Source organism: Stenotrophomonas sp. LST15-1-1.1 (genome assembly GCF_040815575.1).
Lineage (GTDB): Bacteria > Pseudomonadota > Gammaproteobacteria > Xanthomonadales > Xanthomonadaceae > Stenotrophomonas > Stenotrophomonas lactitubi_B.
This window is the reverse complement of sequence record NZ_JBFPNJ010000034.1, coordinates 1-113,423: the sequence shown is the minus strand read 5'-3', so window position 1 is coordinate 113,423 and position 113,423 is coordinate 1. Positions and strand designations below refer to the sequence as shown.

Here is a 113,423-nt window from a genome sequence, read left to right as displayed (position 1 = left end):
GGGCTTCATCAAGGACATCCGCTTCCTGCTGCGCCGCATGCCGGAGCGCTCCACCCGGCAGACCCTGCTGTTCAGCGCCACCTTGAGCCACCGCGTGCTCGAGCTGGCCTACGAGCACATGAACGAGCCGCAGAAGCTGGTGGTCGAAGCCGAGACCATCACCGCCGCGCGCGTGCGCCAGCGCATCTACTTCCCGGCCGACGAAGAGAAGATCCCGCTGCTGCTGGGCCTGCTGTCGCGCAGCGAAGGCGCGCGCACCATGGTCTTCGTCAACACCAAGGTGTTCGTCGAGCGCGTGGCCCGTTCGCTGGAGCGTGCTGGCTACCGCGTCGGCGTGCTGTCCGGCGACGTGCCGCAGAAGAAGCGTGAGAGCCTGCTCAACCGCTTCCAGAAGGGTCAGCTGGAAATCCTGGTGGCCACCGATGTGGCCGCCCGCGGCCTGCACATCGACGGCATCAAGTATGTCTACAACTACGACCTGCCGTTCGACGCCGAAGACTACGTGCACCGCATCGGCCGTACCGCCCGCCTGGGCGAGGAAGGCGATGCCATCAGCTTCGCCTGCGAGCGCTACGCGATGGGCCTGCCGGACATCGAGGCCTACATCGAACAGAAGATCCCGGTTGAAGCGGTCACCAGCGAGATCCTGACCTCGCTGCCGCGCCCGGAGCGTGCCGCCCCGGCACCGGGTGAGGAAGGCGACGAGAACGAAAGCGTTGGCCAGATCTTCCGCGAAGCACGCGAAGCGCGTGCCGCCGAGGAAGAGCGTCGTGGCGGCGGCCGCAGTGGCGGTCGTTCCGGCAGCGGTGCCGGCGCTGGACGTGGTGGCCGTGATGGCGAGCGCAGCGGCGAACGCCGTCCGCGTGGCCCGCGCAAGCCGCGTGTGGAAGGCGAGCAGGTTGCTGCTGCAGCCGTCGAGGGTGCGGTGACGGCTGAAGCCGCTGCCGTGCAGGCCCCGCGTCCGCCGCGCGCTGACGCGGCGCCGGAAAGCGCAGTGGACGGCGAGCGCAAGCCGCGCAAGCGTCGTCGTCGTCGCCACGGCCGTCCGGTCGAGGGTGCCGAGGGCGTGGCAAGCAACGCCGGCAACGGCGCCAGCCCGGTCACCCCGGTGCAGGTGGTGGCCAAGCCGGTGCGTACCAGCGCCGATGCCGGTGACTCGTTCCTGACCCGTATCGGCCGCAAGATCCGCCGGATGCTGTCGGGCAACTGATCCGGTAGCACCCGACCGTTGGTCGGGTGGCCTTGAAAGGTGTGCCGACCAACGGTCGGCACCCACCATGCGGCCCGGCGCTACCGATCTGTCGCGCCGGTCCTGCATAATCGGGGCATGAGTGTCCTGCGCTTCGACAATGTCAGCAAACAGTACGCCGGTGGCCACGAAGCCCTGACCGATGTCAGCTTCGAGGTCGCGCCGGGCGAAATGCTGTTCGTCACCGGTCACTCCGGGGCGGGCAAGAGCACCCTGCTCAAGTTGATCCACCTCGACGAGCGGCCCAGCCGCGGCGCGGTGATGTTCGACGAGCGCAATCTGCTGAAGGTGCGCGGCGGCGATGTGCCGCGGCATCGGCGCGCGGTCGGTGCGGTCTACCAGGACCACCGCCTGCTGATGGACCGCTCCATCGCCGAGAACGTAGCGCTGCCGCTGATCCTGCGCGGCACCCGCCGTGGCGACATCAACAAGCGCGTGCGGTCGGTGCTCGAGCGCATGGGCCTGGGCCACCGCGAGAAGGCGCTGCCCTCGCAGCTGTCGGCCGGTGAGCAGCAGCGCGTCGGCATCGCCCGCGCGATCGTCGGCGAGCCCAAGCTGCTGGTGGCCGACGAACCGACCGGCAACCTCGATCCGACCCTGGCGGCGGAAATCATGTCCCTGTTCGCCGAACTGCCCGCGCGCGGCACCAGCGTGCTGGTGGTCAGCCATGACCTGCCGCTGCTGCGCCACATGCGCAAGCGCGTGCTGATCCTCGACCACGGCCGGCTGGTGGACGACATCTCGCCGCAGGATCTGGCGGAGTAACCATGGCCAAGAACGAAAACACCGAAGCCGCTGCGCCGTCGCGCTTGGGCGTGTGGTTCCAGCATCACGTGCACAGCGTGGTGTTCAGTCTCGGCCGTGCCTGCCGCAAACCATGGGCGACGCTGTTGACCGTGATGGTCATGGCGCTGGCCCTGGCGCTGCCGCTGGGCCTGTCGATCGCGCTGGACAACCTCAAGCAGTTCGCCGGCAGCGTGCAGCAGTCGCGCGACATCAACGTCTTCCTGAAGGCCGACGTCGACGGCCCCGGTGCGCTGCGCCTGGCCGGAGAACTGCGCGATCGCCCGGACGTGGCCAGCGTCACCGTGCGCACGCCGGAGCAGGGCCTTGAGGAACTGCGCCAGGCCGGCCTCGGCGAAGCCATCGACGCACTCAACGACAACCCGCTGCCCTCGCTGCTGGTGATCACCCCCGGACAGGGCCAGGACGATGCGCGGCTGGCGCGCGCGCTGGAAAGCCTGCCCGGGGCGGACCTGGTCCAGCATGATGCGCTGTGGCGCCAGCGCCTGGATGCATGGCTCGCGTTCGGCGCGCGGCTGGTGCAGGTGCTGTCGGTGCTGCTCGGCGCCGGCGCGGCGCTGGTGGTCGGCAACACCGTGCGCCTGGACATCCAGGCCCGCCGCGAGGAAATCGGCGTGCTGCAGCTGCTCGGCGCCAGCGATGGCTTCATCCGCCGCCCGTTCCTGTACCTGGGCGCCTGGTATGGCCTGGGCGCCGGCGCGGTCGCGCTGGGCCTGATCGGCATTGCCGGTGCCGCCCTGCGCGCGCCGCTGGCCGAGCTGTCGCGCAGCTATGGCAGCCCGTTCGTGCTGCATGGCCTGGACCTGCTGCATGGCAGCCTGGTACTGCTCGGCACCTTGCTGCTGGGCTGGCTGGGTGCATGGCTGGTGACCGGTCACTTCCTCCGCCAGACCCGACCGACCGACACCTGAGACCGGCATGCAACCGCAAGCGCTGAAGCACCTTGAAGGGCCCGCGACGCGGGTGATGGTGGTTGACGGTTCCAAGCTGGTGCGCAAGCTGATCGCCGACGTCCTGCAGCGTGATCTGCCGGGCGTGGAGGTGATCGGCTGCGACAGCATCGAAGACGCCCAGCATGCGCTGGCGCAGGGCCCGGTCGATCTGGTCACCACTTCGTTGACCCTGCGCGATGGCGACGGGCTGGCGCTGGCACGGATGGTGCGCGAAGCCGCCGGGCAGGCCTATGTGCCGGTGATCGTGGTCTCCGGCGACGCCCAGCAGCACCTGGAACAGCGCCGCTTCACCGAGTACGTCACCGACTACTTCGACAAATCACTGGGCCACGAGGCCCTGGCGACGTTCGTGCGCGGCTACGTGCAGCCGCAGACCATTCCCGGCGCGACCATCCTCTACATCGAGGACAGCCGGGTGGTGGCCGAGGCGACCAAGCGCATGCTCGAACGCCAGCAGTTGAACGTGATGCATGTGGTCAGCGCTGAAGAAGCGTTTACCCTGCTGACCGCCGAATCGCTGGGGCGCAGCCGCCATCGCATCGACCTGGTGTTGACCGATGTGACCCTGAAGGGAGAGCTGAGCGGCCGCGACGTGGTGCAGCGCGTGCGCGTGGACTTCGGCTACGGCAAGCGCCGCCTGCCGGTGCTGGTGATGACCGGCGACGGCAATCCGCACAACCAGACCGGCCTGCTGCAGGCTGGCGCCAACGACCTGGTGCTGAAGCCGATCGAAGAGCGCCTGCTGATCACCAAGGTGCTGTTCCAGCTGCGGCTGGCACGGTTGAATGATGGACCCCTGTTGCGATGACGTGTTGCGATGATCGATGAAGTAGTGGACACCCCGGCGATCCAGCTGGAGCCGAGCTGGAAACAGCGTGTGGGCGATTACCTGCTGCAGCCGCAGATGCGCGAGCTGTCCAGCTTCCTGCGGCAGCGCAAGGCCAGCGGTGCGGCGGTGTTCCCGCCCGGCCCGCAGATCTTCGCCGCGTTCGATGCCACCCCGTTCGACCAGGTGAAAGTGGTCATCCTCGGCCAGGACCCGTACCACGGCCGTGGACAGGCCCATGGCCTGAGTTTCTCGGTGCAGCCGGGCGTGCCGGTACCGCCGTCGCTGTTGAACATCTACAAGGAGATCGAGGGCGACCTCGCCATCCCGCGCCCCGACCACGGCTGCCTGATTCCCTGGGCACAGCGCGGCGTGCTGCTGCTCAACGCCGTGCTTACGGTGGAAGAGGGCAAGGCCGGTGCCCACCAGGGGCGCGGCTGGGAAGGCTTCACCGACCATGTGGTGGACGTGCTCAACCGCGAGCGCGAGGGCCTGGTGTTCATGCTCTGGGGGGCCTACGCGCAGCAGAAGGGCAAGGTCATCGATACGGGTCGCCATCGCGTGCTGAAATCGCCGCATCCCTCGCCGTTGTCGGCCCACCGTGGCTTCCTCGGCTGCCGTCATTTCTCGATGGCCAACGAGTACCTGCAGCGCCGCGGGCAGGCCCCGATCGACTGGTCGCTGCCGCCGCGGGCGTCGCTGACGCCATCGGGCTGAACGGCGGGCAACGCTACCCGGCGATCGAGGGGCGAAACCGCTGCCTGTTCAGCTCCCTTTGACCCGGAATGGCCGTGTTTTCCGGCCCAGGCGATTGAATTGCAAGGGATTGTGTATCCCGAAAAGCGCGCTCGCCACTGTCATCAAATCGCGTTACGGTAGGGCTCTGTTTGGGACCAGTGTTTCATCAGTGGAATGCTGGAACTTTTTCCTCCTTTAGCAGTCCAAATCCCGGACTGCTAAGATGGGTGCCTATGAGCCAGAACACCTCTACTGCCCTTGTGGCAAACAATCTGCCGATTCCCAGTGCGCTCGGTTCGCTGGACGCCTATATCGGTGCCGTGCACCAGATCCCGGTGCTGTCGGTCGATAACGAACAGGACCTGGCCCGTCGCTTCCGCGACGGCAACGATCTGGACGCTGCCCGCGAGCTGGTGCATTCGCACCTGCGCTTCGTGGTGCACGTGGCCCGCGGTTACAACGGCTACGGCCTTGCGCTGGGCGACCTGATCCAGGAAGGCAACATCGGCCTGATGAAGGCGGTCAAGCGCTTCGACCCCGACATGGGCGTGCGCCTGGTGTCCTTCGCCGTGCATTGGATCCGTGCTGAGATGCACGAGTTCATCCTGAAGAACTGGCGCATCGTGAAGGTCGCTACGACCAAGGCGCAGCGCAAGCTGTTCTTCAACCTGCGCAAGTCGAAGAAGCGCCTGGGCTGGATGAACGCTGCCGAAGTCAGCGCCGTGGCCAAGGACCTGAACGTGTCCGAGCGCGAGGTGCTGGAAATGGAATCGCGCCTGTCCGGCCGCGATATCGGTTTCGATGCGCCGACCGACGAAGACAACGACCATGCACCGCCTTCGCCGGCTGCGTACCTGGTGGCCAATGACGAAGATCCGTCGATGGCCTACGAGCGCGAAGACAGCGAAGACAACCAGATGCAGCTGCTGCGCGAAGGCCTGGCGGAACTGGATGCGCGTTCGCGCGACATCATCCGCCGCCGCTGGCTGGATGCGGACAGCAAGGTGACGCTGCAGGAACTGGCGGACGAGTACGGCGTGTCGGCCGAACGTATCCGCCAGGTCGAAGCTAACGCGCTGAAGAAGATGAAGGCGCTGTTCACCGCGTAAGGCGCGGGTGGCGTTGAAGAAAAGAGAAGGCCCGGCATTGCCGGGCCTTTTCTTTTCCCGCCCGTGGCGATTCATGCACGGCGCGCACTGTGGCTACATTTCGACACTGACCATTCCTACGTCGGCACACACCAAGTCCCGATTTTCACGCCGTACCACTAAGTGGCACGGTATGATCATGCCACGTGTATTCCGCACCCGTAGTTTCGAACGCAGCATGCGCCGCTCTACGCTGACTGATGAGGCGTTGTGTCGGGCAGTGGATGAAATGCGCCGGGGACTGATCGACGCGAGCCTCGGCGGCGGTGTCTTCAAGAAGCGGGTCGCCTTGCCGGGTCGTGGCAAGCGCGGCAGTGTTCGAACCCTGATTGCAACGCAGCGAGGGAGTCACTGGTTCTTTCTCTTTGGCTATGAGAAGAACCAGCGTGCGACGATCAGCAGTACCGAACGTGACCTGCTCCTAGGACTTGCAACTGACCTGTTCGGTATGAGTGGTGCACAGATTGCGTCTGCCCTGATGTCCGGAGAACTGTATGAAATCTGTCGTGACCAAGACCCCTGAACGCACGCGCGCCAAGAGCGCCCTTCTGGAGGCGATCTACGACACGGCGACCGGACTCCATGCGCATGGCGTCATCGACAAACGTCGGATGAATACCTACGCGGCGCTCTGCCTTGAAACGGTGCCCGAGTACAGCAGTGCCCAGATTCGGGCGCTCCGCACCTCGCTTCACCTCAGTCAGCCGGTTTTCGCGGGGGTGCTCAATACCAGTGTGTCCACGGTCCGTAGCTGGGAGCAGGGTGACAAGAAGCCGAGTGGACCATCGCTGAAGCTGCTCAATCTTATTGACCGCAAAGGCTTGGAAGCGGTTCTGTGAGTGAATGTGAAAGGCCCGGCAATGCCGGGCCTTTTCTGTTTCGGAAGGCGAAAGGCGGCATCACAGCATACGGAGTTGGACCGCCTCGATCATCGGGTTGATCGACAGGGACGTGCGTTTCGGGAAGTCTACGGACGTAAATACCGCAAGGTCCGCCGCTACCTGTAGCGTTTCAGTGAGTACGGAGTGCTGGATGGCTACTGTAGGTGTGGTAAAGCGTGTGTACTGGTTACGGCTCCAGTCGTAGACGTACAGACCGCGCGAGGCCATGGCCAGATAGTCATCCGCTCGGGGGAGATCCATGTGCATCACGGCTTCCCCCACGACAGGGAGGTCCAGCAGCATCGCTTCAATCTGGAGGATGTCCACGACGGCGCCTGTCAGAAGCGCCGTCGGAATTTCGCCCTCACCTGCGGTGACGAAGGCCGCAACCGCGCCAGCCTGGTCCACGCCCAGCCAGACGCAATCAGTGCCTTCGGGATAGTTCTGCTGATTGGGCATTCCGTGCTCCTGATACTGGGAACTGGGCAAGGCCGGGCCTTCATCCAAGCACGGCGTGGATCTACCCGGCCGGTGCAGCACCAGTAGATCCACGCCATGCGTGGATGCCCTGATGCCGCGCCTGCCTCAACCCTCCCGCGCGATCGCCCGCCAGCCGATATCGGTGCGGTGGAACTCATTGGCCCAGCTCACCTTCGCCACACCCGCATAGGCGTTCGCCTGAGCGTCGCGCACGCTGCCACCCAGTGCAGCCACGCACAGCACGCGGCCGCCGGCGCTGAGCACCTGGCCCTGCGCGTCCAGCGTCGTGCCTGCATGGAACACCTTGGCCGTTGCCGGCACCTCATCCAGGCCGGAGATCACGTCACCGGTGATGGGCGCTTCCGGGTATGGCTTCGCGGCCAGTACCACACCCAGAGACGGGCGCGGATCCCACTGCGCGTCCACCTGGTCCAGGCGGCCATCGATCGCCGCTTCCACCAGCTCCACCAGGTCCGACTGCAGGCGCAGCATCACCGGCTGGGTTTCCGGGTCGCCGAAACGTACGTTGAACTCGATCACCTTCGGCGCGCCGCTGGCATCGATCATCAGGCCTGCGTAGAGGAAGCCGGTGAACGGAATGCCATCGGCAATCATGCCCTGCACGGTCGGATTGACTACCTCGCGCATCACCCGGGCATGCACCTCGGGCGTCACCACCGGGGCCGGCGAGTACGCACCCATGCCGCCGGTGTTGGGGCCGGTGTCGCCGTCGCCGACGCGCTTGTGATCCTGCGAGGTGGCCATCGGCAGGGCATGCACGCCGTCCACCATCGAAATGAAGCTGGCTTCCTCGCCGTCGAGGAATTCCTCGATCACCACGCGCGCGCCGGCATCGCCGAAGGCGTTGCCCGAGAGCATGTCGCGCACCGCGTCTTCGGCTTCAGCCAGGGTCATCGCCACGATCACGCCCTTGCCGGCAGCCAGGCCGTCGGCCTTGACCACGATCGGCGCGCCCTTTTCGCGCAGGTAGGCCAGTGCCGCGTCCACCTCGGTGTGCACCGAATAGAACGCGGTGGGGATGTTGTGGCGTGCAAGGAAATCCTTGGCGTAGGCCTTGCTGCCCTCCAGCTGGGCGGCGGCAGCCGTCGGCCCGAAGATGCGCAGGCCGGCAGCGCGGAAGCGGTCGACCACGCCGGCCACCAGCGGCACTTCCGGGCCGACCACGGTCAGCGCCACGCCTTCGGCCTGGGCCAGGGCGAGCAGGCCATCGATGTCGGTGACCTTCACCGCGACGTTGCGGCACTTGTCTTCGTTGGCGGTGCCGGCATTGCCGGGCGCCACGAGCACTTCAGTGACACGGGAGGACTGGGCCAGCTTCCATGCCAGGGCGTGTTCGCGGCCGCCAGAGCCGATGACAAGTACGTTCATCACGAGATTCCAGATTGCGTGGGAAGGGAGGTTCCAGATCCCCGGCGGCGCGTGTGCGTCATTCGCAGCCTTCGCGTCGCAGTGATTCGGGGAAGGAGTAGGTCCAGGACTTCGGGTCAAGGGTGAAGCGGTGTTCCTGCCGTACCCGCTTGCCGCCGCAGGTGCTGCCGGTTTCCTCGATCAGCAGCGGCCAGACGCGCGCGCTGCGGTCGCTGTCGTCGAAACGCAGTGCGAAGTCGATGCTGAAGCGACGGGTGCGGCAGTCCTCGGCAGTGTCGGGGTCGGCGGTCGCGTCGACGTTCTCGCATTCGTACTGGGCGTCGTTGTCGATGTGGCTGCGCACGTTGCCGGTGGCGACCAGCCCGTTCGGGCCCGGAAGGACCAGGGTCTGCGAAAGCAGCGAGAAGCCCTGGCCGAACCAGCCATCTTCGACGCGGAAGCCGTAGAAGTCGCTGCCAGCGCGGATGATGCTGGCGCTGCCGGGCTGACCGCCACTGCCGAAGCGCTCGCCGGTCAGTTCGCTCGCCACGTCGAAGCCTTCGCCCTTGGGATGCAGCACGAAGAAGTCGATCGTGCCCGGGTCGATGTGCGCGCCATCGGCCAACGCACCGCACACTGCCAGCAGCTGCTGCCAGCTGTCGCCCGTCACTACCGGCTGCTCGGCGCAGACCTGCCAGTCCACGGGACGGGTTTCGCCTTCCTGGGTCCAGGTGCCGCGCCACTCACCCGACAGCTTGGCGTCCTTGCCGTAGCGCGCGGTGAGAAACGCCTGCAGCCGCGCGGTGCGGCTGACATGGGCGGTCGGCTCGGCGGTGGCCGCCTTTGCAGGTTCTGCCTGCGGGGCAGCTGCCGGCTTGCAGCCGGCCAGCAGGGCCGTGCCCGCGAAGGCGAGCACGGCGAGCGGTTTCAAAGAGACTGCAGACATCCGTGTCGCTCCATCAATCAGTGGCGGAAGTGGCGAACGCCGGTGAACACCATCGCCAGGCCGTGCTCGTCGGCGGCGGCGATGACTTCGGCATCGCGCATCGAGCCGCCCGGCTGGATCACCGCCTTGATGCCGGCCGCCGCAGCAGCGTCGATGCCGTCGCGGAACGGGAAGAACGCATCGGAGGCCATCACCGAACCCTCGACCACCAGGTTCGCATCGGCCGCCTTGATGCCGGCGATGCGCGCGGAGTACACGCGGCTCATCTGGCCGGCACCCACGCCGATGGTGCGGTTGTCCTTGGCATAGACGATCGCGTTGGATTTCACGAACTTGGCGACCTTCCAGGCGAACAGCAGGTCGGTGAACTGCTTGTCGGTCGGTGCCAGCTTGCTGACCACCTTCAGTTCGTCGCGGGTCATGCCGCGGTTGTCCGACGACTGCAGCAGCAGGCCGGAGCCCACGCGCTTGTTGTCGAAGTTGTTCAGGCCATCACCATGCGGGATGCGCAGCACGCGCACGTTGGCCTTCTTCTGCGCGTATTCCAGCGCGGCCGGTTCGTAATCCGGGGCGATCAGCACTTCAACGAACTGGCGGTCCAGGATCACCTGCGCGGTCGCAGCGTCCAGCGGCTTGTTGAAGGCGATGATGCCGCCGAAGGCGCTGGTCGGGTCGGTGGCGTAGGCCAGCTCGTAGGCATCGCCATTACCGGCGCCGACGGCCACGCCGCACGGGTTGGCGTGCTTGACGATGACGCAGGCCGGCGCATCGAACTGGCGCACGCATTCCCACGCCGCATCGGCATCGGCCAGGTTGTTGTAGCTCAGCTCCTTGCCCTGCAGCTGCTGGAAGGTGGCCAGCGTGCCCGGCACCGGATGCAGGTCGCGGTAGAACGCGCCGCTCTGGTGCGGGTTCTCGCCGTAGCGCAGGTCCATCACCTTCACGAAAGTGGAATTCATCTGCGCCGGGTACTCGGCACGCGCCGGCACGGCAGCGTCGGTGGCGGTGACGGCAGACAGGTAGTTGCTGATCGCCGCGTCGTACTGGGCGACGCGGTTGAACGCCGCTACCGAGAACGCGAAACGGGTGCCGGCCGACAGTTGGCCGTCGTTGGCGTCCAGCGATGCCAGCAGTTCGGCGTACTGCGACGGATCGGTGGCCACGGCCACGCGGGCGAAGTTCTTGGCCGCCGAGCGCAGCATTGCCGGGCCGCCGATGTCGATGTTCTCCACCGCATCAGCCAGGGTGCAGTCGGCCTTGGCGGTGACCGCTTCGAACGGATACAGGTTCAGCACCAGCAGGTCGATGGCGCCGATGCCGTGCTCGGCCATCACGGCATCGTCCAGCCCGGAGCGGCCCAGCAGGCCGCCATGCACCATCGGATGCAGGGTCTTGACCCGGCCATCCATCATTTCCGGGAAGCCGGTGACCTCGGCCACGTCCTTCACGGCCAGGCCCGCATCGCGGATCGCCTTGGCGGTGCCGCCGGTGGACAGCAGCTCCACGCCGCGTGCAGCCAGCGCGGTGGCCAGCTCGACCAGGCCGGTCTTGTCGGAAACGGAGAGGAGGGCCCGGCGGACGGGCAACAGATCAGCAGTCATGGGGACAGGGCAATCGGCAGCGGAGCGGGGCCGATATTGTAGGCGGTGGGGGCCGGTGGCGGGCGCTGGTGGGGGAAATTGGCCGCTGCAGCCCCCGTCGCGGTCCGCTCGGCAGCGCCCGCATGGACCGGCATTGGCAGCAATTCGATACGTGGCGCTGTCGCAATCAGGTAGGCTGTGCCCGCACTGCCAAGGATTAGCGGGTTCAGATCGTGTCGATCTATGCATTGAAAGGACGTTTCCAGGACCTGCTGCGTCCGGCCGTACGCGGCCTGTACCGCATGGGCGTCACCGCCAACGCGGTGACCGTGGCTGCGGCCGTGGTCTCGCTGCTGGTGGCCGCTGCGGTGTGGTGCTGCGCTCCCACGCAGCCGCTGCTGTACCTGGCCCTGCCGCTGTGGATGCTGCTGCGCATGGCCCTCAACGCGGTCGACGGCATGCTGGCCCGCGAGTTCGGCCAGCAATCGCGGCTGGGCGCCTATCTGAACGAGTTGTGCGACGTGATCGCCGACGCGGCGCTGTACCTGAGCCTGCTCAGCGTACCGGGCGTGCGTGCGGAAGCACTGTGGCTGCTGGCCTGGGCTGCCGCGCTGAGCGAGTACGCCGGCGTACTGGGCCTGATGGTCGGCGCCAGCCGCCGCTATGACGGCCCGATGGGCAAGAGCGACCGCGCGTTCGTGATCGGCGTGCTGGGCCTGCTGCTGGCGTTTGGCTGGGGCGGTGCGATGACGGTCAGCGGCGTGGCCGCTGCGATGGCGGTGCTGTGCGGGGTGACGATGGTCAACCGCGTACGCCGGGGATTGAAGGAATCGGCGGTTTCGCCGCAGTAAACACAACACGACCACACGCCATTCCAATACGGAGATTGCATGCGTCAGGCGCAGGAACGGGAATTCCACAGCTTCGACCAGGTACCGCTGTTTTACCGGTACTGGCCGAGCACCACGGCAACCACGCCGGCCAAGGCCATCGTGCTGCTGCATCGCGGCCATGAACACTCCGGCCGGGTCACCCATCTGGTCGACGAACTGGACCTGCCCGACACGGCGTTCTTTGCATGGGATGCACGCGGCAACGGCCGCTCACCCGGAACGCGTGGCGACGCACCGGGGTTCCCGGCGCTGGTACGCGACCTGGACAGTTTCATCGCGCACATTGGTGCCGAGCACGGCATCGCGATCGAGGACATCGTGGTGATCGCGCAGAGCGTGGGCGCAGTGGTTGCCGCCACGTGGGTGCATGACTATGCGCCGCGCCTGCGCGCGCTGGTGATGGCCTCGCCTGCCTTCAAGGTGAAGCTGTACGTGCCGTTTGCACGCGCTGGACTGGCGCTGATGCAGAAGCTGCGCGGCAACTTCTTCGTCAACAGCTACGTCAAGCCGCAGTGGCTGACCCACGACCCGGCGCGGGTGGAAAGCTACCGCACTGATCCGCTGATCACCCGGCCGATCTCGGTGCGCGTACTGCTGGGCCTGTATGAAGCGGCCGACCGCATTGTGGCCGACGCGCAGGCGATCAGCGTGCCGGTGCAGCTGCTGGTATCGGGCTCGGACTTCGTGGTGCATCGCGGCCCGCAGGACCGCTTCTACGAACGCCTGTCCAGCCCGATCAAGGAGCGCGTGCACCTGCCGGGCTTCTTCCACGACACCCTGGGCGAGCGCGACCGTGCACCGGCGCTGGCTCGCGTCCGCAGCTTCATCCAGGCACGCTTTGCCGAGCCGCTGCAGGAACTGTCGCGGCGCGATGCGCATCGGCATGGCCCGACCTTCGAAGAGTCGGAGATCCTGTCGTGGCCGCCGGAGCGCAACAGCCTGGCCGACCTGCGCTGGCGCGTGGTGCGCGGTGGCCTGCGCTTCGGTGGCACGCTGTCCGAAGGCATCGCGCTGGGCCTGCAGACCGGTTTCGACTCGGGCAGCACGCTGGACTACATCTACCGTGATGAAGCGCGGGGCAAGGGCCCGCTGGGCCGGATGGTCGACCGCAACTATCTGGATGCGATCGGTTGGCGCGGCATCCGCGTGCGCGGCAAGCACCTGCAGGAACTGCTGCGCGATGCTGCGCAGCGACTGCGCGGGCAGGGGGCGCCGGTGCGCGTGCTGGATGTGGCTGCCGGCCATGGTCGTTACGTGCTGGAGGCACTCGGCCAAGGCGAACAGCGTGCCGACCGCATCGTGCTGCGCGATTTCAGCGATCTGAACGTGACCCAGGGCAAGGCGTTGATCGAGCGCCTCGGCGCGGCTGACATCGCACGCTTCGAACAGGGCGATGCGTTCGATCCGGTGCAGCTGGCGGCAGTGGAGCCGGCACCGACCCTGGCGGTGGTGTCCGGTCTGTACGAACTGTTCCCGGACAACGATGCCGTACTGCGTTCGCTGCAGGGCATCGCCGCGACGGTGCCGGTGGGCGGTTACCTGGCCTATACCGGACAGCCGTGGCACCCGCAGCTGGAGTTCATCGCGCGTGCGTTGACCAGTCATCGTGGTGGCGCGGCATGGGTGATGCGCCGCCGTACCCAGCACGAGATGGACGAACTGGTGCGCCTGGCCGGCTTCCAGAAGGTGGCCCAGCGCATCGATGACTTCGGTATCTTCACCGTATCGCTGGCACGCCGGATCGCGTGATGGCGACGCTGGTGGCAACCGCAGCACCCAGCGAGGCGCGCCCGTGGCGGCGCGCCCTGCTGTGGCTGGCCCTGCTGGGGCCGTTCTTCTTCGCCAGCTATGGCTTCGCCAACTGGATGGCCGGCCGCCACGCCGAGCTGCCGGTGATGGCGTTCGCCTGGGAAACGCAGATTCCGTTCGTGCCGTGGACGATCGTGCCGTACTGGTCGATCGACCTGTTCTATGCGATCTCGTTCTTCCTGTGCCGGCGCCGATTGGAGTTGGACCGGCATGCGCTGCGCCTGCTCAGCGCGCAGGTGATCGCGGTCGCGTGCTTCCTGTTGTGGCCATTGCGCTTCAGCTTCGAGCGGCCGGACATCGGCGGGGTGTTCGGCTGGTTGTTCGATGTACTGTTGGGCTTCGACAAGCCATTCAACCAGGCGCCGTCGCTGCACATCGTGCTGCTGATCGTGCTGTGGGTGAAGTTCGCGCAGTACCTGCACGGTGCCTGGCGGCTGCTGCTGCATGTATGGGCGCTGCTGATCGGCATTTCGGTGCTGACCACCTTCCAGCATCACTTCATCGACATTCCCACCGGACTGCTGGCCGGCTGGCTGTGCGTGTGGCTGTGGCCGGAGCAGGGCACGCCGCCGTTGCGCGCGTGGCAGGCCACGGGTGAGCCGAAACGTTGGCGGCTGGCGGCGTTGTATGCGCTGGGTGCCGGGCTGCTGCTGGTGCCGGTGGTGATGCTGCGCGGCGCTGCATTGTGGCTGCTGTGGCCGATGGTGTCGTTGCTGCTGGTGTCGCTGGCCTATGCGGGGCTGGGCACGGCGGTGTTCCAGAAGCGCGCCGATGGCCGGTTGACGATGGCCGCGCGCTGGCTGCTGGCACCGTACCTGGCTGCGGCATGGATCAACTCGCGGCTGTGGACGCGGAGGGCGCCGCAGCCGGTGCCGGTCATCGACGCCGTCTGGTTGGGGCGCCTGCCGGCTACCGCACTGCCGGTGCCACTGGTGGGCGTGGTCGACACCTGTGCCGAGCTTTCCTGTCGTGCGCCGGGGGCAGCGTATGCCAGCGTGCCGATGCTGGACCTGGTGGTGCCATCGGCCGCGCAGTTGCGTGCCGCGGCGGACGCCATCGAGCGCCTGCAAAACCTCGGTCCCGTGCTGGTGTGTTGTGCGCTGGGTTATTCGCGTAGTGCGGCCAGCGTGGCGACCTGGTTGCTGCGCACCGGCCGTGCGCGTGATGTGGCCGACGCGGTGTCGATCGTGCGTGGCGCGCGGCCGTCGATCGTGCTGCATGACGTCCATCTACAGGCGATCGCGGCCGCTGCCGCGCAGGAGACCGTTGCATGAGCGCTGTGCCCGATCTGCCGATGATGCATCTGCTGCTGCGGCAGGGACGTCTGCCCGCCGCGTTGTCACTGGGCTTGCTGCTGCTGGACCTGTTGCTGCTGGGCATCGAGCCGGGGCTGGCGATGTTCGCCGCGGGCCTGCTGCTGTTGAGCCTGGTTGCAGGCGTTGTGCAGGCGTACTACGCGGTGCGGGTGCAGTTGGATGCCAGCCTGCTGCGCCTGCTGCAGCAGGAAGGCCTGCAGGGTGAAGGCGCGGCACAACGGGTGGACCAGGCACTGCACACGGCCGGCCTGCGCAGGCGGGACGCAGAGGCGCCGACGCGTGGCTGGGATGCGCGCTGGATCGGCATGCGTCGCCTGCTGATGCGCCAGTATGTGGCCACGCTGCTGCAGTTCGCTGCCCTGCTGCTGGCCGTGCTGTGGCCGCAGACCTGATGGGAGGTGCCGATGTTTGCTGAACTGATCGCCCGCGCCTGCAGTGCGGCCATCCATGTGGTGACCGGCGCACGCGCGCTGTGGGTCGGCTGCGCGCCGTCCAGCGAGCACCGCGTCTACTACGGCAACCACGCCAGTCATGGTGATTTCGTGCTGATCTGGTCGTCGATGCCGCCGGCACTGCGGCGCCAGGTGCGGCCGGTCGCCGCCGCCGAGTACTGGCAGCGCGATGGCCTGCGGCGCTATCTGATCGACGCGGTGTTCAATGGCGTGCTGGTGGAACGCGAGGCGGGCAACCGCCATCAGGATCCGCTGCAGGTGCTGCGTGACGCGGTGGATGAGGGCTGTTCGTTGATCCTGTTTCCGGAAGGCACGCGCAACATCGGTGACGAGCCGCTGCTGCCGTTCAAGAGCGGCATCTACCATCTGGCCCGGCAACGCCCGGAGCTGGAGTTCGTGCCGGTGTGGATCGACAACCTCAAGCGGGTGATGCCGAAGGGGCGTTTCCTGCCGCTGCCGCTGCTGTGCACGGCGACGTTCGGCACGCCGCTGCGCCTGCAGGCCGACGAGGACAAGGCCGCGTTCCTGGCGCGCAGCCGCCAGGCGCTGCTGGCCCTGGCCCCCAACGGAGGCCGTGCATGAGCTTCATGATCGATATGTCCGGTGATCTGGCCGCGCGCAGCGTAGGCCAGCAGACCGGCCTGCTGTTCGCCGGCGTGGGTGCGGTGCTGGTGCTGGCCACGCTGGTGTCCGAAACCCTGCGCTGGCGCCAGCGCGGCAAGCCCAGCGCGGTGATCGCCAACCTGGTCTCGCGCATCCGCGCGTGGTGGGTGATGGCCATCGTGGTGGGGCTGGCGTTGTTCTTCGGTCGCGCCGGCGTGATCGTGCTGTTCGCGATCATCTCGCTGTTCGCACTGCGCGAATTCATCACCCTTGCGCCGACACGATCGGGCGATTACTACGCGTTGCTGGCCGCGTTCTACATCGTGCTGCCATGGCAGTACTACCTGGTGTGGATCGACTGGTACGGCATGTATACGCTGTTGATCCCGGTGTACGCGTTCCTGTTCCTGCCGATCCTGGCCACCATCGGCGGTGATACCACCCACTACCTGGAGCGCACGTCGAAGGTGCAGTGGGGCCTGATGATCTGCGTGTTCTGCATCTCGCATGTGCCGCTGCTGCTGAACCTGCGCGTGCCGGGCTACGATCCGGCGCGCAACGTGCTGCTGTTCGCCTTCCTGGTGATCGTGGTGCAGTCGTCGGACGTGCTGCAGTACATCTGGGGCAAGCTGCTGGGCAAGCACCTGATCGCGCCGAAGCTGTCGCCGTCGAAGACGGTGGAAGGTTTTGTCGGCGGCGTGCTCTGTGCCAGCGCGCTGGGTGCCGCACTCTGGTGGATCACCCCGTTCACGCCGCTGCAGGCGTTCGGCCTGTCGTTGCTGATCAACCTGATGGGGTTCTGGGGCGGCCTGGTGATGTCGGCGATCAAGCGCGACCGCGGCATCAAGGACTGGGGCAACATGATCGAGGGCCATGGCGGCATGCTCGATCGGCTGGATTCAGTGTGCTTCGCCGCGCCGGTGTTCTTTCACGTGGTGCGGTATTACTGGAAGGCGGGCGGCGGCGGGTGATTCCGCCGGAGGGCCATCCACGCATGGCGTGGATCTACGGGAACCGGGTGGACCCGGAATCGGTAGCGCCGGGCCATGCCCGGCGTGCTGCGCTTACGCGCTGATGCCGTATTCCTTCAGCTTCTTGCGCAGGGTGGCGCGGTGGATGCCCAGCATCGCAGCTGCGCGGCTCTGGTTGCCTTCGCAGTGGTTGAGCACTTCCACGAAAAGTGGAATCTCCATCTCGCGCAGCACGATCTCGTAGACATCGTCCGCATCACAGCCATCGAGGTCGCGCAGGTAACGGCGTACGGACTGGGCCACATGTTCGCGCAGCGGTGGCCGGGCAGCGCCACGACTGTTGTCAGGACGAGAAAGGACAGCGTTCAAAGGGGTTCCCGATCTGGTTGGTCCATGCACGCGGGGCGCCGGACCGGATGAGGTGATGGCGGCCAGTCTAGCGCGAGCGTGCCCGGCCTGCCACGGCCGGACGGTCCAACCCAGGTCAAAGGAACTCGAAGGTGAATGCGACCGTGGATGCGGCAGGCTCCTGCACGCGGAAGGCGATGCGCGCGCTTTGCCCCGGCTCCAGCGGGACCGCACCCGGGTTTTCACCGAGGTACTGCGCCGGTGCGAACACACCGGTGCCGATCACGCGACCATCGGCATCGGACAGCGACAGGCGCAGATCCGGCCATGCCTGCGGCCAGCGCGCGTCGTTGCGGATGCTGGCCTGGATCTGCAGTACGCCGGCCTGGGCCGGCAACGGACGTATTTCACGGCTGGTCATGGTCAAGGCAGTGGGCTCGCGCCAGGCGGGCAGCTCGCAGCGCAGCACGTTGCACAGCGCGGCGATCCACGGCCGGGTGCCGGCATCGGCTGCCAGCCGTGCACGATCGGCCAGCACGCTCTGCAGCAACAGCAGCAGCGCCAGCGCGGCCACCAGCAGCCAATGCCAGCGAGGGGTTGGCAGTGCGCGCGGGCGCACGCCGAGGAAGCTGGGCGCATCGGTGGCGGTGACAGCGATGCCGGGCGTGGCAGTGGGCGCCGGCTCGATGATTGGATCATCGGCGGGCGGCGGTTCTGTTGCTGTTGCCGCCGCGATGTCCGTTGCCGGGTCGAGGTCGTCGATCACCGGCGCTGCATCGGTCGGCCCCGGCTCGCGCGGTGCCGTGGTCTCAGGCGCGACATCGCGCCCCGGCGCGGTGCGCAGGAACGTGGCGAGGGGACGGCGCGGTGGGTTCGGCTCGGACATGCTCAGGGCGCGGGCTCGGATCCAGCGGTCATTCAACCACGATCAGGCGCGGCGTACGCCGGTGATGCGCATCCAGTCGCCATCCTGGGTGGCCTGCAGGTCGTCGAACCACGCCGCATAGCGCTGCAGCAGTTCGTCTTCCTGGCCATGCAGGATGCCCGACAGGGCAATGCGACCACCGGTCGCGACACGGTCGGCCAGCAGTTCGGCCAGTGCATCCAGCGCAGAGGCCAGGATGTTGGCGACCACGATCGGGTAGGTGGCGACCGGTTCGTCCTGCGGCAGGTACACCTGCATGCGTGCCTGTTCGCCATTGCGTTCGGCATTGTCGGCGGTGGCGATCAGTGCCTGCGGGTCGTTGTCCACGCCGATGGCCTGGGCGGCACCGAGCTTCAGCGCGGCCAGGGCGAGAATGCCCGAGCCACAGCCGAAGTCGAGCACGCGCTCGCCCTGCAGCTGGCCATCGACGGCCAGCTGGTCCAGCCAGCGCAAGCACAGCGCGGTGGTCGGGTGCGTGCCCGAGCCGAAGGCCAGGCCCGGGTCCAGGCGAACGATGGCGGCGTCGGCAGCCTGCGCGGCCTCCGGCAGCTCATGGTTCCACGGCACGATCCAGGTACGGCTGCCGAAGTCCATCGGCTGGAACTGGTCCAGCCACGCGCGCTCCCAGTCTTCGTCTTCCACGGCGCGGAAACTGCCGTTGCTCCAGTCCAGTTCCGGGTCGAAAGCTTCCAGCGCCGCCAGCAGCAGCAGGGCGTTGCTGTCGGCCGGGAACAGCGCGCTGAGCACCAGGGTGTCCCACAGCGGGGTCTCGCCCACGCCGGGTTCCAGGATGGCCTGCTCGTTGCTGGTGTCGGCTTCGGCATCAAGCAGGGTCACTGCCAGCGCGCCGACGTCCTCCAGCGCGTTCTCATAGCGGGGCTGGGTGGCTTCGGTGCAACGCAGGGTCAGTTCCAGGAACGGCATGGCGGTGAGGGCAATGGCGGGAAAGGGGGCCATGCTAGACCATCGGGGCGTCTCCGTATTGCCTGAGATGCCACCCTCGGATGAACGAGGCCGATTCAGACAGGCCTCACGGGCCTTGCTAAACTCGGCGCTTTCCTGTGCGCCGTACCACCGACCGTTGCCGATGGCTTTCGCCCCGACCCTGAAAACCTGGTTGCTCGTCCTGCCGGCCGTGGCCGTGCTGGGCGTGGCCGGTTATCGGGCCAATGGCCACGGTCGGGACATGGACGCGCGCGCCGACGTGCCACTGGCTCCCCAGTCCAGCGATGCGCAGGGGGTGTTGGCACCGGTGATGCCGGAAGCGCTGGCACGCCGCCTGGCTGCTTTCGAACGTGGCACCGCGCTGCCTTCGGGCCTGCCGCTGGATATCCGAGCCGACATCGAAGATGCCACCGATCTGTACGCCTACGCTCAGCGCCTGCGCGTGCAGGCCGACCAGGGCAACCATGAGGCGCGCTGGATGCTCAGCCGGGTCTACGACTACTGCGCGCAGTACGCCGTTGATCCGGGCGGCTATCGCCTGGACAACAACGTACTGGCCGGCCTCGGCCTGAGTGCCGCACCGGTGATGGTGGAGGCGCGCGAACGAGTGGCGCAGCGCTGCGGTGGCTTCGTGCCCGGCGACAAGCTGGGGCCGGCGCTGGTGCTCGGTGAGCGTCGTCGCGCGGCCCAGCAGGGCAACCTCGCTGCCGAAGCGGCGCTGTTTGCCGAAGGTGAACCGCTGCACGACAACGAGCAGTACCGCCGTGATCTGGTCGAGCGCGTGCGTACCTCGCGCGATCCGGAAGCCTATATGGCGATCGCGCCGGGCATGGGGTTGCGCGCGGCCGGCGACAAGGCGCTCAGCGGCATGGTTGCCGGTGAACAGCTCAGTGAACTGGCATGGCGGGTTGCGGCCTGCGAACTCGGTCTTCCCTGTGGAGCCGACAGCGTGCTGGTCAACAGTTTTTGTGCGAATGGAGGGATCTGTTCGCCGGATGGAACGCAGGACTTCCGTGAATTTGTGTATGACGCCGCGGTTTCGCGGCAAGGTGCGGGGAAAATGAAGGAATGGATCAAGCGATTGATTGGAACGAGGGACGGGCGATGAACTACCGTCGATTCCTGCATGGGGCCAAGTTCTGGTTCTGGGTGGTGTTGTTCGTGGCGTACTCGGCCGGTGCCGTAGGCCTGCTGATGATCGACACCTACGAAGACCGTTACCGGCATCTGTCGAAGGTGGAACTGACCTCGGTGAAGACACAGGAAGACGTGCGCCGCGCCGGTGCCAGCCAGGTGGCCGCCGTTTACCGCGCGCAGAGCGGCGTGCCGTTCTCGTCGTTGCCCGCCGGCAGCACCTTCCAGGTGGTGTGGCCCGATGGCTCCAGCGAGACCATGGTGATCGTCGATCCGACCTCGCCGAACGGTGTGCGTCCCTTGGCGAACTCGCAGATTCCCGCGGAAGTCGCCGACAAGCGTTGAAGGTGGCGCCGGCGATGCCGGCGGCATTGCGCTCGGTTGTCTTTTCGCCGGGCCTGGCCCGGCGTTACCGGACGGAAAACAGAAAAGGGCGGGGAAATCCCCGCCCTTTTCATGTCCAGCGACAGCAGCAGCCGATCAGGTCAACGCGATCGGCTTGCTCTTGCGCTCGGCAAGGCGCTTTTCCAGATAGTGGATGTTCTGGCCACCGGCCTGGAAGCCCTTGTCACGCATGATCCGCTGCTGCAGGGCGATGTTGGTCTTGATGCCATCGACCACCATCTCGCTCAGCGCCACCCGCATGCGGGCGATGGCGGTCTCGCGGTCCGGACCGTGCACGATCAGCTTGCCGATCATCGAGTCGTAGTTCGACGGCACGCGGTAGCCACTGTAGATGTGGGTATCGACGCGCACGCCGGGGCCACCCGGTGCGTGGAAGCCGGTGATGGTGCCCGGGCTCGGCACGAAGGTCTCGGCGTCTTCGGCGTTGATGCGGCACTCGATCGCATGGCCGCTCAGCACCACGTCGCTCTGCTTGATCGACAGCTTCTGGCCGGCAGCGATCTTCAGCTGTTCGGCGACCAGGTCGATGCCGGTGACCATTTCGGTGACCGGATGCTCCACCTGGATGCGGGTGTTCATTTCGATGAAGTAGAAACGGCCGTCTTCGTACAGGAACTCGAAGGTGCCGGCGCCACGGTAGCCGATGCGGATGCAGGCTTCCACGCACACCTTGCCGATCTGCTCGCGCTGCTCGGTGGTGATGCCCGGTGCCGGTGCTTCCTCGACCACCTTCTGGTGACGACGCTGCATCGAGCAGTCACGCTCGCCGAGATGGATGGCATTGCCCTGGCCGTCGGCCAGTACCTGGATCTCCACGTGGCGCGGATTCTCCAGGAACTTCTCCATGTAGACCTCGCCATTGCCGAACGCGGCCTTGGCCTCGCTCTTGGTGGTCTCGATGGAGGTCTTCAGCGAGGCTTCGGCGTGCACCACGCGCATGCCGCGGCCACCGCCGCCACCGGCGGCCTTGATGATGACCGGGTAGCCGATCTCACGGGCGATCTTGGTGTTGGCGACGATGTCATCGCCGAGCGGGCCGCCCGAGCCGGGCACGCACGGCACGCCGGCCGACTTCATGGCGCGGATCGCTTCGACCTTGTCGCCCATCAGGCGGATGGTGTCTGCCTTCGGGCCGATGAAGATGAAGCCGGACTCTTCCACGCGCTCGGCGAAGTTGGCGTTCTCGGACAGGAAGCCATAACCCGGGTGGATGGCCTGGGCGTCGGTGACCTCGGCCGCGGCGATCAACGCCGGGATGTTGAGGTAGCTTTCCGCCGACGGCGCCGGACCGATGCAGACCGATTCATCGGCCATGGCCACGTGCTTGAGGTTGCGGTCGACCGTGGAGTGCACGGCCACCGTGCGGATGCCCAGGGTGTTGCACGCGCGCAGGATGCGCAGCGCGATCTCCCCTCGGTTGGCGATGACGACTTTGTCGAGCATGGCAGCCGCCCCTTAGCCGATCACGAACAGCGGCTGGTCGAATTCCACCGGCTGGCCGTTCTCGCCGAGGATGGCGACGATGGTGCCCGACGCATCGGCTTCGATCGGGTTGAACATCTTCATCGCTTCGATGATGGCCAGGGTCTCGCCGGCCTTGACCTGCTGGCCGATGCTGACGAACGCCGGCTTGTCCGGAGCGGACGAGGCGTAGAAGGTGCCGACCATCGGCGAGCGCAGCACGTGGCCTTCCGGCAGGGCGTTGCCCGGCTTGGCGGTGCCGCCGGTGGAGGCCTCGGTCGGCGACTGCATCGGCATTGCCGGGGTGGCCGGCTGAGCGACGGCCGGGGCGGCCATCATCATCTGCGGCTGGGCCTGCATCATGCCGTAGCCGGACACCGGAGCGCGCGACAGGCGCACCGACTCTTCGCCTTCCTTGATTTCGATTTCAGCCAGGTTCGACTCTTCCAGCAGGTCGATCAGCTTCTTGATTTTGCGGAGATCCATGGTGGCCTCTTTGCTCTTTGATGTCAGTGTGGTGGGAAGCGCGTTGCGCTCGGGTCAAAGCAGTTCGTAGAAGTCGCGCAGCTGCCGGGTGCGGTCGCGCGCGAGGGTGATCAGGCAGCGCATCTGTGCGCCGTTGCGCGCGGTGCCGTCGGAATTGAGGGCGTACACCGCCTGGCAGTCGTGGTCGCGCAGCTGCATCCATGCGCGCTGGGCCAGCACCAGTTCCTGTTCGGCGTTGCCGCAGTAGCTGCAGCTGCCACCGTTGGCCGGCGTGCGCAGCTGCCTGCGGGCCTGGGCGTAGACGGTGTTGAGTTCGACGTCGGCGGCCGCTGCCACGTCCGAGGCGCACAGGTCGCTCTCCATCGTGGTGGTCGGGTGCGCGCAGTCGATGCCTTCGGCCTCACGGTCGGACGCGGCGGCGATGCCGCACAGGCCGGCCCACAGCACAACGCTGGCGAGGACGCGCGACAGGCTCATGACGCGGCGGCAGCCTGCACCCGTGCCAACGCCGCGTCCATCGCATAGCGGTAGCTGTCGGCGCCGAAGCCACACACCACGCCAACGGCTTTGTCGCTGAAATAGCTGTGCTGGCGGAAGGGCTCGCGGGTATGCGGGTTGGACAGGTGGATCTCGATGAACGGCACGGCCACTGCCGCCAGCGCATCGCGCAGGGCAACCGAGGTATGGGTGAAGGCGGCCGGGTTGATCAGGATGAAGGCGGTTCCGTCGTTGCGTGCGGCCTGCACGCGATCCACCAGCACGTGCTCGGCGTTGGACTGCAGGCTCTCCAGCGCGTGGCCTGCGGCAGCGGCCTGGGCGACCAGCGCCTGGTCGATGTCCGCCAGCGTGGTGTGGCCGTAGACCTCCGGCTCGCGGGTGCCGAGCAGGTTGAGGTTGGGGCCATGCAGGACCAGCAGCTTCGCCATGGGATCCGATTGACGGGAAAGGGCGGCAGTCTGGCGGAAGCTGAGGATGCTGTCCAGTTCGGCGAAATTAGTGGTGTTTAAAACAATTGTTTGAAAAATGCCTTCGTCCGCGTGGTTGCGTGGTGGACGGGCGTGGGAAGGCTTCCTATAGATAGTGGAAATTGCGCGTGCCGACCATCCCCCATGCCGGGCCGCCACCGCCGGGCCGCGTTACGTTCGACACTGCGAAGGTTGCCATGGCATTCCTACACTGCGCCTACCCGCCACGTCGGCGTTCATGGATGCCCGCCTTGCCTATCTCCTTGCGATTGCCCGCACTCTTGCTGGCAATGCTGCCCTTGAATGCGCTGGCTGCCGAACAATGGATCGTTGCCACCGACCTGTGGGGCAACAGGAACTACCAGACCCTGCATCTGGACGTGCAGGGCGGGCGTATCGCCGGCCGGCTGGACGCCGACCCGGTCATCGGCACCCTCAGCGCCGGGCAGATGGTGTTCACCGCCACCGACAGCCAGGGCCAGCGCTATCAGTTCGATGGGCGCATTGACGGTACACGGATGCAGGGACAGAGCGATCAGCCGGACACCAACAACCGCGATGCGCGTGCCGTCCACGCCTTCAGCGCCTGGAAGGTACCGGCGCGGGGCTCGACAGCACCGCAGCGCCATGTGTTCACGCCGACCGACTATTCCAATACGTTCAGCGCCGACCGCGCGCCGGTGCTGGTGATCTGGCCGGGGGATTCGGTAAAGACGCGCACGCTGGACTCTGGCGGGGTGGACGAGAACGGCGTCACCCGTGCGCTGTTCGGCAATCCGCAGGTCGGGCCGTTCTTCGTGGTCGGTGCCGAACCGGGCGATACGCTGGCGATCACGCTCACGTCGCTGAAGCTCAACCGCGACCATGCCGACAGCCTGGATGGCCTGGTGGGGCGCTTGAAGACGCCGCGCGTGGCCGCTGAATCCAGCGAGCTGGGCAAGACCGTGCGCTGGCAGCTGGACCGCAGCAGGGGCGTCGCCCGTCCGCAGGGAGCCAGTGGTGGCCTGCGGCATTTCGAAGTGCCGGTGAAGCCGATGCTCGGCGGCCTGGCGCTGGCGCCCGGCTTCGGCTATCCACCCTTCTCCACCGGCGATACCGCCGATTTCGGCGGCAACATGGATTTCAACGCCGTGGTTGAAGGCAATACGGTCTACCTGCCCGTGCAGCAGCCTGGCGCCCTGATGTATTTGGGCGATGGCCACGCGCTGCAGGGCGATGGCGAAACCACGCAGTGGGCGCTGGAGACGTCGCTGGATGTGGAGGTGAAGGTCGAGCTGCTGAAGCAGCATGCGATCGCGACGCCACGTGTGGAATCGGCAACGCAGATCATGACCCTGGGCCAGGGCGGCTCCAGCGATGATGCGCTGCGCATCGCCACCTCGGGCATGCTGCAGTGGCTGCGCCAGGCCTATGGATTGACGTTGTCCGAGGCGACCCAGGTGCTGGGCGTGGCGGTGCAGTACCAGGTGGCCAACCTGGCCGGGCGCAGTGTTGGCGTGGCGGCGAAGGTGGACAAGGCGGTGTTGCAGGGGCTGCCGTTGCAGACGACGGCAGAACCGGGTGGCAGCGCCGTGAAGCACGCTGCCAAGTGACCAGCTGCGCTGGCGGCGGCGCGGGAAGGCGTACCAACCAGGAGTCCGTGATGAGTGCCGACGCAATCCAGAACCGCCGCGCTGCCTTCAGGGCGCTGCATGCATCCGGGTGCTTCCTGCTGCCCAATCCCTGGGACGTCGGCAGCGCCGTGGCGCTGGCGCGGCTGGGCGCGCAGGCACTGGCCACCACCAGCTCCGGCCATGCCTGGGCCCACGGGCAGCCTGACGGGGCGATGGGTCGCGATGAGATCCTCGCCCATCTGCGGACGATGGTGGCGGCAACCGATCTGCCGGTGAACGCCGACTTCGAAGATGGGTTCGGCAGCGGCCCGGAAGCGGTGCACGAGAGTGTGGCGATGGCGATCGACGCCGGTATAGCCGGCCTGTCGATCGAGGATTCCACCGGCGATGCGGAACATCCGCTGCGCAGCATCGAAGACAGCGTGGCCCGGCTCCAGGCCGCGCGCCGTGCCATCGACGAAAGCGGGCACGACGTGATGCTGGTGGGACGCGCGGAGAACTTCTTCGTCGGGCGCCCCGATCTGGACGACACGTTGGCCCGCATCCGCGCCTATGCGCAGGCGGGTGCCGATTGCCTGTACGCGCCTGGCATCCGCAGCGCAGCGCAGATCCGCGCCGTGGTGGATGCCGCCGGTGGCAAGCCGGTCAACCTGCTGATCGGCTCGCCCGGCCAGATGACGCTGCAGCAGGCGGCCAGCCTGGGCGTGCGCCGGGTCAGCGTCGGCGGAGCGCTGGCCCGCAGTGCGTGGGCGGGCTTTCTCAAGGCATCCGAGCAGATGCTCGGCAGCGGATCATTCGACGGGCTGCCGGGCACGCCGTCAGGTGCCGAGCTCAACGGGTTGTTCAAGCCGTAGGCACGGGCCGGTCAGTGCGACGGTGCAGGTGAGGGAGGCGTCCTGCCGAGCGCTTCACGCACCGCGCGCTGCAGGCCCTGCACATGGAACGGCTTGGCCAGGAAGGGCGCACGCCGATGCCTGACCGGCACCAGCTGGTCGTATACCGCCGAAGCGAAAAGATAGGGGATGCCGAGCTCGAGCAGCCGATCGGCAACGGGAAACACCACGCCGTCACGAAGTTCCACGTCCAGCACAGCGCCGTCGAAGTGGCCACTGTCGAGCATGCCCAATGCCTCGAAGACACTGTTGGCGTGGGCGATCTCATTGCCTTCGTCGGTCAGGGCCTGTTCCATCAGATCAGCCAGATCGAGCTGGTCTTCCACAAGGAGCAGGCGCGGAAGTGTCGCGGGTCGTTCATTGCTGCTTTGCATGGTGTGTTGTCGTGCGAATGCTGCGGTGGTCCGGCAAGCATCCACTGACAGGCATCAAGACGATGGCAGCCCGGCGTGGCTGTGATGTGCACAAGCGTGCCCGCGATGCGCGACAGCATTCCACCGATGGTGCTGGTGCTGGCGGCAATCATAGTTACCATTGGTAGCTAATGAACTGCCAGAGCCCACCATGCATACCCATATCGTCGTAGCCCACCCTGAACCCACCTCCCTCACCCATGCCGTGGCCGCGCGGATCGGCGAGGCGATCGTCAACGCCGATGCGGGCAACACGGTCACCACCGAGGATCTGACGGCGGAAGGCTTCGATCCACGCTTCAACGCGCAGGACCACGCGTTCTTCCGCAGGACCACGACACTGCCGGCCGATGTGGCCGCCGAGCACGTGCGGCTGGATGCGGCCGACACGCTCGTGCTGGTCTATCCGCTCTACTGGTGGTCGTTCCCGGCGCTGCTGAAGGGCTGGATCGATCGCGTCTTCACCCAGGGCTGGGCTTATGACGAAGGCGCCGATGGCAAGGTGGAAAAGAAGCTGCAGCGGCTGCAGGTGCATCTGGTGGGGCTGGGCGGCGCCGGCCAGCAGATGATCGACCGGCGTGGCTATGGCGAGGCGATGAAGACCCAGATCGACCAGGGCATCTTCGATTACTGCGGAGCGCCGGTGCTGTCATCCACGCTGCTGCTGGATGCCGACAGCGGCATGGCCGAAACGCATCTGCAGACGGCGGTGGACATCGGACGTAAGATCGGAACCCCCGCGCCCTGACGATCTCCCTTGCCTTCCAGACCTGCCACGCCCGAGCCCCGTCGCCGCCTGACCCGAGAACAACGTGCGCGCCAGCTGCTGGACGTGGCGTGGGCGCTGGTCGGCGAAGAGGGCACCGATGCGCTGACGCTGGGGCGCCTGGCCGAGGCGGCGGGCGTCGCCAAGCCGCTGGCCTACGACCACTTCGAAACCCGCAACGGCCTGCTGGCTGCGCTGTATGCCGACTATGACCAGAGGCAGACCGTGGTCTTCGAAGAGCGCATCGGCAGTGCGAAGGCGCGGCTGAAGGATCGCGCGCATGCCATCGCCTCGGGCTACATCGATTGCGTGCTCTCGCAGGGCAGCGAGATCCAGGACATTCTCGCCGCGCTGGCGGGATCGCCGGAACTGCGTGCGGTGCGCCGCTGCTATCAGCAGGATTTCATCGACAAGTGTGCACAGTGGCTGGGTCCGTTCGCAGCGGGGGAGGTCGTGCCAGCCGCCAGCCTCTGGGCCATCCTCGGTGCCGCCGAAACCCTGTCTGAAGCGGTTGCGGCTGGTGCGGTGGAACATGCGGCCGCCGAGGCCGAGCTGGAGCGCGTGATCATCGCCATCGTCAAGCGCAGCACCTGAATCATGTGCGCGGAGCGACCTGGAGTCGCTCGACGCTGACCGGTGGCAGGGGCACGTCGGTTTGCAGATCCGGCAACAGCTGTCGCAGCAGCTCGGGCATCGCCTGCATCGCGGCACCATCGATGTAGCGCCATTGCGTACCGCCCACCTGCCGGATGGCGATCATGAAGGTGAGGCTTCTCACGGTCTGCGCGTCGACGGAGAGCACCGTGGTCCGTGGCACGAAGCAGACTTCTTCGTCGCCGGCAGCATAGGTGCGGGTCGGTTCACCGACATCATCGCTGATGACCTTCAGACCCATGTCGTCGAGCGCCTTCATCGTTTCGCGCGTGGCCTTCACATACGCCGCATCGCCGCCGGCAAACCGCTTCACGCTGGGATGCGTGCGCTCGATCATGGCATCGGTATCGCTGCGGGCGAACGTGGACAGCAGCGATCGCACATCCTGCTGCAGCGCGTCGGTCTCGGCAGGGCTGAGTTCGCCGGCATGGGTGAGTGCGGCGGCGAACGTGCAGAACAGCGCAAGCATGCAGCACAAGAGACGTCGATCCATCGATGGGGTACTCCTTCGGGCGCTGGACTATAGAGCGCATTGCATCTGGTGTCTGCCCGGTCTGCCCGGTCTGCCCGTCACAAGGGATGGGCCTCGGCCCTCTCGGCGATGGCAAAGCCCGCATCAAGCTGCGCACGTACCTGCTCATCGCGCGACGCACGGGAATCAGCGCCCAGCACTACGTTGATCAGGCGCAGTGGCAAGGCGTGCCCAGCGCACCTGCGACGGGCGGTGGCCGCCAGGCAGAATCCCGCAGCCTGGGTGTAACCGGTCTTCAAGCCATCCACACCGTTTTCGCCGAGCAGGGCGTTCTGGTTCGCCTTGTGCAGCGTGCGGTGCGCGAAGCTGCGCTGTGCGGTGATCGCCAGCAGACCCGGGTAGCGCGCCAGCAGGTGGGCGGCCAGCATCGCCATGTCGCGTGCGGTCGACAGATGGCCCGGGGTGGTGATGCCGGACGCGGAGATGAAGTGTGTATCGTGCAGGCCCAGCGCCCGCGCGTGGTTGTTCATGTGCTGCGCGAACGCCGCCTGCGATCCGGCCAAGTGACGGGCCAGGGCGAGCGCGGCATCGTTGCCGGAAACCACCATCAGGCCCTCCAGCAGTCTGCCGAGGGCGATGCGTTCGCCGGGCACCAGGCCCATCCGCGTTTCATCGTCGGCCACCTCGTGTACGTCGCGCGGATCGATGGCGATCGTGTTCGACCACGAACCGCCCGACTGCGCGAGCAGGTCGTACGCGGTGTAGGCCGTCATCAGCTTGGTCAGCGAGGCCGGCGGTCGTCGCAGCTCCGCGTGCTGCTGCTGGAGGATCTCGAGGGAGAGGGCATCGATCGTGATCGATGACGCGGGCGGGCGAGGGGCGTGCGATGAAGACATGGTCGCGCAAGCGTAGCCGGAAGTGCGCATGCCGTGGGCATTGCCTGCACATCCTGCGAATACGCGCCACGCGATCCTGTGGTCATGGAGCCAGACATCCGCATCGACGGCCGCGTCTTCGCCTACGTCTTTCCCTGTGCTTGGGAGGACTACGCGAAGATTGGTTTCTCGCGCGATCCGCTGGGCCGGATCAGTGCGCTGCATCGGCGCTGGTTCGAGTTCTTCGATCTGGAAGCGGGTGCGCTGGTCGAGGCGGAATCAGAGCGGGATGCGCGTGACCTGGAACTGCAGCTGCGCCGGCCCTTCAAGCTGCATCGCGCGCCGGCGCCGATGACGGTGCAGGACAAGGCTGGTGGGCGCACCGAATGGGTGCGCGGGGCCAATGCCGCATTGGCCGAGGCGGTACGTGCGCTGGCACAACAGGGCTATCACACCTATCCGCTGCGGCTGTGGCTGCGGGCGGCGATGGTCCAGCGTCTGGACCGGCTGCATGACTGGGCCGCAGCGCAGGCGCCGGAAGAGGAAAGCCTGCGCACGCCGGTCGGTGTGGTCGCACTGCGCGAAGCCCTCGATGCGTATCGTGCGCTCGCTATCGATCCCGAGCCGTGGTTGCCGGAGCACCTGCAGCGCGGGTGGTGACACTTCCCGAGGTGGCCGGGACGTTGGCCGGCCGCAATGCCCGGCGCGCATCGTGCGCTGCGGGAACCGGTTCGGCCAGGCGCTGGGCCAAGGCAACGTTGGTCACGTGACCCTGCAGGAACAACAGACCGCTGAAGATGTTCATGATCGTGCCTCCACTTGAGTGGAATGCACGATACGGGCAGCATGGGGGCGCAAAAAGCGACATTTCCGCAAGGTCGACTTGAGAGGAATTCAAGGCTTATGTCCCGCCCACCGCTACATGCCCTGCAGGGCTTTGTCGCCGCCGCACGCCTGGGCAAACTGTCCCGCGCCGCCGCATCGATGAACCTGACGGTCAGTGCGCTCAGCCATCAGATGCGACAGCTCGAGGAACGCCTGGGCCAGCCGCTGCTGATCCGGCAGGCACGCGGTGTGGCCTTGACCTTGGAAGGACAGCGCCTGCTGGATCAGGTCGGGCCCCATCTGGATGCGATCAACGAAGCCTTCCAGCCCTACGCTGCACGACCCGAGCATGTGCTCACCATCAGTGCCGTGCCGTCGATGGCCAGCGCATGGCTGGTGCCACGGCTGGGCAATTTCGTGGCGGCGCATCCACAGATCGAAATCAATCTGCAATCGAGCGAACGACTGATCGACTTCGACCGGCAACTGCAGTTCGATGCGGCGCTGCGGCTGGGCAGCGGACAATGGCCGGGACTGGTGGTGGAACCGTTGTTCGACGAATGGCTGCTGCCGATGGCCAGCCCGGCACTGATCGAGCGCATGGGCGGCATCGGCCACCTACCGTTGGCGCAGTGGCCGCTATTGGGAGACCCAGACGGTGCGTGGGGCGCATGGTTCGCGCTGATCGGGCAGCGCCCGCCCGCGCGGTTCGTGGCGGTGCTGGATGATTCCGAGGCCCACCATCGCGCTGCACTGGACGGCGTTGGTGTTGCGTTGGGAAGGGTTACCCGGGCGCGGCTGCTGCTGGATTCCGGCCAGTTGGTTGCGTTGTCGGACCTGCGCCTGAAAACCGCATGGCCGCATTGGCTGGTGTACCCGCAGCGCTCGGTGCGGCACCGTGGTTTCCTGGCCTTCCGCGAGTGGCTGCACGCGCAGGCCGCCGAGCACGTGCGGCACATGCAGGCCGCAGACGCGGGGTAGCGCCCGTCGCGCAGGCGCGATGCTGTGGCGTGCGCGTCAGCGCAGCAGCGTGACCGCCTGCCCGGCGCGTGCGAAGGCCTCGCCCAGCAGCGGCCCGGCCTTGATCGCCTGCACTTCCGTGAACAGTGCCTGCAACGCTGCCGTGGGCCGTGCAACGGGCGCTGCGACTGCCTGCTGGATGACGGTGAAACGATCTGCCAGCACGCGATGGCCGGGGTGTGCCTGTGCCCAGGCCTGCAGGGGTTGGCGTACGCCGGCCGCTGCATCCAGCCGCTGCTGGTCGAACAGGGTGATGGCGGCGGCCGAGGTGTCGGCACGTTCAATCGTTGCCTGACGCAGCTCGCGGCTGAGGAACAGATCGTAGGCGGCGCCGCGCCCCACCGCGACGCGCAGCCCGCTGCGATCAAGGTCTGCCACCCGTCGTGCCGAACTGTCATCGCGCACCAGATAGGTGCCTTCGATCTCCACATAGGGCGTGCTGAAGGCAATGCGGTCGGCGCGCGCCGGGTCCACTGCCAGGAAGGCCAGGTCCCACGCATCGTCGCTCGCCGCTGCCACCACCGATGCGGCCGAGTCGTGGCAACTGAAGCGGGGCTGCACACCCAGCCGCTGTGCCAGCGCGGTGGCCAGTTCCACCGATGGCCCGCGTGGTGCATCGGCGTCGCCCTGGGCCAGCACCGGGTTGCCGAGGTTGATGGCAACACGCAGGTAGCCGAGCGGGGCCAACGCATGACGGTGATCGGCCAGGGACATGGTGGACTCCGGTACGGCGGGGCGTTCCAGCATGCCAGCTGTGGCCGTATCGTGTGGTGTGCAGAGCTGCGATCCTGTGTTTCATCCGCCTGCACGCCCAGCCTGATCACCATGAATCCCATCCTGCACGTTGAAGTTCCCGTTGCCGACCTGGACCGTGCCATGGCGTTCTACCGGCAATGGCTGCAGGTGGACATCGCTACGCCGATCAACGTGCATGACTGCCGGATGGCGTACCTGCCGTTCAACGATAGGGGCGCGGGCGCGAGCATGGCGCTGGTGCACGGTGCTGACTACCGGCCGTCGGAGCAGGGCCCGCGCATCTATCTGGGCGTGGACGATCTGGATGACAGCCTGCAGCGTGCCCTGCAGGCCGGCGCTGTGCTGTGCTTTGGCCCGGACGTGGCAGGTGACTGGCGGGTGGCCGAGATCCGCGACAGCGAGGGCAACCGGATCGCCTTGCAGGCGCTCGTCACACCATAGCCCTGAGGTCAGCGGTCTTACATCGCCTGGCTCTACACGGACGTGGCCCGTGACCGCTGCAGCCAGTCGGCGATGGCCGGATCCAATCGCTGATCGTCTGGAAGGCGCATGCCGAAGCCGTGCTGCAGCACCTCGCGCACGTCCTGCACATCGCGCAGCGGGCGCTTGACCGGTGCCTGCCCCGGGCGATATTCGGTGTAGTTGCCGCTGCCGATGGTGCGCCGCCAATCCGGCCCGGTCAGTGATGCACGCAGTTGGCCGGGGAAGCTCGACTGCGGATGCGTACACACGTACCAGTTGCCCACCTCGTTATCGATCGGCGCCGGTGGCTGCAGGTCGAAGCGGTACAGCGGCCGCCAGTCATCCGCCGCTTCGGCGGCGAGCATGAAGTCACCGTCGTCCAGCTGCTGCACGCGATAACGCTCATGCGGCGTGTCCTGTGCTGCGGTCTCATGCAGGCGCAGTGGCACGGTCGGGGTCAGGCTGCCGAAGCCGGTGTCGACCAGCCAGTCCTCTTCCTGCAGATGCACGCGCAGCAGCAGGTGCGTGCGCGCGGTCAGCTCGCCATCGGCAGCCGACAGCAGCACCCGCGCGCTCAGCGGCTGCGCATCGAAGCCCAGGGCCTGCAGCAGGGCCAGGAATGCACCATTGAGCTCGAAGCAGTACCCACCGCGCTGCGCGTACAGCAGCTTGTGCTGGACGCTGTCCAGGTCAATGGCGACCGCGTCGCGCAGCAGGCTGGTCAGGGTCTCGAACGGCAGCAGGGCGTTGTGGCGCTGCTGCAGCAGGGTCAGCCCGGCCAGGGTGAGCGGTGGCGGGGCATCCAGCTGCAGGCGCTGCAGATAGCGGGGGACGTCAACGGACATGGCAGGCACCACGGGCGGGGGGCTCCACTGTGCTACCGCAACCGGGGTTGAGGTCAAGCGTGCCGCGCCAGTGTCATCCCCCGGTCGCCTGCGGCCGGTACAACAGCGACGACTGGCCACTGCGCGCGGCAGGAATCGGCCCGGCGCTAAAGTTCCGCCAGAACCGGTCGATACAGGTGCGTCCTTCCGCCTGGAGTCTGTCATGTCGGCCGTCGTTCCCCACCTTCGGTCCCTGCGTAGCCGCGTTGTCGGGTTGCGCTCCCGTTTCCCTGGCCTGCTGCGCTGGTTGCAGCCCCATCGGCTCAGCGTCGCCGACAAGCTCAAGGCGACCCTGCTGGTCTGCAGCCTGGGGCTGGTGGCCATCGCCGCTGTCCACGCCTGGACCAGCCACGCAAGTACGCAGGCGGCGCGTGACCAGGCCAGCTACCAGCACGGCAGTGACCGCGTTGCTTCGCTGGCAGCACGGGTGGCCGAGGCCCGACGCCTGCAGACCCAGTATGCGCGCAGTTTCGATGATGCGGACCGCAGCCAGTTGCTGGCCACGCAGCAGATGTTGAAGCAGGACCTGCAGGCCTTGCGTGGCATGCCGATGGATGCAGGCCGGCGCAAGGTGCTGCAGGCGATGGCCGAGGCGGTCGATGCCTTCTCACAGGGCATCGCCGCATTGTTCGAGCGGGTGGATGAGATGGGCCGCGGCGACGCCGGCCTGGCCGCGCAGCTGCAGCAGGCGGCCGACGCACTGCAGGCGCAGGTGGATGCGCTGGAGCGCCCAGCGCTGTCCCTGCATGTGCAGCGGATGCGACGCCAGGAAGCGTTGCTGCTGCTCGACGGCGATTCCACCCACGCCGATCGTGCCAGCGAAGAGAAGCTGCCCTTCGATCTGGCATTGGCCGGCTTGCCAGCCGAGGTGCAGGAGCACGTGCGCAACGGCATGGAGGCCTACCAGGCCGCGTTGCTGGGCTATACCGCCGCCCGCGTCGGCCTGGACGTGGAGGCGCAGTCGCTGCTCGAGACCGCGGCAGCCGTGGGCCCGGCATTGGCCGCGTTCCAGAAGGCCCAGGTTGCGGCACTGGAACAGGCGCAACTGCGCCAGCGATCGGGCGCAAGGATGGCCAGCGTGCTGTTCGTGGCTACCCTGCTGCTGGTGGCCGGTGTGCTGATCACCAGCCTGGTGCTGGTGGTGCGCGCGGTGCGTCGGCCGATCCAGGACACCCTGCGCTTTGCAGGCGATATCGCGGATGATCGGCTCGACACCACGCTGCGCGTGCACAACGCCAATGATGAGATCGGCCAGCTCGCGCAGCGTCTGATCGACATGCAGCAACGCCTGCGTGCGCGGACCGAGACCGAACGCGCGGTGGCGCGCGGCAACACGCGCGTGCGGCAGGCGCTGGACAGCGCCCAGACCGGCCTGATGGTGGTTGATGCGGAAGGGCAGGTGGCCTATGCCAACCCCGCGCTGTTGCAGCTGCTGGATCTTTCCGCAGAGACGTTGCTTGGCAGCGACGCGGTCCGCCTGCATCCGGCGCTGGCGGGACTGATCGGTGTCCGTCGGCGCGAAGAGCGTGAGCTCGGCCACGCCGGTACCCGCTACCAGTTGATCGCCAACGCCATCGTCGAGGACGACCACTTCCTTGGTGTCGCGGTGGAATGGCGCAGCCGCGCGCTGGAAACGCTGCTGGAAACCGAAGTGGCGGCACTGGTCGATGCGGCGGCGCATGGCGAGCTGCAGGGGCGCATCGCGCTGGACGGCAAACAGGGGTTCGTGCGCACGCTGTCGACCAGCATCAATCGCCTGCTGTCCACTTTCGAGACCAATCTGGGCGACCTGCAGGCGCTGCTGGCCGCGCTGGCACGCGGCGACCTGAGCGTGCGCATGGAAGGCGATCTGCAGGGCGTGTTCGCGCGCATGCGGGATGATGCCAACGCCACCGTCGCGCAGCTGGGCCACATCGTCACCCGTATCCAGCAGGCCACGGTACGCCTGGATGCAGGTGTCGGCGAGATCGTTGCCGGCCATCACGATCTTTCCCAGCGCACCGAGCAGCAGGCGGCCAATCTGGAGGAAACTGCGGCATCCATGCATGAACTGACCGGCACCGTCGGCCACAATGCCGACGCGACGGAGCGAGCCGATGGACTGGTGCGTGATGCGGCCAAGGTTGCCGAGCGCGGCGGCACTGCGGTCGGCCAGGTGGTGGCGACCATGCAGGGCATCAGTGCGGCGTCGCGGCGCATCGGCGACATCATCCAGCTGATCGATGGCATCGCGTTCCAGACCAATATCCTGGCCCTCAACGCGGCCGTGGAGGCCGCGCGTGCAGGCGAGCAGGGCCGCAGCTTCGCGGTGGTGGCGGCCGAAGTGCGCCTGCTGGCCCAGCGCAGTGCGGATGCGGCCAAGCAGATCAAGGGGCTGATCGAGGATTCGATGACGCGGGTTGGCCAGGGCAGTACCCAGGCCGAGCAGGCGGGTACCACGATGGACGAGATCGTCAGCAGTGTGCAGCTGTTGGCCGGGCTGCTGGCGGGCATCCGCAGTGCATCGCACGAACAGCATGCGGGCATCGCCCAGGTGAATCAGACCATCGTGCAGATGGAAGCCAGCACGCAGCGCAATGCGAGCCTGGTGGAAGAGGCCAGCGCATCCACCGCGCAGATGCAGGCCCAGGTGCAGGCCCTGGCCGAAGCGGTGGGCGCGTTCCGCCTGCAGCCCGAGCGGCGCGCGCGTGCGGCGGCGTGATGGCCTGATCGCCTTCGCCGGGCATGGCCCGGTGCTAGCGTAGAAACCCATGACGGGTAGCGCCGGGCCATGCCCGGCGAACGGACTCAATACACGTCGCGCCGATAACGACCGTTCTCAAGCAGGGTTTCCACCGCGTCATCGCCCAGTGCCTCGCGCAGCACCTGGTCCACGCCTTCGGCCATGCCGTGCAGCGATCCACACACATGGATCACTGCACCGCGTGCCAGCCACGCGTGCAGTTCATCCACCGCAGCACGCAGGCGGTGCTGCACGTAGCTGCCATCGTCGACATCACGCGAGTACGCCTGATCCAACCGCAGCAGGTGCGCGTCAGCCTGCCATCGGATGATTTCCTCGGCAAACAGGAAGTCGTGCGCGCGCTGACGCTCGCCAAACAGCAGCCAATGACCATGCTCACCGTGATGCGCCGCTTCGCGCAGCAGGCTACGCAGGCCGGCGATGCCCGTGCCGTTGCCGATCAGCACCATTGGTGCACCTGGTTGCCGATGGAAGCCAGGGTTGTGATGCACGCGGGCCGCAACCGCACCTTCCAATGGCGCATGCAGCGCCAACCAGCCCGAGCCCAGGCCGGCGCGGCCGGCTGCGTCGTGAACCAGCCGCACCACCAGTTCCACCTCGCCATCGGTGGCGCATGAGGCGATGGAGTATTCACGCCCGGGCAGTGTTGGCAGGCCTGACAACCACAGGCCTGCATCCTGTACTCGCACTGCACTGCCGGCATGGGGCAGCACGCGTTCGCTGGCCAGTTCCAACATCGTTTTCGCAGCACCGTCGATCAGTACCGTCTGCAGGGGATCCAGGCCATGCGCCTGCAGCACCGCGCGCACATGCAGCGCGTCGTGGCGTGGCGCGATATGCAGGATGTCGCCAGCCCGCCAATCGACATCGGCCGGCGGTGCCAGGCGGATCTTCCAGATCTGGCCACCGACGCTGCCGGGGTTGAGCAGGGTGCGGCCGAGCAGGCGCCAGTCGTGCATCACCGTGGCCGCTGGCAGCACGCTGTCATCGGTGTCGATGCCGGTCAGCCCGGTCAGCTGCAGCTGCCACTGGCGCAGCGCCGTCACCGAAGCTGCATCGACATCGATTCGCGCGAACAACGGCTGTGCACCCGCGCGGGTCAGCCAGTCGTCCATCTGCATGCCGAATCCGCAGAACCGTTCGTACTGGTGGTCACCCAGCGCGAGCATGCCGTAGCGGAGGCGGGAAAGGTCCGGCACCTGTGCCAGCAGTTGGCGCGCGCTGCGCCGTGCGTTGTCCGGTGGCTCGCCATCACCGAAGGTGCTGAGCACGAACAGCGCCTGTGTGGTGGCCTGCAGCCGCGTGGCAGTCACGCGCGCAAGCGGCAGTACCTGTACCCCGTGGCCGGCCGCCTGCAGCTGTGCCGCCGCTCGCCAGGCCAACTGTTCGGCCAGGCCGCTCTGGCTGGCATGCACCACCAGCCACGGTGAGCCCCCGGCGTGGAGTACCGCTGCCGGAACGGTCTGCCGCAGCGCGCGCGCTGCGCGCTGGCCGCGGCGGCGGTCCAGGTACAACAGCCAGCCGGTAATGAAGAACAGGCACATGCCCAGGCTGCTGAGCATCACCACGATGCGTCCTGGCATGCCGAAGAAGCTGCCCGAGTGCAGGGCGAACATGCTGGTGGTGAGCTGGCCGCCGGCACCCTGGCGTGCGTACGGGCGCGCGTCGAGAACCGCGCCGGTGGCCGGGTCGAGCTGCAGCAGGTCGTGCGCGCGATCGTGGTGGCCACCGCGTTGAGCGGGGTCAGCCGACATCACCCTCACGTTGAGCGCTTGACCGGGCTTCTCCGGCAGGCGCAGGTCGATGTAGCCCTGGCGCACACCGGGCAGCGCATACAGCGTGGCCTCGACATTGTGCAGATCCAGGGGAAGATCCGTGGCGGGTTTGTGCTTGGCGGGGGGCGCGACACCCAGCAGCTGGGTCAGCCCGTTGCGGTACCAGTCGAACGACCACCACAAACCGGTGAGCGCGCTCATCAGGTAGATCAGAAGTACCCAGGTGCCGATCACCGAATGCAGGCTCCACAGGAAGCCGCGGCCCGTGCGCGCCCACTCCACCGCCAACCAGCTGCGCAAGTGCCACCAGCGACGCGGCCAGCGCAGGTACAACCCGGACAGGGTGAAGAACAGCAGCGCGATCGCACAGCTGCCGGTGATCCACGAGCCGCGCTCGCCGGCAACCATATGGCGGTGCAGGTCCTCGACGAAATCGAAGAAAGCCTGCCCGCGCAGCGCACTGAAGCGCTCGCCGCTGTAGGGGTCGAAATACACCCAGTGGTCCTTGCCACCGGCAAAGCGCGCGACAGACGGTCGCTGGCCGCTGGCATCCACCCGCAGCCGCTGCAGCGGCCGCTCGCTGCCCGCCTGCAGCAACGGCACCAGTTCACTCAAGGCGAGCGGTTGCTGGTTGTCGGCATGGTGTTCGGCGATGGCGGCGAAGCCAGGATTTGCTGCGCGCAGCAGCTCATCCTCGAACGACAGGACGGCGCCGCTCAGGCCCATCACGGCCAGGATGGCACCCGCGCTGATGCCCAGCAGCCAGTGCAGTTGGAACAGGATGTTCTTGAACATCGGGATCGAGGGCCGTCGAGGCTGCCGCCCGCATCCTGCGCAACAGCAAATGAGAATTAATCTCGTAATTCTCCGGGTCCCGGGCCGCTGCGGTCAAGGAGGGGTTGCCGGCAGGGCTGCGCCCTGCACCTGCAGAGGCCGGGGCCACTGCAACAGCAACAGCAACAGCAACAGCAACAGCAACAGCCGAAGCTGGTTTCCTGAGGGTAGGCGGGGTGGGGCCGGTTGCGGGGGACGCCGTGAACCCATCCATGGGGGCTTGGCCGCGGCATCCATGCCGCGGACACCCCCGCAACCGGACCCATCCCGCCTTCGACAGATTTCCGCGATCTGTCGGAATGGCATGGCCTGGTCTTGGTGGGTGTCGACCTTGGTCGACACCGGAATGGCATGGGGTCAGATCCGTTTTCCGTAGGAAAACGGATCTGACCCCAGAGTGATGTCGATATCTGACAGAGATTCATCCACGCATGGCGTGGATCTACTGGCTACCGGGAAACTGTCGAAGGCGGGGCGGTGTCGGATTGCGGGGTGTCCGCGGCATGGATGCCGCGGCCAAGCCCCCAGGGATGGGTTTACGGCGTCCCCGCAATCCGACACCGCCCCGCCATCCCACGGAATGCCCGCTGTTGCTGTTGCTGTTGCTTCGGCCTCTGCAGGTGCAGGGCGCAGCCCTGCCGACCTTACTTCGCCCAGCCTTCGATCTCGCCGTGCGCGAACGGGCCGAGCTTGGCCTTCACCATCCGTCCCTGCGCATCGAACAGCACGCTGTAGGGCAGCAGCCCCTGCGCATTACCCAACTGCACGCTGGCATCGCGTGGGCCCGGGGTATCCAGCACGATGGGATAGTTCACCGGTACCCGCTGCAGGAAATCGCGCACGCCGTCCGGCGTATCCAGCGCCAGGCCCAGCACCTGTACGCCGCGCGCGCCCTGACCCTCGGCAAAGCGGGCCAGCTCGGGCATTTCTTCCACGCACGGGCCGCACCAGCTGGCCCACACATTGACCAGCAATGGCCGGCCCTTGAACCGTTCGCGGATATCCTGCGCGTGACCTTCAGCATCGGGCAGGACCAGCGCCGGCAGCGGATCACCGGGGCGCAGCATCGGCAGCGCTGGCGGTAACGCGGCAACAGGCGCTGGGGTTTGCGCCGCTGGCGCCGGCGCCAGCCGATTGCCGGCCCACAGGCCAAGCCCGGCAGCCAGCACCGCTGTCCACAGCAGTGCTGGCCGTTGCCACTTCATCGTGCGGTGCGCAGCAGCGCTTCTTCCACCAGCGCCTGGGTCAGCAGGGTGGGCAGCACCGTCGGCGGCGCGCCCGGGCCGTACACCACGTACAGCGGCACGCCCACGGCCTTGTGCTCATCCAGGAAGGCGGTGATCTGCGGGTCCACATTGGTGTAGTCGCCGCGCATGTACACCGCGTTGGTGCGCTTGAGCAGTTCCTTGAACTCCGGCCGCGACAGCACCGCGCGTTCGTTGGCCTTGCAGCTCACGCACCAGTCGGCGGTCATGTTGACGAACACCACGCGGTTGTCGGCGCGCAGGCGGTCCAGCATCTGCGGCGAATACTCCACCACGTTCTCGCTGCTCGCCTGAGCGGCGCGTGCCGGCGGTGCCAGCTGGGTCACGCCCCACACCGGCACCAGCGCCGCGATCACCAACAGCACGCCCAGCAGCCCGGCCGCGCGCTGGCTGCGCCAGCGGCTGCGCTCGAACAGCCACAGGCCACCGGTGAGCAGCAGCAGGCCACCCAGCGCCAGCGCCATGCCGTCCACACCGCGCTGCTTGCCCAGCACCCACAGCAGCCACAACGCAGCGGCGTACATCGGGAAGGCCAGCACGTGCTTCAGGGTTTCCATCCACTGGCCCGGCTTGGGCAGGCGACGGGCCAGCGCCGGCACGAAGCCGATCAGCAGGAACGGCAGGGCCAGGCCCAGGCCGAGGAACAGGAACACCAGCATCGCCGCCACCGGCGGCGCAACGAAGGCATAGGCCACCGCAGGGCCGAAGAACGGACCCACGCAGGCACTGCCGACCACGCAGGCCAGCACGCCGGTGAAGAAGTCGCCGGCCGGGCCACTGCGTCGCGCCAGCGACTGGCCGAAGTTGCCGATGCCGCCGCCCATGGTGAACACGCCCGACAGGCTAAGGCCCACTGCGAACATGATGTAGGCCAGCGCCGCGACCACCCCGGGGTGCTGCAGCTGGAAACCGATGCCGACCGCGTTGCCGAGCATGCGCAGGCCGACCATCAGCGCGCCGATCACCGCGAAGGCAACCAGCACGCCCAGCGTGTACCACATGGCATGGCTGCGGGCGCGCTCGGGGCTTTCGCCGCTCTGCGCCAGGCTCAGCACCTTCAACGAGAGGATCGGCAGCACGCAGGGCATCAGGTTCAGCACCAGGCCTCCGCCCAGCGCCAGCAGCAGTACCCACAGCAGCGAGCTGTCGGTTTTCGGTACGCGGCTGGGGGCCTTGGTACGCAATGCATTGTCCTGCTGCGCGTCGGCAGCGAATGCATCGCGCGCGCCGCTGCTGGCGTCGGCAGCACCGGTGTTGGCCGGTGCGTCGTTGGGCACGGTCGGCAGCAGGCGCAGCGGCGTGCCGTTGGCACCCTCGCGGGTGCTGGCAGCGGCCGAAGCCGGCAGCGAGCGGATCACTTCGTCGCGTGCGGCAGGTGCATCACTGGTGGAGTTGGCCTTGCCGGCGGGGATCGACAACTTCACCCGGCGGGTCATCGGCGGGTAGCAGATGCCATCGGTCTGGCAGCCCTGGAAGGTCACCACCAGCGTGCTGTCGACGGCCTCGGCGCGGCTGCGGCGCAGCGGCACCGGCACTTCCACCTGGTTGAAATAGACCGCCACATCACCGAAGTGCTCGTCGCGGTGCGACTGCGCCTGCGGCCAACGCGGCTTGTCGGCCAGTACCCCGGTGCTGCCTTCCAGCTTCAGCGAGGTGCGATCGCGATAGAGGTAATAGCCCGGTGCCGGGCTGAAGCGCAGCAGCAGCGTGTTGCCATCGCTGGCGATGGCATCGAAGCCGAACGCCTGTTCCGACGGCAGCGGCAGTGCCTGGCTGTTGCTGGTGCCCGGCAGACGCAGGCCACCGCTGCTGCCGGCGCCGGCCAGCGGGTTGTTGAACGCACTGGCGCCGGTGGCACGCGCGGTTGGCAGCGCAGCAGCCGCACCGCCTGCGCCGGGCAGGGTCACCTGCACCACGCGCTTCTGCGGCGGGTAGCAGACACCGGCATCGGCGCAGCCCTGGTAACGCACTTCCAGGCTGATGGTGCCGGCGGCATCGGTGGGCGCGCCGGGCAGTGTGGCCTGCAGGCGCTCGCGGTAGGTCTCCACCTCACCGAAGAAATCGTCGTGGTGCTTCTTGCCTGCGGGCATCTGCAGCGCAGCGGCATTGAAAGCCGGATCGGCCTTCACCGTGGTGCGGTGGCGATACAGGTAATAGCCGGGGGCGATCTTGAACTGCAGTTGGATCTGGCCACGTTCGGGCGCGCTGGCGGTCAGCGCGAACGCCTGGTCCACCGGCAGCAGATCTTTTTCATCCAGCGCGAAGGCCGGCAATGAAAGCCACAACAGGGCGCACACGGCGGCGCCACGCGCAAACAGAGTCTTCAATCAGTGTCCTCCCGGGTCTGTGCCCGGATCCAGTCCAGATACGCCGGCAGGCCGGCCCGGGTTTCGACCGCGATGCACTCCGGGAGTTCATACGGATGCAGTTCGACGATCCGGGCGATGGCTTCATCGACACGGCTTGTGGTGGTCTTCACCAGCAGCTGCAGTTCGGCGTCGGTGGTGACCTCGCCCTGCCAGCGGTACGTCGACTGTGCGCCGTCCAGGCGGGTGACGCAGGCAGCCAGGTGCTCGGCGACCAGCGCGTGCGCGATGCGCTCGGCACTGGCCCGGTCCGGGCAGGTGGTCAACAGCAGCAGGACGGGATCGACGGTCGGCATGACCGTCGAGTATAGGGCCGTCGCCGGGGCAGGGCCCGGCGACGGCAGTGGACCGCAGCGTTGCGCGGTCAGTTGGCCAGCTGGCAGGTGGCCGGCTTGGCCGAGGTGAACAGGGCCGGGGTGGCCCACTCGGGGTGGTCGATGAACGGGTTGCGGTTGCCCTGGAAGCTGTAGATCACGTCATTGCGGGCACGTTCTGCAGCGCTCGGCGGATCAGCAAGATGCCAGTCGATCAGGGTCGACAGCAGGCCCATGTAGGCCGGCGAGCTGCTGGTCTTGACGATCTTGCTGCGGTCGTCGGTCAGTTCCAGGTCCGGTTCGGACTGGCCGGTGGCTGCATCCTTGCCCCCTTCATAGCGGATGGCCATGTACATCACCGCGCGCGCCATGTCGCCCTTGCGCGCACCCCACACTTCGAAGGTGCCAGCGTTGCCATCCGGCGTGCGTACCCAGTTCGAATTGCCCGGGTAGCCGCCGCTGCCGCCGCCCTGGCCGTTGTTGGCTTCGGTGGCACGCTCGCCGCAGTTGGCGTCGCACTTGCCGAACGGCTTGTTGCCGCGGTCGGCGTTCCACTGCGCGTCGGTCAGGTACAGCATGTGGGTGTCGGTGTAGGGCGCGTACGGCAGGCCCTTGTCGCCGGTGGTGCTGGCAAAGCCAAGCGAATTGGGCCAGGTGTGCTCGCGGTTGTACTTCAGGCCACTGCCACTGCCGGCACGGTCGGTCACCTTGGTGTAGCTGCGGTTGCGGTAGGCATCGAGGATCTTGCCGGCGTTGTTCGGATCTTCGTCGGCGATCTCCAGGATGGTCCAGGTGCTGGTGCCCGAGCCGCTGTACGGATACGCGGTGTGGCCCTTGATGGTGGCGTGCAGCGAGCAGCGCAGCTGGCTGGGGCTGCTGGTGTTGACCTTCGAGTAATAGCCCGCCGGCCCGCCGGGATTGCCCGGGTCCGGGTTGCCGGTGGTGGTGGCCACGGTGAAGGCAATGCGGCTGTCGGTCGCGGGGCGCGCACCCTGCGCGTCGGTGATGCGTGCGGCACGGATGTCGAAGCGGCAGGCCTCACCGGCGACCAGCGCGGTGTTGGTCGACAGCTTCACGCTCCTGCCGCTGGCCGGCCAGGTCAGCGGTACGCTGCCGGAGGTGCCGCAGGTCAGTGCGAAGGCGCCGCTGGCGAGGTTGACCGTCTCGCTGAACACCACTTCCAGGTCGGCGGCGGCAGGGAAGGTGCTGCTGCCCTGTGCCGGCGTGGTGGTGGACACCGACGGCGGCGTGTTCGGGCCTGGGGTGCCACCGCCGCTGAACGTCTGGTTGTTGTTGCAGCTGCCGAAGGTCTGCTTGGCCGATTCGGCCCAGGTGAAGTGCGCGTACTGGCTGCCGCTGCCGGTCAGCTGCAGCGAGGTGCCCGCCGCGGTGCTGTTGGTTTCGGCAACCGGAATGTTCTGGCTGGTCATGCCGGCGGCGGGGCCACCGGAGGCGGTGATCGCGCCCTCGTAGCTGAGGAACTGGACCACCTTGCCGCTGGCGTCGACCAGGGCGATGCCGTCGTTGGGGCCGTTCTGCAGGCCGTTGGTGGGGTAGGTGACCACGGCCAGGCTGGCGCTGCCGCAGCTGGCGGAGGTTCCCGCCGGTACCGCGTTGTTGGCGTAGACCGTGGCGGCCGACGGATTGCTGCCGTTGTAGAGGTACAGGCGGTAGCCGGACAGGTCCTCGCCGGCGGTGGCGACCACCTCGATGGCTTCGCCGACGTCACCGGCAGCGGTGCTGTCGTCGTAGTGCAGTTCGTTGATGAAGACCTCGGCCTGGGCCGGCGCGGCAGCCAGTGCCAGCAGGCAGGCGGCGGCGAGCGGGGACAGCAATCGCATCGACTACTCCTTGTGATTGGGAATGCCGGGCCACCCTAAAGCCGATCTGGTGACACTTTGTCGTAAATGAACGCCAGATATCTGACAGTGAGACGGCGGTCACCAAATGCCCGCGATTTCCCCCTTGGCTTGCCGCGTCGCATCCCTATAAAGGCGTCCGCGCAGGAATGGAGCGCCGCCGGGTCTCCGCAGAAAAATTTCGGCGGCGGGCCTTGAAAGGCCTCCGGAGGTCTCCATCTCTGTCGTGCTCCCGACCTGTCGGGCTTTTTCACGCGCGTTGCTGGCAGTCGCCTGGTGCGAGTGCTAACATCGCCGGACTTTTTCAGACCAATCAATAACTTAAGAGGTCCCACATGAGCATCAAGCCGCTGCACGACCGCGTTGTGGTCAAGCCGATCGAAGCCGACGAAGTTTCCGCCGGTGGCATCCTGATCCCGGACTCCGCCAAGGAAAAGTCCACCAAGGGTGAAGTCGTGGCCGTGGGCCCGGGCAAGCCGCTGGACAACGGCAACGTGCGCGCTCCGTCGCTGAAGGTCGGTGACAAGGTCATCTACGGCCAGTACGCCGGCAGCTCGTACAAGAGCGAAGGCGTCGAGTACAAGGTCCTGCGCGAAGACGACGTGCTCGCCGTCATCGGCTGAGCGTCGGCGCGACCTGCTTCATCCCCTGATTCCAACACCCAGCCGCCGGGCATGGCCCGGCGCTACCAATGAGGTAAACGCAATGGCTGCCAAGGATATTCGTTTCGGTGAAGACGCCCGTTCGCGCATGGTGCGCGGCGTCAACGTTCTCGCCAATGCCGTCAAGGCCACCCTGGGCCCGAAGGGCCGCAACGTCGTGCTCGAGAAGAGCTTCGGCGCCCCGACCATCACCAAGGACGGCGTGTCCGTCGCCAAGGAAATCGAACTGGCTGACAAGTTCGAGAACATGGGCGCGCAGATGGTGAAGGAAGTCGCCTCGCGTACCAACGACGACGCCGGCGACGGCACCACCACCGCCACCGTGCTGGCCCAGGCCCTGATCCGCGAAGGCGCCAAAGCCGTTGCTGCCGGCATGAACCCGATGGACCTCAAGCGCGGTATCGACAAGGCCGTCGTGGCTGCCGTCGCCGAGCTGAAGAACATCTCCAAGCCGACCGCTGACGACAAGGCCATTGCCCAGGTCGGCACGATCTCGGCCAACTCGGACGAGTCGATCGGCCAGATCATCGCCAACGCGATGAAGGAAGTCGGCAAGGAAGGCGTGATCACCGTTGAAGAAGGCTCGGGCCTGGACAACGAGCTGGACGTGGTCAAGGGCATGCAGTTCGACCGCGGCTACCTGTCCCCGTACTTCATCAACAACCAGCAGTCGCAGACCGCTGACCTGGATGACCCGTACATCCTGCTGCACGACAAGAAGATCTCCAACGTCCGTGACCTGCTGCCGGTGCTGGAAGGCGTCGCCAAGGCCGGCAAGCCGCTGCTGATCGTTGCCGAGGAAGTCGAAGGCGAAGCGCTGGCGACCCTGGTGGTCAACACCATCCGCGGCATCGTCAAGGTCGTGGCCGTCAAGGCGCCGGGCTTCGGCGACCGTCGCAAGGCTATGCTGGAAGACATGGCCGTGCTGACCGGCGGCACCGTGATCTCCGAGGAAGTCGGCCTGTCGCTGGAAAAGGCCACCATCAAGGACCTGGGCCGCGCCAAGAAGGTGCAGGTTTCCAAGGAAAACACCACCATCATCGATGGCGTGGGTGACAAGGCTGCGGTCGATTCGCGCGTTGCGCAGATCAAGACCCAGATCGAAGACACCTCCTCGGACTACGACCGCGAGAAGCTGCAGGAGCGCGTGGCCAAGCTGGCCGGTGGCGTTGCAGTGATCAAGGTCGGCGCTTCGACCGAAATCGAAATGAAGGAAAAGAAGGATCGCGTCGACGACGCCCTGCACGCTACCCGTGCAGCCGTTGAAGAAGGCGTGGTTCCGGGCGGCGGCGTTGCCCTGGTCCGTGCGGTCTCCGCGCTGGCTGGCCTGAAGGGTGCCAACGAAGACCAGAACCACGGCATCCAGATCGCCCTGCGCGCGATGGAAGCCCCGCTGCGCGAAATCGTCGCCAACGCCGGCGAAGAGCCGTCGGTCATCGTCAACAAGGTCAAGGAAGGCACCGGCAGCTTCGGCTACAACGCCGCCACCGGCGAGTTCGGTGACATGCTGCAGTTCGGCATCCTGGACCCGACCAAGGTGACCCGTTCGGCGCTGCAGAACGCAGCCTCGATCGCTGGCCTGATGATCACCACCGAAGCCATGGTTGCCGACGCTCCGAAGAAGGACGAGCCGGCCATGGGCGGCGCTGGTGGCATGGGCGGCATGGGTGGCATGGGCGGCATGGACTTCTAAGTCCCGCTGCACCGGCAGCGGCCGACCCAGGTCGGCACGCTTCCCTGCTGCAATGAAAAACCCCGCCGCAAGGCGGGGTTTTTTGTGGGCGATGATCGGTGTTCGCTGCGCAACTACCGGGCAGCTGCCGGAGTGTCCTGCAGCTGCGGCTTTTCACTGCGACGCAGGCAGATCCACTCGGCGCCGCTGCCGATCTGCACGCGGGTATCTGTCATGGCATCAGCGCCCAGAATCAACGCGGGGCGTTCTTTCAGTCCCAGCGAGGCAAACACCGGCAGTTCACTGATGCGCACTTCCTGCGTCGGGTGTTCCCAGCTGCCCATGCGCAGTCCCGGCAAGGGCGCCAGCCAGGTTTCCACCACCCGTTCGCCGAGGCCCTGCGTACCTTTGGCGCGGACCGTCACTCGCGCGTCGCTGCCGTCGGTGCGAAAACCGAGTGCTGCAGCGGCGGCTGCATTGAGCACCGTCTGTGCCGCGCCGGTGTCGACAACCGCAATGACCTCGACGTCGGTACCGGGCACCTGCATCTGCACGAAGCCGAAGCGCTGCATGCTGGCATCGCGCACGGGCAGGGCATTGCGCAGGCATGCGTCATCGTGCACCAGCGATCCGGCCGGCTGCAGCAGCACCTGCTGCGCGGCGATGTCATAGGTGGTGTCGAAGCGGCTGGTGACATCGTTGCCGAGAATGCCGTCGATGCGGCGGCCAGTCCTGCCGGCAAGCCTGCTCAGATCGGTCTGCAGCATCGCAGCGTCAAAGGCGAAGGTGCCCAGGTGCCAGCTCGCGTTACGGGTGCGCCGCAGTACCGTGCTGCGGTCGGTAGCGCCTTCCACGCGTGTCTCGGCACTGGCCGCATCTTCCAGCCCACGGCGGCGGGCTGTCGCCTCATCCACTATGGTGGCGCCAGCGGCGCTGTCGATGACGAAGTGTAGCGGTTCGACGCTGTCGCCCAACTGCACCGCCACGGCGGGGTGCCCGCCCTGCATCCACATTGGCAGTACATGGGTTTGCGGGGCAGCCGGGGCGGCCATCAGCGGTGGCGTGGTCATGCAGGCAAGCGCCAGCAGGGTACGGATTCGCATCGTGCAGGTCTCCATTGGGGAGGCCATTGCAGCCCACCCGCGTATCCGGCAGATGTCCGCTCCGGCTTCGGCAGATACAGTCCTGATACAAACGCGCGCCATAATCGCCGCATGACTGCAGCAACCGACATCGTGGTGGTCGACGATGACCTCAGCATCCGCGAAGCGATTGCCGATTGCCTGCGCGCGCATGGCTACCACGTACGGGTGGCGGCGCACGCGGCCGCACTGGACGAACTGCTTGCCCAGCGGGGCACCGACCTGATCGTGCTGGACTGGATGATGCCAGGCGAAGATGGACTGTCGGTATGCCGTCGCCTGCAATCGAGTGGCACCCCCATCCTGATGCTCAGTGCGATGGCAAGCACGCCCGACCGCGTGATCGGCCTGGAAGTGGGTGCCGATGACTACCTGGCCAAGCCCTTTGACCCGCGTGAACTGCTGGCACGGGTGCGCGCACTGCTGCGGCGGGTGCAGAAGCAGGCCGACAGCGCGCAGGCCGCGGTGCTGCACTTCGATGGCTGGCAGTTGCAGCTGGAACACCATCGCCTGCTGACGCCCGCCGGGGCCGACGTCACCCTCACCAGCGGCGAGTTCGCACTGTTGTGCGCGCTGGCCGAGCGCGCCGGTCGCGTGCTCAGCCGCGAGCAGTTGCTGCTGTTTACCCGGGGCGATGCCAGCGAGTCGTTCGACCGCGCCGTCGATCTGGGTATCAGCCGCCTGCGGCGCAAGCTTGCGCAGGTCGCGCCTGGCGGCGAAGCACTGGTGCAGACGCTGCGCGGCCAAGGTTACCGGTTCTCCGCCTCGGTCAGCCGCCGATGAAGCGTCCCTGGCGGACCGCGACCTGGGTGGCACTGCTGATCCTGGCCACCCTGCTGGTGGCGCAGTTGGTCAGCTTTGCCGTGGTCTGGGCGGTGCCCAGCCCGGCTGCACCACAGATGAGTCTGCTTGACGCCGTGCAGGTCATGGGCGGTCGTGCGGCCGCTCCGTTGGGCCTGCGTCGCTGGAGCCAGGCCAACGCGCCGGCCGGCGTGGACAACGACTGGATGAGTGCCGTGGCAGCCGCGCAGCTGCAGGTGCCGCGTGCACGGGTGCGCACGGTCTGGCGGCGCACGCCCGACCCGGCCGTTGTACAGGTGCAGGTGATCAAGCAGGGGCAGCTGCTGCAAACCGGGCCCGAGCAGCGCGCCACGGTGGAACAGGCGCTGCTGCTGCCGGGCCTGCGCTGGCCCGCCTTTGAACTGGCAGTGCAGCAGCCCGATGGGCGGTGGAGCGTCGTGGGCGCCAACCACAGCGAGCTGCTGCAGTGGCGCCGGCAGGTGCTGCTGGCCCTGCTGGCCGGCGCCGTGCTGCTGGCGCCGCCAGCCGCCTGGCTGGCGCTGCGCCTGACGCGTCCGCTGCGACGGCTGGCCGATGCAAGTGCGGATCTGTCGCTGCAGGCCAGCGCCCCCCTGCCGGTGGAAGGGCCGCACGAGGTGCAGGTGCTGGCCGCCGCAATGAACGCGGCGCGCGAACGCTTGCGCGGTCAGGCCCACGATGTGACCCGGATGCTGGCCGCCGTAGCCCACGACCTGCGCACGCCGCTGACCGGCCTGCGCCTGCGTGCCGACAGCGCGCCGCCAGCGCAGGCAGCGCGCATGGTGGCTGACATCGAACGCATGAACGCCATGATCGAGCAGGTTCTGGACTACGCGCGTGGGGAACTCGAACCTCCTGTGCTGCAGCCGCTGGATATCGTGGCGTTGCTGGACGATTGCGTGCAGTCGGCGCGCGGGCGTGGGGTGGTCATCATTGCCACATTGCCTGCCGAGCTGTCGTGGCACGCGGATGCGCTGCTGCTGAGGCGGGCGCTGGACAATCTGATCGACAACGCAGCGCGCTACGCCGGTGCAGTGGAGCTGCGTGTTGCACGGGTGGGACGGAGGCTGCATCTGGAGGTACTGGATCGCGGTCCCGGCATCGCAGCGGCAGACCGGCAGCGCCTGCTGCAGCCATTTCAGCGCAGCGAAACCTCGCGCAGTCGCGACACGGGAGGCGCCGGGCTGGGCCTGGCAGTCGCCGCCAATGCGGCGCACCGTCACGGCGGTGAACTGCAGTTGCTGGACCGTGAAGACGGCGGCCTTGTGGCGAGGCTGATCGTGGCGGCGTAACGGCGCCTGCGCTATGCGTTACATCCATTTTCATATTATGATTAGGCGGCTAATCATAGTGGATGATGCGCGTGCTGGAACTCAAACACCTTGCCCTCATCAACGAAGCAGAGCGTCGTGGCGACGCAAACCTGGCCCAGCTGCGCCTGTGTTTCCAGCTGCTTGCCTTGTCCAGTGCGATCGACCGTGACTGCGCCACGCGCCTCGCACCGCACGGCCTCAGCGAAGGCCGCTTCGTCGTGCTGTTCCTGCTGCACGGCGCCGGCGGCATCTTGCCGCCGCACGAGCTGGCCGAGCGTGCCGGCGTCACCCGCGCCACCATCAGTGGGTTGCTCGATGGCCTGCAGCGTGACGGCCTGCTGCAGCGGCACAGCGACGCCGAAGATGGCCGCCGTCTGCAGATCGTGCTGACGGCACGCGGCAGGCGCCTGGCAGATGAGTTGTTCGGCCAGCACACGCAATGGATCGGCGGACTGTTCAACGGTCTTGATTCCAGCGAACAGGCGCAGTTGTCGCTGCTGTTGGAAAAGGTCTGGCGACACACCGACGCAGGCCAGGAAACAGGCACATGAGCACCGCCATCGCCTCCGCACGCCTGCAGGCACTAAATGCGGGAAGCGCCGCCAGCACGCATTTGGCCGAGTGCCTGGCGGTGGACTTTGCTGCGTTGCTGCAGGCAGTGGCACCGACCTTGCCACCGGCCGCGATACAGCGCATTCGCGCCGCCGCGGGCAAGGGAATCACCCAGCGCATGGCCCTGGCCGCAGCGCTGCTGCGCGAGGCAGGGCAGGGCGACGTGCAGCACTGGCAGGCCCATCCCTCCGACACCGTGCGGGGGTGGGCGTGCTATCTGATCGGCGCTGACGCGCAGGCGACGCTGGCCGACAAGCTGCAGGCGATGCATCCACTGGCAGACGATCCGCACTTCGGTGTGCGCGAATGGGCGTGGCTGGCGCTGCGCAGCGATATCGTCGCCGGGCCACTGGATGCGCTCGCCCTGCTGCAACCCTGGGCGCAGCAGCCGTCGCTGCATCTGCGGCGCTTCGCCTGTGAGGCGCTGCGCCCCCGCGGCGTCTGGGCCACGCATATTGCCTTGTTCAAGCAGCAGCCCGAGCACGTGCTGCCCTTGCTGGAAGTGCTCGCCGATGATCCCGAGCGCTACGTGCAGGACTCGGTGGGCAACTGGCTCAACGACGCCGGCAAGAGCCAACCTGATTGGGTGCGCACTGTGTGCACGAGGTGGCAGTCAACCCGCGACAGCGTCGCCAACGCCTACATCCGCAAGCGTGCGCTGCGCTCGCTGTAACGCAGCACCGTTCATCCGTTTCCCGCTGATGCCGGCCGCTGGCCGGCAACCTCATGATCTTCAACGAATCCCCCTCGTCCCATCCTCTCAACGGACTGCACTCCGACACGGCCGTGGCACATGCGCGTGTCATCCATTCCGGGTAAAGATGGCGCTCGGCCGTATCCATCCGCAGGGAAGTCGAGCATGCAGAGCAAGGTCCAGGTGACGTTGTACGGAGCGCTGGGCAGCAGCCCCGCGCTGCAGGTACCCGGCCTGGAAGGGCCGGTGGTCGCCATCCAGGAAGCCACCCTGCGGCAGCTGGTGTCCGATCTGTATACGGCCAGGTCCATGCTCAACCCCGAACAGCTGGATGAGGCCCGGCAGGAACTGGACCGGGTAGTGGAGCGTTGGGTCGACATCCACGAGACGCTGTTGCTGGACGTGGAAGTGCATGGCGGCCGATAGTCCGCTGAACCGCGCCCGCAGTTGCGGATGAAACAGTTGGCACCTGCCAAAACCCTGTGTTATCAATAGATCCCATGAACGCAACCCACGCCAGCTTTTATTGGTATTACTTTCCGAAGCCCCCGGCGGAGGAAGGATTGCGCTCACCCTGAAGAAAGCTTCAGACGCATTCCCGAAAGCCGCCAGCGAACCTGGCGGCTTTTTTCATGTCGCCACGCTGCGGACCCCCAACGTTCCGTAGAGACCCCCCACCATGCCCCCGCACACCGACGACCTGCGTATCCGCACCATCGAACCGCTGACACCGCCTGCCCAGCTGCTGGCGATGCTGCCCTGCGATGACGAAGCTTCCGACACCGTCAGCGCCTCGCGCGCGGCCCTGCACCAGATCCTGCACGGCCGCGACGACCGCCTGGCCGTGGTGGTCGGGCCATGCTCGATCCACGACCCGAAAGCCGCCATCGAGTACGCACAGCGCCTGAAGCCGCTGCGCGATGCACTGGCCGGTGAACTGGAAATCGTCATGCGCGTGTACTTCGAAAAGCCGCGTACCACGGTGGGCTGGAAGGGCCTGATCAACGATCCGGACCTGGATGGCAGCTTCAGGATCGACAAGGGCCTGCGCATCGCCCGTGGCCTGCTGCGCGACATCAACAAGCTCGGCCTGCCTGCCGGTGTCGAGTTCCTCGACGTGATCTCGCCGCAGTACATCGCCGACCTGGTGGCCTGGGGCGCGATTGGTGCACGCACCACCGAAAGCCAGGTGCATCGCGAGCTTGCGTCGGGGTTGTCGTGCCCGGTCGGCTTCAAGAACGGCACGGACGGCAACGTCAAGATCGCCGCCGATGCCGTGGGCGCGGCCTCGAATCCGCATCACTTCCTGTCGGTCACCAAGCAGGGCGGCACGGCCATCGTCTCCACCACCGGTAACCCGGATTGCCATGTGATCCTGCGTGGTGGCAAGCAGCCGAACTACGATGCGGCCAGCGTGGCCGATGCCTGCCAGGCACTGGCCAAGGCCAAGCTGCCGACGCGCCTGATGATCGACGCCAGCCACGCCAACAGCCTGAAGAACCATGAGAACCAGCCGAAGGTGATCGAAGACATCGCCACCCAGCTGGAAGACGGCGAGCAGCGCATCGTCGGTGTGATGGTTGAAAGCCATCTGGTCGGTGGCCGTCAGGAGCTGGTCGAAGGCCAGCCGCTGGTCTACGGCCAGAGCATCACCGATGGCTGCATTGATTGGGACACCACCGTGACGGTGCTGGAGCGGCTCGCCGCTGCCGTCCGCGCCCGCCGCGAAGTGAAGGTGTCCGAAGCCGCCTGACGGCGGCACGTGTGTGGATGGCGGCCCGCGCCTGCGGGGGTGCGGCCGCGATCAGGGCCGGTCGGAGTTGGAGATCGGCCCGTCTGCACCGGCGATGCGCCTGGCGCTGCGTATGTACGACAGCGCCAGGTACATCGCCGGGGTGGTGCAGGCTGCTCTTTTGTAGAGTCGAGCCATGCTCGACTGCTCTTCGCCGTAATCACCGCGCTTCGCGCGCAAGTCGAGCATGGCTCGACTCTACATAGTGCGCCGTGCGCGCACTCTCGACAACGCCAGATACATCGCCGGGGTCGTGTACAACGTCAGCCACTGGCTGACCAGCAACCCGCCGACAATGGCGATGCCCAGCGGCTGCCGCAGCTCCCAGCCTTCGCCGTTGGCCAGCATCAGCGGCAACGTGCCCAGCAGTGCCGCCAGCGAGGTCATCAGGATCGGCCGCAGGCGCAATCGTGCCGCTTCCATCACCGCATCGCGCGCACTCAGCCCGCGACGTTCGCCGGCCAGCGCGAAGTCGACCAGCAGGATGGTGTTCTTCATCACCACACCCACCAGCAGGAACAGCCCCAGCAACGCGATCAGGTTCAGTTCGTTGCCGAACAGCCACAGCGCCAGCAGCGCGCCGATACCGGCCGACGGCAGCGTGGACAGGATCACCAAGGGCTGCAGGAAGCTCTCGTAGAGGATGCCCAGCACCAGGTACACCGCCAGGGTGGCACCCAGCACCAGCCACAACTGGCGCGACCGCAGCTGCTCCAGGCCGCCGGCCTCGCCGGACAGCTTGGCCTGCACCGAGCGCGGCAGCATCAGTTTGGCCATCGCCGCATCAATGGCCTGCGTGGCCTGCTCCAGGCCCACGCCCGGCGCCAGCGCGAACTCGATCCAGATCGAGGCGAACTGCTCGCTGTGGTACACGCGGTCCGGCGCCATGCCGTAGCGCCAGCTGGCGATGCTCGACAGCGGAATGCGCTGGCCGCCGCCATCGATCACCTGCAGGCGCGCCAGCGTACCCGGGTCCTGGGTGTGCTTCGGGTCCAGCTCCATCACCACCCGGTACTGGTTGAGGCTGTCGTACAACGTGGCGACCTGGCGCTGGCTGAAGGAATTGTTGAGCATGTTGGCAACGATGCGCAGGTCCACGCCGTGGCGCGCGGCGGCCTCGCGGTCGATGTCCAGCATCACCTGGCGCATGCCGGCCTCGCCCTGCGCTTCCACGTCCACCAGTTCCGGCAGGCCACGCAGCGCAGCAGCGACCTTCGGTGCCCATTGGCGCAATGGCGCGGTATCGGCCGACAGCAATTGGAATTCGTACTTGCCGCTGCTGCCGGCGCCTTCCAGGCGGATGTCCTGGTCCACCCACAGATAGAGGTTGCCCCCAGGCAACTTGGGCAGGCGCGCACGCAGGCGGTCGATCACCTGCTGGCTGGAGACGCCGCGTTCGGCCAGCGGCTTCATCTTGATCATGATGAAGGCGTTGTTGACCCCGTTGCTGCCACCGATATACCCGATGATGTCCTCGATGGCCGGGTCGGACAGCAGCAGTTTGCGGTAGGCATCGATCTTCGGTTGCATCGCCTGGAAGGACAGGCCGTCATCGCCACGCGCGAAGCCGCGCAGCTGTGCGGTGTCCTGCTGCGGAACGATGCCCTTGGGTACCTGCTGGAACAGCCAGGCATTGAGTGCGATCACTGTCACGAAGGCCAGCAGGGGCCAGCGTAGTTGCCGCAGGCTGGCCTGCAGGGTGCGCAGATAGGCGCCACGCACGCGCTCGAACAGCGCATTGCTGCCGTGCTGCCAGCGCGAGGGCTGTTGTGCGTCATCGACGAACAAGCGCGCACACAGCATCGGTACCAGGCTGAGTGCCACCAGCACCGACACCGTCATCGCCGCCACCAGGGTCAGCGAGAATTCGCGGAACACGCGCGCGACGAAATCGTCCAGGAACAGGATCGAGACGAACACCACGGCCAGCGCCAGGTTCATCGACAGCAACGTAGCGCCCACTTCGGACGCACCGCGTATCGCGGCCTGCCAGCGGTCGGTGCCCAGCTCGCGATGGCGCGCGATGTTCTCCAGCACCACGATGGCGTCGTCCACCACCAGTACCGCCGCCACGATCAGGGCCATCAGCGAGAGCGTATTGAGCGAGAAGCCCATCAGCGCGATCAACGCCAGCGTACCGAACAGCACCACCGGAATCGCTACGCTGGGTACCAGTGCCGCACGCCAATGGCCGAGGAAGCCGAGCACCACCAGCACCACCAGCGCGATCGCCAGCAGCAGGGTTACTTCTGCTTCGCGCAGGGTGGCGCGGATCACCGGCGAGCGGTCCATCACCAGCCGCATGTCCACCGTGCTCGGCAGCAGGGCGTGCAGCTGCGGCAGCTGTGCCTGGATCGCATCTGCGGTGGCGATGATGTTGGCGCCGGGCTGGCGGCTGACGATCAGCAGCACGGCGGGGCGTTCGTTGTGGAAGCCACTGGCATAGCGGTCCTCCACGCCATCGGCGACGGCGGCGACATCGCCCAGCCGTAGCAGCCGATCATCGCTGGCCTTCAACGCCAGTTCCCGGTACTGCGCGGCCTGGCGCAGCTGCAGCGGCGCCTCCAGTTGCCAGTGCTGCTGCGCGCCTGCGACCGCACCCAAGGGCCGCACCGCGTTGGCGCGGCTGATCGCCTGTGCCACGTCTTCCAGTGCCAGGCCCGCGTGATTGAGGGCATTCGGGTCCAGCGATACGCGAACCGCCGGTAGCGCGCTGCCGCCCACCTGCACTTCGCCCACGCCCGGTACCTGCGACAGCTTCTGCGCCAGCACGGTCGAACCCAGGTCGTACAGCTGGCCCGGCGAGAGCGTGTCTGAAGTCAGCGCCAACGCCAGGATCGGCGCCTGCGAGGGGTTGACCTTGCGGTACTGCGGCATGCCGGGCATGCCGCTGGGCAGCTGGCCGCGGGCGAGGTTGATCGCCGCCTGCACTTCGCGCGCGGCCTCGTCGATATCGCGGCCGAGCACGAACTTCAATTCGATCTCGGTCTGCCCCTGGGTGCTGGCTGAATCGATGCGCGAAATGCCAGGCAGGCTGCCCAGCGCACGCTCCAGCGGCGTGGCCACGGTGGCCGCCATCGATTCGGGCGAGGCGCCGGGCAGGCTGGCGCTGACTTCAATGGCGGGATAGTCAACCTGGGGCAGTGGTGCCACCGGCAGCAGGCGCAGCGCCAGCAGGCCGGCCAGCACCAGCGCCACCGCCAGCAGGAGGGTCGCCACCGGACGCTGCACGCAGGCCTGTGTCAGGCGTGCCACAGGGGTCATGCGCCGGCCTCTTCTGCTGTTGCCGGTGCCGAAGTGCGGCGACGCTGCAGACGATCGAAGGCCAGGTAGATCACCGGCGTGGTGAACAGGGTCAACACCTGGCTGACCATCAGGCCACCCACCATCACCCAGCCCAGCGGCTGCCGCAGCTCGGCGCCCGAGCCAGTGGCCAGCATCAGCGGTACCGCGCCGAACAACGCCGCCAGGGTGGTCATGAGGATCGGCCGGAAGCGCAGCAGCGCCGCCTGGTGGATCGCTTCACGCGGACTCATGCCGCGTGTGCGCTGCGCGTCCAGCGCGAAGTCGATCATCATGATCGCGTTCTTCTTCACCAGGCCGATCAGCAGCACGATGCCGATCACCGCGATCAAATCCAGGCTGCGTCCGCTCACCCACAACGCGGCCAAGGCGCCCACGGTTGCCGAGGGCAATGTGGAGAGGATGGTGATGGGATGGATGAAGCTCTCGTAGAGCACGCCCAGCACGATGTACATCACCACCACCGCCGCCAGGATCAGCCACAGCGTGCTCGACAGCGAGCTGCTGAAGGCCGCCGCCGCACCCTGCAGGCGCAGCTCGATGCTCTGCGGCAATGCCACCTGCGCCTGCGCGGCATGCACCGCATCCACCGCTTCACCCAGCGATGCACCGGGTGCCAGGTTGAACGACAGCGTGGCCGCCGGGAACTGGCCGACATGGTTGCGCAGCAGCGCCGTCGGCCCCTGTTCGACGCGCGCCACCGCCCCCAGCGGCACGGTCTGGCCGTTGCTGTTGCGCACGCGCAGGCCGGTGATCGCCTCCGGCCCCGGTTGCCGCGCCGGATCGGCCTCCAGCACCACCCGGTACTGGCTGGCCTGGGTGAAGATGGTGGAGATCTGCCGCTGCCCGTACGCGTCGTACAGTGCGTCGGCCACCGCTTCCACACTCACGCCCAGGCGTGCGGCAGCATCGCGGTCGATGCTCACCTTGGCCTGTCGGCCCTGCATCTGCAGGTCGCTGGCCACATCGCGCAGCGCCGGCGACTGGCGCAGCGCGTGCAGCAGCTTCGGTGTCCAGGTTTCCAGCGTCTGCAGGTCCGGCGTGGTCAGGGTGAACTGATACTGGTTGCGGCTGATGCGATCTTCGATGCCCAGCTCCTGCACTGGTTGCAGGTACAGGGTGATGCCGGGAATTTTCGCCACGCGCTGCTGCAGGCGTGCCATCACCACGTCGGCACTCTCGCGCTCGCCGTGTGGCTTCAGTTCGATCAGCAGGCGGCCGGTGTTGAGGGCGGCATTGTTGCCGTCCACGCCGATGTAGGAGGACAGGCTGGCCACGGCCGGGTCCTGTTCGATGGCCGTGGCCAGGGCAAGCTGGCGCTCGCGCATGGCCTGGAACGAGATCGCCTGCGGGGCTTCGCTGATGCCCTGTACCAGGCCGGCATCCTGCACCGGGAAGAAGCCCTTTGGCACGGCGAAGTACAGCGCCACCGTCAGCGCAAGCGTGGCCACCGTCGCCAGCAGCATCAGCGGCTGGCGCTGCAGCACCCAGCGCAGCTGGCGGTCGTAGAGGGCGATGATGCGATCGAAGACGTCGCGCTTTGGGGTCGGAGCCCTGACGGGATCCGACCCCGCCAGGGTCAGATCCCCTTGGGGTTCTGATCCCTTGGCATGCGGCTTCAGGAAGCGCGCGCATAACATCGGCGTCAAGGTCAGCGACACCAGCAGCGAAATGCCGATGGCCACCGCCAGCGTCACCGCGAACTCATGGAACAGCGCACCCACCAGGTCGGCCATGAACAGCAACGGGATCAGCACGGCGATCAGCGAGACCGTCAGCGATACCAGGGTGAAGCCAATCTCGCTGGCACCTTTCAGCGCCGCCTCGCGCGGGCCTTCGCCGTCTTCCAGGTGGCGGGCGATGTTCTCCAGCATCACGATCGCATCGTCCACCACGAAGCCGGTGGCAATGGTCAGCGCCATCAGCGTGAGGTTGTTGAGCGAATAGCCGGCCAGCAGCATCACCGCGAACGTACCGATCAGCGACAGTGGCACCGCCACGCTGGGAATCAGCGTGGCCGGCAGGTTGCGCAGGAACACCCAGGTCACCAGCACCACCAGCGCGATGGCCAGCACCAGTTCCTTCTGTACGCCGCGCACGGACGCACGGATCGATTCGGTGCGGTCGCTGAGCACGGTCATCTGCACGCCGGCCGGCAGCGTGGCCTGCAGCTGCGGCAGCAACGCACGCACCTGTTCGACCACGGCGATGACGTTGGCGCCGGGTTGGCGCTGGATGTTCACCAGTACCGCCGGGGTGGTGCCGCTCCATGCCGCCAGCTGGCGGTTCTCGGCGCCGTCGGTGATGGTCGCCACATCGCCCAGACGCAGCGGTGCGCCCTCGCGCCAAGCCAGCACCAGTGCGCGGTACTCGGCCACGCTGCGCATCTGGTCGTTGGCATCGAGCATCACCGCGCGGATCGGGCCATCGAAGCTGCCCTTGGGCAGGTTGACGTTGGCCGCGGCGATCGCGGTGCGGATGTGGTCCATGCCCAGGTTGTTGGCGGCCAGTGCGCCCGGATTGACCTGGATGCGCACGGCGGGGCGCTGGCCACCGGCCAGGCTGACCAGACCGACACCGGGCAGCTGTGCCAAGCGCTGCGCGATGCGGGTGTCGACCAGATCGTGCACCTGCGGCAGCGACAGGCCCTGCGAGGTCACCGCCAAGGTCAGGATCGGCGTGTCGGCCGGATTGACCTTGCGGTACACCGGTGGCACCGGCAGGTCACCGGGCAGGAAGCTGCCGGCCGCGTTGATCGCCGCCTGCACATCCTGTTCGGCCACGCCCAGCGACACCTCCAGGCCGAACTGCAGGGTGATCACCGAGGCGCCGCCGGAACTGGTGGACGACAGCTGTTTCAGGCCGGGAATCTGCCCGAGCTGGCGCTCCAGCGGCGCAGTGATGGTGCGCGTGGTCAGCTCCGGGCTGGCACCGGGGTAGAGCGTGGTGATCTGGATGATCGGATAGTCGACCTGCGGCAGCGCCGCCACCGGCAGCAGGCGATAAGCCAGTACCCCGGACAGCAGCAGCGCCACCATCAGCAACGTGGTGGCCACCGGGCGCAGAATGAAGGCGCGCGAGAGGTTCATGCGCCGGCCTTGGTCGATGCCTCCTCGGTGATGATCTCCACCGCGGTGCCGTCTTCCAGCCCGTCGATGCCTTCGATCACCACCTTGTCACCGGCCACCAGACCGGACCGCACCGCAACGCGACCGTCATCGGCCGGGCCGAGCACCACAGTGCGCCGTTGTGCCTTGTTGTCCTTGTCGATGATGTGCACGTAGTTGCCCTGGCTGCCGAACTGCACGGCGGCATCGGGAACCAGCAGTGCGGGATGCTCACCCAGCTGCAGGCGCACATTGACGAACTGGTTGGGGAACAGCGCCTGATCTGCATTGTCGAACTGCGCGCGCAGCTTCAGCGTGCCGGTGGCGGTATCGATGCGGTTGTCGACGCTGGACAGGGTGCCGCTGGCGAGCTGCCGGCGTTCCTCGCGGTCCCAGCTTTCCACCGCCAGCGCCGGCTGCGCCTGTACGGCATCGAGCAGGGCGGGAAGCTCTGGTTCGGGCACGGTGAACAGCACGCTGATCGGCGCCGTCTGCGCCAGCGTGACCAGACCTTCGGTATCGCTGGCGTGCACCAGGTTGCCGACGTCCAATCGGCGCAGGCCGACACGGCCGCTGACCGGGGCGACGATGCGCGTGTACTGCAACTGCAGTCGCGCTTCATCCACCGATGCCTGGTCGCTGAGGCGACGCCCCTGCAGCTGCCGCACCTTGCTCTGCTGGTCGCTCAGTTCCTGCGCGGACACGTAGTTCTGGCGTTGCAGTTCGCGGTAGCGCTGCAGCTGGCGCTCGGCATTCTCCAGCTCGGCCAGGTTCTGCTGCTGCGTGCCCTGTGCGTGCGCGAGCTTCACCTGGTAGGGGCGGGGATCGATCTGCGCCAGCAGGTCGCCGGCCTTGACCTGCTGACCTTCCTGGAAATGCAGGCGCATCAGTTCGCCGTCCACGCGGCTGCGCACCACCACGCTGTGCAGCGGCGTGACCGTACCGACCGCCTTCATCCGCAGCACCAGCGGTTCGGCACTGGCGCGGGCGATGCGTACCGGCACTGCCTTGCCGCCACCGGCTTCTTTGCCACCGTCCGCCTCGGCCTGCGGCCACAGCCACCACGCCAGGCCAGCGACAAGGGCAAGGCCGGCAACGACCAGCAGCGGACGGGCACGGCGAAAGCGGGAGTTTTCGGCGACAGACATGGGGCATCCTGCGCCCTGCGCGCACGCAGGGTCATGCGGGCCCGTCGGCACCACGAAGGGCCACGGACAGCGGGGGAGGGGAATTGTCTGGCGGGGCCGCGGACGCGGCGTGGCTGGATGCCGTCGCGCGTGCGACGGGGCGCCAATGGTAGCGGTTTACGCGGGCCGTCGCCGCGTGACCTTGGTCATGCAGCGCAGCCGGAAATGCCGGCTGACGGCCGGCATCACCGTCAAACGATCAATGCACTTCGTCGTGGTACACGAACTTCGGCATTTCCCAGCGGTAGTGGATCGCCAGCAGGCGCACGGCGAAGCCACCCCCCAGGCAGCACAGGATCGCCGTGGCATCGGCCACGCCCCAGTGCAGCAACAGCAGATACACCGCACCGGTCAGCAGCGAGATGATCGCGTACAGCTCTTTCTGGAAGATCAGCGGCACCTCGTTGCAGAGGATGTCGCGCAGCACGCCGCCGAAGGCGCCGGTGAGCATGCCGGCGATCAGCACGATCGGCAGCGCATGGCCCGCCTCGCGCGCGATCGAGCAGCCGATCAGGGTGAAGGCGATCAGGCCCAGCCCGTCCAGCACCAGGAAAGTGCGGCGGAAGTGATGCATCCAGCGCGCCACCCAGGTGGCGATCAGCGCCGCGCACACGGTGAAGCCCAGGTACTCGGGATGCTTCACCCAGCCCAGCGGGTAGTGGCCGAGCAGGATGTCGCGCAGCGAGCCGCCGCCGAGCGCGGTGACACAGGCGATCATGACCACGCCGAACAGATCCATGCGGCGACGACCCGCAGACAGGGCGCCGGTCATGGCTTCGGCGGAAATGGCGATCAGGTAGATGATGGACAGCAGCATGGGACAGGCTCCGGGCGCGGTGGGGCCGGCCATGCGCGACCACCGCCGTTGCCTGCGCAATGACGGGATGACGATGACCGGTGCCGCTCCCGCTGTCCTTTTGCCTGAGAGTTCAGCGGCGTGAGCCGCGTGCCCCTTCGGCGGATCGTCCCGGGCATGCCCGGTGACCTCTCTCCAGCTCGGCGAGTCGAATGCATGGTTGGTGGGATTCCAGCCCACCGGCCTGAGCGATCATGGGAGCCTGCGCCTTCGGCGGGCGCCAGCGCGGCGCCTCTCTCCTGCATTCGGCTGCCAGTATATCCGCTGCAGTGCAGCACGGCATAATCCGGCCATGGTTTCGCCTTCCCGCCCGTGGTTCCTGTACCTGCTCGAATGCCGCGACGGCAGCTATTACGCCGGCATCAGCACTGACGTGCAGGCCCGTTTCGCCGCCCACCAGGCCGGAAAGGGGGCGCGCTATACCCGGTCGCGTCCGCCGCTGCGGGTGCTGGCGGTACGCGAATACCCGGACAGGGCAGCGGCCTCACGCGCCGAATGGGAGCTCAAGCAGCAGCCGCGCGAACGCAAATTGGCCTGGCTGCAGGCGCCGGCCGAGGCTGTTCTGTAGAGCCGAGCATGGGCTCGGCTCTACAACATCGCCGGTAGATCCACGCCATGCGTGGATGGGGCGCTCCCGACCATGCCATGATCGCCCAGCCCTCAGCGCTGGAGACCCGGATGTCCGCCGTTGCCCTGTTGTTCGCGCTTTCCGCAGCGGCAAGCCCCGCTGCCGACGCCGCCACGATCGCCGCCATCGAAGCGACCTGCCACGACTACGTCGACGGACAGCTGGACGCCGACCCGCAGCGCGTCGCCCGTTCCCTGCATCCAGACCTGGCCAAGCGCGCGGTACTCGGTGATACGCCCGACGAACGCCTCGGCCTGCGCCGGATGTCGAAGGAAGAGCTGGTCGCGTTGACGAAACAGGGCGCGTTGAAGACCCCGAAGGATCAATGGGACCGGCGCTGCACGGTGCTGGACGTGACCGGCAATGCGGCCTCGGTACGGCTGGAAACCCCGTGGTTCGTCGACTACTTCCACATGGGCCGCTTCGACCAGCGCTGGGTCATCGTCAACGCGCTGTGGTACCCGAAGCCGAAGGCGCCGTGAGCGATGCGTGTCGCCGGTAAGGCGTGGCTCTCGGTCGTCGTGCTGGTCGCCGGTATCGCGCTGCTGCCCGGCCTGCTGTACCTGCTGGGGCTGGCGCTGGTGGAAGGCTGGCCGAAGCCGGCTGATCGCGCGCCCAGTGGCGTCGCTGCATGCAGCAGTGACCCGCGTACCGGGCGCCAGCCGATGAATCCTTGGAGCTTCACCGCGCAGTTTTTCGACAAAGATGCGATGAAGGAGAATGTGCCCGACGTCGAGCGCGAGGCCTACTGGATTGCCCGCCGCCACCTGTGGCGGCAGCCGCAGCACGGCATGCTGCGCTGGCAGCTGAGCAGCAGCGCACTGACGATCTGGATCACCCGGCACTGGAGTGCCGCGCAGATTGGCGACACCGCGAGGAAGGAAGTCTTCTGCCAAGTATGGCCACGCCCGCCTCGCCCCGGCGGTCCGAGGTAGATCCCCGCCATGTGTGGATGGTGTTGACGGGGTCAGAGCCCCTTCCTGCGGAAAGGGATCCGACCCCGTTGCATACGGTTCTACCGCTTCGGTCGCCGGTCTTCGCGGTCATCGCCAAAAATGATCCGCGCGCTGCGCTGGTAGCTCCAGTACGCCACCGCCCAGTTCAACAGCACCACGACGCGGTTGCGGAAACCGATCAGGAAGAACACGTGCGCGGCCAGCCAGAACCACCAGGCCAGCACGCCCGACAGCTGCAGCTTGCCCAGGTGCACGATCGCGGCCATGCGGCCGATGGTGGCCAGGTTGCCGAAGTCGGCGTACTTGAACGGCCCCGGTGCCGGCATGTCGTGCAGGCGTGCGCGAAGCGTTTCCGCCACGTACTTGCCCATCTGTTTGGCGGCCGGGGCCACGCCCGGTACCGGCTTGCCGTTGGCCTGGCTCAGCGCGGCCAGGTCGCCGGCCACGAACAGTTCCGGATGGCCGGGCAGGGTCAGGTCCGGCTGCACCTGCACGCGACCAGCGCGGTCCAGCGGTACGTCCAGCGTGCGCGCCAGTGGCGAGGCGGCCACGCCGGCGGCCCAGACCACGGTGCGTGCGGGCACGAACTGGTCGCCCAGTTTGAAGCCCTGTCCATCGATGTGGCTGACCGGTGTACCAGTCATCACTTCCACGCCCAGCTTTTCCAGCTGCCGGCGTGCTTTCAGCGAAAGCACTTCGGGGAAAGTGGACAACACGCGCGGACCGGCTTCGACCAGCCGCACCTTGGCACTGGCTGGATCGATGTGGCGGAATTCATTGCGCAGCGTATGCCGGGCGATTTCAGCGAGGGTGCCAGCCAGCTCGACGCCGGTCGGGCCACCACCCACCACCGCAAAGCTCAGCCATGCGGCCTTCTTCGCCGGGTCCGGCTCGGCCTCGGCGCGCTCGAACGCCAGCAGCAGTTTGCGGCGCAGGGAGATGGCATCGTCCAAGGTCTTCAGGCCGGGCGCATCGTCGGCCCATTCGTCGTGGCCGAAGTAGGCGTGGGTGGCGCCGGTGGCCAGCAGCAGGCTGTCGTAGTCCAGCGTGCTGCCATCGGCCATGCGCACCTGGCGGGCTTCCTTGTCGATGGCCACCACTTCGCCCAGCCGCACCTCCACGTTGCGCTGGTGGCCGAGGATGTGGCGCAGCGGTGCGGCGATATCCGGCGCAGACAGTCCCGCGGTGGCCACCTGGTACAGCAGCGGCTGGAACAGGTGGTGGTTGCGACGGTCGACCAGGGTGATGCGTATGCGTTCGCGGGCCAGCGCACGGGTGGCCCACAGGCCGGCGAAACCGCCGCCGACAACGACCAGGTGGGGGACGCGATCACGACTCATCGACTCACTCCAGGGGGGCATGGGGGAAGTGCCTGGCATCTTCGCATGGCCGGTCCTTGTCACGTCAGCGTGCATCGGGATCGGCGATACTCGGGTTCAGGCAATTGCCCGTGAGGAGTCCATGAGCGAACCGGAAAAGCGCATCGCCCTGTTGATCGACGCCGACAATGCACCGGCCTCGAAGATCGACGAAGTCCTGGCCGAGGTCGCCCGCTATGGCGTGGCCAACGTGCGCCGTGCCTATGGCAACTGGAAGAGCCCGCGGCTGAAAGGGTGGGAGGCGGTGCTGCACGAATACGCGATCCGGCCGATCCAGCAGTTCGCCTACAGCAAGGGCAAGAACGCGTCGGACATGGCGATGGTGATCGATGCGATGGACCTGCTGTACGCGCGCAACCTCGATGGGTTCGCGATCGTGTCCAGCGATGCCGACTTCACCCCGATGGTGATGCGCCTGCTGACCGATGGCGTGAAGGTCTATGGCTTCGGCGAAAAGAAGACCCCGGAGCCCTTCGTCAACGCGTGCTCGAAGTTCACCTATCTCGAAGCGTTGGGGCAGACCCACGCCAGCGTTCAGGATGTCGAGCAGGCATCGAACGAACCATCATCGAACGAACAGGCGCCCAGCGAACAGGCGAGCAGCGACGATGCGCGCCCGCGCAAGAGCGGCGCGGAAATGCGCAGCGACACGCGCCTGGTGAAGATGCTGCGCCGCGCGGTGTCCTCGGCAGAAGGCGAGGATGGCTGGTCGCACCTGGGCCCGGTAGGCAGCCAGATCGGCAACCAGGCCTCGTTTGATCCGCGCAACTACGGGTACGGGAAGCTCAGCGATCTGCTGGCCGCGATCGGTCTGTTTGAACTGAAGAAGGACGGTAAATCCTCCTACGTGCGCGCGCTGCCAAAGAAGAACCGGTAACGCCGGAAAACGCCGGTGCGAAGCAGAGCCGAGCCACGCTCGGCTGCTTACCGCACGCACTACAGCGCGCGTGCGCCGGACCCCGCGTAGCCCGCAGCGAATCCATCGGCGAAATCCTCAACTCCGTTGAACGCCAGCAGCAACAGCCCGGCACACAGCAGCATGTTGCGGTTGGATCGGCGGTACCCGAGCACCAGCGCCACCAGACCTGCTGCCAGCAGAGCGTAGTTCACTGCATCCCATGCGGTCATGCTATTTCTCCTTGTGGATCGGCGTATCGTAACGGCTCCGCGCCCTCTTGGCGCAGCGCTGCACGCAAGGAAATCCGCATGTTGAAGATCTGGGGTCGCCGCAATTCCAGCAACGTCCGCAAGGTGCTGTGGTGTGCCGAGGAAATCGGCCTGCCGTACGAGTCCATCGAGGTGGGTGGCAGCCACGGTGGCACGCAGTCGCCGGAGTATGTGGCGATGAACCCGAACGGGCTGGTGCCGGTGATCGAAGACCACGGCCTGCCGCTGTGGGAATCAAACACCATCGTGCGCTATCTCAGTGCGCGCTATTCGCTGGGTACGCTGTACGCGGAAGACGCGATGGAGCGTGCGCAGGCCGAGAAGTGGATGGACTGGAGCACCTCGCGGATGGCGCCGCTGTACTCCGAACTGATCTGGGGCATCATGCGCACCGCGCCGGCCGACCGCGATGAGGCGCGCATCAACGCGGCGATCGTGCGTGCCGGTGATTTCCTGGCGCTGCCCAACGCGACCCTGGCCACGCAACCGTGGCTGTCGGGCGAGAAATTCGCCATGGGTGACATTGCCCTGGGCTCGTTGATCTACGCGTGGTTCGAGTTGCCGATCCAGCGTCCGGACCTGCCGCACCTGGCCGAGTGGTATGCACGCCTGCGCGAACGCCCGGCGTACCAGCGCGGCGTGATGTCACCGATGACGTAAGCGAAGGGCGACGTTCGGGGTCAGAGCCCTTTTCTGCGAAAAGGGATCTGACCCCAAGCCATCCAGGGCTCTACAGTAGTGCCGAGCCATGCTCGGCAGCGCTCTGCCGATCAATACAGGTCGGTGGGATCCACATCCAGCGACCAGCGCACCTTGCGTGCCTCCGGCAGCGCGTACAGCTGCGGCACCAGCTGTGCCAGCACCCCGTGCAGCGGTGGCCGCTGCGCCGCCGACAACAACAACTGCGTGCGCTGGTAGCCAGCACGGCGTGGCATTGGTGCGGGCATCGGCCCATAGGCTTCCACCACGTTCTGCTCGCCCAGCAGCCTTCGCGCGGCGAGCAGGAATGCATTGGCGTGCTCCAGCTGCTGCGCTTCGGCGCGCATCAGCGCCAGGTGCGCGAACGGTGGAAAACCTGCCGCCTCGCGCTGGTTCAATTCAGCCTGCGCGAACGGGTGGTAGCCACCGTTCACCAGCGTCTCCAGCAGCGGATGACCCGGGTGATGGGTCTGCAGCCACACTTCGCCCGGATCGCGCGCGCGACCGGCGCGGCCGGCTACCTGGATCAGCTGCTGCGCCAGTTTTTCGCTGGCGCGGAAATCGGCCGAGAACAGGCCTTCGTCGATGCCCACCACCACCACCAGGGTCAGCTTGGGCAGGTCGTGGCCCTTGGCCAGGATCTGCGTGCCGACCAGGATGCCGGGCTCGTCGCCCAGCTTGGCCAGCTGCTGCTCCAGCGCATCGCGCCGTGCGGTGGTGCCGCGGTCGATGCGCACCACCGGGAAATCGGCGAACGCACTGACCAGGTGTTCTTCCAGCCGCTCGGTGCCGATGCCCTGTGGCTGCAGCGCCAGGCTGCCACAGGCGGGGCAGGCCAATGGTGCCGGCTGCCGCGCACCGCAGTGATGGCATTGCAGGCGACGGCCACCGCCGTGCACGGTCATCGGTGCATCGCAGCGGTTGCAGGGCGCGGTCCAGCCGCAGTCGTGGCACAGCAGCACCGGCGCATAGCCGCGCCGGTTCTTGAACACCAGTACCTGCTGGCCACGCTGCAGGTGTTCGCCGATGCCGGCCAGCACGTCGGCGGAAAGACCATCGCGCAGCGGGCGCTTGCGCACATCGAGGATGCGCACGCGCGGCGGTCGGGCATCACCGGCGCGCTGCTTCAGGCGCAGGTGCGCATAGCGGCCGGCGTAGGCGTTGTGCAGGGTTTCCAATGAGGGCGTGGCGCTGCCCAGCAGTACCGGAACGCCCTGCGCCTTGGCCCGCACCAGGGCGAAATCGCGTGCGTGGTAGCGGATGCCGTCCTGCTGCTTGTAGCTGCCGTCATGCTCTTCGTCCACGATCAGCAGGCCCGGCTGCGGCAGCGGGATGAACACCGCCGAACGCGTACCCACGATCACCCGTGCTTCGCCGCGCGAGGCCGCAGCCCAGACCCGCGCGCGCTCATTGTCGGTCAGGCCCGAGTGCAGCGCGTGCACGGCAATGCCGAGACGGCCGCGGAAGCGTGCCAGGGTCTGCGGGGTCAGGCCGATCTCGGGTACCAGCACCAGTGCCTGCCTACCCTGCGCCAGGCAATGGATGATCGCCTGCAGGTAGACCTCTGTCTTGCCGCTGCCGGTCACCCCGTCCAGCAGGAAGGCCTGGAAGCTATCGGCAGCGGTGATCGCGGCCACGGCCTCGGCCTGCTCCGTATTGAGGGTGGGGCCGGGCAGGGGCTGGGCGTGCTGCGGCGCCACGCTCAGGGCGATGCGCTCGGCCAGCCCACGCTTGCCCAGGCTGCGTGCGGCCACCCGCCAGTCCGGCATGCGCGCGGACAGGACATCTTCGTCCACCACCGCGTCGGCCAGCAGCTCTGCCAATTGCCGTGGTCGGCTGCCGGCGCGCAGCTTTTCGCGCTGGGCATGGCCCTCCGGTGTCAGCTGCCAGCCCCAGTGATGGGTGTCGGGCAGCGGTTCGCCATGCCGCAGCGGGCCGGGCAGGGCGGTGCTCAGCACCTCGCCCAGGGGGGCGTGGGTATAGCGGGCCAGCCATTGCAGGCTTTGCCACAGCTCGCCCTGCAGCAGCGGTGCCGTGTCACACCAGGCCAGCGCCTGGCGCAGCCCCTGGCTGTCTTCGACCTGCCCATGGCCGGCCACCACGCCGATCAGTTCGCGGTTGCCGAACGGCACCTTCAACCGGCAGCCGATCGCCACCGTCGGGCCCGCGCCCTGCGGCGGCAGGTAATCGAACAGGCGTGGCAGGGGGACGGGCAGGGCGACCTGCAGGGTCGGGACAGGGCCGGATTCAGGGGCGAGCATCGGGTCAGTGTAACGGCCAGTGCGAGGGCGCATGGCAGAGTCAGATGCGACTGGCATGCCCTTCAGCGAATCATAAATGTCACCTAAATATCGGTGTCTATTGGAGATTCAGTCTTATCCACATCTTCTGTGGATAAGTCTGTGCGTTAGCGGCTCGTGGCGCCGCATGAGGCCGATGGCGACGGCCTCACGCTTGGGTTGGTCAAAAAATAGCCACACTTTAAATTCAATGAAAATCAACAACTTAAGTGTGAAACATTGCTGAAACAGGGTGAATTCAGCTATTCATCGAGGAATCGCCCGGTTCCTGCGTGATGCTGTGCACAACCTGCAGCAGAAAGCGTCTGGAATCGCAAGTCCTGCCGGGCAGCGATGGGCTGCCGCTATCATGCCGGCAGACCCTTGGAGTGACCGATGACGGCTGTGCCCGCCCCTGTTTCCTCGACCGCGGCCGGCGCGCTGTCGGCATTTCTGCGTGGCGTCGAACGCCGTGCCCTGGTCGTGGCTGAACTGCAGTGCGGTGACCCCGCCCGTGCCGAGCAGACACTGGTGGCGGTGATGCGCGCCTTCGCCGCCGTCGCCAGCGACCTGCCGATGGCGCAGTGGCCCGGCCGCTTCTGGACCCTGCTGGGCCAGCGCCAGGCGCTGCGCGAGCCGGCCACCGGTCAGTGGCCGCCGACGCTGGCCGCGCTGGGCGAGATGGCCCCCCTGCCGCGGCTGGCGCTGCTGCTGCGGGTGGGCGGCAGCCTGGACGAGGGCATTGCCACCCGCGTTCTGGATGTCGACGAGGAGGGGTATCAACGCCTGCTGGCCACGGCCTGCCCACGTGATGCCGCTGGCCAGCCCGATGCCGCCGCATGGCGGACGCTGGCCGAACAGGTGCAGGCGCGTATCCGCGACCTACCGGCCAAGCGCCTGCAGCAGCTGCAGCAACCGTCCGCACCCGCGGCCAACAATCAGGCGCCTGCTTCCAGCTGGCGTGCGCCACCGCGCGACGAACGCGCGCCTGCCAGCGGCAAGCGTCGCCGCCCCAATGCCAAGCCGCGCTGGCGTGGCCCGGTGATCCTGTTGATCACTGTGGCGGTGCTGCTGATGGCTGCGTTGGGCTGGCGCCATTGGCAGGGCCGCGCGTTGACGGCCGATGGCCCCCTGCCCGAGGGCGTGGTGGGTGAGGCCGGGCCGGTCACCGTCGAGGCACTGCCCGCCAGCGATGTCCGCCCCGCAGCAGGCGGCGATGCGCAGGCGAGCGAAGATGCCGCCATGCTGGCCGACCGCGATTACCCGCTGCTGGCCGAGGCCGACATGCATGCCTGGAGTGCTGCCGGTGGCCCGTTGCCGGTGGACGAATCACAACCCAAGCCGACCCGGCCGGAACCGGTCGGCGCAGCGCTGGAAACCTCGGCTGCCGATGAATAAGCACCTCTTCGCCGGCCTGCTGCTGGCCATGCCGCTGTCGCTGGCTGCCGCTCCGCAATCAGTGAACGTTCCGCTGCCCACGCCGTCGGCAACACCGTCGGCGGCTGCGCCCGCGCCCACTGCGGCGGCGGCATTCGCGCAGCTTGATCCCGCCCAGCAACGCCAGCGACGCAGCGACTACGCCGCGTGGCGGGCCCTGCCAGAGGGTGAACGCGAACGCATCCGTCAGGCTGCCAGCCGTTTCGCCGCGTTGCCGGCCGATCAGCAGCAGCGCCTGCGCACGCAGTTCCTGGCACAGGATCAGGCCTTCCGCGAAGGCTGGCGTCTGGGCCCGCAACTGGGTGCCGAGTTCCCCAAGCTGCACGGCCTGTTCGGCTTCGTGCCGCCGCAACAGCGCGACGCGGTCCTTGCCGTGCTGCGCCAGCTGAGCCCTGCGCAGTTGGCACAGTTGGCCCTGGTCGCGCAGCGCACACCACCGCAGGAACGCGACAGCGTACGCAGCGCATTCCTCACCGTCCCCGCCGCCGAACGCGACACCTGGCTCAAGCGCCAGGCCGGGCAGTAAGCAAAAAGCGGACGGAGGGAATCAAGTCATTTCAGGCCCGACTGTGCCGGATACGACTTGATTCCCTCCGTCCCCTTTATGGGGCAGTCATGGGAATGACCGCCCAGCGCGCGTAAGATGGCCGGCCGCAACCCGGTGCCTGTGCCCTTCGCGCGCAACCGTAGTTCGCGTCAAGCACCTTATGTCTACTGCAACCTCCACGCCGCGCTTCAGCAAGGAAGTCGGCGCTACCGGTCTGCTTGCCCTGCCGCTTGTGCTCGGGCACGTCTCCACCGGTCTGATCTCCTTCGTCGACAACGTGATTGCCGGCCACCACGCGACATCCACCCTGGCCGCAGTGACCATCGGTACTGCGCTGCTGTGGCTGCCGATGCTGATCCCGATCGGCACGCTGATCTCACTCACCGCCTCGGTGTCGCAGCTGCATGGCGCCGGCCGTGAGCGCGAGATCGGCCCGTTGTTCCGGCAGGCGTTGTGGCTGGCGCTGGGCCTGGGCCTGATCATGTTCACCTTCCTCACCGTGGTGCCGCCGCTGCTGCCGGCCTTCGGCATCGCCCCGGACATCGTTCCCGGTGCAACGGCGTTCCTGCATGCGGTGCGCTGGGGTGGCCCGGCGCTGACCCTGTACTTCTGCATGCGCTATCTCAGTGAAGGCATGCATTGGACGCTGCCGACCATGCTGCTCGGTTTTGGCGGCCTGCTGGTGCTGGCGCCGATGGGCTACGTGCTGGCCAACGGCAAGCTGGGCTTCCCTGAAATGGGCGCCGAAGGCCTGGGCATCGCCTCGGCGGTGATGATGTGGCTGCAGGCGATCGCCTTCGGTACCTACCTGTGGTTCACCAAGCGCTTTGCCCACCTGCAGCTGTTCTCGCACTTCGAGGGTCCGCGCTGGTCAGCGATCTGGGACCTGCTGCGCACCGGCCTGCCGATCGGCATCACCGTGCTGATGGAAGGTGGTCTGTTCATCGTCACTGCATTGCTGATCGGCCGCCTGGGCGCCAATGAAGCGGCCGCGCACCAGATCGCGATCAACGTGGCGCAGCTGTGCTTCATGATCCCGATGGGCGTGGCCGAGGCGACCACCGTGCGTGTCGGCCATGCGGTTGGCCGTGGCGATGGCTTCGGCGTGCGCCGCGCGGCGTGGGCCGGCTACGCGATCATCATGGGTACGCAGACGCTGTCGGCGGCGGCGCTGCTGTTCGGCCACGACGCGATCGTCGGTGTCTACACCAACGACCTGGCCGTGGCCGGTCTGGCCTCGACCCTGCTGCTGTACGCGGCCACCTTCCAGTTCCCCGATGGCATCCAGGTGCTGTCGGCCGGCGCGCTGCGAGGACTGAAGGACACCCGCGTGCCCATGTTCATCGCCATGTTCGCCTATTGGGGCCTGGGCATGCCGCTGGGCGCGGGGCTCGGCCTCGGCCTGGGCATGGGCCCGCAGGGCATGTGGATCGGCCTGATCGTGGGCCTGACCGCGGCGGCAATCCTGATGGGCTGGCGCCTGAGCCGCAGCAGCAAGCGCATCGGCCAGTCCACGCTGGCCTGACATCACGCCGGTCCAGGGCAACCGTGACCGGCGATCCCCTGACTTGTGTCCGATGCTGCCTCACGCGGCACCGGCTATGCTGTCACCACGGCAAGAAGCCATCCGGAGTGCTCCATGAACCAACCCGTGCCGCCGCTGCCCCCGGCGAACCGCAATCCAGTCGCCAGCTTCTTCATCGGGCTGTGGGACGTGATGAATTTCACCCGCCGGTTGATCCTCAACCTGGTGTTCTTCGGCCTGTTGCTGCTGGTGCTGGTGATGTTCATCGTCGCTGCGGGCATGGGCGCTGGCGCCAGCAAGGCGCTGCAGGACCGCACCACCCTGGTGATCGCGCCGGAAGGCCGCCTGGTCGAGCAGTACAGCGCCGATCCGGTCAGCCGCGCGCTGGCCAAGGCCGTCGGTGACAACGGTGCCGAGGAAGTGCAGCTGCGCGATCTGATCCGGGTGATCGAGAGCGCGCGCGATGACAAGAAGATCGAGCGCGTGGTGCTGGAACTGGACAAGCTGCAGCCGTCCGGTTTCGCCTCGCTGCGCGAAGTGTCCGCTGCGCTGCAGGAACTGCGCGCTTCGGGCAAGCAGCTGGTCGCCTTCAGCGAGAGCATGGGGCAGTCGCAGTATCTGCTCGCCGCACAGGCCGACGAGGTCTATCTGGACCCGATGGGTTCGGTGGTGCTGGAAGGCCTGGGCCGCTACCGCCAGTACTTCCGCACCGGCCTGCAGGACAAGCTGGGCGTGGACGTGCACCTGTTCAAGGTGGGCGAGTACAAGTCGGCCGCCGAGCCGTACGTGCTCGACGCGGCGTCGCCGGCCTCCAAGGAAGCCGATCTGTTCTGGATGAACGATGTGTGGCAGCGCTACCTCGGCGACATCGCCAAGGCCCGCCGCCTGGATCCGGCGCAGCTGGCGGCCGGCATCGACACCCTGCCTGAAGGCGTCGCTGCCGCTGGTGGCGACCTGGCCAAGTTCGCCCTGCAGCAGAAGCTGGTGACCGCGCTGAAGACCCGCGAGGAATTCGAGGATCTGATGATCGAACGCGGCGTGGCCGACGAAGACGCCGACGGCGGCTTCCGCAACATCGATTTCGGCACCTACATGGCCCAGCTCGATGCGCGTCGCAACCCGGTTGATTCGCGTCCGCAGGTTGCCGTCATTGTGGCCTCCGGTGAAATCAGCGGCGGCGATCTGCCGGCCGGCCGCATCGGTGGTGAATCGACCTCGGCGCTGCTGCGTGCGGCGCGCGACGATGACGACGTCAAGGCCGTGGTGCTGCGCGTGGATTCGCCCGGTGGCGAAGTCTACGCCTCCGAGCAGATCCGTCGCGAAGTGGTGGCCCTGCAGGCTGCGGGCAAGCCGGTGGTGGTGTCCATGGGCGACCTCGCTGCGTCCGGTGGTTACTGGATCAGCATGAACGCCGATCGCATCTATGCCGACCCGTCGACGATCACCGGTTCGATCGGCATCTTTGGCATGATCCCGAACTTCAGCCGTGCGCTGGACAAGTTCGGCGTGCACACCGATGGCGTCGGTACCACCCGTTTTGCCGGTGCCTTCGATGTCACCCGGCCGATGGACCCGGCGGTGGGCCAGGTCATCCAGTCGGTGATCAACAAGGGCTATGCCGATTTCACCGGTCGTGTCGCCGAGGCCCGCAAGAAGCCGGTCGAGGCGATCGACGAAGTGGCCCGCGGGCGTGTCTGGAGCGGTGCGCAGGCCAAGGAGCGCGGTCTGGTCGATGCCTTCGGTGGCCTGAAGGACGCCGTGGCTGACGCTGCCGGTCGGGCCAAGCTGGGCGCGACCGACAAGTACCGTGTGCGTTACATCGAGAAGGCAGCGACGCCGTTCGCGCAGTTCGTCAGCGGCTTCGCCGGCAGCCACGCCGGCGCCTGGATGCTGGCTGATTCCGGCGTCGGCCGGATGATGCTGGCGCGCACGATGCCGGAAATCGATACGCAGCTGCGCTTTGTCGAGAACGCCGCGCGCGAGAAGGGCAACGGTGCACCGGTGAAGTCGCTGGCGTATTGCTTCTGCGGGTTCTGATGCCCGATCAGCGATGTCCACGCATCGCGTGATCTACTGAACTCACAACGCCCGGCCTTGGCCGGGCGTTGTTGCATGCGGGCATCTACTGCGCGTCGGCCTCTGCCTTGCGCTCGCGCTCGGCCGCCTCGTCCATGGTCTTCTGCACGCCCTTGGCGCGGTCCAGGGGTTGATTGATCGCCTTGGCCACCGCCTGCGGTTCCGGCGGTCGTTCCGGATTCGGCGGTGCGGGACGCTGGCACCCGGCCAGCACGGCAGCCGACAGCAGGACGGGAATCAGGACGCGCATGACAGCTCTCCACGAGGGGCGTGGGGCAAGTGTCGCGTCACGGGCGGGGGACGGTCGTGAGCGCGTATCCTTGCCGCATCGAAACACAGTGGGCGCGGCCCCGGAGGACATATGACCCAGCAACGGTGGCGCCTGGATGGGCAGACGGCCCTGATCACCGGTGCCAGCGCCGGTATCGGCCTGGCGATCGCGCATGAACTGGCCGGTCTCGGCGCCGATCTGATGATCGTCGGCCGCGACCTGGATATGCTGGAGAGTGCCCGCGACGAACTGCTGGATGTGTATCCGCAGCATCAGGTGCATGCGTTGGCCGCCGACGTGTCCGACGACGAAGACCGCCGGCAGATCCTGGACTGGGTCGAGGACCACGCCGATGGCCTGCATATCCTGGTCAACAATGCCGGTGGCAACATCACCAAGCCCGCCACGGAGTACTCCGAAGACGAGTGGCGCGGCATTTTCGAAACCAATCTGTTCTCGGCGTTCGAACTGTCGCGCTATGCGCATCCGTTGCTCGCGCGCCACGCGTCATCGGCCATCGTCAACGTCGGCAGCGTGTCCGGCCTGACCCATGTGCGCAGTGGCGTGGTCTACGGCATGACCAAGGCGGCGATGCACCAGATGACCCGCAACCTCGCAGTGGAGTGGGCCGAGGACGGTATCCGGGTCAACGCGGTGGCGCCGTGGTACATCCGCACCCGTCGCACCTCCGGTCCGCTTTCCGATACCGACTACTACGAGGAAGTGATCGGACGCACGCCGATGCGGCGCATCGGTGAGCCGGAAGAAGTGGCCTCGGCAGTGGGTTTCCTGTGCCTGCCGGCATCGAGCTATGTCACCGGCGAATGCATCGCGGTGGATGGCGGCTTCCTGCGTTACGGGTTCTGATCGCGGCAGCTCTCTGCGGATGCCTCATTGCGGCACCGGGCAACTGCTGGCTTCCAGTACGGCCTGCAGGCGCTCGCGTTCGTCGCGTGCCGCCTGCTGATTCTCCGGCGCGGCGAACCGCTCGCGACCCCGTGCATCGCGGAAGCGCTGCTGCCAGCTGCCGCAGCGCTGCGCTTCGGCCACTTCCGTGCAGCGGTCGCTGACCACCTCGCAACTGGCGGCGTTGACCGGTGTTGCCCCACCCAGGCCCTGTACCTGCAACAGTTCGCAGCGGCCGGGTGCAGCCTCGTACTCATGCAGGTAGGCGCTGCCCTCCCTGCTGACGCACTGGTAGATCGCCGGCAGCGGTGGCTTCGCTGGCGCGTCCTTGTCCGCTGCAGCCCCATCACCGTGGTGGTGCAGCGTCGCGCTGTCGAGGATGGTGTCTCCCTCCGCGCTGTCGACCATGCGGGCTTCCATGACGGGACGTTCTTCGCCGGCGCGCGGACTGGCCGACGTGGCGGTGGGCGCGCTGGGCATTGCGCTGGGGGGCGACGTGGGCAAGGCCCTGGCGCTCGGTGGAGGAGCGTCCGGTGTGGCAGCGGCAGGCGCTGTCCGTGCCGGATCGGCCACCCGCTGCACGCGCTGCGTGCTGCCCTCGGGACAAGGCATGCGCTGGATGGTCTGCACGTCGCTGGCCGACGTGCAGCGGTAGATCACCATGTCATCGGCCAACGCGTGGCCGGGCAACAGGCCCATGACCAGCCAGATCAGTTTTCTCATGCCAGCAGCCTACAGCGATGGCCCATGCCCGGGTAGCTGCCCACCCTGGTTGGCACCGCTGTCTGCCAGCGCCCACCCAGGTGGGCGTCTACCTGAGCTGGGGCTCAGCGACCGCAGTCCTGCGCCAGCCGTGCGTCAATGCCGCGCTGTTCGTTGCTGATCGCGGTACGCTCGCTCTGCAGTGCGCTGTTGTAGCGCCGGTCCAGTTCCCAGCGACGATCACGCAGGCGTGCGCATACTTCCTGGGGGGGCAGGGCGTGACAGGTATCGCGAACCAGAATGTTGCCGGCAGGCACGTTGACACCGACGCCCACTGACGGCGGGCGATACACCGGCGGCCCGCCGCCGATGGGGGCGCCGATGGTGCTGCTGCTACCCGCCGGGCGCGGCCCTGGATGCGGTCCGGGGCGCACGCCGCCAGGGTGACCATGCGGATACCAGACCGTGGTCCACAGCGGCACCCAGCGCGGATTCCCCTCGTTGTTGTCGCTGGTGTAGCGGTCGCCGTCTTCACTCACGCATTCGTACATCGGCTGAGGCGGCTGGATGTAGACATGGCGTACCTCGCGCTCGCGCATCGGCGGTGTCTGCGCCGGCGCGGTCACTGCGGCGTCGGTGCTGACCACCCGCGGCGGCGGGTCGCGTGGCCGCTGCAGGTCGCGCACTTCCTGGCGACCGGCGGTGCAGGGCTTGTCCTGCAGGGCGACGGCACCATTGCTGCCGACGCAGCGGTAGACCCGCACATCGTCAGCGGCAAGTGCCGGCAACGGCAGCAGCAGGACCAGGCACAGGACAGGGCGCAGCAGGGTCATATGCGCAGCGTGCGCGATCGGCAACGCCGACGCAATCAATCTGTCAGGAGCGCAGTACGTTGCCACTGAGCGCGTCGCGGATCGGTGTGGGCTGGGCCAGGCCACCGGTTTGTCCATCAAGGATGCCGTCGAGCAGGCGCAGCAGGCGCGGGTCCAGTTCTTCGCGGCTGCGCGCGGGTGGCTCGCCGGCAAGGTTGGCGCTGGTGGAGACCAGCGGGCCACCCCAGGCCTGGCACAGTGCTGCGACCAGGGGGTGGGCGCTGATACGTACCGCGATGCCGCTATGTTCGCCGGTGATCCAGCCGGGGGCGCGCGTACCGGCGGGCAGGATCCAGGTGTTGGCGCCGGGCCAGCTGGCAAGTACCGCGCGCTGGCGTGCATCGGGCAGCGCCTGCAGCCGCACCCAGCCCTGCAGCTGCGACAATTCGGCAGCGACCAGGATCATGCCTTTCTCGATCGGCCGCTGCTTCAGCCGCAGCAGCGTGTGTACCGCCGCCTCATGCGAAGGGTCACAGCCCAGGCCCCAGACGGCTTCGGTCGGGTAGGCGATCACCCCGCCACTGCGGAGCGTGGCGACTGCGGTGTCCAGTGTGAGTTCTTTCATGGCGGCGACCGGGCCCGGCGTGGGCCTTCATTATCCCCCCGCTGCGTGCACAACGGGTGGAGCAGCAGGTGCGGACCGTTGGTCCGCACACCTTGGCCTCTCATCCACGCATGGCGTGGAACTACTTGGCGGCCTTCTTGACGGCCTTCTTTGCCGGTGCCTTCTTGGCCACGGCCTTCTTCGCAGGTGCCTTCTTCGCAGCCGCCTTCTTCGCCGGCGCCTTCTTGGCAGCGGCCTTCTTCGGCGCGGCGTCCTTCTTCACTGCCGCCTTCTTGGCCGGGGCCTTCTTCGCGGCAGCCTTCTTGGCGCCGAAGCCCTTGCGCACCGGCTTGCCGGTTTCTTCCATCAACTGCTGCACTTCGGCCAGGGTCAGCGATGCCGGCTCACGATCCTTGGGGATCTTGCCGTTCATCTTGCCGTCGCTGATGTACGGGCCGAAACGACCGTTCAGCACCTGGATGTCGCTGCCCTCGAACTCCTTGATGATCCGGTTGCGCGCGATTTCTTCCTTCTCTTCGATCAGGAACACGGCGCGGGCCAGGTCGATGGTGTACGGGTCGTCTTCCTTCTTCAGCGAGGCATAGGTGCTGCCGCGCTTGGCGAACGGGCCGAAGCGGCCGATGCCGACGCTGACGTCCTCGCCCTTGTCCTCGCCCAGCGCGCGCGGCATCAGGAACAGCTCCAGCGCGTCTTCCAGGGAAATGGTGTGCATCGACTGGCCCGGCCGCAGCGAAGCGAACTTGGGCTTGTCCTCGGCATCCTCGGCGGTGCTGCCGATGGCTGCGTAAGGCCCGAACCGGCCCAGGCGCACGCTGACCGGCTTGCCGGTCTTCGGGTCGGTACCCAGTTCGCGCGCACCACTGGCCTCGGCGCGGTCGACCGATTCCTTCTTGTCTTCGACCAGTTCCTTGAACGGGCCCCAGAAGCGCGACATCAGTGGAATCCACTCTTCTTCGCCGCGCGAGACGGCATCGAGCTCGTCTTCCAGCTTGGCGGTGAAGTCGTAGTCGACGTACTGGGTGAAGTGGCTGGACAGGAACTTGGATACCGCACGGCCGACATCGGACGGGCGGAAGCTGCGGCCTTCCATTTCAACGTACTTGCGGAACAGCAGGGTCTGGATGATCGAGGCGTAGGTCGAAGGACGGCCGATGCCGTACTCTTCCAGCGCCTTCACCAGCGCCGCTTCGGTGAAGCGCGGCGGCGGCTGGGTGAAGTGCTGGTCGGCCACGATGCGTTCCAGCGGCACGCGGTCGCCCGGCTTCATCGCCGGCAGCTTGCGGCCTTCGTCGTCATCCTCGGCGCTCTTGCTGTCCTTGCCTTCTTCGTACACGGCCAGGAAGCCGGGCACGACCACCGTGGTGCCGCTGGCGCGGAACACGTGTTCGCTGCCGGCCGACAGATCCACGCTGACGGTGTTGAGCGTGGCCGGAATCATCTGGCAGGCCACCGCACGCTTCCAGATCAGCTCGTACAGCTTGCGCTCGTCGTCGGTCAGGAACCGTGCGACCTGGGCCGGGGTGCGCAGTGCCGAGGTCGGGCGCACCGCTTCGTGCGCTTCCTGGGCGTTCTTGGACTTGGTCTGGTAGGTGTTGGGCTGGTCGGGCAGCGAGGCGATGCCGTAATCACGGGCGATCACGTCGCGGATTTCGGCAAGCGCGTCCTGCGACAGGTTCACCGAGTCGGTACGCATGTACGAGATCAGGCCGACCGTGCCTTCGTCGCCGCCGATGTCCACGCCTTCGTAAAGTTTCTGCGCGACCTGCATGGTCTTGCGGGTGGTGAAACCCAGCTTGCGCGAGGCTTCCTGCTGCAGCGTGGAGGTGGTGAACGGCGGCGCGGGGCGACGCTTGCGCTCCTTGCTGGCGACGTCGGTGACATGCAGGGCGCCCTGTGCAGCCTGCTGGATGCGCAGGCGGGCGGCCTCGGCGGTGTCGCCGTCGGTGACGGTGAACTGCTCGAACTTCTGCCCGTCCAGCTTGATCAGCTTGGCGTTGAAGTGCTGCGAGGGGTGCGCGCACTCGGCGGCGATCGACCAGTACTCGCGGGCGATGAAGGCTTCGATCTCTTCCTCGCGCTCGACGATCATGCGCAGCGCCGGGCTCTGCACGCGGCCTGCCGACAGGCCGCGCTGGACCTTGCGCCACAGCACCGGCGACAGGTTGAAGCCGACCAGGTAGTCCAGCGCGCGGCGCGCCTGCTGGGCATCGACCAGGTCGCTGGCGATCTCGCGCGGCTGGCTGATGGCTTCCTTGATCGCGCGCGGCGTGATCTCGGTGAAGACCACGCGCTGCATCGGCTTGTCCTTGACCAGCCCACGCTCTTTCAGGATCTCGGCGATATGCCAGCTGATCGCTTCACCCTCGCGATCCGGGTCGGTCGCCAGCAGGATGTCGTCGGCGCCCTTTGCGGCCTTGGCGATCGCATCGACATGCTTTTCGTTCTTCTCGATCACGTCGTAATGCATGGCAAACCCGTTGTCCGGGTCAACCGCGCCTTCCTTCGGGATCAGGTCACGCACGTGCCCATACGAGGCCAGGACCGTGTAGTCCTTGCCGAGGTATTTGTTGATCGTCTTGGCTTTGGCCGGCGATTCAACGATGAGCAGGTGCTTGGGCATGGCAGCAGGGTCTGTGGGTAAGCCGCGGGGAAGGGCCGCTAGGGTGGAGCAAACGGCCGCATTAGTGAAGCGGCCACGGGCAAATCAATAAACTGAACGCCCGGGACTGTGCCGGGCGTTCAGGTTTCACCTTATTAGAGGAATCACGCCCGGCCTGCCGTTGTCAAGCAGGGAGGCGTGAGGATGGCCGTCCGCGACGGCGCATTGGCCCTCGATCCCGGATCACGACGCCATGTTGGCGATGACGCCGACGGCGAGGATGATCGCGGCGAAACCGGCCAGCATCAGCAGGCCGCCCAGCACCAGGATCACGATGGTCACCGTGCCAAGCTCGCGACGCTGCAGCTGCGGCTGATCGGTGTAGGCCCAGCGGTCGACCACCACGGTGTCGCAGATCAGGTCATGCAGGCCCTGCTTGCGCTCGGTGAAGGCAGCCATCAGGTAGCCGATGCACAGGGTCAGGCCGCTGAGGATGGTCGCGAAGTAGCGGCCGATGCTGCGGCCCAGGGTCAGGCGATCACCGTTGCCGCGCACGACCTTGATGCCGATGGCCATCTTGCCGAGGGTGGCGCCGCCACGGGACGCATGGAACCAGCCGTAGTAGGCGGCGGCGATGAACAGGCCAGCCAGGCCACTGATCAGCTGGGTGACCACTTCCACCGCGGTTTCGCCGCTGCCGGTGGCACCCATGCCAGCGCCGAGCACGAAGCCCAGTATGCCGCCGACCACGCCGCTGGGAATCAGCAGGACGAAATAGTCGATCAGGTAGGCGGCAAAGCGCTTCCAGAAGCCGGCGTAGACCACCTCGCCGCCCTGCACCGGCTGCGAGTAGTCACCGCCGCCCGCGCCGGGCGCGGTGTACGGCGAGCTGCTGAGGGCGCCGGTGCCCGGCAGGGGCGCGGTGCCGTTGTCGATCGCGGCGTAGTCGTTGCGCAGGTCGAAGCCACCGGTGGCGTTGGACGTGCTGGCATCGGCCAGGGTCTGCAGGCCAAGTTCGTCCACCATCTGCCGCAGCGGCGCCCACTGTCCCATGCCTTCGCGCCAGACCAGGGTGTCCAGGTTCAACTGGCCGCGCTGGAAACGCTGGCGGATCTCGGTGACCTCCAGCGGTCCCTGGCGTTGCTGTCCTTCGGCGTAGTACCACTCAGTCATTGCATGTCCCCTGTTGGGTCGTCCTTGGTGGGTTGCCCGATGCGCGGCTCAGCCGCGGCATTGCGTGGGCAGATACTTGTCGTCGCTTTCGCCGCTGCATTCCCAGCGTCCGCTGTCGCGGTCGTACTCGAGCCACAGCAGGTCGCCATCCTGGCTCTTGCCCGGAAACGCCAGCGTCGCTTCGATACCGCAGTGGCCATTGTTGAAGCGGCCGATATGCACGGCCGACAGGCCCTGGCCCGCGAATTCGTCCACCGCCGGGAAACCGGCGTCGTTGGCGCCCGGGCAACGGCCCTGGTCATCGGCGAAATGCTGGACCTTGTCCTTCAGCGGCTGCAGCGCGGTGACCGCACCGGCGACCTTGGCCTTGACGGTGTAGTCGTTGTAGGCCGGCAGGGCAATGGCTGCCAGGATGGCCAGGATCGGTACCACCACCAGCAGTGCAACGCCGCCGATGATGGCGGTCAACGCGCAGCCGGACAGGCCCTTCTTCGCAACCGGCGCGGCATCCATCGGCGTGGTCGCGTACGGAGAGGCAGGCGGCAGGGTGGGCGGCAGAGGAGCGACAGGCGGCGGCGGTGCCGCAGTGGCGGGTGCATCGACGGCGGGCACGATCAGGCCAAGTTCGTCGACCACATTGCGCAACGGCTGCCATTGCGGCAAGCCGTCGCGCCATACCAGGGTGTCCAGGGTGATCTGGTTGCTACGGAACAGCTCGATCAACTGTTCCGAGGGCAACGGGCCTTGCTGGCGGTTGCCTTCGGCATGGAACCACTCACTCACGGGGGACGCTCCTGAATGCGCACGGCCCCCAAGTGTACGGTCAGTGCAGGGGTTCTGGCTCGTCCACGAACATCTGCGTTTCCATCCAGGCGTAGGCCGCCTCGGCGCCGGGCTGGTTGAACAGCACCATCAGCACCACCCATTTCAGGTCGTCCAGGTCCAGTTCGTCCTGGTCCAGGGCCATGGCCCGGTCCAGCACCAGCTCGCGCTGGCCGGCATCCAGGATGCCGTGCTGTTCCAGGTACAGCAGGAAACCACGGCACTCCACGTCAAGCTTGTCCAGCTCCGGGCCGTGATAGATGCGCACCGGGCCGTCGACCCGGGCCTGGGCCGCGCTGGGGCGCTGCGCTGCCAGGGCATCGAGCCATTCGAATGCCTTGTTGATCTCAGTGGGGCTGAAACCGGCCTGGATCAGGCCATTCTGCAGTGAGTCGCGGTCACGGATCAGGTCCGCATCTTCGCTGAAATAGTGTTCAAACAGGTACAACAGTACATCCAGGATGCTCTCTTTCATTGCCCCTCGGCCTGCGTCGCGCGACGCTGTGGAGGTGAAGAAACTAGGGACGTCGACAGTAGCGGCCGTGTACGCACACCACGATCCCCGCAAGTTCCATGGCCAGCAGCATGGAGGACACCTCCGACGCCGTCAATCCACACTGCGTGATCAGTGAATCCATACTGATGGGGTCGTACTCCAGTGCCCGCCACAAGCTCTGGTAGTCAGCGTCGTTCGCCCAGCATGCCGGCAGGTCCGCCGGCGCTGCCTGTTCAGTGGGGGTGGCAAGCCGGGTTTGCAAGCCCGGAAGCTGCTGGCGCAATGCCGGGGCCAGCAGTTCCAGCACTTCCTCGGGACGTTCGACCAGGGCGACCCCTTCACGGATGAGCCGGTGGCAGCCTGCGGCGCGCGGATTGAGCACCGAGCCGGGTATCGCACAGACCTCGCGGCCCGCTTCGGCCGCCAGCCGGGCCGTGATCAGGGCGCCCGAGCGTTGTGCGGCCTCGACCACCACCGTGGCCAGGGCCAGCCCGGCCACCAGCCGGTTGCGCGCGGGGAAGTGGCCCGGCCGTGCGGTGGTGCCTGGCAGATATTCGCTGAGCACGACTCCTTCGCTGGCGATTCTGGCCTGCAGGCGGGCGTGGCTGGTGGGGTAGGCACGGTCCGGGCCGGTGCCTATCACCGCGAGGGTGCAGCCGCCTGCGTCCAGTGCCGCCTGGTGGGCAGCCGCGTCGATGCCTGCCGCCAATCCACTGGTCACGGCCAGCCCGGCCTCGACGAAGCAGGTGGCAAAGCGGGCGGCGAGGGCACGACCGGCGGGGGTGGGTGAACGGCTGCCGACCAGGGCCACGGCGGGACGCCAGGCGATGGCCGGTTCCCCGGCAACGAACAGCGCCAAAGGCGGATTGGGAACATCGAGCAGCAGGGGCGGGAAGGCCGGATCGTTGCAGGCCAGCAGGTGGTGGTCAGGTTGCTGCAGCCAGCGCTGCGCAAGCGCGAGGGCGCGGCTGTTGGGACGCTCCAGCGCAGCGCATTGTTCCGGCGTGCAGCCGTGCGCCCGCCAGCCCGCAACGCCCAGCGCCAACGCTGCATCCGCGCTGCCGGTGGTCTGCAACAGGGTGCGCCTGGAAGCCAGTGAACCACCCGCGATCAACAGGCGCAGCAGCGCCTCATGTCCATGCTCAGTCATCCCTCGACTATCGACCCCACACGACGAAGGCGCCCTAGGGCGCCTTCGCGTGTTGCTGTCAGGGTATCCCGGAGGTTGCCGACGGGTGTGGCCGTCAGCCCCTGCCGAGGCCGGGGCTGACGGCGCTGGCTCATTTCGCGTCCGGATGCAGCGCGCTGTAGCCCACGCGCACCGGCTTCACGCCCTGCATCACCAGCGCATAGCTGACGTTGTCGAAGGTGCGGAAGACCATGGCATGCGCGGCGTACTCATCGGGCAGGCTGACCCGGCCGGCACCCGTGCTGACCGAGTCGTCCATCCGCGAGGACCCCGGGAACTTCATCCGGTGCGCCACGTGGCTGCCATGGCGCCACAGCGAGAACACGGTGCCGTTGTCCACGCCCTGGGCGCGGCCAGCGGAAATCGCGATCACATCGCGCGGACCGCCGGTGCTGAACATGTCGGTGACCGCCAGTACGCGCACATCCATGCCTTCCACGCCGGCTGCAGGCACATGCGGGAAGAACTGCAGGTCGTATGGCGTGGCCTCGACCGGCACCAGACGGTCGCCGGCACGCACTTCACGGCCGCCGCTGGCGTTGTCCAGGGCCAGGGTCGACGCTTCGGTCTTGCCGCCCGCCACCTTGGTGATGGTGCCGGTGCCGACCTGTGCCAGCTCGTAACCCAGAATGCCGCGGCGGTGGTTGGGCGCGCTGAAGGCCCTCCAGAGATTGCCGCTGCCCGGGGTGACATCGCCATTGGCGGTCAGGTCCTCGGTGGGCTTGGGCTGGGCGTAGCGCACGGTCGGGCGGACCACGGCCCAGCGCTGCCCGGTCTGGGCGTCGGCCAGGCGCACATAGGCGGTCTGCCCACCGGTGGCGCGCAGGCGGTTGTCTTCCAGGCCGACCACATACGGCAGCTGTTCGATGCTGTCGACCACGCTGAGCTGCTTCAGGAACGGCTCGACCTGGGCCAGCGGCACGCCGGTCACCGGCGCTTCCTGGCGTGGGCCGGGCTTGGCCGTTACCCGGTCCAGGTAGGCCAGGCTGAGGACGTCACCGGGATAGATGAGGTGCGGATTGGCGACCTGCGGATTGGCCTGCCAGATCTCCGGCCACAGCCAGGGTTTCTGCAGGAATCGTCCTGCGATATCCCACAGCGTGTCCCCTTTGCGGACCACATAGGTGTCCGGGTGCCCGCCATTCACTTCCACGGCGGTAGCATAGGCAGCCACGGTCAGCATCGCCGCGGCGACGACCGTACGAAAACGAAGCAACATAGGTGTGAAGCCCTGATTCCCCAACAGGTTCGCGCACTATAGTCCAGAAACCGGGGCGCAAGGCAAGCGTTGGAGCTAGAATCTGCGACGTATGCCGGCGTAACCCGGCCCCAACCCCGGAAACTGCCATGGCTTTACTCCCCATCCTTGAGTTCCCCGATCCGCGCCTGCGTACCAAGGCTGCGTTGATCGATGCCGCCGAAGTGACCACGCCGGCGTTCCAGGAGCTGCTCGACAACATGTTCGAGACCATGTACGACGCCCCCGGCATCGGCCTGGCTGCCAGCCAGGTGGACGTGCACCAGCGCTTCATGGTCATCGACGTGAGCGAAGAAAAGAACGAGCCGCGCGTCTTCATCAACCCGGAAATCGTCGCCAAGGACGGGGGCCAGGTGTACCAGGAAGGCTGCCTGTCGGTGCCTGGCATCTTCGCCGACGTGACCCGTGCCGACACCATCACCGTCAAGTTCCTGGACCGCCAGGGGCAGCCGCAGGAACTGACCACCGACGGCCTGCTGGCGGTCTGCGTGCAGCACGAGATGGACCATCTGGACGGCAAGCTGTTCATCGATTACCTGTCGCCGCTGAAGCGCGAGATGGTCCGCAAGAAGCTGGCCAAGCAGCGCAAGCACGTGGCGTGATCGCTGCTTCGGGCCGCCCTTCCGGGTGGCCCGCGCCTGCGCGTGACGCGCGGGCTGCATGGCGCCGGCCGACGGCGCCGTTTTTTTTCCTGCACGATTTCATCCTGCAAGTGGGGTTGCCATGAGGATTGTCTTTGCCGGTACGCCGGAATTCGCGGTGTCGTCGCTGCGCGCGGCCGCGCGTCATCATGAGGTGGTGGCTGTCTATACGCAGCCTGATCGCCCGGCCGGTCGCGGCCGTGGGCTGGCGCCTTCGCCGGTCAAGCTGGAAGCGGTCGCCCGCGGCATCCCCGTGTACCAGCCGGAAACGCTGAAGGACGAGGCGGCCCAGCAGCAGCTGCGTGACCTGCAGCCGGACCTGATGGTGGTGGTGGCCTACGGCCTGATCCTGCCCAAGGCGGTGTTGACCATCCCGACCCATGGTTGCTGGAACGTGCATGGTTCGCTGCTGCCGCGCTGGCGCGGCGCCGCACCGATCCAGCGTGCCATCCAGGCCGGTGACGAGAAGACCGGCATCTGCCTGATGCAGATGGAGGCAGGCCTGGATACGGGCCCGGTGCTGCTGCACCAGGAGCTGCCGATCGCCGCCACCGATACCGGTGGCCAGCTGCACGACAAGCTGGCCGAGCTCGGCGCACAGGTGCTGTCCGATGGACTGGGCCTGCTGCGCGCCGGCATCAAGCCCATCGCACGACCGCAGCCGGAGCAGGGCGTGACCTACGCGCACAAGCTGGACAAGGCCGAGGCAAAGCTGGACTGGGCGCAGGACGCCGAAGCGCTGGCGCGTACCGTGCGTGCGTTCAATCCGTGGCCGATTGCCGAGGCGTTGCTGGCCGGGGAACGCGTGCGCATCCACGGCGCGGTGGCGCTGGATGTGGCCCATGGCCAGGCGCCTGGCACGGTGCTGGCCGCTGGCCGCGAGGGCATCGACATCGCCTGCGGGCAGGGCGCACTGCGCCTGCGCGTGCTGCAGCGGGAAGGCGGCAAGGCGATCACCGCCGCCGACTACCTCAATGCCCGCCGTGACCTGCGCGTGGGGGTTTGACCGGTGAGCAAGGCAGAGGATTTGTCCATCGCCAAGGCGGCGCCGGGCGCAGCCACGCGCATGCTGGCCGCGCGCGTGCTGGCGCAGGTGTTCACCCGCGGTCGTTCGCTCAAGGCGGAGCTGGCCTGGGCGCTGCCCAAACTGGCTGACACCCGCGACCGCGCGCTGCTTGAAGCATTGTGCTTCGCGGTGCTGCGCCGACGCAGCACCTATGACGCCGCCCTGCAGGGATGGATGCAGAAGCCGCTGTCCGCACGCGATGCCGACCTGCGCACGCTGCTGATGGTGGGCTTCGCCCAGCTGGATGTGCTGGAACTGCCGGCTCATGCGGCGCTGTCGGCCACGGTCGACGCTGCACGCGCACTCGGCCGCGAACGCCAGGCCGGCCTGGTCAACGCGATCCTGCGCCGGGCCCAGCGCGAGGGCTTCCCCGAACAACCGGCACGCGATGCATTTCCGGTCTGGCTGGCCGAGGCCGTCGAACGCGATTGGCCGGCACAGGCCGAGGCGATCTTCGCCGCCAGCCTGCAGCCGGCGCCACTGTGGCTGCGTGCCAACCGCCAGCACGGCGGGCGAGAAACGATGATGGCGGCCCTGGCCGAAGCGGGCATTGCCGCCGAAGCCAGCCCGTTGAGCGCCGATGCATTGCGACTGGCCGCGCCGGTTCCAGTGAACCAGTTGCCCGGCTTCGGCGAAGGCCTGCTGTCGGTGCAGGATCTGTCGGCGCAATGTGCCGCCGACGCGCTGGCGCCGCCGACCGGCAGCCGCGTGCTCGACGCGTGCGCCGCCCCGGGGGGCAAGTCGGCGCACCTGCTCGAACGTGACCCCAGCCTGCGGTTGCTGGCGCTGGATATCGATGCCCGTCGCCTGGCGCGCGCCAAGGATACGTTCGCCCGTACCGGCGTGGGCGAGGGCGCCGAGGTCCTGGTGGCCGACGCCAGCGATCCGGGGGCGTGGTGGGACGGCGTTCCGTTCGATGCGATCCTGCTGGATGCGCCGTGCTCGGCCACCGGCGTCATCCGCCGGCAGCCGGACGTGATGTTCCATCGCCGTGCCGAAGACATCGATGCACTGGTCGGCATCCAGGCCCGCTTGCTGGAAGCCTGCTGGTCGATGCTGCGCCCCGGCGGCGTGCTGCTGTATGCCACCTGCTCGATCCTGCGTGCGGAAAACGTCGACCAGGTAAAGGGCTTCCTGAAATGGCACGCGGATGCGGAAGCGGTCGCGCTGGGTGACGCATTTGGTCTGGACTGTGACGGTATCGCTCGCCAGCGCCTGCCCGGTGAAAACGATGCTGACGGATTTTTCTACGCGCGTCTGCTAAAAAAGGGCTGACCCAACCGCTGTCCGAGCCCCCATGCTGAAAACCCGTGCGTCACGCCAGACGTGGCTGTTCGTTGTGATGGCCCTGTTGGTGTTGGGTGCCGGCCTGGGACTACGTGACCCCTGGCCCTCGGACGAACCGCGCTTCGCCCTGGTCGCCAAGCAGATGGTGGACAGCGGCGACTGGCTGTTCCCGCACCGTGGGCTGGAGCTGTACTCGGACAAGCCGCCGATGCTGATGTGGTGGCAGGCCACGCTGTACAGCGTGGTCGGCAACTGGCGCGTGGCGTTCCTGCTGCCTTCGCTGATCGCCGCACTCGGCACGCTATGGTGTGTTGTCGACCTGGGCCGGCGCCTGTGGACCCGCCAGGTTGGCCTGTACGCGGGCTGGGCGCTGCTGTTCGCCCTGCAGTTCACCTTCCAGTCGAAGAAGGCGCAGATTGACCCGCTGGTGGTGTTGTTCATCACGCTGGCCAACTACGGTCTGCTGCGCCACCTGCTGCTGGGGCCCGCCTGGCGTTGGTGGTGGCTGGGCTGGTTCTTTGCCGGCATCGGGGTGATCACCAAGGGCGTGGGCGTGATCGCGCTGTTGATGATCGTGCCAGCGTTGATCGGTTCGGTGCTGCACTGGCCGCGGGTGCGGCTGCATGCGCGCGACCTGCGCTTCTGGCTGGCGCCGTTGGCGTTCGTGCTGGCCATCGCGCTGTGGCTGGTGCCGATGGTGATGACCGCACTGGCTACCCGCTCCGGCGAGTACCTGGCGTACATGGACGACATCCTGTTCCGGCAGACCGCCAAGCGCTATGCGCAATCCTGGGACCACCACCAGCCCTGGTGGTACTTCCTGGGCACCATGCCGTCGATGTGGATTCCTGCGTTCCTGGCGCTGCCGTGGGCGATCCCTGCCTGGCGGCGCCGGCTGCAGCGCAGGGATGCGCGCTATCTGTTGCTGCTGGGCTGGTGGGCGCTGATCGTGCTGTTCTTCTCGATCCCCAATGGCAAGCGCGACGTCTACATCCTGCCGGCGCTGCCGATGTTCTGCCTGGCACTGGCGCCGTTGCTGCCGGGGCTGCTGCGTCGGCGCGACGTGCAATGGCTGCTGGGCGCGTTCACCCTGCTGCTGTCACTGGGCACGTTGGCCGCCGGGCTGGCCGCCCTGCTGGGCAAACCGGGCTTTGAAGCGCGATTGATGCAGACCCGTGGCATCGGCGAGGGCGAGATGAATGCCCTGGCCTGGGCGGCGATGGCGATGGGTGGCTGGGGTGTGGCCAGCCTGCTGTTGTTCGGGCGCGGCCGCCGTCAGCTGGCGCTGGTCTCGACCCTCACTGCCGTATGGGTGCTGTACAGCCTGATCGGCTATCCGCTGCTGAATGATTCAAGTTCCGCGCGCGGCCTGATGCGGCACACCGGCCAGCGTATCGGCGCCGATGCAGAGCTGGGACTGGTGGCCTGGAAGGAGCAGAATCTGTTGATGGCCGACCGCCCGGCAGCCACCTTCGGTTTCAACGAGCCTTGGGATGCGCAGCTGGCTGCGGCCGTGGAATGGCAGCAGTTGGCGCCCCGGCGCCGTTGGTTGCTGGTACACGAAGACGCGCTGCTGCCCTGCATCGACCGCAGCCGTGCCGAACTGGCGGGCATCGCCAACCGCCGCCGCTGGTGGCTGGTGCCGGCCGCCGCGGTACAGGGCCGGTGCGTGGCCAGCGCCGACGAGCGCGAACGCGAACGGCGATTGCAGCGTGAGGAGTAACCACTCTGGCCTGTGCTTGTCCAGACTGCCCAAGTGGCGCCAAAGGCAGTAAAACGTCAGCGTGGGATCGACCGTGCCGGCGGTCCCGTTCATTCCGCAGGATCGCAGCGAAACTTTTCGACGTGGCAGTTTCACAGAACAACCTGGAATCCCCGGTCGGCGATCCGCTGGGCATACCTGTTGGTGGTCGCCCGCGCGCTGCACACTGGTTGGCGCAGATCGGCCTGTTCTGCATGCCGGCGCTGGTGCTGACGATCCCGATCAACCTGCTGCCCTACGCGCTGCTGCTGCTGGTCAGCACGGCGATGGTGCCTGGTCTGCTGTGGCAGGCCCGGCGGATGGACGTGCAGCCGATCAAGGTCCTCAGTTGGCTGATGCTGGCGGTGCTGGTGATGGCCATCGCGTCGGTCGTGTTGTTCGAACAGGGCCTGCGCGACGTCGACAATCGATCCCGCTTCCTGGTCATTCCGTGGATCGCATTGTGGGTGTGCGCGCTGCGCCCGGACATCCGGTGGCTGTGGCGGGGGGCGTTGGCCGGGCTGGTGGGCACCTTCGTGCTTTCGGCGCTGCAGGTGTTGCAGGGTGCGCCACGCGCGGAACTGTTCACCAACGCGATCGTGCTCGCCGACATCGTGATGATGCTGATGGTGCTGCTGGTGTTCTGCCGGCCGTCGCGGCGCTGGTCGCTGGTGATCGTCGGCATGGCCGCCGGGTGCGGGACCATCATCCTGACCGGAAGCCGCGGCGTGTTCGCGGCGCTGCTGGCGCTGCTGGTGGTGCTGGCACTGAGCCTGCGCTGGCGCACCGGCGTGGCGCGCCTGTCGGTGCTTGCCGGCATGCTGACCATCGGCGCGACCCTGCTGCTGTCGGTGCCCGAGCTGCGCCACCAAGTGCGGTTGTCCGAACTGCACAGCGATGTGCAGCGCATGGAGCAGGGTGACAGCGACTCTTCGGCCGGGGCGCGCGTCGAGCGCCTGCAGGTGGCGTGGGAGACCTTCCTCGACCATCCGTTGACCGGGGTAGGCATCGGCCACTTCGACACCGCCATGAAGCGGGTGCCGGCCTGCCGCGAGAATCCGCAGGAGATCCGCTGCCACCTGCGCCACGCACACAACGATCTGGCCGAATGGGCTGCCACCCAGGGCCTGCCGGGCCTGTTGCTGCTGCTGGCGGTGTACGGGGTGCCCCTGTGGGTGTTCGTGCGCCTGCACCGGCGCAGTGGGCACAGCACCTTCCGTGGGCCGGCCGCCGCCGGTGTGATGGTGGTCGTGTCCTACATCCTGTGCGGGCTGACCCAATCGATGTTCGCGCACCAGATGACCGCCAGCTTCTACGTCACCATCCTCGGCCTGCTGACCGGCCTGTCGATCGTGGAAGGGGCGCGGCACCGGGCAAAGAACGCCCCATAGCGCCCAGCCAGGTCCGACTCCACACTCAGGGGGGGGGCGGATCGGACACGGCCTGACCGTTGCCCAGCATCCACAGCATGATGGTCTTCTGCCGCACATAGTTGGCGCGCACGTAGGCATACACCAGGCCATGCCAGCCGTCGCGGAAGCCACCCCGGAACAGGAAGCCACGCCAGAACCGCCAGGCCGGGGCCAATACCAGCTTGCCGAGAGTGGCTCGCTTGCCGCGCGCGAACTCGTGCTCGGCCATCATCCGCGCGTATTTCTCGGTCTTGGCCAGCTGCTGCTGCAGCGAGCGGTAAGGGAAGTGGATGAGATCCCCGTGCAGGGTGCCGACCGTGCCGTCGACGCTGGCTGCTTCATGGATCTCGCGCTTGCCGCGCCAGCCACCGTGGCGGCGGTCGAACAGGCGCATCACCCGGTCCGGATAGGCATTGCCGTGGCGCAGGAACCGGCCGAAGTACTCCGACAGGCGCGCGAAGCGGTAACCGGCGTGACCTGCAAAGCCGCCGTCGCGGGCCTGCTCGATGGCCGTGCGCAGTTCCGGGCTGATGCGCTCGTCGGCATCCAGGCACAGCACCCAGTCATGGCGGGCCTGCTCGACGCAGAACGCCTTCTGGCTGCGGAAGCCATCGAACGGGCGCTGCAGCACGCGGGCGCCGGCAGCCTCGGCGATGGCCACCGTGGCATCGGTGGACAGGGAGTCCACCACCACGATCTCATCGCAGAAGGCCAGTGAGGAAAGGCAGTCGCCGATGCGCCCGGCCTCGTTGAACGCGATAATGCAGGCCGAGATGCGAGGCCGTTCGATGGGAGCGGTCGTGGAGGACATGATGGCCGGGTACCTGTTGTTTGCGACGGAGCGCTATGCGCTGCCTATTCTCGCCCCGTTGGTGCAGGCCTTGCACGCTTCCGGCCAGGAAGTGGCGGCCTGGTTCGAAGATGGTGCGGCCGGCAGCCAGCTGCCCGGCGTGCCCAACATCGGCTTGAAGCAGGCCTTGGCGATGCGTCCGCGGGCAGTGTTCAGCGCGGCCAACTGGGTGCCGACCTTCCTGTCGGGGGCCAAGGTGCAGCTGTTCCATGGCTTCAACGTGGAAAAACGCGACAGTGCGCGTGGCCACTTCCGGGTGCGTGGCATGTTCGACCTGTACTGCACGCAGGGCCCTGCCACCACTGCGCCGTTCCGCGAGATCGCGGCACAGCAGGGCCATTTCGCCGTGGCGGAAACCGGCTGGCCGAAGCTGGACCCGCTGTTCCGCGACGATGGCGGCGACAGTGCCGCGCTGCGCAGTGCCGCCGGCGGCCGCCCGGTGATCCTGTTCGGTTCAACCTTCACCGAGCGCTTGAGTGCCGCCCCGCACCTGCATGCGCAGATCGCGGCCGACATCGCCGCCGGGCAGCACTACTGGCTGCTGACCCTGCACCCCAAGTGCCCGCCGGAACTGTTCGAACGCTACCGCGCGCTGGCCGGTGCCAATGCGCGGTTCATCGAACCGGAGCAGGTGATGGCCGCCCAGCGTGCCGCCGACGTACTGGTGTCGGACACCTCATCGATCGTTTCGGAGTTCATCGTCCAGCACAAGCCGGTGGTGACCTTCCGCAACCGCGTGCCGAAGCCGCACATGATCGATTTCGACGATCCGCAGCAGCTGCCGGCCATGCTGGCGCGCGCGCTGCATCCGGATGCGGCGTTGCAGGCGGAGATCGTGCGTTACGCCGATGCCATCCACCCCTACCGCGATGGCCTGTCGAGTGAGCGGGTGATCACCGCGACCGAGGATTTCCTGTCCGGCGAGATGGGCGTGCTGCGTCGCAAGCCGTTCGGCAGCTGGGTGCGTGACCTGCAGATCCGCAAGGATTTGGGCTACTGGGGGCCGTCGCAGCGGTGATGGGTGCGCAGGGGTCAGAGCCCATTCCTGCGGAATGGGATCCGACCCCAGCACCGCAGTAGATCCACGCCATGCGTGGATGTGCGGTTCGATGACCGTCCGCGCTACCAGCGCAGCTTGCGCCGCGCCAGCGCCGTGGCCAGTTCTTCCATCAACGCGTGTGCACGCGCCTGCGGCAGGTAGCGCAGCGCCAGCGCCACATCGCCATGCGCACCAGCGGTATCCAGCTGCAGGTTGGCCGTACCCAGCAGCTTGTCCAGCGGTGAGCGCTGCAGGCGCAGGCCCTGCACCTTGTCCAGCTCGGCCCAGCGCCACCAGCGCTTCCACCAGCCGCCGCGCACCGCCACGAACTGTCCATCCAGGTGCCAGCCCATCCGTGCCATCTGCCGGTGCGCGATCAACAGGCTGACTGGCAGCCAGGCCAGCAGTGCCAGCGCCGGCAGGCCCCAGCGCCAGTACAGCGCGACGGTCAGCAACGGCACCGTCAGCAACGTGGACAGCGACAATCGCCACCAACCGCGTTGCGGTATCGGCTGCCATTGCTGCGGCGGCCATTGCAGCTGCGGCAGCAGGTGGCGCACCAGTCCGTCGCAGGTGCTGGCGCCAGCCAGCGGTGCCAGTTCGCGCAGCGCGCGGTCGTCGTCGCGCGCGGGGCCACCGGCGGCGCTGTCGATGCGCAGCTGGCGCAGCCCGAACCAGCGCTGCAGGGTGCTCTCGCCCAGCGTCCATGCCTGGATGCGGCGGCGCGCGACGCTGCTGCGGGTGCGGCTGAGCAGGCCGGTGGAGACGGTCAGGCGCCGTTCGCGCTCGCTGAGGGTGAAGCCGTGGTAACGCAGCAGCGTCAGCACCGCCGACAACACCCGCAGCAGCAGCCAGCCCAGCAGCAATACCGCGGCCAGCAGCACCAGCCCACCGGTTACCCCGGTGTGCAGATGGCTGGCGTAGCCGAAGGCCTCGCGCCCGCCGCGCTGGATGGCATCGTCCATCACCGGGCGCGGTACGGTCTGGAACAGAACACCGAAGGCGGCGATCGCCAGTGCCCAGCCCCGGTTGGACAGCAGGCCCATGCGCAGCACATCCCAGCTCGACAGACGCAGCAGGACCTGCTCGTCGTCGGACGGCACGACACTGGCAGCCGGCGCGTCGCCCGGCGCTGGCTCGGGCGCCTGTCCACGCTGGCGCACCAGTTGTTCCAGGGCCAACGCCTGGTCCAGCCGCAGCACCCGCATCTCCGCTTCCGGGCGCACGCCACCGGCCGATTCCAGGCGCAGCTCGGCAACCCCGAACAACCGATGCAACGGGTTCTGCCGCACTTCCACGTTGTGGATGCGGGCAAAGGGTATCTCGCGCCGGTTGCGCGCCAGCAGGCCGCTGCGCACGGTGATCGCATCGTTGCCGATGCGGTAGCGGTAACTGAGGTACTGCAGTACCGAGACCAGCACCAGTGCGGCGATGGCGGTCAACGGGATCAACTGTGCCCACATCGGATCGCGATCGCCGCGTTGGCCGAACACCAGCAACGCGACCAGCGGCAGGAAATAGTGGCGCAGCTGCATCAACAGCACGAACAGCCACGACCACGGGTGCAGGCGATGTTCTTCGCTACCACTGGGCAGGGGCGGCGGCAGGGGCGGCGGCAGGCTCACAGGGCGTCGGCGTCCTGGTCGAGCTGATGGGCCAGGGTGTCACGCAGTCGCTCGGCATCGGCTTCGTCCAGGCCGTTGACGGTGACTGCACTCAGGCGGGTGCCGGCGGTGTGCACGATCAGCGTGGCCAGGCCTGCGCGCCGCTCCAGAGGCCCACGCCGCAGGTCCAGGTGCTGCACGCGCGAAATGGGAATGCGGGTCTCCAGCTGCCACATCAGGTCGCGGCGCAGGCCCAGGCCTTGTGCATCCAGCCGCCAGCGGGTGCGGGTCAGGCGGCGATGGCCGATCCAGCCGCCGAAGGCAACGCCGGCCAGCAGGCCCAGAGACGCCGCCCATAGTCCGCCGGGAAGTTCGAAGAACCACCAGAGTGCCGCCAGCGGTGCGCCGGGGATGAAGAGTCCGCCGAAGGCGCCCTCCAGCGCCGCCAACCGGGCAGCGCGCCGCGGCAGGGGTTGCCAGTGGTCGAGGGGCATTTCGGCGGCGGCAACAGGCAAGGGAAGTTCGGTCACGCGGGCGTCCGTCGGGCAGCAGGGCGGGCAGGCGCGGTGATGGCCGCACCGCGCAGACGTTAGCAGGTCGCCCGCGTTACTGGGCGGCCTGGATCAGCGCGTCGACATCCAGCAGGTGGCCGGCGCGGTCGGCCTTGGTGCGCAGGTAATGCTCGTTCTCGGCGGTGATCTCGCCGGTGACCGGAATGCAGTCCAGCACTTCGATGCCGGCATTGCGCAGGCGTTGTGCCTTGGTCGGGTTGTTGCTGAGCAGGGCGACACGGGACACGCCCAGCCCGCGCAGCATCGCCACCGCGCTGCCATAGCGACGCTCGTCGGCGCCGAAGCCCAGCTGCGCATCGGCGTCGATGGTATCCAGCCCGTCATGCTGGTAGCCGTAGGCGCGCATCTTCGCGGCGATGCCGGTACCACGGCCTTCCTGGTCCAGGTACAGCAGCACGCCGCCGCCCAGTTCCTTCAGCTTGCGCAGGCCACGGCGCAGCTGGTCGCCGCAGTCGCACTTGAGCGAACCGAACAGATCGCCGGTGAGGCAGGACGAATGCACGCGCACCGGCACCACGGCGGACAGGTCAGGTTCGCCGACGATGATCGCCACCTGGTCGCGCTGGGCGACGCCGCCGCGGAACACCGCGAACGTGGTCATGCCGACATCGCGCAGCGGCACCGGAGAACGGGCCACCAGTTCGTAATCATGTGCGGCATGCGCAGCGCCTTCGGCCAGATCGCACAGGCCGACGTCGGCGGCGCCATCGAAGGTGTTGTCAGCCGCTTCAAGGCGCACGGCCACCATCGCCGGCAGCAGCAGGCCGAGCCGGGCCAGTTCCACCGCGCCGGCATCGAACGCATCGCCTGCGCTCCAGGCCGCGGGCATCGGCCCGGGTTCGCGCAGGTAACCCAGCGAGGGCAGGGCATCGAAGGCGACGCCGGACAGCGGCAGGCGCGCGCCCTCGGGCGCCTCCACGCCGAGCACGCGGGCGCGGGTGGCGGTCAGATACAGGTAATGGCGCTCGCGCGCGGCGCTGGCGAAGGCGGCAAAGCTGCTGGCGGTGGCGCTGTCCAGCGCGATCACCGCCAGGCGCTGGCCCTGGCCATCGTGGAGCAGGACCGGGCGACCGGCGCGCAGTTCGGCGACCGCGCGCTCGCAGCGGATCGCTGCCGGATCACCGAACAGGGAGGAAGCAGACATGGCAGGACCGGGGGAGGCGGACATCGGTGTCTCTATGGGGGCGCCAGCGTCGTATTCAACGTGCTGCGGCGGTGTGTCGCAGGCCGGGTGGAGCGGCTCTCAGTGCGGATGCTCGTCGGTCGCGTACGGGTCTTCCTCGCCGCTGCCCGGGGGCCGCAGCGTATAGCGCTTGTAGGTCCACTGGTACTGCGCCGGGTCGCGGCGGGCGATGCGTTCGATGCCCGCGTTGAGCGCGGTGGCGGCGATCTGTGGGTCAGGGTCGGCCACGGCCGGATCGGTCGGCTCGATGTGCAGGGCGAATTCCATGTCCGGGCCGATGCGCTCGCACCAGCCATACAGCACCGTCGCACCGGTGCGCTCGGCCAGCCGGTTGACCAGGGTCATGGTCAGCGCCTGGACGCCGAAGAACGGCACGAACACCCCGTCGCCGGCCTTGGGTTGCTGGTCGGGCAGGATGCCGGTGGCGCCGCCGTCCTTGAGCACCTTGAACAGCTGGCGCACGGCCGGACCCTCGGCGCGCACCTGCTGCACGTTGTGGCCGCCGCGCACGATCTGCAGGAAGGCATCGCTGGCCTCGTCCTCCGGCGGCTTGTAGACGATGGCGATCTGGCCGCGCGAGGCCAGCCACTGGTTCAGCAGCTCCCAGTTGCCATAGTGCGGGGCCGCCACGATCACGCCCTTGCCGCTGGCCAGCGCCGCGTCGTACAGCGCCTGGCCGTGGCGCTCCTTCAGGTGCAGGCGCAGGTTGTCCTCGGGCTTCCGGCTCCACAGGCGCAGGGTCTCGATGGCCTGCAGGGCGGTGGAGCGCAGCAGGTCGCGCTGCAGGCGTGCGCGTGCCGAGGCGTCCAGTTCGGGGTAGGCCAGCTCCAGGTTGCGGCGGGTGACGCGGCTTTCGCGGGCATCGAGGCGCACCCATGTCCAGGCCAGGGCACGCGCGAATCCGCGCAGCAGCGGCCAGGGCAGGCGGGCGAACAGGGTGGTGGCGCGGTAGACCAGCCGGGCTTTGCGGTGTGGATTCATCACCCCCAGTTTAGCCAAGGGCGCTGCTATCGTGGCCGGCCCCTTGCCTGGAAGCCTGCCGATGCTCGTCCTGATTCAACGTGTCAGCCAGGCCGCCGTGCATGTGGAAGGGGAAGCGGTAGGGCAGATCGGCCCCGGTCTGCTGGCCCTGGTCGGCATGGAACCGGGCGATAGCGAGGCCCAGCTGCAGCGGATGGCCGAACGCCTGCTTGGCTACCGTGTGTTTGCAGATGAGGCCGGCAAAATGAACCGCTCGCTGCGTGATACCGGCGGCGGCCTGCTGCTGGTCAGCCAGTTCACCCTGGCCGCGGACACCCGTTCCGGCATGCGGCCGAGCTTCACCAGCGCGGCACCGCCGCAGGAGGCTGAACGCGGGTTCAATCGATTTGTCGACATTTGTCGTGAAAATCACGCGCCGGGGGTGGAAACGGGCCGCTTCGGTGCCCATATGGTCGTCAGCCTGGTCAATGACGGTCCCGTGACCTTCCTCCTCAGGCCCTAGGCCGCCGGGACCACCGCCCGGCAGGCCGGGCCCCGGGCTGGTATAATGCTACGTTCCCTATTTCCCCCTAGCCGGTGGCGCGAGCACTACATGGCCAACGAACGTCCTGCCCAATCCGAAATCAAGCAACTGATCAGCAAGGGCCTGGAACAGGGCTACCTGACCTATGCCGAAGTCAATGACCATCTGCCGGACGACATGGTCGACCCGGAACAGATCGAAGACATCATCGGCATGATCAACGGCATGGGCATTGATGTCCATGAAGTTGCTCCGGATGTGGAAACCCTGCTTCTCAACGACGGCAACACGGGCAACCGTGAGGTCGACGACACCGCAGCCGAAGAAGCGGCCGCCGCGCTGAGCGCGCTCGACACCGAAGGTGGCCGTACCACCGACCCGGTGCGCATGTACATGCGCGAAATGGGTACCGTCGAGCTGCTGACCCGCGAAGGCGAAATCGCCATTGCAAAGCGCATCGAAGAAGGCCTGTCCCAGGTCCAGGCCGCACTCGGCCAGTTCCCGGTGTCGGTCGAATCGCTGCTGACCGATTACGAAGCGCACAAGGAAGGCCGCAAGCGCCTTGCCGAAGTGATCGTCGGCTTCAACGACCTGACCGACGACGTGCCGGCCCCGGCCGCTGTGGTGGCCGATGACGCGGACGATGCCGACGCGGACGCCGACGAGGAAGAAGACGACGTCGACGGCGGCGATGAAGAAGCCGCACCGACCGGCCCGGATCCGGAGGAAGTCGCTGCGCGCATGCAGGCGCTGGGCGATGCCCTCAACGCCTTCAAGAAGGCAGCCGCCAAGGGCGACAAGAAGAACCTGCTGAAGCTCCGCGAGGAGATGTCGGCGGTGTTCGTCACCCTGAAGCTGCCGCTGCCGCTGACCGACGTGCTGACCAAGCAGCTGCGCGACACCATGGGCAGCATCAAGGCGCATGAGCGCCGCGTGCTGAACCTGGCCACCGTCACTGCCCGCATGCCGCGCAAGGACTTCATCCGTTCCTGGGAAGGCAACCAGACCAACCTGGAGTGGGTGGAAGACGCACTGAAGCGCAAGCAGAAGTGGTCTTCGGCGCTGCGTGAAGTGAAGGACCAGATCGTGTCCGAGCAGCAGGCCACCATCGACATCGAGAAGGTCACCCTGCTGGACCTGGACGAGCTGAAGGAACTCAGCCGTGCCATGGCCTATGGCGAAGCCAAGGCGCGCAAGGCCAAGAAGGAAATGGTCGAGGCCAACCTGCGTCTGGTGATCTCCATCGCCAAGAAATACACCAACCGCGGCCTGCAGTTCCTCGACCTGATCCAGGAAGGCAACATCGGCCTGATGAAGGCCGTGGACAAGTTCGAGTACCGCCGCGGCTACAAGTTCTCCACGTATGCGACCTGGTGGATCCGCCAGGCCATCACCCGTTCGATCGCCGACCAGGCGCGCACCATCCGTATTCCGGTGCACATGATCGAAACGATCAACAAGTTGAACCGCATTTCCCGCCAGATGCTCCAGCAGTACGGCCGCGAGGCTACGCCGGAGGAGCTGGCCAAGGAAATGGACATGCCGGAAGACAAGATCCGCAAGGTGATGAAGATCGCCAAGGAGCCGATCTCGATGGAAACCCCGATCGGCGACGACGAGGATTCCCATCTGGGCGACTTCATCGAGGACACCAATGTGGAGTCCCCGATCGAGAACACCACCAACATCAATCTGTCTGAAACCGTGCGCGACGTGCTGGCCGGCCTCACCCCGAGGGAAGCCAAGGTGCTGCGCATGCGCTTCGGCATCGACATGAACACCGACCACACCCTCGAGGAAGTCGGCAAGCAGTTCGACGTGACCCGCGAGCGCATCCGCCAGATCGAAGCGAAGGCCCTGCGCAAGCTGCGTCACCCGAGCCGTTCGGAGCAGCTGCGCAGCTTCCTGGATATCGATTGATCTCCAGCGCGTGCTGACGTGTTGAGAGAAACCCCGCTTCGGCGGGGTTTTTCTTTGGGCGGAATCTGCTGCAGCGCCGAGCCGGTGTTCGGCTTCCGTTGGCGGTGACGCATGCGCCCTTTGACCTTCCGGGGTGACAAACGCACTCTGGCGTCGCAGGTGCTCAACACACCTCGTGGGCGGGCCGGATCACCGGCACCGATGCGGACGCGCTGCAGGGACACGTGCACTGCGTGTATCTGCGGCATCAACCCTGTTGAGCATTGGAGCTTGGCCATGAATGCTGTTGAACATGATCTGCCCGTTGTTGCTGCCCTGGATTTCCCGCCGTTGATGACGTGGGAGGACGTCATGCAGGACGAACGCGAAGACCGGCTTGGCTTCGCCCGACGGGCCACGCTGGCGCTGCTGACGCAGTCAGGAGAGCAGTTGGTTGCGGGGTTTGCCGGTGGCAACCGCAAGGGGCTGGAAGGTGCCATGAAGGCGGTGGCGCTGTTCCAGGCGCATCTGCAGGAGATGGAGCGATTGGCGGGGATGGCGGAGAGACGGCTGCAGCGTGTTGGCGAAGTGGTGGCTGCTGCCGGCTGAGTAGCCGATTCCTGCCGTGCTCCACTACACTGTGACGCTGCGCAGGGCCTATAGCTCAACGGTTAGAGCAGGGGACTCATAATCCCTTGGTTCCAGGTTCGAATCCTGGTGGGCCCACCATTTCGGTATATTGCGGCATCCAGGAAGATCCGCGGAGATCAAGAAAACACTAGAATTTCCGGCATTTCTTGTGTTTTCGTATCTTTCGGCACTCCATTGCATCCAGCAGGAGTGTGAGTAAGCTTGTGAGTAGCGGGCCCCTCTTTCTGGGGTGTTACTCACACTTGCGTTACTCACGGGGTCAAAGAGCATGCTCACTGACACCAAACTTCGAAGCTTGAAAGCCAAGGCGAAGCTCTATCGCGTGGCAGACACCAATGGGCTATGTATTGAGGTGCGTCCTACCGGAGCGAGGTTTTGGCGTTACCGCTATCGCTTCAACGGGAAGCCCACCATGGCACCGCTGGGGCAGTACCCGGCGGTGTCCCTGGAGAGGCTAGGACGGAACGCGACCGCATGCGTGCGTTGCTGGCGGCGGGCTCTAACCCAACTACGGTGGCGAGGCTGAAGCGCGCGGCCAAGGTGGAGCAAAGCGACACCACATTCGGTCAAATTGCCGCCGAACTGCTCGAAAAGCGGGTGCGTGAGGGGTTAAGTCCGGGTAGCGTGAAGCGCGAGAAGCGTCTGGTCGATAAGGACCTCGCGAGCATTGCAGGATTGCCGATCACCGCGATCACTGCTCCGGTCCTACTCAAGGAGCTACGTAAACTTGAAAATCGTGGGGTAGTCGAAACCGCACACCGGGCCCGCAGCCATGTCGGATTGGTCTTCCGGTACGTGATCGCTACAGCTCGTGCGGCCCACAACCCGGCCCCAGACTTGGTAGGGGCACTGGAGCAGCCCCAGAAGCGACACTTTGCCAGTGTGACCGAGCCGAGTCAGATCGGCCCTCTGCTCCGGGCGCTATATGCCTACCAGGGTACCTCGGTTGTCATGGCGGCATTGAAGCTGGCGTCTTTGGTCTTCGTGCGGCCTGGGGAGCTGCGGCAGGCGCGCTGGGCGGAACTCAACCTGGATGCTGCCGAATGGCGCTTCACGGCAACCAAGACCGGGACGCCTCATATCGTTCCCTTGTCGAAGCAGTCGGTGAATATTCTCCGGGATCTGCATCCACTGCCAGGGCGCTACGAGTATGTCTTCCCCGGGATCCACAGGGAGGGCCTGTCCACGGAATTGATATCCGGCCACAGCTTGAGAGTCGGCTATGTGACGGCGGCAGTGGAAGCTGGGGTGGGGCTAGCCATCATCCAGCGGCAAACGGGGCATGCCTCGTTAGACATGCTGGCCAGATACGTGCGGGGAGCGGATCCCTTCGCTTGTGATGCCCTAAGTAGAGAGCGGCATGGCACCAGCTCCGATTCTCCTGCGGCCTAACGAGTGGGGCGGGAACACACCCGCTCTTCTGCGGGCTATCATCCGGAGTCTTACAAGAAAGCCAGTGGCATCTGCTCTGGTTGGGGGTCAGGGGACAATGAGCAACGCCTTTTTCGAACAGCCGATTCTCAACTCGCCGTACGACTATCCGGCTAGACATTGGGAGCTGGACGCGACCGGCCAGCCGACCCAGGAAATCGTTGCCAGTCGCCGTCGGGCCGACTTCATCACGCCCATTCCCAAACCGCGCAAGCGCGCGGGCGGTGCCGGTCACCAGGCCAGCCTGACTTTCGACGAAGGTAAAGGACTTTCTACCACCGAGCAGGCCTACGACCACACTGCCATCATCAATGCGGTGCGGCAGGAGGTCGATGCCTGGCGTCGTCTACCGCGGGCCCAGTGGCGAGTCACTGCCGAAACGGCCCGTCTGCTGGATCACTGGCGCTGTCACAAGTTCGCTGGCATCCGCCCATTTTTCTGCCAGGTCGAAGCCGCCGAGACTGCTATCTGGTTGACGGAGGTTGCTCCGCAGATCGGTAAGAACGGCGAACGCTTCCTGGAACATCTGGCCAAGGCCAACGGTGACGCAAATCCGGAGTTGATGCGTTTGGCCCTAAAGTTGGCCACCGGCGCAGGCAAAACAACGGTCATGGCCATGCTGATCGCCTGGCAGACCATTAATGCCGTGCGTCACCCCAACAGCAAGAAGTTCACCCGTGGCTTCTTGTTGGTCGCTCCGGGCCTGACTATCAAGGATCGCCTCCGAGTCCTGCAGCCCAACGACCCGGACAGCTACTACGCCAGTCGCGAGATCGTGCCGCGCGACATGCTGGCGGACTTGGATAAGGCCAAGATCGTCATCACCAACTACCATGCCTTCAAGCTGCGCGAGCGCATTGAGCTTTCCAAGGGCGGCCGCCGTCTGCTGCAGGGCCGCACAGGCGAAACGCTAGACACACTGGAGACGGAAGGCCAGATGCTGCAGCGGGTCATGCCCGAGCTGATGGGCATGAGGAACGTCCTGGCTATCAACGACGAAGCACACCACTGTTACCGGGAAAAGCCGGCGGAAGAAAGTGACGAAGATCTGCCCGCCGAAGAAAAGGCCGAAGCTGCGGATAACAATGAGGCCGCGCGCCTTTGGATCTCCGGCCTGGAGGCAGTGAACCGTAAGCTGGGTCTGCAGCAGGTTATCGACTTGTCGGCTACGCCGTTCTTTCTGGCTGGGTCCGGCTACGTGGAAGGGACCCTGTTCCCGTGGACCATGAGCGACTTTTCGCTGATGGATGCGATCGAATGCGGCATCGTCAAGCTGCCGCGGGTGCCGGTGGCCGACAACATTCCCGGCGCGGAGATGCCCATCTACCGCGAGTTGTGGAAGCACATCGGCAAGAAGATGCCGAAAAAAGGCCGCGGCAAGAATGCATCGCTCGATCCACTGGCCATTCCAGTGGAACTGCAGACCGCGATGGAGGCCCTCTACGGCCACTATGTCAAGACGTATGACGCGTGGAAGCAGGCCGGTATCAAGGTGCCGCCTTGCTTTATTGTGGTGTGCAACAACACTGCAACTTCCAAGCTGGTGTATGACTACATTTCCGGCTTTGAACGCCAGAACAACGACGGCAGTGCCACCTACCAAGCCGGTCGACTGGAGTTATTCCGCAACTTCGACGAGCACGGCAATCCACTGGCGCGGCCGAACACGCTGCTGATCGACAGCGAGCAGCTCGAATCCGGCGAGGCGCTGGACGACAACTTCCGCGGAATGGCCAGCGACGAGATCGAACGATTCCGCCGCGAAATCATCGAGCGTACTGGCGACCGTAAGCAGGCCGAGACCATTACGGACCAGGACTTGTTGCGCGAGGTGATGAACACTGTCGGTAAGCAAGGTCGCCTGGGCGAGGCCATCCGCTGCGTAGTGTCGGTGTCCATGCTTACCGAAGGTTGGGACGCCAATACCGTGACGCATATCCTCGGTGTGCGCGCGTTCGGCACACAGCTGCTATGCGAGCAGGTCATCGGTCGCGCCCTGCGCCGCCAATCCTATGAGCTTAATGAGCAAGGCCTATTCGATGTGGAATACGCCGACGTTTTCGGCATCCCGTTTGACTTCACTGCCAAGCCGGTGGTCGTCACCCCACCTAAGCCGCGCGAGACCGTGCACGTCAAAGCGGTGAAGCCTGCACGCGATTCTCTGGAAATCGAATTCCCGCGTGTGCAGGGTTACCGCGTCGAACTGCCTGAAGATCAGCTCGAAGCCGATTTCAACGCCGATCACGTCCTGACACTGACGCCGGATGATGTTGGTGCGACGAATACGCGCAACGCCGGCATCATCGGCGAGGCTGTGGAACTGGATATCAAGCACTTGGGCGACGTGCGCCAGTCAACGCTTCTGATGGAACTGACCAAGCACCTTATTTTTCAGCATTGGCGCGAGCCGGGTGAGGATGCGCCGATCAACCTGTTCGGCCAGCTCAAGCGCATTACCCGGCAATGGCTGGATACCTGTTTGGAATGCAAGGGGGGCACCTACCCGGCGCAATTGATGTACCGCGAGTTGGCGGATATGGCCTGCGAACGCATTACGAAGGGCATCACCAACAAGGAGTTGCAGAAGGGTCGCCAGGTCAAGGCTATCCTCGATCCGTTCAACCCGGTCGGAAGCACCGCACACGTTGGATTCAACACCTCCCGCCAAGACCGCTGGGAAACGGTTGGCCCCCCGCCGAAAAACCAGGTCAACTGGGTGATCCTGGACAGCGGCTGGGAAGGCGAGTTCTGCCGTGTGGCCGAATCGCACCCCAAAGTGCTTGCCTACACCAAGAACCATAATCTCGGCCTAGAGGTGCCGTACCGTTACGGTTCGCTGACGCGACGCTACTTCCCTGACTTCATCGTCAAGGTGGATGACGGCCACGGCGCGGACGCCCCCCTCAACCTGATCGTGGAAATCAAAGGTTATCGCCGCGAGGACGCGAAAGAGAAAAAGTCCACGATGGATACGTACTGGATTCCTGGCGTGAACTACCTCGGCACGTACGGCCGCTGGGCCTTCGCAGAGTTCGGCGATGTGTACGAAATGCAGGAAGACTTTGCACAGCGGGTCGAGTTTGAATTTGCGAAAATGGTGGAGTCTGCGTGCGGCCGCGAATTTAATTTGCTAACTATCTTGGCCAATCGTTCGGAGCAGCTGCTCGCCCCAGTCTTGAAGCATCTACCTCAATTGACCCCTGTCGTCCGCGCTTTCTGGGGACTGGCTGCGCATCGCGAGGATCACAGGATCTTCCTGAGCGACATCGCACGCGTGGAACGAGATACCAAGTGTGACGTGGACGAAGCATTTTCCGTGCTTTCTTTCCTGACCGGCGATCAGCCTGGGCAATTTCGATTGGCTCTCAGGAGCCCCGATGGATCTGTGGTTTCGCCTCGCGAGGTGTCCACAAGACTTGGAATCCTGCGAGGAGCGGGAGAATCCGGAGCCGCTGTTTGGAGGGAATGGGCAAAATTGGTCGAAGTGACATGGCATCCCATCGCGCTGGAGCATGCCCATGGCTAATGGTGACAGCTCTTTGTTTGCGCTGGTCGAATGCATGAAGGCCAAAGCACCTGAATATTTGGATCTGATGGCCGCCCAATCCGATGCGGAGTTCGAGAAGGCTTTTGATGTGCTCCTGGAGAAGGCACTCCATCATCTAGAGAGCAATAGCAAGAATTTTGCCGTGCTGGATGAGAATGGATTGACAGCAGTCTTGGCCGCCGCACTGAGCGTGCCGGGGTTGAGCGTATGTCAGGAAGCGAATTCGAATGGGCATGTGGATATCACCATCCACGCAGATCATTGCTTTCCGATGAGGAAGAAACTTGGCGAGGCGAAAATTTATAGCGGCCCGGATTACCACCTGAAGGGGGTGGGCCAATTATTGGTTCGGTATACGACGGGGCGTGAATCCCGCGGCTTGGTGATCGCGTACGTCAGGCAGCGGAACATCAAAGCGTTGTTCGAGAAAATCAGGGTAAAAATGGATGCCGATCTGCCAGAAGATCAGCAGGGGAAGACGATGGACCATCCATGTAGATGGAATTTTCTGTCCAAGCATATGCACTCGAGCGGAGTGGTATTGGAAGTCGCGCATGCCGGCTGCAATCTGTATTTCACAGATGCCTCTGCATGAAGTTAAAAACCTTCAAGACCATACCCTGGCAACAGCGAATCCGGCACAAAAGCTTCGGACCAGTGCCGGTCAAACATGACTGATCCTAGGAAGACCTGCGGATCAATGTAGTGCTCCAATCGAAAACTGAATATCGTTGAATGACGATCGCCGTAGTAAATTCCACCGGATCCAACCACCAATGGCTACCAAGAAGTCCTCCAAACTCACCACGCCCAAGCAGGTCACCGACCTCATCCACGGTGAAGCCAAACGGAAGAACATTCCGACGGTAGAGCATCAGTCGGTGATGCAGCACCACGAGCAGGCACCTGTGAAGGTGAAGTATCCGCGTGGCGGCAGTGGGCTGGATGACGAAAAGGCGCAGCGCAATCCGGACCTGGACCCGCAGCTGGTGTGGCGCGGCAAGGACCAGCAGGACTGGTCCGACCTGGTGGTCAACGCGCCACCTCTCTACATCCAGGAGAAGGTAAAGCCCAAGGTGCTAATCGACGACCTGCGCCGCATGAGCGAACAAGCCGCATCAAAGCAAGCGGGCGACATGGCGGACCTGTTCGGCGATTTCAACGGACTGCCGGAAGGTGCGGATAAGACGGAGTTCTACCAGCACGAAGGTCATTGGCAGAATCGCATGATCCTGGGCGACAGCCTGCAGGTGATGGCGAGTCTCGCCGAGCGCGAAGGGCTGCGCGGCAAGGTGCAGTGCATCTATTTCGATCCGCCGTATGGGATCAAGTTCAACAGCAACTTCCAATGGTCAACCACCAGCCGCGATGTGAAGGACGGCAATGCCGACCACATCACTCGCGAACCTGAGCAGGTGAAGGCCTTCCGTGATACATGGCGTGATGGCATCCATTCGTATCTGACTTATCTGCGTGACCGGTTGATGGTGGCACGAGACCTGCTGACAGATTCGGGGTCGATTTTCGTGCAGATCGGTGATGAGAATGTGCACCGTGTCCGCGGGGTGCTCGATGAAGTCTTTGGTGACAATAATTTTGTAGCCGATCTTATTGTTCAAACAACGACTAGTGCATCGAGTCAGTTCATCGATAACATCAATGATCACGTATTGTGGTATGCGCGGGACACGTCGAGAGCGAAGTACAGATCACTTTTCTCCAGCAAAGAGGATTCTGCATCTTCGGATCAACTTTACCGGCATGTAATTACGAATGATGGGCTCCGTCATAGAAATTCCTCCTCGGACGAGTTTCCAATTGACGCAGAGCCAAGGGTGTTTCGCATTGACCAGCTAACTTCGCAAACCCAGGCGTCGACAACTCGATACGCCGTTGAATTCGAGGGCAGAAGCTACGACGTAGGCAAGCGCCAATGGGCCACTCCGGTCCATGGAATGAGTCGGTTGAAGATGGCGTCTCGCGTCATGGTTTCTGGCGCGTCACTTGCCTATGTCCGCTGTATTGATGACTATCCAGTAATTCCGATCCGCAATCTTTGGGTTGATACAGGTACCGGTAGCTTCACAGACTCAAAAGTCTATGTTGTTCAGACGAACACGAAAGTGATCCAGCGATGCCTGCTGATGGCGTCCGATCCTGGTGATCTAGTGCTGGATCCAACTTGCGGTTCGGGTACAACAGCATACGTAGCTGAACAATGGGGCCGTCGGTGGATCACCATCGACACATCGCGCGTGGCGCTGGCGCTAGCTCGTGCCCGCATCATGGGGGCACGCTATCCGCTCTACCTGCTCGCCGACAGCCGCGAAGGCCAGCTCAAGGAAGCCGAAGTCACCCGCAGCGCACCGTCATCGTATAGCGTGCACGGTAATATCGCCCTTGGTTTCGTGTATGAGCGCGTGCCGCACATCACGCTGAAGTCGATCGCCAACAACGCCGAGATCGATGTCATCTGGGAGTCCGCCCAGCAGAAGCTCGAACCGCTGCGCGAAGCGCTGAACAAGGTGCTCGACAAGCAGTGGCGGGAATGGGAAATCCCCCGCGAGGCCGATGCCAATTGGAGCGATGCCGCGAAAAAGCTACATGCTGAATGGTGGCAGCAGCGTATCGCCCGGCAGCAGGAGATCGATGCTTCTATCGCGGCCAAGGCCGAGTTCGAATTCCTCTACGACAGGCCCTACGAGGACAAGAAGAAGGTGCGCGTGGCCGGCCCCTTCACCGTCGAAAGTCTCAGCCCACACCGTGTGCTTGGCGTGGACGAAGAAGACAACCTGATCGACCATGTCGAGGACGACCGGGCCGATTATGGCCAGGACTTCACCTCGATGATCCTGAACAACCTCAAGACCGCCGGCGTGCAGCAGGCGCACAAGGCCGACAAGATCGAGTTCGAATCGCTGGAACCTTGGCCCGGCGACTTGATCTGCGCCGAGGGTCGCTACCTGGAGAAGGGTGCGTCCAAACGCGCCGGAATCCTGATTGGTCCGGAGTTCGGTACCGTTTCCCGTGCCGATCTGGTGGATGCTGCGCGCGAGGCCGGAGATGCCGGTTTCGATGTGCTAATCAGCTGCGCCTTCAACTACGACGCCCCTGCCAGCGAGCTCAGCAAGCTCGGTCGCATCAACGTGCTCAAGGCGCGCATGAACGCGGACCTGCACATGGCCGAGGACCTGAAGAATACCGGCAAGGGCAACCTGTTCGTGATCTTCGGCGAACCCGACGTGGACGTGCTGGACACCAAGGGCAATAGCATCCGCAAGTATGATGGCATCAAGGATGTGATCACTGTCCCCGCCGGAGAAGAACTGGTGGTGCGCATCAATGGTGTGGACGTGTTCCATCCCGGTACCGGCGAAGTCCGTAGCGACGGTGCCGATGGCATCGCCTGCTGGTTCCTCGACACCGATTACAACGAAGAATCCTTCTTCGTCCGCCACGCCTACTTCCTTGGCGCCAATGATCCCTACAAGGCGCTGAAAACCACCCTCAAGGCCGAGATCGACCCCGAAGCCTGGGCCACGCTGAATTCCGACACCTCCCGCCCGTTCCCCAAGCCAAGCACCGGTCGTTTCGCGGTGAAGGTCATCAACCACTTGGGGGATGAGGTGATGAAGGTGTTCAAGGTCGGCTGAGCCGGTTCAAACAAGGATTGCCCGATGATCAGGATCCAACCGCAGTACCTATCCCTGTCCAAGTTGCTGGATCGGCGGCTGTTCCGCATTCCTGACTATCAGCGGGCCTATAGCTGGACATCACAACAGCGCAAGGATCTCTTCGAAGACCTGGCCAAAACTCATGCGAAAGGCAAGGATGAAGGCCATTTCATGGCGGCCGTCGTGTGCCTACGACGCGGAACCCAGGACTTGGGGACGGATGAGTTCCAGGTGCTCGACGTCGTCGATGGGCAGCAACGCATCACGACTCTGATCGTGCTGCTCAAAGCGATTTGCCTGGCACTGGATCCGAAGCATGGCCCGGAGAAGAAGTTCCTGGACGAGCTGAGCGATCTGCTGGTCAAGCCCGAGAGTGACGAACTGTTGCTGCTGCAGACCAATCATGACAGCAGCCACTATTTCGGGGACTTTCTGCGCAAGGGCAGGTTCGTCGCGGCTGCAACCGCGAAGACAACGGCGGATCGGCAGATCCTGCAGGCAATCGAGGATTGCCAGCAGTTTCTGCGTAAGTGGAAGGCGAACGGGAATGATCTCCTGTCGCTGGGGGCGTTGCTGAAGAACAGGCTGTATTTCCTCCTCCACGAGATCGAAGAGGAGAAAGCCGTCTATACCGTGTTCGAGGTGCTCAATAGTCGTGGGCTTTCGGTGTCCTGGCTGGATCGGCTCAAGAGCATCCTGATGGGTAATGCGTTCGAGTTGCCCAAGGCGGACAACGACGCGTTGATCAAGGAACTCCACACCAAGTGGCGAGATATCTACGCAGTCATTGGGTTGCGCCAGGGCCTCAGTACCGAGGCGCTACGTTTCGCTGCGACCTTGCGAGCGGCTACTGCTCCGAGTCGTCCGATGAGCGAAGAAGACTCTGTTCATGCGCTCAGGGATCTGGCGCTGAACAGTGCCAAGCGTCTGCGTCAGGTTGCTTCCTGGTTGCTGGAGGTAACGAAGGCGTCCGATAAGGTGGTAGGCAATCATCGTTTGAACGCAGTGACCCGCATCTCCCAGGCAAGACTTCTTGCGGTTGCTATCAACCTGCGTGACGACTTATCGGAGGATGACAAGGAGAGGCTGCTGGCCCAATGGGAACGGGTGACGTTCCGCATCTACGGAATGATGGGTCACGATGCGAGAACGCGCGTTGGCGACTACATACGGCTGGCGTGGAAGGTTGTCAACGAAGAGCTTCCTTCTGCGGACATCAGGAAGGGGATGGCGGCCATCGGAGAGGACTTCCCGATCGAGAAGGCCATCGATGAACTTCGTGAAGCAAATTGCTACGAAGGCTGGGAAGTTGAACTTCGGTATTTCATGTTCAGGTATGAGGAGCACCTGTCCAAACAGAAGGGCATGATCTTCTCAAAGGACCAGTGGGAAAAAATATGGATGGCAAGTCCGTCTGATTCCATTGAGCATATCCATGCGAAGAGCAAGGCGCCGGAGAAGCAAAAGCATCGACTGGGGAACCTCGTGCTGCTCACTCCCAACTTGAACTCTAAACTCAGGGACAAGCCCGCGAAGGAAAAGGCGAGTTCCTATGCCATGACGGGTTTGCTCGTAGCGGGGCGGGTTGCAGCCATGATCGAGAAGAGCGATCGCTGGTCGAAGAAGGAGATCGACGTGTTTGAGAACGAGATGTTGGCTTGGGCTGCTACCGAATGGGCCGATTGATGCGAAACAAGGAGTAGAGCATGCAGTTCCGTATCGCCGACACTTTCACCGCCAGCCTCGCCCGCTTGACCGGAGATGAGCAGAAGGCAGTCAAGACCACAGCCTTTGATTTGCAAATTGATCCTGCCGGCAACGGCATGAGCTTCCACAAGCTCGACAAGGCCAAAGATGCAAATTTCTGGTCGCTGCGCGTTACCCGCGACATCCGTCTGATCGTCCACAAGACGGCTGGTAGCCTGTTGCTCTGCTACGTCGATCACCACGACAAGGCTTATCTGTGGGCGGAGCGCCGCAAGTTGGAAACACATCCGACTACTGGTGCCGCGCAGTTGGTCGAAATTCGCGAGCGTGTACAGGAAATTGCTGTTCCCAAGTACATTGGGACGGCCAAACATGCTCCTGCGGCCTTGTTCGCCAATTACAGCGATGAGCGACTGCTCTCATATGGCGTGCCTCCGGAGTGGTTGGCCGACATACGGGGGGCGAACGAAGACAGTCTGCTGGATCTGGTGGATCACCTGCCAGGTGAGGCGGCCGAGGCACTGCTGGAGCTCGCTACGGGCGGTACTCCGGTCGCGCCAAACGCAGCCAAGCGGGCCGACGACCCGTTCCAGCATCCGGATGCGCAGCGCCGCTTCCGGGTCATGTCTGACGTGGAGGAACTCACTCGTGCGTTGGAATACCCGTGGGACAAGTGGACGGTATTTTTGCACCCGGCTCAGCGGCAGCTGGTAGATCGGGACTACAACGGGCCGGCGCGCGTCTCCGGTTCGGCGGGGACCGGCAAGACCGTGGTGGCGCTGCATCGCGCCGTGCACCTGGCGCGCAATGACGAGGATGCTCGCGTTCTGCTTTCAACATTCTCCGAAAATCTGGCTAATGCGTTGCGCTCAAGCTTGTTCCGGTTGGCGTACAACACCCCTCGGCTGGCCGAGCGCATCGACGTCACCGCGATGGATGCTGTCGGCATAAAGCTTTACTCTGCGGAGTTCGGTAAACCTGTTTTCGCCAACCGCGAAGAAATTTCCACGCTCATGCAATCGGCCGTCCGACAGGTCGCTGGGTTGAAGGCGAGCTCGGCCTTCCTGTTCTCGGAGTGGGGAGACATCGTTGATACCTGGCAACTCGACAGTTGGGAGGCCTACCGGGATGCCAAGCGACTGGGACGAAAGACCCGCTTGCCGGAAGCGCAACGCGTCTTGCTCTGGCAGGTTTTTGCTAGGGTAAAGAGTCAGCTGAAGCAGTCCGGAAAAATCACCAAGGCCGAGATGTTTAGTCGGCTGGCTGGTGTCATGCCAGAGCGCAAATACCCTGTCTTTGACTACGTGGTGGTCGATGAAGCTCAGGACATTGGCGTCCAGCAACTGCGATTCCTTGCATCTATCGCTGGCAATCGTGCAAATGCGCTGTTTTTCGCCGGCGACCTGGGCCAGCGCATCTTCCAGCAACCATTCTCATGGATGTCGCTTGGTGTTGATGTGCGTGGCCGCTCGCGCACCTTGAATATCAACTATCGAACATCCCATCAAATTCGCTCTCAGGCCGATCGTTTGTTGGGGCCTGAAGTGTCCGATGTCGACGGCAACAAAGAGAGCCGCAAGGGGGCAATCTCCATCTTCAATGGGCCAGAACCGATTGTCCGTAGATTCGGGAATCCTAGTGAGGAAAGCCATGCTGTGGGGCAGTGGCTGAAACAGTGGGTAGACAAATGTGTGCTGCCACATGAAATAGGTGTCTTTGTACGTTCGGAGCACGAGCTGCCGCGTGCGCAGGCGAGTATCGATGCCGCAGGCTTACATAGCCGCGTGCTTGGCAAAGATATGGTCACGGAGGAAGGCTACGTTAGCGTAACGACAATGCATTTAGCGAAGGGCCTGGAGTTCCGAGTTGTCGCTGTAATGGCCTGCGACGAGGAAATCATCCCTTCGCAGGCCCGCATTGAGTCGGCTGCAGACGATGTTGAGCTGACCGAAATCTACGATACCGAGAGACAGCTCCTGTACGTAGCCTTCACCAGGGCGCGTGACAGCCTCCATGTATCGGCGGTCTCCCCGGCTTGCGAATTCTTGGATGACCTGCTGTGAGCTGGATTCATTCTCACCAGGCTACTAACAGTCATATCCGTGAAAGTGAGTAATATTGTGAGTAATGCTGATGGTGGCCTTGAATAAAATCTTTTGTATTCAATAACTTGATCGGTCTATTGGGTTGATGGTGGGCCATCGAATCAGGCACTTTGGCGTCGGCCCAGGTGCCTTTTCTGTGCCGGCGAAAGAACAGCCGAAAAAATTCAGCGCTTCTCTTGATGCTTCATGGCCACCAGCCATTGGCGACGTCCCCCCGGCTTGAGTAGTGGGCGGGTTTAGAGTCCGGTGCTGATGTTATCTTTCTTCGTCGCCAACTGCGCGGCGTACTGGGCGGGCGTTAGTCCGCCAAGCGCTCTTTTGGGCCTTTCT

The 113,423-nt window shown here is 66.1% G+C and carries 101 protein-coding genes, 1 tRNA gene, 2 pseudogenes and 2 riboswitches (1 of these 106 running past the window's edge); of the genes and pseudogenes, 59 read left to right on the top strand and 45 right to left on the bottom strand.

What is annotated here, in order from left to right; translation table 11 throughout:
- The 8 genes from rhlB to MRBLST15_RS20550 all read left to right on the top strand — a co-directional run.
- Positions 1-1,210, top strand: partial view of an ATP-dependent RNA helicase RhlB gene (gene rhlB, locus MRBLST15_RS20585; protein ID WP_367787726.1) — the 3' portion only. Its footprint begins 521 nt before the window's first position; the window shows 1,210 of its 1,731 coding nt (coding positions 522-1,731); its start codon lies beyond the left edge, outside the window; it ends in the stop codon at positions 1,208-1,210.
- A 117-nt stretch (positions 1,211-1,327) separates the two neighbouring features.
- Entirely contained in the window at positions 1,328-2,014 is a 687-nt protein-coding gene (gene ftsE, locus MRBLST15_RS20580) for a cell division ATP-binding protein FtsE (protein WP_025878609.1), read from the top strand.
- 2 nt (positions 2,015-2,016) lie between these two features.
- Positions 2,017-2,964: a permease-like cell division protein FtsX gene (gene ftsX / locus MRBLST15_RS20575; RefSeq protein ID WP_099820457.1), complete on the top strand. Its 948-nt coding sequence runs from the start codon at positions 2,017-2,019 to the stop codon at positions 2,962-2,964.
- A gap of 7 nt (positions 2,965-2,971) precedes the next feature.
- Positions 2,972-3,814 carry a response regulator gene (locus MRBLST15_RS20570; RefSeq protein WP_025878611.1) on the top strand — a complete coding sequence of 281 codons (843 nt, stop codon included), beginning with the start codon at positions 2,972-2,974 and terminating at the stop codon, positions 3,812-3,814.
- Positions 3,815-3,823: 9 nt separating this feature from the next.
- Positions 3,824-4,549 carry a uracil-DNA glycosylase gene (gene ung, locus MRBLST15_RS20565; RefSeq protein WP_265952190.1) on the top strand — a complete coding sequence of 242 codons (726 nt, stop codon included), beginning with the start codon at positions 3,824-3,826 and terminating at the stop codon, positions 4,547-4,549.
- Positions 4,550-4,803: 254 nt separating this feature from the next.
- Complete coding sequence (gene rpoH / locus MRBLST15_RS20560; RefSeq protein WP_025878613.1) at positions 4,804-5,679, top strand: RNA polymerase sigma factor RpoH; 876 nt, start codon at positions 4,804-4,806, stop codon at positions 5,677-5,679.
- 178 nt (positions 5,680-5,857) lie between these two features.
- Positions 5,858-6,241, top strand: coding sequence for a type II toxin-antitoxin system RelE/ParE family toxin (locus MRBLST15_RS20555; protein WP_265952191.1), 384 nt, complete (start codon positions 5,858-5,860; stop codon positions 6,239-6,241).
- On the top strand, positions 6,225-6,557 hold the full coding sequence (locus tag MRBLST15_RS20550) for a helix-turn-helix domain-containing protein (protein WP_265952192.1): 333 nt from the start codon (positions 6,225-6,227) through the stop codon (positions 6,555-6,557). Before MRBLST15_RS20555 ends, MRBLST15_RS20550 begins: the two co-directional genes overlap by 17 nt.
- 60 nt (positions 6,558-6,617) lie before the next feature.
- Here the strand turns inward: MRBLST15_RS20550 and MRBLST15_RS20545 are convergent, their stop codons facing one another.
- The 4 genes from MRBLST15_RS20545 to purH form a co-directional block, all read right to left on the bottom strand.
- The gene (locus MRBLST15_RS20545) at positions 6,618-7,058 is read right to left on the bottom strand and encodes a hypothetical protein (protein ID WP_367787719.1); all 441 of its coding nucleotides are present in this window, start codon (positions 7,056-7,058) and stop codon (positions 6,618-6,620) included.
- A 126-nt stretch (positions 7,059-7,184) separates the two neighbouring features.
- Entirely contained in the window at positions 7,185-8,468 is a 1,284-nt protein-coding gene (gene purD, locus MRBLST15_RS20540; protein ID WP_265952194.1) for a phosphoribosylamine--glycine ligase, read from the bottom strand.
- A gap of 58 nt (positions 8,469-8,526) precedes the next feature.
- Positions 8,527-9,393, bottom strand: coding sequence for a hypothetical protein (locus tag MRBLST15_RS20535; protein WP_367787716.1), 867 nt, complete (start codon positions 9,391-9,393; stop codon positions 8,527-8,529).
- 17 nt (positions 9,394-9,410) lie between these two features.
- Entirely contained in the window at positions 9,411-10,994 is a 1,584-nt protein-coding gene (gene purH / locus MRBLST15_RS20530; RefSeq protein WP_191077742.1) for a bifunctional phosphoribosylaminoimidazolecarboxamide formyltransferase/IMP cyclohydrolase, read from the bottom strand.
- 212 nt (positions 10,995-11,206) lie between these two features.
- Between purH and MRBLST15_RS20525 the strand changes: the two genes are divergently transcribed.
- Genes MRBLST15_RS20525 through MRBLST15_RS20500 form a run of 6 tightly spaced genes read left to right on the top strand, consistent with a single transcriptional unit; the run spans position 11,207 to position 17,017 of the window.
- The gene (locus tag MRBLST15_RS20525; RefSeq protein ID WP_367787713.1) at positions 11,207-11,824 is read left to right on the top strand and encodes a CDP-alcohol phosphatidyltransferase family protein; all 618 of its coding nucleotides are present in this window, start codon (positions 11,207-11,209) and stop codon (positions 11,822-11,824) included.
- 39 nt (positions 11,825-11,863) lie between these two features.
- Positions 11,864-13,615: a bifunctional alpha/beta hydrolase/class I SAM-dependent methyltransferase gene (locus tag MRBLST15_RS20520; RefSeq protein WP_265952762.1), complete on the top strand. Its 1,752-nt coding sequence runs from the start codon at positions 11,864-11,866 to the stop codon at positions 13,613-13,615.
- Positions 13,615-14,949, top strand: coding sequence for a phosphatase PAP2/dual specificity phosphatase family protein (locus MRBLST15_RS20515; RefSeq protein ID WP_367787710.1), 1,335 nt, complete (start codon positions 13,615-13,617; stop codon positions 14,947-14,949). The genes MRBLST15_RS20520 and MRBLST15_RS20515 overlap by 1 nt, the downstream gene beginning before the upstream one ends.
- Positions 14,946-15,383: a hypothetical protein gene (locus MRBLST15_RS20510; protein WP_367787707.1), complete on the top strand. Its 438-nt coding sequence runs from the start codon at positions 14,946-14,948 to the stop codon at positions 15,381-15,383. Before MRBLST15_RS20515 ends, MRBLST15_RS20510 begins: the two co-directional genes overlap by 4 nt.
- A gap of 12 nt (positions 15,384-15,395) precedes the next feature.
- Entirely contained in the window at positions 15,396-16,025 is a 630-nt protein-coding gene (locus MRBLST15_RS20505; protein WP_025878621.1) for a lysophospholipid acyltransferase family protein, read from the top strand.
- Entirely contained in the window at positions 16,022-17,017 is a 996-nt protein-coding gene (locus tag MRBLST15_RS20500) for a phosphatidate cytidylyltransferase (protein ID WP_100553783.1), read from the top strand. The genes MRBLST15_RS20505 and MRBLST15_RS20500 overlap by 4 nt, the downstream gene beginning before the upstream one ends.
- A 93-nt stretch (positions 17,018-17,110) precedes the next feature.
- Here MRBLST15_RS20500 and fis read toward each other — a convergent pair whose 3' ends face one another.
- The 3 genes from fis to prmA form a co-directional block, all read right to left on the bottom strand.
- On the bottom strand, positions 17,111-17,386 hold the full coding sequence (fis, locus tag MRBLST15_RS20495; protein WP_006397198.1) for a DNA-binding transcriptional regulator Fis: 276 nt from the start codon (positions 17,384-17,386) through the stop codon (positions 17,111-17,113).
- 115 nt (positions 17,387-17,501) lie between these two features.
- The gene (locus MRBLST15_RS20490) at positions 17,502-18,251 is read right to left on the bottom strand and encodes a DUF3426 domain-containing protein (protein ID WP_312705202.1); all 750 of its coding nucleotides are present in this window, start codon (positions 18,249-18,251) and stop codon (positions 17,502-17,504) included.
- Positions 18,252-18,293: 42 nt separating this feature from the next.
- Positions 18,294-19,214, bottom strand: a complete 921-nt coding sequence (gene prmA, locus MRBLST15_RS20485) for a 50S ribosomal protein L11 methyltransferase (RefSeq protein ID WP_312705216.1) — start codon at positions 19,212-19,214, stop codon at positions 18,294-18,296.
- Between the two features lie 163 nt (positions 19,215-19,377).
- Between prmA and MRBLST15_RS20480 the strand changes: the two genes are divergently transcribed.
- Together MRBLST15_RS20480 and MRBLST15_RS20475 are read left to right on the top strand one after the other, a co-directional pair.
- On the top strand, positions 19,378-20,343 hold the full coding sequence (locus MRBLST15_RS20480; protein WP_367787702.1) for a hypothetical protein: 966 nt from the start codon (positions 19,378-19,380) through the stop codon (positions 20,341-20,343).
- A complete protein-coding gene (locus MRBLST15_RS20475; protein ID WP_367787699.1) occupies positions 20,340-20,714 on the top strand; it encodes a hypothetical protein in 375 nt (124 codons plus the stop codon). The genes MRBLST15_RS20480 and MRBLST15_RS20475 overlap by 4 nt, the downstream gene beginning before the upstream one ends.
- Positions 20,715-20,849: 135 nt before the next feature.
- On the opposite strand, the gene accC is transcribed toward MRBLST15_RS20475, so the two are convergent.
- From accC to aroQ, 4 genes are read right to left on the bottom strand one after another with little or no spacing between them, the layout of a single operon-like run.
- Positions 20,850-22,217, bottom strand: a complete 1,368-nt coding sequence (accC, locus tag MRBLST15_RS20470) for an acetyl-CoA carboxylase biotin carboxylase subunit (RefSeq protein WP_099820474.1) — start codon at positions 22,215-22,217, stop codon at positions 20,850-20,852.
- Positions 22,218-22,229: 12 nt separating this feature from the next.
- Complete coding sequence (accB, locus tag MRBLST15_RS20465; RefSeq protein WP_180165303.1) at positions 22,230-22,721, bottom strand: acetyl-CoA carboxylase biotin carboxyl carrier protein; 492 nt, start codon at positions 22,719-22,721, stop codon at positions 22,230-22,232.
- A 54-nt stretch (positions 22,722-22,775) separates the two neighbouring features.
- Positions 22,776-23,198, bottom strand: coding sequence for a lysozyme inhibitor LprI family protein (locus MRBLST15_RS20460; RefSeq protein WP_265952769.1), 423 nt, complete (start codon positions 23,196-23,198; stop codon positions 22,776-22,778).
- A complete protein-coding gene (gene aroQ / locus MRBLST15_RS20455) occupies positions 23,195-23,647 on the bottom strand; it encodes a type II 3-dehydroquinate dehydratase (RefSeq protein ID WP_100462212.1) in 453 nt (150 codons plus the stop codon). Before aroQ ends, MRBLST15_RS20460 begins: the two co-directional genes overlap by 4 nt.
- A gap of 290 nt (positions 23,648-23,937) precedes the next feature.
- Here aroQ and MRBLST15_RS20450 point away from each other — a divergent pair, with 290 nt between their 5' ends.
- Both MRBLST15_RS20450 and MRBLST15_RS20445 read left to right on the top strand, forming a co-directional pair.
- Complete coding sequence (locus MRBLST15_RS20450; protein ID WP_367787694.1) at positions 23,938-25,278, top strand: acetamidase/formamidase family protein; 1,341 nt, start codon at positions 23,938-23,940, stop codon at positions 25,276-25,278.
- A 47-nt stretch (positions 25,279-25,325) separates the two neighbouring features.
- A complete protein-coding gene (locus MRBLST15_RS20445; protein WP_367787691.1) occupies positions 25,326-26,153 on the top strand; it encodes an isocitrate lyase/PEP mutase family protein in 828 nt (275 codons plus the stop codon).
- A gap of 11 nt (positions 26,154-26,164) precedes the next feature.
- Here the strand turns inward: MRBLST15_RS20445 and MRBLST15_RS20440 are convergent, their stop codons facing one another.
- Positions 26,165-26,566 (bottom strand): response regulator, encoded by a 402-nt coding sequence (locus MRBLST15_RS20440; RefSeq protein ID WP_180165311.1) that lies wholly within the window; start codon positions 26,564-26,566, stop codon positions 26,165-26,167.
- Between the two features lie 190 nt (positions 26,567-26,756).
- Here MRBLST15_RS20440 and MRBLST15_RS20435 point away from each other — a divergent pair, with 190 nt between their 5' ends.
- Together MRBLST15_RS20435 and MRBLST15_RS20430 are read left to right on the top strand one after the other, a co-directional pair.
- Positions 26,757-27,353, top strand: a complete 597-nt coding sequence (locus tag MRBLST15_RS20435; RefSeq protein ID WP_312705197.1) for an NAD(P)H-dependent oxidoreductase — start codon at positions 26,757-26,759, stop codon at positions 27,351-27,353.
- Positions 27,354-27,401: 48 nt separating this feature from the next.
- Positions 27,402-27,965 (top strand): TetR/AcrR family transcriptional regulator, encoded by a 564-nt coding sequence (locus MRBLST15_RS20430; protein WP_312705215.1) that lies wholly within the window; start codon positions 27,402-27,404, stop codon positions 27,963-27,965.
- 1 nt (position 27,966) lies between these two features.
- Here the strand turns inward: MRBLST15_RS20430 and MRBLST15_RS20425 are convergent, their stop codons facing one another.
- Together MRBLST15_RS20425 and MRBLST15_RS20420 are read right to left on the bottom strand one after the other, a co-directional pair.
- The gene (locus tag MRBLST15_RS20425; RefSeq protein WP_367787687.1) at positions 27,967-28,518 is read right to left on the bottom strand and encodes a hypothetical protein; all 552 of its coding nucleotides are present in this window, start codon (positions 28,516-28,518) and stop codon (positions 27,967-27,969) included.
- Positions 28,519-28,595: 77 nt separating this feature from the next.
- Positions 28,596-29,393, bottom strand: a complete 798-nt coding sequence (locus MRBLST15_RS20420) for a D-alanyl-D-alanine carboxypeptidase family protein (RefSeq protein ID WP_367787684.1) — start codon at positions 29,391-29,393, stop codon at positions 28,596-28,598.
- An 84-nt stretch (positions 29,394-29,477) separates the two neighbouring features.
- Between MRBLST15_RS20420 and MRBLST15_RS20415 the strand changes: the two genes are divergently transcribed.
- Both MRBLST15_RS20415 and MRBLST15_RS20410 read left to right on the top strand, forming a co-directional pair.
- A complete protein-coding gene (locus MRBLST15_RS20415) occupies positions 29,478-30,032 on the top strand; it encodes a GIY-YIG nuclease family protein (RefSeq protein ID WP_367787681.1) in 555 nt (184 codons plus the stop codon).
- Positions 30,033-30,275: 243 nt separating this feature from the next.
- Entirely contained in the window at positions 30,276-31,178 is a 903-nt protein-coding gene (locus MRBLST15_RS20410) for a LysR substrate-binding domain-containing protein (protein ID WP_367787678.1), read from the top strand.
- Between the two features lie 36 nt (positions 31,179-31,214).
- Here the strand turns inward: MRBLST15_RS20410 and MRBLST15_RS20405 are convergent, their stop codons facing one another.
- Positions 31,215-31,931, bottom strand: coding sequence for a transporter substrate-binding domain-containing protein (locus MRBLST15_RS20405; protein WP_367787675.1), 717 nt, complete (start codon positions 31,929-31,931; stop codon positions 31,215-31,217).
- A 111-nt stretch (positions 31,932-32,042) separates the two neighbouring features.
- Here MRBLST15_RS20405 and MRBLST15_RS20400 point away from each other — a divergent pair, with 111 nt between their 5' ends.
- Positions 32,043-32,414, top strand: coding sequence for a VOC family protein (locus MRBLST15_RS20400; protein ID WP_312705195.1), 372 nt, complete (start codon positions 32,043-32,045; stop codon positions 32,412-32,414).
- 32 nt (positions 32,415-32,446) lie between these two features.
- Here the strand turns inward: MRBLST15_RS20400 and MRBLST15_RS20395 are convergent, their stop codons facing one another.
- Positions 32,447-33,280, bottom strand: a complete 834-nt coding sequence (locus MRBLST15_RS20395; RefSeq protein ID WP_367787672.1) for an arylamine N-acetyltransferase family protein — start codon at positions 33,278-33,280, stop codon at positions 32,447-32,449.
- Positions 33,281-33,482: 202 nt separating this feature from the next.
- Here MRBLST15_RS20395 and MRBLST15_RS20390 point away from each other — a divergent pair, with 202 nt between their 5' ends.
- Entirely contained in the window at positions 33,483-36,020 is a 2,538-nt protein-coding gene (locus tag MRBLST15_RS20390; RefSeq protein ID WP_367787670.1) for a methyl-accepting chemotaxis protein, read from the top strand.
- A gap of 86 nt (positions 36,021-36,106) precedes the next feature.
- Here MRBLST15_RS20390 and MRBLST15_RS20385 read toward each other — a convergent pair whose 3' ends face one another.
- The 5 genes from MRBLST15_RS20385 to MRBLST15_RS20365 form a co-directional block, all read right to left on the bottom strand.
- The gene (locus MRBLST15_RS20385) at positions 36,107-38,632 is read right to left on the bottom strand and encodes a PepSY domain-containing protein (protein WP_367787666.1); all 2,526 of its coding nucleotides are present in this window, start codon (positions 38,630-38,632) and stop codon (positions 36,107-36,109) included.
- Between the two features lie 683 nt (positions 38,633-39,315).
- Positions 39,316-39,876 carry a TlpA family protein disulfide reductase gene (locus MRBLST15_RS20380; protein ID WP_367787663.1) on the bottom strand — a complete coding sequence of 187 codons (561 nt, stop codon included), beginning with the start codon at positions 39,874-39,876 and terminating at the stop codon, positions 39,316-39,318.
- Positions 39,873-42,263 (bottom strand): protein-disulfide reductase DsbD family protein, encoded by a 2,391-nt coding sequence (locus MRBLST15_RS20375; RefSeq protein WP_367787660.1) that lies wholly within the window; start codon positions 42,261-42,263, stop codon positions 39,873-39,875. Before MRBLST15_RS20375 ends, MRBLST15_RS20380 begins: the two co-directional genes overlap by 4 nt.
- Positions 42,260-42,598, bottom strand: coding sequence for a divalent-cation tolerance protein CutA (cutA, locus tag MRBLST15_RS20370; RefSeq protein ID WP_312706041.1), 339 nt, complete (start codon positions 42,596-42,598; stop codon positions 42,260-42,262). The genes MRBLST15_RS20375 and cutA overlap by 4 nt, the downstream gene beginning before the upstream one ends.
- A gap of 68 nt (positions 42,599-42,666) precedes the next feature.
- The gene (locus tag MRBLST15_RS20365) at positions 42,667-44,457 is read right to left on the bottom strand and encodes an endonuclease (RefSeq protein ID WP_312706042.1); all 1,791 of its coding nucleotides are present in this window, start codon (positions 44,455-44,457) and stop codon (positions 42,667-42,669) included.
- A gap of 353 nt (positions 44,458-44,810) precedes the next feature.
- On the opposite strand from MRBLST15_RS20365, the gene MRBLST15_RS20360 reads away from it, so the two are divergent.
- Together MRBLST15_RS20360 and groL are read left to right on the top strand one after the other, a co-directional pair.
- Positions 44,811-45,098, top strand: a complete 288-nt coding sequence (locus MRBLST15_RS20360) for a co-chaperone GroES (RefSeq protein WP_025878649.1) — start codon at positions 44,811-44,813, stop codon at positions 45,096-45,098.
- Positions 45,099-45,180: 82 nt separating this feature from the next.
- The gene (groL, locus tag MRBLST15_RS20355; protein ID WP_025878650.1) at positions 45,181-46,830 is read left to right on the top strand and encodes a chaperonin GroEL; all 1,650 of its coding nucleotides are present in this window, start codon (positions 45,181-45,183) and stop codon (positions 46,828-46,830) included.
- A gap of 113 nt (positions 46,831-46,943) precedes the next feature.
- On the opposite strand, the gene MRBLST15_RS20350 is transcribed toward groL, so the two are convergent.
- Positions 46,944-47,912 carry an aspartyl protease family protein gene (locus MRBLST15_RS20350; RefSeq protein WP_265952620.1) on the bottom strand — a complete coding sequence of 323 codons (969 nt, stop codon included), beginning with the start codon at positions 47,910-47,912 and terminating at the stop codon, positions 46,944-46,946.
- A 111-nt stretch (positions 47,913-48,023) separates the two neighbouring features.
- Between MRBLST15_RS20350 and MRBLST15_RS20345 the strand changes: the two genes are divergently transcribed.
- The 6 genes from MRBLST15_RS20345 (at position 48,024) to MRBLST15_RS20320 (ending at position 53,142) form a co-directional block, all read left to right on the top strand.
- Positions 48,024-48,734, top strand: coding sequence for a response regulator (locus tag MRBLST15_RS20345; protein ID WP_099820499.1), 711 nt, complete (start codon positions 48,024-48,026; stop codon positions 48,732-48,734).
- A gap of 32 nt (positions 48,735-48,766) precedes the next feature.
- A complete protein-coding gene (locus tag MRBLST15_RS20340) occupies positions 48,767-50,062 on the top strand; it encodes a sensor histidine kinase (RefSeq protein WP_265952635.1) in 1,296 nt (431 codons plus the stop codon).
- A gap of 71 nt (positions 50,063-50,133) precedes the next feature.
- The gene (locus tag MRBLST15_RS20335; RefSeq protein WP_265952622.1) at positions 50,134-50,634 is read left to right on the top strand and encodes a MarR family winged helix-turn-helix transcriptional regulator; all 501 of its coding nucleotides are present in this window, start codon (positions 50,134-50,136) and stop codon (positions 50,632-50,634) included.
- Positions 50,631-51,368, top strand: a complete 738-nt coding sequence (locus tag MRBLST15_RS20330) for a DNA alkylation repair protein (RefSeq protein ID WP_265952623.1) — start codon at positions 50,631-50,633, stop codon at positions 51,366-51,368. Before MRBLST15_RS20335 ends, MRBLST15_RS20330 begins: the two co-directional genes overlap by 4 nt.
- 186 nt (positions 51,369-51,554) lie before the next feature.
- The gene (locus MRBLST15_RS20325) at positions 51,555-51,815 is read left to right on the top strand and encodes a hypothetical protein (protein ID WP_367787653.1); all 261 of its coding nucleotides are present in this window, start codon (positions 51,555-51,557) and stop codon (positions 51,813-51,815) included.
- A gap of 253 nt (positions 51,816-52,068) precedes the next feature.
- Positions 52,069-53,142: a 3-deoxy-7-phosphoheptulonate synthase gene (locus MRBLST15_RS20320; protein WP_367787650.1), complete on the top strand. Its 1,074-nt coding sequence runs from the start codon at positions 52,069-52,071 to the stop codon at positions 53,140-53,142.
- 51 nt (positions 53,143-53,193) lie between these two features.
- On the opposite strand, the gene MRBLST15_RS20315 is transcribed toward MRBLST15_RS20320, so the two are convergent.
- From MRBLST15_RS20315 to MRBLST15_RS20295, 5 genes are all read right to left on the bottom strand, one after another.
- Positions 53,194-53,370 carry a hypothetical protein gene (locus MRBLST15_RS20315; RefSeq protein WP_312705919.1) on the bottom strand — a complete coding sequence of 59 codons (177 nt, stop codon included), beginning with the start codon at positions 53,368-53,370 and terminating at the stop codon, positions 53,194-53,196.
- A gap of 9 nt (positions 53,371-53,379) precedes the next feature.
- On the bottom strand, positions 53,380-56,445 hold the full coding sequence (locus tag MRBLST15_RS20310) for an efflux RND transporter permease subunit (protein WP_367787646.1): 3,066 nt from the start codon (positions 56,443-56,445) through the stop codon (positions 53,380-53,382).
- Complete coding sequence (locus tag MRBLST15_RS20305; RefSeq protein WP_367787643.1) at positions 56,442-59,573, bottom strand: multidrug efflux RND transporter permease subunit; 3,132 nt, start codon at positions 59,571-59,573, stop codon at positions 56,442-56,444. The genes MRBLST15_RS20310 and MRBLST15_RS20305 overlap by 4 nt, the downstream gene beginning before the upstream one ends.
- On the bottom strand, positions 59,570-60,739 hold the full coding sequence (locus MRBLST15_RS20300) for an MdtA/MuxA family multidrug efflux RND transporter periplasmic adaptor subunit (RefSeq protein WP_367787640.1): 1,170 nt from the start codon (positions 60,737-60,739) through the stop codon (positions 59,570-59,572). The genes MRBLST15_RS20305 and MRBLST15_RS20300 overlap by 4 nt, the downstream gene beginning before the upstream one ends.
- A 238-nt stretch (positions 60,740-60,977) precedes the next feature.
- Positions 60,978-61,595: a trimeric intracellular cation channel family protein gene (locus MRBLST15_RS20295; RefSeq protein ID WP_032952083.1), complete on the bottom strand. Its 618-nt coding sequence runs from the start codon at positions 61,593-61,595 to the stop codon at positions 60,978-60,980.
- Between the two features lie 82 nt (positions 61,596-61,677).
- Positions 61,678-61,783, bottom strand: a riboswitch (glycine riboswitch).
- Positions 61,784-61,796: 13 nt separating this feature from the next.
- A riboswitch (glycine riboswitch) is annotated at positions 61,797-61,886 on the bottom strand.
- A 40-nt stretch (positions 61,887-61,926) separates the two neighbouring features.
- Here MRBLST15_RS20295 and MRBLST15_RS20290 point away from each other — a divergent pair.
- The 3 genes from MRBLST15_RS20290 (at position 61,927) to MRBLST15_RS20280 (ending at position 63,197) form a co-directional block, all read left to right on the top strand.
- The gene (locus tag MRBLST15_RS20290) at positions 61,927-62,202 is read left to right on the top strand and encodes a GIY-YIG nuclease family protein (protein ID WP_099820506.1); all 276 of its coding nucleotides are present in this window, start codon (positions 61,927-61,929) and stop codon (positions 62,200-62,202) included.
- 110 nt (positions 62,203-62,312) lie between these two features.
- Positions 62,313-62,744 carry a nuclear transport factor 2 family protein gene (locus MRBLST15_RS20285; protein ID WP_367787637.1) on the top strand — a complete coding sequence of 144 codons (432 nt, stop codon included), beginning with the start codon at positions 62,313-62,315 and terminating at the stop codon, positions 62,742-62,744.
- A gap of 3 nt (positions 62,745-62,747) precedes the next feature.
- On the top strand, positions 62,748-63,197 hold the full coding sequence (locus tag MRBLST15_RS20280; protein WP_312705914.1) for a hypothetical protein: 450 nt from the start codon (positions 62,748-62,750) through the stop codon (positions 63,195-63,197).
- A gap of 80 nt (positions 63,198-63,277) precedes the next feature.
- Here MRBLST15_RS20280 and MRBLST15_RS20275 read toward each other — a convergent pair whose 3' ends face one another.
- A complete protein-coding gene (locus tag MRBLST15_RS20275; RefSeq protein ID WP_367787635.1) occupies positions 63,278-64,558 on the bottom strand; it encodes an NAD(P)/FAD-dependent oxidoreductase in 1,281 nt (426 codons plus the stop codon).
- Positions 64,559-64,679: 121 nt separating this feature from the next.
- On the opposite strand from MRBLST15_RS20275, the pseudogene MRBLST15_RS20270 reads away from it, so the two are divergent.
- A pseudogene (locus MRBLST15_RS20270) lies at positions 64,680-65,471 on the top strand (NYN domain-containing protein); the annotation flags it as partial.
- A 62-nt stretch (positions 65,472-65,533) separates the two neighbouring features.
- Here the strand turns inward: MRBLST15_RS20270 and MRBLST15_RS20265 are convergent.
- On the bottom strand, positions 65,534-65,725 hold the full coding sequence (locus MRBLST15_RS20265) for a hypothetical protein (RefSeq protein ID WP_265952633.1): 192 nt from the start codon (positions 65,723-65,725) through the stop codon (positions 65,534-65,536).
- Between the two features lie 78 nt (positions 65,726-65,803).
- On the opposite strand from MRBLST15_RS20265, the gene MRBLST15_RS20260 reads away from it, so the two are divergent.
- Complete coding sequence (locus MRBLST15_RS20260) at positions 65,804-66,424, top strand: glutathione S-transferase family protein (RefSeq protein WP_100462250.1); 621 nt, start codon at positions 65,804-65,806, stop codon at positions 66,422-66,424.
- Positions 66,425-66,534: 110 nt separating this feature from the next.
- Here the strand turns inward: MRBLST15_RS20260 and MRBLST15_RS20255 are convergent, their stop codons facing one another.
- The gene (locus MRBLST15_RS20255) at positions 66,535-68,724 is read right to left on the bottom strand and encodes a primosomal protein N' (protein WP_367787862.1); all 2,190 of its coding nucleotides are present in this window, start codon (positions 68,722-68,724) and stop codon (positions 66,535-66,537) included.
- Between the two features lie 414 nt (positions 68,725-69,138).
- Between MRBLST15_RS20255 and MRBLST15_RS20250 the strand changes: the two genes are divergently transcribed.
- The 4 genes from MRBLST15_RS20250 to sppA all read left to right on the top strand — a co-directional run bounded on the left by MRBLST15_RS20250 (position 69,139) and on the right by sppA (position 74,288).
- A complete protein-coding gene (locus MRBLST15_RS20250; protein ID WP_367787632.1) occupies positions 69,139-70,140 on the top strand; it encodes a hypothetical protein in 1,002 nt (333 codons plus the stop codon).
- Positions 70,133-70,705, top strand: coding sequence for a DUF3106 domain-containing protein (locus MRBLST15_RS20245; RefSeq protein WP_312705770.1), 573 nt, complete (start codon positions 70,133-70,135; stop codon positions 70,703-70,705). Before MRBLST15_RS20250 ends, MRBLST15_RS20245 begins: the two co-directional genes overlap by 8 nt.
- Positions 70,706-70,886: 181 nt before the next feature.
- Positions 70,887-72,251, top strand: a complete 1,365-nt coding sequence (locus MRBLST15_RS20240; protein ID WP_032976478.1) for an MATE family efflux transporter — start codon at positions 70,887-70,889, stop codon at positions 72,249-72,251.
- A 114-nt stretch (positions 72,252-72,365) separates the two neighbouring features.
- Positions 72,366-74,288 (top strand): signal peptide peptidase SppA, encoded by a 1,923-nt coding sequence (sppA, locus tag MRBLST15_RS20235; RefSeq protein ID WP_033832340.1) that lies wholly within the window; start codon positions 72,366-72,368, stop codon positions 74,286-74,288.
- An 85-nt stretch (positions 74,289-74,373) separates the two neighbouring features.
- Here the strand turns inward: sppA and MRBLST15_RS20230 are convergent, their stop codons facing one another.
- Entirely contained in the window at positions 74,374-74,577 is a 204-nt protein-coding gene (locus tag MRBLST15_RS20230; protein WP_265955981.1) for a hypothetical protein, read from the bottom strand.
- Between the two features lie 111 nt (positions 74,578-74,688).
- Between MRBLST15_RS20230 and MRBLST15_RS20225 the strand changes: the two genes are divergently transcribed.
- On the top strand, positions 74,689-75,465 hold the full coding sequence (locus MRBLST15_RS20225; RefSeq protein WP_025879399.1) for an SDR family oxidoreductase: 777 nt from the start codon (positions 74,689-74,691) through the stop codon (positions 75,463-75,465).
- A gap of 24 nt (positions 75,466-75,489) precedes the next feature.
- On the opposite strand, the gene MRBLST15_RS21080 is transcribed toward MRBLST15_RS20225, so the two are convergent.
- The 9 genes from MRBLST15_RS21080 to MRBLST15_RS20175 all read right to left on the bottom strand — a co-directional run bounded on the left by MRBLST15_RS21080 (position 75,490) and on the right by MRBLST15_RS20175 (position 85,141).
- Positions 75,490-76,227: a hypothetical protein gene (locus MRBLST15_RS21080; protein WP_265951932.1), complete on the bottom strand. Its 738-nt coding sequence runs from the start codon at positions 76,225-76,227 to the stop codon at positions 75,490-75,492.
- Between the two features lie 104 nt (positions 76,228-76,331).
- Positions 76,332-77,039: a DUF4124 domain-containing protein gene (locus MRBLST15_RS20210; RefSeq protein ID WP_367787628.1), complete on the bottom strand. Its 708-nt coding sequence runs from the start codon at positions 77,037-77,039 to the stop codon at positions 76,332-76,334.
- A 43-nt stretch (positions 77,040-77,082) separates the two neighbouring features.
- On the bottom strand, positions 77,083-77,643 hold the full coding sequence (locus MRBLST15_RS20205) for a Sua5/YciO/YrdC/YwlC family protein (protein ID WP_312705766.1): 561 nt from the start codon (positions 77,641-77,643) through the stop codon (positions 77,083-77,085).
- Positions 77,644-77,764: 121 nt separating this feature from the next.
- Positions 77,765-80,263 (bottom strand): DNA topoisomerase I, encoded by a 2,499-nt coding sequence (locus tag MRBLST15_RS20200; RefSeq protein WP_236512413.1) that lies wholly within the window; start codon positions 80,261-80,263, stop codon positions 77,765-77,767.
- Between the two features lie 222 nt (positions 80,264-80,485).
- Positions 80,486-81,415, bottom strand: a complete 930-nt coding sequence (locus tag MRBLST15_RS20195) for an RDD family protein (RefSeq protein ID WP_265951936.1) — start codon at positions 81,413-81,415, stop codon at positions 80,486-80,488.
- A gap of 48 nt (positions 81,416-81,463) precedes the next feature.
- A complete protein-coding gene (locus MRBLST15_RS20190; RefSeq protein ID WP_323054336.1) occupies positions 81,464-82,198 on the bottom strand; it encodes a GYF domain-containing protein in 735 nt (244 codons plus the stop codon).
- A gap of 40 nt (positions 82,199-82,238) precedes the next feature.
- The gene (locus tag MRBLST15_RS20185) at positions 82,239-82,712 is read right to left on the bottom strand and encodes a DUF494 family protein (RefSeq protein ID WP_025879062.1); all 474 of its coding nucleotides are present in this window, start codon (positions 82,710-82,712) and stop codon (positions 82,239-82,241) included.
- A 43-nt stretch (positions 82,713-82,755) separates the two neighbouring features.
- A complete protein-coding gene (gene dprA, locus MRBLST15_RS20180) occupies positions 82,756-83,883 on the bottom strand; it encodes a DNA-processing protein DprA (protein WP_367787623.1) in 1,128 nt (375 codons plus the stop codon).
- Between the two features lie 130 nt (positions 83,884-84,013).
- Entirely contained in the window at positions 84,014-85,141 is a 1,128-nt protein-coding gene (locus MRBLST15_RS20175; protein ID WP_367787620.1) for a LysM peptidoglycan-binding domain-containing protein, read from the bottom strand.
- 128 nt (positions 85,142-85,269) lie between these two features.
- Between MRBLST15_RS20175 and def the strand changes: the two genes are divergently transcribed.
- From def to MRBLST15_RS20150, 5 genes are all read left to right on the top strand, one after another.
- Entirely contained in the window at positions 85,270-85,782 is a 513-nt protein-coding gene (gene def / locus MRBLST15_RS20170) for a peptide deformylase (RefSeq protein WP_025879059.1), read from the top strand.
- Between the two features lie 121 nt (positions 85,783-85,903).
- Positions 85,904-86,827, top strand: coding sequence for a methionyl-tRNA formyltransferase (gene fmt / locus MRBLST15_RS20165; RefSeq protein ID WP_165378208.1), 924 nt, complete (start codon positions 85,904-85,906; stop codon positions 86,825-86,827).
- Positions 86,828-86,830: 3 nt separating this feature from the next.
- The gene (gene rsmB, locus MRBLST15_RS20160; protein WP_265951939.1) at positions 86,831-88,162 is read left to right on the top strand and encodes a 16S rRNA (cytosine(967)-C(5))-methyltransferase RsmB; all 1,332 of its coding nucleotides are present in this window, start codon (positions 86,831-86,833) and stop codon (positions 88,160-88,162) included.
- A gap of 22 nt (positions 88,163-88,184) precedes the next feature.
- A complete protein-coding gene (locus MRBLST15_RS20155; RefSeq protein WP_367787616.1) occupies positions 88,185-89,897 on the top strand; it encodes an ArnT family glycosyltransferase in 1,713 nt (570 codons plus the stop codon).
- A 233-nt stretch (positions 89,898-90,130) separates the two neighbouring features.
- A complete protein-coding gene (locus MRBLST15_RS20150; RefSeq protein ID WP_367787859.1) occupies positions 90,131-91,306 on the top strand; it encodes an O-antigen ligase family protein in 1,176 nt (391 codons plus the stop codon).
- Positions 91,307-91,331: 25 nt separating this feature from the next.
- On the opposite strand, the gene MRBLST15_RS20145 is transcribed toward MRBLST15_RS20150, so the two are convergent.
- Positions 91,332-92,138, bottom strand: a complete 807-nt coding sequence (locus MRBLST15_RS20145; protein WP_367787613.1) for a glycosyltransferase family 2 protein — start codon at positions 92,136-92,138, stop codon at positions 91,332-91,334.
- Between MRBLST15_RS20145 and MRBLST15_RS20140 the strand changes: the two genes are divergently transcribed.
- Positions 92,137-93,195, top strand: a complete 1,059-nt coding sequence (locus tag MRBLST15_RS20140) for a CDP-glycerol glycerophosphotransferase family protein (protein ID WP_265951968.1) — start codon at positions 92,137-92,139, stop codon at positions 93,193-93,195. The two genes, MRBLST15_RS20145 and MRBLST15_RS20140, sit on opposite strands and share 2 nt — an antisense overlap.
- 104 nt (positions 93,196-93,299) lie before the next feature.
- On the opposite strand, the gene MRBLST15_RS20135 is transcribed toward MRBLST15_RS20140, so the two are convergent.
- The 4 genes from MRBLST15_RS20135 to MRBLST15_RS20120 form a co-directional block, all read right to left on the bottom strand.
- Positions 93,300-94,841, bottom strand: coding sequence for a PH domain-containing protein (locus MRBLST15_RS20135; protein WP_367787611.1), 1,542 nt, complete (start codon positions 94,839-94,841; stop codon positions 93,300-93,302).
- Positions 94,838-95,314, bottom strand: coding sequence for a PH domain-containing protein (locus MRBLST15_RS20130; protein WP_312705772.1), 477 nt, complete (start codon positions 95,312-95,314; stop codon positions 94,838-94,840). Before MRBLST15_RS20130 ends, MRBLST15_RS20135 begins: the two co-directional genes overlap by 4 nt.
- A gap of 112 nt (positions 95,315-95,426) precedes the next feature.
- Positions 95,427-96,560 carry a GTP cyclohydrolase II RibA gene (ribA, locus tag MRBLST15_RS20125; RefSeq protein ID WP_265951944.1) on the bottom strand — a complete coding sequence of 378 codons (1,134 nt, stop codon included), beginning with the start codon at positions 96,558-96,560 and terminating at the stop codon, positions 95,427-95,429.
- Positions 96,561-96,635: 75 nt separating this feature from the next.
- On the bottom strand, positions 96,636-97,556 hold the full coding sequence (locus tag MRBLST15_RS20120; RefSeq protein WP_367787608.1) for a lauroyl acyltransferase: 921 nt from the start codon (positions 97,554-97,556) through the stop codon (positions 96,636-96,638).
- Positions 97,557-97,617: 61 nt separating this feature from the next.
- Here MRBLST15_RS20120 and dtd point away from each other — a divergent pair, with 61 nt between their 5' ends.
- The 11 genes and pseudogenes from dtd (at position 97,618) to MRBLST15_RS20065 (ending at position 113,051) form a co-directional block, all read left to right on the top strand.
- The gene (gene dtd, locus MRBLST15_RS20115) at positions 97,618-98,058 is read left to right on the top strand and encodes a D-aminoacyl-tRNA deacylase (protein WP_367787605.1); all 441 of its coding nucleotides are present in this window, start codon (positions 97,618-97,620) and stop codon (positions 98,056-98,058) included.
- Positions 98,059-98,148: 90 nt separating this feature from the next.
- Complete coding sequence (rpoD, locus tag MRBLST15_RS20110; protein WP_032976684.1) at positions 98,149-99,999, top strand: RNA polymerase sigma factor RpoD; 1,851 nt, start codon at positions 98,149-98,151, stop codon at positions 99,997-99,999.
- Between the two features lie 276 nt (positions 100,000-100,275).
- Positions 100,276-100,587, top strand: a complete 312-nt coding sequence (locus MRBLST15_RS20105; protein WP_367787601.1) for a hypothetical protein — start codon at positions 100,276-100,278, stop codon at positions 100,585-100,587.
- Between the two features lie 44 nt (positions 100,588-100,631).
- Positions 100,632-100,707 (top strand) — tRNA-Ile (locus MRBLST15_RS20100).
- Between the two features lie 190 nt (positions 100,708-100,897).
- Positions 100,898-101,155, top strand: coding sequence for an Arm DNA-binding domain-containing protein (locus MRBLST15_RS20095; protein WP_367787598.1), 258 nt, complete (start codon positions 100,898-100,900; stop codon positions 101,153-101,155).
- Positions 101,104-102,021 (top strand): tyrosine-type recombinase/integrase, encoded by a 918-nt coding sequence (locus MRBLST15_RS20090; protein ID WP_367787595.1) that lies wholly within the window; start codon positions 101,104-101,106, stop codon positions 102,019-102,021. The genes MRBLST15_RS20095 and MRBLST15_RS20090 overlap by 52 nt, the downstream gene beginning before the upstream one ends.
- A 97-nt stretch (positions 102,022-102,118) precedes the next feature.
- Positions 102,119-105,166 (top strand): annotated as a pseudogene (locus MRBLST15_RS20085) (BPTD_3080 family restriction endonuclease); the annotation flags it as partial.
- 412 nt (positions 105,167-105,578) lie between these two features.
- Positions 105,579-106,202, top strand: coding sequence for a hypothetical protein (locus MRBLST15_RS20080; protein WP_367787594.1), 624 nt, complete (start codon positions 105,579-105,581; stop codon positions 106,200-106,202).
- A 181-nt stretch (positions 106,203-106,383) separates the two neighbouring features.
- Positions 106,384-109,260 carry a site-specific DNA-methyltransferase gene (locus MRBLST15_RS20075; RefSeq protein ID WP_367787590.1) on the top strand — a complete coding sequence of 959 codons (2,877 nt, stop codon included), beginning with the start codon at positions 106,384-106,386 and terminating at the stop codon, positions 109,258-109,260.
- A gap of 24 nt (positions 109,261-109,284) precedes the next feature.
- Positions 109,285-110,967: a DUF262 domain-containing protein gene (locus MRBLST15_RS20070; protein ID WP_367787587.1), complete on the top strand. Its 1,683-nt coding sequence runs from the start codon at positions 109,285-109,287 to the stop codon at positions 110,965-110,967.
- A gap of 20 nt (positions 110,968-110,987) precedes the next feature.
- Positions 110,988-113,051, top strand: a complete 2,064-nt coding sequence (locus MRBLST15_RS20065; RefSeq protein WP_367787584.1) for a 3'-5' exonuclease — start codon at positions 110,988-110,990, stop codon at positions 113,049-113,051.
- Positions 113,052-113,423: the final 372 nt, after the last annotated feature.

Bases quoted from the DNA above. Each gene is read 5' to 3' on its own strand.
- MRBLST15_RS20175 (WP_367787620.1), bottom strand. From the start codon at position 85,141: ATGTTGCTTCGTTTTCGTACGGTCGTCGCCGCGGCGATGCTGACCGTG.
- dtd (WP_367787605.1), top strand. From the start codon at position 97,618: ATGCTCGTCCTGATTCAACGTGTCAGCCAGGCCGCCGTGCATGTGGAA.
- MRBLST15_RS20320 (WP_367787650.1), top strand. From the start codon at position 52,069: ATGCCCCCGCACACCGACGACCTGCGTATCCGCACCATCGAACCGCTG.
- MRBLST15_RS20265 (WP_265952633.1), bottom strand. From the start codon at position 65,725: ATGACCGCATGGGATGCAGTGAACTACGCTCTGCTGGCAGCAGGTCTG.
- MRBLST15_RS20405 (WP_367787675.1), bottom strand. From the start codon at position 31,931: ATGTCCCTGGCCGATCACCGTCATGCGTTGGCCCCGCTCGGCTACCTG.
- purD (WP_265952194.1), bottom strand. From the start codon at position 8,468: ATGAACGTACTTGTCATCGGCTCTGGCGGCCGCGAACACGCCCTGGCA.
- MRBLST15_RS20345 (WP_099820499.1), top strand. From the start codon at position 48,024: ATGACTGCAGCAACCGACATCGTGGTGGTCGACGATGACCTCAGCATC.
- MRBLST15_RS20360 (WP_025878649.1), top strand. From the start codon at position 44,811: ATGAGCATCAAGCCGCTGCACGACCGCGTTGTGGTCAAGCCGATCGAA.
- MRBLST15_RS20350 (WP_265952620.1), bottom strand. From the start codon at position 47,912: ATGCGAATCCGTACCCTGCTGGCGCTTGCCTGCATGACCACGCCACCG.
- MRBLST15_RS20070 (WP_367787587.1), top strand. From the start codon at position 109,285: ATGATCAGGATCCAACCGCAGTACCTATCCCTGTCCAAGTTGCTGGAT.
- MRBLST15_RS21080 (WP_265951932.1), bottom strand. From the start codon at position 76,227: ATGAGAAAACTGATCTGGCTGGTCATGGGCCTGTTGCCCGGCCACGCG.
- MRBLST15_RS20400 (WP_312705195.1), top strand. From the start codon at position 32,043: ATGAATCCCATCCTGCACGTTGAAGTTCCCGTTGCCGACCTGGACCGT.
- MRBLST15_RS20250 (WP_367787632.1), top strand. From the start codon at position 69,139: ATGACGGCTGTGCCCGCCCCTGTTTCCTCGACCGCGGCCGGCGCGCTG.
- MRBLST15_RS20280 (WP_312705914.1), top strand. From the start codon at position 62,748: ATGCGTGTCGCCGGTAAGGCGTGGCTCTCGGTCGTCGTGCTGGTCGCC.
- MRBLST15_RS20480 (WP_367787702.1), top strand. From the start codon at position 19,378: ATGGCTTTCGCCCCGACCCTGAAAACCTGGTTGCTCGTCCTGCCGGCC.
- MRBLST15_RS20090 (WP_367787595.1), top strand. From the start codon at position 101,104: ATGCGTGCGTTGCTGGCGGCGGGCTCTAACCCAACTACGGTGGCGAGG.
- MRBLST15_RS20390 (WP_367787670.1), top strand. From the start codon at position 33,483: ATGTCGGCCGTCGTTCCCCACCTTCGGTCCCTGCGTAGCCGCGTTGTC.
- def (WP_025879059.1), top strand. From the start codon at position 85,270: ATGGCTTTACTCCCCATCCTTGAGTTCCCCGATCCGCGCCTGCGTACC.
- MRBLST15_RS20545 (WP_367787719.1), bottom strand. From the start codon at position 7,058: ATGCCCAATCAGCAGAACTATCCCGAAGGCACTGATTGCGTCTGGCTG.
- prmA (WP_312705216.1), bottom strand. From the start codon at position 19,214: ATGCCGTTCCTGGAACTGACCCTGCGTTGCACCGAAGCCACCCAGCCC.
- MRBLST15_RS20240 (WP_032976478.1), top strand. From the start codon at position 70,887: ATGTCTACTGCAACCTCCACGCCGCGCTTCAGCAAGGAAGTCGGCGCT.
- MRBLST15_RS20500 (WP_100553783.1), top strand. From the start codon at position 16,022: ATGAGCTTCATGATCGATATGTCCGGTGATCTGGCCGCGCGCAGCGTA.
- MRBLST15_RS20515 (WP_367787710.1), top strand. From the start codon at position 13,615: ATGGCGACGCTGGTGGCAACCGCAGCACCCAGCGAGGCGCGCCCGTGG.
- aroQ (WP_100462212.1), bottom strand. From the start codon at position 23,647: ATGGCGAAGCTGCTGGTCCTGCATGGCCCCAACCTCAACCTGCTCGGC.
- MRBLST15_RS20150 (WP_367787859.1), top strand. From the start codon at position 90,131: ATGCCGGCGCTGGTGCTGACGATCCCGATCAACCTGCTGCCCTACGCG.
- MRBLST15_RS20325 (WP_367787653.1), top strand. From the start codon at position 51,555: ATGCAGAGCAAGGTCCAGGTGACGTTGTACGGAGCGCTGGGCAGCAGC.
- MRBLST15_RS20225 (WP_025879399.1), top strand. From the start codon at position 74,689: ATGACCCAGCAACGGTGGCGCCTGGATGGGCAGACGGCCCTGATCACC.
- accC (WP_099820474.1), bottom strand. From the start codon at position 22,217: ATGCTCGACAAAGTCGTCATCGCCAACCGAGGGGAGATCGCGCTGCGC.
- cutA (WP_312706041.1), bottom strand. From the start codon at position 42,598: ATGCCGACCGTCGATCCCGTCCTGCTGCTGTTGACCACCTGCCCGGAC.
- MRBLST15_RS20460 (WP_265952769.1), bottom strand. From the start codon at position 23,198: ATGAGCCTGTCGCGCGTCCTCGCCAGCGTTGTGCTGTGGGCCGGCCTG.
- MRBLST15_RS20435 (WP_312705197.1), top strand. From the start codon at position 26,757: ATGCATACCCATATCGTCGTAGCCCACCCTGAACCCACCTCCCTCACC.
- MRBLST15_RS20425 (WP_367787687.1), bottom strand. From the start codon at position 28,518: ATGGATCGACGTCTCTTGTGCTGCATGCTTGCGCTGTTCTGCACGTTC.
- MRBLST15_RS20440 (WP_180165311.1), bottom strand. From the start codon at position 26,566: ATGCAAAGCAGCAATGAACGACCCGCGACACTTCCGCGCCTGCTCCTT.
- MRBLST15_RS20535 (WP_367787716.1), bottom strand. From the start codon at position 9,393: ATGTCTGCAGTCTCTTTGAAACCGCTCGCCGTGCTCGCCTTCGCGGGC.
- MRBLST15_RS20380 (WP_367787663.1), bottom strand. From the start codon at position 39,876: ATGAAGTGGCAACGGCCAGCACTGCTGTGGACAGCGGTGCTGGCTGCC.
- MRBLST15_RS20095 (WP_367787598.1), top strand. From the start codon at position 100,898: ATGCTCACTGACACCAAACTTCGAAGCTTGAAAGCCAAGGCGAAGCTC.
- sppA (WP_033832340.1), top strand. From the start codon at position 72,366: ATGAACCAACCCGTGCCGCCGCTGCCCCCGGCGAACCGCAATCCAGTC.
- MRBLST15_RS20510 (WP_367787707.1), top strand. From the start codon at position 14,946: ATGAGCGCTGTGCCCGATCTGCCGATGATGCATCTGCTGCTGCGGCAG.
- MRBLST15_RS20315 (WP_312705919.1), bottom strand. From the start codon at position 53,370: ATGCTCGACTTGCGCGCGAAGCGCGGTGATTACGGCGAAGAGCAGTCG.
- MRBLST15_RS20310 (WP_367787646.1), bottom strand. From the start codon at position 56,445: ATGACCCCTGTGGCACGCCTGACACAGGCCTGCGTGCAGCGTCCGGTG.
- MRBLST15_RS20490 (WP_312705202.1), bottom strand. From the start codon at position 18,251: ATGTCCGAGCCGAACCCACCGCGCCGTCCCCTCGCCACGTTCCTGCGC.
- groL (WP_025878650.1), top strand. From the start codon at position 45,181: ATGGCTGCCAAGGATATTCGTTTCGGTGAAGACGCCCGTTCGCGCATG.
- MRBLST15_RS20330 (WP_265952623.1), top strand. From the start codon at position 50,631: ATGAGCACCGCCATCGCCTCCGCACGCCTGCAGGCACTAAATGCGGGA.
- MRBLST15_RS20185 (WP_025879062.1), bottom strand. From the start codon at position 82,712: ATGAAAGAGAGCATCCTGGATGTACTGTTGTACCTGTTTGAACACTAT.
- MRBLST15_RS20210 (WP_367787628.1), bottom strand. From the start codon at position 77,039: ATGACCCTGCTGCGCCCTGTCCTGTGCCTGGTCCTGCTGCTGCCGTTG.
- MRBLST15_RS20145 (WP_367787613.1), bottom strand. From the start codon at position 92,138: ATGTCCTCCACGACCGCTCCCATCGAACGGCCTCGCATCTCGGCCTGC.
- dprA (WP_367787623.1), bottom strand. From the start codon at position 83,883: ATGACTGAGCATGGACATGAGGCGCTGCTGCGCCTGTTGATCGCGGGT.
- accB (WP_180165303.1), bottom strand. From the start codon at position 22,721: ATGGATCTCCGCAAAATCAAGAAGCTGATCGACCTGCTGGAAGAGTCG.
- MRBLST15_RS20105 (WP_367787601.1), top strand. From the start codon at position 100,276: ATGAATGCTGTTGAACATGATCTGCCCGTTGTTGCTGCCCTGGATTTC.
- MRBLST15_RS20075 (WP_367787590.1), top strand. From the start codon at position 106,384: ATGGCTACCAAGAAGTCCTCCAAACTCACCACGCCCAAGCAGGTCACC.
- MRBLST15_RS20415 (WP_367787681.1), top strand. From the start codon at position 29,478: ATGGAGCCAGACATCCGCATCGACGGCCGCGTCTTCGCCTACGTCTTT.
- MRBLST15_RS20255 (WP_367787862.1), bottom strand. From the start codon at position 68,724: ATGCTCGCCCCTGAATCCGGCCCTGTCCCGACCCTGCAGGTCGCCCTG.
- MRBLST15_RS20200 (WP_236512413.1), bottom strand. From the start codon at position 80,263: ATGCCCAAGCACCTGCTCATCGTTGAATCGCCGGCCAAAGCCAAGACG.
- MRBLST15_RS20475 (WP_367787699.1), top strand. From the start codon at position 20,340: ATGAACTACCGTCGATTCCTGCATGGGGCCAAGTTCTGGTTCTGGGTG.
- MRBLST15_RS20365 (WP_312706042.1), bottom strand. From the start codon at position 44,457: ATGCGATTGCTGTCCCCGCTCGCCGCCGCCTGCCTGCTGGCACTGGCT.
- MRBLST15_RS20570 (WP_025878611.1), top strand. From the start codon at position 2,972: ATGCAACCGCAAGCGCTGAAGCACCTTGAAGGGCCCGCGACGCGGGTG.
- ftsX (WP_099820457.1), top strand. From the start codon at position 2,017: ATGGCCAAGAACGAAAACACCGAAGCCGCTGCGCCGTCGCGCTTGGGC.
- MRBLST15_RS20420 (WP_367787684.1), bottom strand. From the start codon at position 29,393: ATGTCTTCATCGCACGCCCCTCGCCCGCCCGCGTCATCGATCACGATC.
- MRBLST15_RS20195 (WP_265951936.1), bottom strand. From the start codon at position 81,415: ATGACTGAGTGGTACTACGCCGAAGGACAGCAACGCCAGGGACCGCTG.
- MRBLST15_RS20395 (WP_367787672.1), bottom strand. From the start codon at position 33,280: ATGTCCGTTGACGTCCCCCGCTATCTGCAGCGCCTGCAGCTGGATGCC.
- ung (WP_265952190.1), top strand. From the start codon at position 3,824: ATGATCGATGAAGTAGTGGACACCCCGGCGATCCAGCTGGAGCCGAGC.
- MRBLST15_RS20275 (WP_367787635.1), bottom strand. From the start codon at position 64,558: ATGAGTCGTGATCGCGTCCCCCACCTGGTCGTTGTCGGCGGCGGTTTC.
- MRBLST15_RS20230 (WP_265955981.1), bottom strand. From the start codon at position 74,577: ATGCGCGTCCTGATTCCCGTCCTGCTGTCGGCTGCCGTGCTGGCCGGG.
- MRBLST15_RS20385 (WP_367787666.1), bottom strand. From the start codon at position 38,632: ATGTTCAAGAACATCCTGTTCCAACTGCACTGGCTGCTGGGCATCAGC.
- MRBLST15_RS20155 (WP_367787616.1), top strand. From the start codon at position 88,185: ATGCTGAAAACCCGTGCGTCACGCCAGACGTGGCTGTTCGTTGTGATG.
- MRBLST15_RS20555 (WP_265952191.1), top strand. From the start codon at position 5,858: ATGCCACGTGTATTCCGCACCCGTAGTTTCGAACGCAGCATGCGCCGC.
- MRBLST15_RS20130 (WP_312705772.1), bottom strand. From the start codon at position 95,314: ATGCCCCTCGACCACTGGCAACCCCTGCCGCGGCGCGCTGCCCGGTTG.
- MRBLST15_RS20520 (WP_265952762.1), top strand. From the start codon at position 11,864: ATGCGTCAGGCGCAGGAACGGGAATTCCACAGCTTCGACCAGGTACCG.
- MRBLST15_RS20300 (WP_367787640.1), bottom strand. From the start codon at position 60,739: ATGTCTGTCGCCGAAAACTCCCGCTTTCGCCGTGCCCGTCCGCTGCTG.
- MRBLST15_RS20285 (WP_367787637.1), top strand. From the start codon at position 62,313: ATGTCCGCCGTTGCCCTGTTGTTCGCGCTTTCCGCAGCGGCAAGCCCC.
- MRBLST15_RS20065 (WP_367787584.1), top strand. From the start codon at position 110,988: ATGCAGTTCCGTATCGCCGACACTTTCACCGCCAGCCTCGCCCGCTTG.
- ribA (WP_265951944.1), bottom strand. From the start codon at position 96,560: ATGTCCGCCTCCCCCGGTCCTGCCATGTCTGCTTCCTCCCTGTTCGGT.
- fmt (WP_165378208.1), top strand. From the start codon at position 85,904: ATGAGGATTGTCTTTGCCGGTACGCCGGAATTCGCGGTGTCGTCGCTG.
- MRBLST15_RS20290 (WP_099820506.1), top strand. From the start codon at position 61,927: ATGGTTTCGCCTTCCCGCCCGTGGTTCCTGTACCTGCTCGAATGCCGC.
- MRBLST15_RS20120 (WP_367787608.1), bottom strand. From the start codon at position 97,556: ATGAATCCACACCGCAAAGCCCGGCTGGTCTACCGCGCCACCACCCTG.
- ftsE (WP_025878609.1), top strand. From the start codon at position 1,328: ATGAGTGTCCTGCGCTTCGACAATGTCAGCAAACAGTACGCCGGTGGC.
- MRBLST15_RS20260 (WP_100462250.1), top strand. From the start codon at position 65,804: ATGTTGAAGATCTGGGGTCGCCGCAATTCCAGCAACGTCCGCAAGGTG.
- MRBLST15_RS20205 (WP_312705766.1), bottom strand. From the start codon at position 77,643: ATGAAAGAACTCACACTGGACACCGCAGTCGCCACGCTCCGCAGTGGC.
- MRBLST15_RS20305 (WP_367787643.1), bottom strand. From the start codon at position 59,573: ATGAACCTCTCGCGCGCCTTCATTCTGCGCCCGGTGGCCACCACGTTG.
- MRBLST15_RS20245 (WP_312705770.1), top strand. From the start codon at position 70,133: ATGAATAAGCACCTCTTCGCCGGCCTGCTGCTGGCCATGCCGCTGTCG.
- MRBLST15_RS20410 (WP_367787678.1), top strand. From the start codon at position 30,276: ATGTCCCGCCCACCGCTACATGCCCTGCAGGGCTTTGTCGCCGCCGCA.
- rpoH (WP_025878613.1), top strand. From the start codon at position 4,804: ATGAGCCAGAACACCTCTACTGCCCTTGTGGCAAACAATCTGCCGATT.
- MRBLST15_RS20295 (WP_032952083.1), bottom strand. From the start codon at position 61,595: ATGCTGCTGTCCATCATCTACCTGATCGCCATTTCCGCCGAAGCCATG.
- purH (WP_191077742.1), bottom strand. From the start codon at position 10,994: ATGACTGCTGATCTGTTGCCCGTCCGCCGGGCCCTCCTCTCCGTTTCC.
- MRBLST15_RS20080 (WP_367787594.1), top strand. From the start codon at position 105,579: ATGGCTAATGGTGACAGCTCTTTGTTTGCGCTGGTCGAATGCATGAAG.
- rpoD (WP_032976684.1), top strand. From the start codon at position 98,149: ATGGCCAACGAACGTCCTGCCCAATCCGAAATCAAGCAACTGATCAGC.
- MRBLST15_RS20505 (WP_025878621.1), top strand. From the start codon at position 15,396: ATGTTTGCTGAACTGATCGCCCGCGCCTGCAGTGCGGCCATCCATGTG.
- MRBLST15_RS20140 (WP_265951968.1), top strand. From the start codon at position 92,137: ATGATGGCCGGGTACCTGTTGTTTGCGACGGAGCGCTATGCGCTGCCT.